The 115,343-nt window shown below is 44.2% G+C and carries 107 protein-coding genes and 2 tRNA genes (2 of these 109 running past the window's edge); 64 read left to right on the forward strand and 45 right to left on the reverse strand.

What is annotated here, in order from left to right; genetic code table 11:
• The 5 genes from QGN29_RS06710 to QGN29_RS06730 form a co-directional block, all read left to right on the forward strand.
• A protein-coding gene (locus tag QGN29_RS06710; protein WP_310799928.1) for a hypothetical protein crosses the window boundary here: on the forward strand, positions 1-17 show its final stretch. It extends 538 nt beyond the left edge of the window; 17 of the gene's 555 nt are visible here — the last part of the coding sequence; its start codon lies beyond the left edge, outside the window; its stop codon occupies positions 15-17.
• Between the two features lie 295 nt (positions 18-312).
• Positions 313-1,008: a YIP1 family protein gene (locus QGN29_RS06715; RefSeq protein WP_310799929.1), complete on the forward strand. Its 696-nt coding sequence runs from the start codon at positions 313-315 to the stop codon at positions 1,006-1,008.
• Between the two features lie 4 nt (positions 1,009-1,012).
• Positions 1,013-2,188, forward strand: coding sequence for an efflux RND transporter periplasmic adaptor subunit (locus QGN29_RS06720; protein ID WP_310799930.1), 1,176 nt, complete (start codon positions 1,013-1,015; stop codon positions 2,186-2,188).
• Complete coding sequence (locus QGN29_RS06725; protein WP_310799931.1) at positions 2,181-2,900, forward strand: ABC transporter ATP-binding protein; 720 nt, start codon at positions 2,181-2,183, stop codon at positions 2,898-2,900. Before QGN29_RS06720 ends, QGN29_RS06725 begins: the two co-directional genes overlap by 8 nt.
• The gene (locus tag QGN29_RS06730) at positions 2,900-4,123 is read left to right on the forward strand and encodes an ABC transporter permease (RefSeq protein WP_310799932.1); all 1,224 of its coding nucleotides are present in this window, start codon (positions 2,900-2,902) and stop codon (positions 4,121-4,123) included. Before QGN29_RS06725 ends, QGN29_RS06730 begins: the two co-directional genes overlap by 1 nt.
• A gap of 98 nt (positions 4,124-4,221) precedes the next feature.
• Here the strand turns inward: QGN29_RS06730 and QGN29_RS06735 are convergent, their stop codons facing one another.
• From QGN29_RS06735 to QGN29_RS06750, 4 genes are all read right to left on the reverse strand, one after another.
• Complete coding sequence (locus QGN29_RS06735) at positions 4,222-5,793, reverse strand: PAS domain-containing hybrid sensor histidine kinase/response regulator (RefSeq protein WP_310799933.1); 1,572 nt, start codon at positions 5,791-5,793, stop codon at positions 4,222-4,224.
• A gap of 94 nt (positions 5,794-5,887) precedes the next feature.
• Positions 5,888-5,964 (reverse strand) — tRNA-Arg (locus QGN29_RS06740).
• Between the two features lie 88 nt (positions 5,965-6,052).
• Positions 6,053-6,640 (reverse strand): hypothetical protein, encoded by a 588-nt coding sequence (locus QGN29_RS06745; protein ID WP_310799934.1) that lies wholly within the window; start codon positions 6,638-6,640, stop codon positions 6,053-6,055.
• Positions 6,641-6,645: 5 nt separating this feature from the next.
• Positions 6,646-7,308: a sulfotransferase family 2 domain-containing protein gene (locus tag QGN29_RS06750; RefSeq protein WP_310799935.1), complete on the reverse strand. Its 663-nt coding sequence runs from the start codon at positions 7,306-7,308 to the stop codon at positions 6,646-6,648.
• Between the two features lie 186 nt (positions 7,309-7,494).
• Between QGN29_RS06750 and pcaF the strand changes: the two genes are divergently transcribed.
• Positions 7,495-8,715, forward strand: coding sequence for a 3-oxoadipyl-CoA thiolase (gene pcaF / locus QGN29_RS06755; RefSeq protein WP_310799936.1), 1,221 nt, complete (start codon positions 7,495-7,497; stop codon positions 8,713-8,715).
• A gap of 65 nt (positions 8,716-8,780) precedes the next feature.
• Here pcaF and QGN29_RS06760 read toward each other — a convergent pair whose 3' ends face one another.
• Entirely contained in the window at positions 8,781-9,413 is a 633-nt protein-coding gene (locus tag QGN29_RS06760) for a bifunctional 4-hydroxy-2-oxoglutarate aldolase/2-dehydro-3-deoxy-phosphogluconate aldolase (protein ID WP_310799937.1), read from the reverse strand.
• 257 nt (positions 9,414-9,670) lie between these two features.
• On the opposite strand from QGN29_RS06760, the gene acs reads away from it, so the two are divergent.
• From acs to gluP, 4 genes are read left to right on the forward strand one after another with little or no spacing between them, the layout of a single operon-like run.
• A complete protein-coding gene (acs, locus tag QGN29_RS06765) occupies positions 9,671-11,614 on the forward strand; it encodes an acetate--CoA ligase (RefSeq protein ID WP_310799938.1) in 1,944 nt (647 codons plus the stop codon).
• A gap of 12 nt (positions 11,615-11,626) precedes the next feature.
• Positions 11,627-12,664: an SIS domain-containing protein gene (locus tag QGN29_RS06770; protein WP_310799939.1), complete on the forward strand. Its 1,038-nt coding sequence runs from the start codon at positions 11,627-11,629 to the stop codon at positions 12,662-12,664.
• Positions 12,664-13,794 (forward strand): N-acetylglucosamine-6-phosphate deacetylase, encoded by a 1,131-nt coding sequence (gene nagA, locus QGN29_RS06775; protein ID WP_310799940.1) that lies wholly within the window; start codon positions 12,664-12,666, stop codon positions 13,792-13,794. Before QGN29_RS06770 ends, nagA begins: the two co-directional genes overlap by 1 nt.
• Positions 13,795-13,810: 16 nt before the next feature.
• Positions 13,811-15,103, forward strand: a complete 1,293-nt coding sequence (gene gluP, locus QGN29_RS06780; RefSeq protein WP_310799941.1) for a glucose/galactose MFS transporter — start codon at positions 13,811-13,813, stop codon at positions 15,101-15,103.
• 84 nt (positions 15,104-15,187) lie between these two features.
• Here gluP and QGN29_RS06785 read toward each other — a convergent pair whose 3' ends face one another.
• The 6 genes from QGN29_RS06785 to glk all read right to left on the reverse strand — a co-directional run bounded on the left by QGN29_RS06785 (position 15,188) and on the right by glk (position 25,083).
• Positions 15,188-17,497 carry a beta-N-acetylhexosaminidase gene (locus tag QGN29_RS06785; RefSeq protein WP_310799942.1) on the reverse strand — a complete coding sequence of 770 codons (2,310 nt, stop codon included), beginning with the start codon at positions 17,495-17,497 and terminating at the stop codon, positions 15,188-15,190.
• Positions 17,498-17,513: 16 nt separating this feature from the next.
• Complete coding sequence (locus tag QGN29_RS06790; RefSeq protein WP_310799943.1) at positions 17,514-19,040, reverse strand: tryptophan halogenase family protein; 1,527 nt, start codon at positions 19,038-19,040, stop codon at positions 17,514-17,516.
• Between the two features lie 18 nt (positions 19,041-19,058).
• Positions 19,059-20,618, reverse strand: coding sequence for a tryptophan halogenase family protein (locus tag QGN29_RS06795; RefSeq protein ID WP_310799944.1), 1,560 nt, complete (start codon positions 20,616-20,618; stop codon positions 19,059-19,061).
• A gap of 8 nt (positions 20,619-20,626) precedes the next feature.
• Positions 20,627-21,319, reverse strand: a complete 693-nt coding sequence (locus QGN29_RS06800) for a SapC family protein (protein WP_310799945.1) — start codon at positions 21,317-21,319, stop codon at positions 20,627-20,629.
• A 105-nt stretch (positions 21,320-21,424) separates the two neighbouring features.
• Positions 21,425-23,974, reverse strand: coding sequence for a TonB-dependent receptor (locus QGN29_RS06805; RefSeq protein ID WP_310799946.1), 2,550 nt, complete (start codon positions 23,972-23,974; stop codon positions 21,425-21,427).
• A 104-nt stretch (positions 23,975-24,078) separates the two neighbouring features.
• Positions 24,079-25,083 (reverse strand): glucokinase, encoded by a 1,005-nt coding sequence (gene glk, locus QGN29_RS06810; protein ID WP_310799947.1) that lies wholly within the window; start codon positions 25,081-25,083, stop codon positions 24,079-24,081.
• Between the two features lie 330 nt (positions 25,084-25,413).
• Between glk and QGN29_RS06815 the strand changes: the two genes are divergently transcribed.
• The 3 genes from QGN29_RS06815 (at position 25,414) to QGN29_RS06825 (ending at position 28,467) form a co-directional block, all read left to right on the forward strand.
• Positions 25,414-26,445: a LacI family DNA-binding transcriptional regulator gene (locus QGN29_RS06815; protein ID WP_310799948.1), complete on the forward strand. Its 1,032-nt coding sequence runs from the start codon at positions 25,414-25,416 to the stop codon at positions 26,443-26,445.
• 10 nt (positions 26,446-26,455) lie between these two features.
• Positions 26,456-27,646, forward strand: coding sequence for an acyltransferase family protein (locus QGN29_RS06820; protein WP_310799949.1), 1,191 nt, complete (start codon positions 26,456-26,458; stop codon positions 27,644-27,646).
• Between the two features lie 149 nt (positions 27,647-27,795).
• On the forward strand, positions 27,796-28,467 hold the full coding sequence (locus QGN29_RS06825; RefSeq protein WP_310799950.1) for a hypothetical protein: 672 nt from the start codon (positions 27,796-27,798) through the stop codon (positions 28,465-28,467).
• A gap of 11 nt (positions 28,468-28,478) precedes the next feature.
• On the opposite strand, the gene QGN29_RS06830 is transcribed toward QGN29_RS06825, so the two are convergent.
• Genes QGN29_RS06830 through QGN29_RS06840 form a run of 3 tightly spaced genes read right to left on the reverse strand, consistent with a single transcriptional unit; the run spans position 28,479 to position 31,905 of the window.
• Positions 28,479-29,699 carry an ABC transporter permease gene (locus QGN29_RS06830; RefSeq protein ID WP_310799951.1) on the reverse strand — a complete coding sequence of 407 codons (1,221 nt, stop codon included), beginning with the start codon at positions 29,697-29,699 and terminating at the stop codon, positions 28,479-28,481.
• On the reverse strand, positions 29,696-30,400 hold the full coding sequence (locus tag QGN29_RS06835; protein WP_310799952.1) for an ABC transporter ATP-binding protein: 705 nt from the start codon (positions 30,398-30,400) through the stop codon (positions 29,696-29,698). Before QGN29_RS06835 ends, QGN29_RS06830 begins: the two co-directional genes overlap by 4 nt.
• 2 nt (positions 30,401-30,402) lie before the next feature.
• Positions 30,403-31,905 (reverse strand): efflux RND transporter periplasmic adaptor subunit, encoded by a 1,503-nt coding sequence (locus QGN29_RS06840; protein ID WP_310799953.1) that lies wholly within the window; start codon positions 31,903-31,905, stop codon positions 30,403-30,405.
• Positions 31,906-32,110: 205 nt separating this feature from the next.
• On the opposite strand from QGN29_RS06840, the gene QGN29_RS06845 reads away from it, so the two are divergent.
• Positions 32,111-32,872 carry a sterol desaturase family protein gene (locus tag QGN29_RS06845; protein WP_310799954.1) on the forward strand — a complete coding sequence of 254 codons (762 nt, stop codon included), beginning with the start codon at positions 32,111-32,113 and terminating at the stop codon, positions 32,870-32,872.
• A 26-nt stretch (positions 32,873-32,898) separates the two neighbouring features.
• Here the strand turns inward: QGN29_RS06845 and QGN29_RS06850 are convergent, their stop codons facing one another.
• A complete protein-coding gene (locus QGN29_RS06850) occupies positions 32,899-33,879 on the reverse strand; it encodes a glycosyltransferase family 61 protein (protein WP_310799955.1) in 981 nt (326 codons plus the stop codon).
• A 160-nt stretch (positions 33,880-34,039) separates the two neighbouring features.
• On the opposite strand from QGN29_RS06850, the gene QGN29_RS06855 reads away from it, so the two are divergent.
• Together QGN29_RS06855 and QGN29_RS06860 are read left to right on the forward strand one after the other, a co-directional pair.
• Positions 34,040-35,320: an NDP-hexose 2,3-dehydratase family protein gene (locus QGN29_RS06855; protein WP_310799956.1), complete on the forward strand. Its 1,281-nt coding sequence runs from the start codon at positions 34,040-34,042 to the stop codon at positions 35,318-35,320.
• Positions 35,321-35,423: 103 nt separating this feature from the next.
• On the forward strand, positions 35,424-36,446 hold the full coding sequence (locus QGN29_RS06860; protein ID WP_310799957.1) for a hypothetical protein: 1,023 nt from the start codon (positions 35,424-35,426) through the stop codon (positions 36,444-36,446).
• A gap of 49 nt (positions 36,447-36,495) precedes the next feature.
• On the opposite strand, the gene QGN29_RS06865 is transcribed toward QGN29_RS06860, so the two are convergent.
• Genes QGN29_RS06865 through QGN29_RS06875 form a run of 3 tightly spaced genes read right to left on the reverse strand, consistent with a single transcriptional unit; the run spans position 36,496 to position 40,575 of the window.
• Positions 36,496-38,343 (reverse strand): CocE/NonD family hydrolase, encoded by a 1,848-nt coding sequence (locus tag QGN29_RS06865; protein ID WP_310799958.1) that lies wholly within the window; start codon positions 38,341-38,343, stop codon positions 36,496-36,498.
• Entirely contained in the window at positions 38,340-39,500 is a 1,161-nt protein-coding gene (gene galK / locus QGN29_RS06870; protein WP_310799959.1) for a galactokinase, read from the reverse strand. Before galK ends, QGN29_RS06865 begins: the two co-directional genes overlap by 4 nt.
• A complete protein-coding gene (locus QGN29_RS06875; RefSeq protein ID WP_310799960.1) occupies positions 39,493-40,575 on the reverse strand; it encodes a UDP-glucose--hexose-1-phosphate uridylyltransferase in 1,083 nt (360 codons plus the stop codon). The genes galK and QGN29_RS06875 overlap by 8 nt, the downstream gene beginning before the upstream one ends.
• A gap of 142 nt (positions 40,576-40,717) precedes the next feature.
• Between QGN29_RS06875 and QGN29_RS06880 the strand changes: the two genes are divergently transcribed.
• Complete coding sequence (locus QGN29_RS06880) at positions 40,718-42,280, forward strand: sodium/sugar symporter (protein ID WP_310799961.1); 1,563 nt, start codon at positions 40,718-40,720, stop codon at positions 42,278-42,280.
• Positions 42,281-42,384: 104 nt separating this feature from the next.
• Here the strand turns inward: QGN29_RS06880 and QGN29_RS06885 are convergent, their stop codons facing one another.
• Complete coding sequence (locus tag QGN29_RS06885; protein WP_310799962.1) at positions 42,385-42,834, reverse strand: GNAT family N-acetyltransferase; 450 nt, start codon at positions 42,832-42,834, stop codon at positions 42,385-42,387.
• Between the two features lie 20 nt (positions 42,835-42,854).
• Entirely contained in the window at positions 42,855-44,429 is a 1,575-nt protein-coding gene (locus QGN29_RS06890) for a phytoene desaturase family protein (protein ID WP_310799963.1), read from the reverse strand.
• 164 nt (positions 44,430-44,593) lie between these two features.
• Here QGN29_RS06890 and QGN29_RS06895 point away from each other — a divergent pair, with 164 nt between their 5' ends.
• The gene (locus tag QGN29_RS06895) at positions 44,594-46,195 is read left to right on the forward strand and encodes an AbgT family transporter (RefSeq protein WP_310799964.1); all 1,602 of its coding nucleotides are present in this window, start codon (positions 44,594-44,596) and stop codon (positions 46,193-46,195) included.
• A 62-nt stretch (positions 46,196-46,257) separates the two neighbouring features.
• Here QGN29_RS06895 and QGN29_RS06900 read toward each other — a convergent pair whose 3' ends face one another.
• From QGN29_RS06900 to QGN29_RS06910, 3 genes are all read right to left on the reverse strand, one after another.
• Positions 46,258-46,998 carry a substrate-binding periplasmic protein gene (locus QGN29_RS06900; protein WP_310799965.1) on the reverse strand — a complete coding sequence of 247 codons (741 nt, stop codon included), beginning with the start codon at positions 46,996-46,998 and terminating at the stop codon, positions 46,258-46,260.
• 455 nt (positions 46,999-47,453) lie between these two features.
• Positions 47,454-48,287, reverse strand: a complete 834-nt coding sequence (locus tag QGN29_RS06905) for a hypothetical protein (protein WP_310799966.1) — start codon at positions 48,285-48,287, stop codon at positions 47,454-47,456.
• Positions 48,288-48,979: 692 nt separating this feature from the next.
• Positions 48,980-49,056, reverse strand: a tRNA-Arg gene (locus tag QGN29_RS06910).
• A 168-nt stretch (positions 49,057-49,224) separates the two neighbouring features.
• Between QGN29_RS06910 and QGN29_RS06915 the strand changes: the two genes are divergently transcribed.
• The gene (locus QGN29_RS06915) at positions 49,225-49,737 is read left to right on the forward strand and encodes a hypothetical protein (protein ID WP_310799967.1); all 513 of its coding nucleotides are present in this window, start codon (positions 49,225-49,227) and stop codon (positions 49,735-49,737) included.
• 4 nt (positions 49,738-49,741) lie between these two features.
• Here QGN29_RS06915 and QGN29_RS06920 read toward each other — a convergent pair whose 3' ends face one another.
• Positions 49,742-51,211 (reverse strand): sensor histidine kinase, encoded by a 1,470-nt coding sequence (locus QGN29_RS06920; protein WP_310799968.1) that lies wholly within the window; start codon positions 51,209-51,211, stop codon positions 49,742-49,744.
• 202 nt (positions 51,212-51,413) lie between these two features.
• On the opposite strand from QGN29_RS06920, the gene rpmH reads away from it, so the two are divergent.
• The 5 genes from rpmH (at position 51,414) to yihA (ending at position 54,854) form a co-directional block, all read left to right on the forward strand.
• Positions 51,414-51,548 (forward strand): 50S ribosomal protein L34, encoded by a 135-nt coding sequence (gene rpmH, locus QGN29_RS06925; protein ID WP_310799969.1) that lies wholly within the window; start codon positions 51,414-51,416, stop codon positions 51,546-51,548.
• A gap of 94 nt (positions 51,549-51,642) precedes the next feature.
• Positions 51,643-52,122, forward strand: a complete 480-nt coding sequence (rnpA, locus tag QGN29_RS06930) for a ribonuclease P protein component (RefSeq protein WP_310799970.1) — start codon at positions 51,643-51,645, stop codon at positions 52,120-52,122.
• A gap of 2 nt (positions 52,123-52,124) precedes the next feature.
• Positions 52,125-52,382, forward strand: a complete 258-nt coding sequence (gene yidD, locus QGN29_RS06935) for a membrane protein insertion efficiency factor YidD (RefSeq protein WP_310799971.1) — start codon at positions 52,125-52,127, stop codon at positions 52,380-52,382.
• A 48-nt stretch (positions 52,383-52,430) separates the two neighbouring features.
• Positions 52,431-54,170: a membrane protein insertase YidC gene (gene yidC / locus QGN29_RS06940; protein WP_310799972.1), complete on the forward strand. Its 1,740-nt coding sequence runs from the start codon at positions 52,431-52,433 to the stop codon at positions 54,168-54,170.
• Positions 54,171-54,206: 36 nt separating this feature from the next.
• Positions 54,207-54,854, forward strand: coding sequence for a ribosome biogenesis GTP-binding protein YihA/YsxC (yihA, locus tag QGN29_RS06945; RefSeq protein WP_310799973.1), 648 nt, complete (start codon positions 54,207-54,209; stop codon positions 54,852-54,854).
• Positions 54,855-54,863: 9 nt separating this feature from the next.
• Here the strand turns inward: yihA and QGN29_RS06950 are convergent, their stop codons facing one another.
• Genes QGN29_RS06950 through QGN29_RS06965 form a run of 4 tightly spaced genes read right to left on the reverse strand, consistent with a single transcriptional unit; the run spans position 54,864 to position 56,911 of the window.
• On the reverse strand, positions 54,864-55,520 hold the full coding sequence (locus QGN29_RS06950) for a DUF938 domain-containing protein (protein WP_310799974.1): 657 nt from the start codon (positions 55,518-55,520) through the stop codon (positions 54,864-54,866).
• Entirely contained in the window at positions 55,513-55,746 is a 234-nt protein-coding gene (locus QGN29_RS06955; RefSeq protein ID WP_310799975.1) for a hypothetical protein, read from the reverse strand. Before QGN29_RS06955 ends, QGN29_RS06950 begins: the two co-directional genes overlap by 8 nt.
• Positions 55,747-55,770: 24 nt before the next feature.
• On the reverse strand, positions 55,771-56,199 hold the full coding sequence (locus tag QGN29_RS06960; RefSeq protein ID WP_310799976.1) for a hypothetical protein: 429 nt from the start codon (positions 56,197-56,199) through the stop codon (positions 55,771-55,773).
• Positions 56,186-56,911 (reverse strand): EI24 domain-containing protein, encoded by a 726-nt coding sequence (locus tag QGN29_RS06965; protein WP_310799977.1) that lies wholly within the window; start codon positions 56,909-56,911, stop codon positions 56,186-56,188. Before QGN29_RS06965 ends, QGN29_RS06960 begins: the two co-directional genes overlap by 14 nt.
• A 118-nt stretch (positions 56,912-57,029) precedes the next feature.
• On the opposite strand from QGN29_RS06965, the gene QGN29_RS06970 reads away from it, so the two are divergent.
• Positions 57,030-58,013: an adenosine kinase gene (locus QGN29_RS06970; protein ID WP_310799978.1), complete on the forward strand. Its 984-nt coding sequence runs from the start codon at positions 57,030-57,032 to the stop codon at positions 58,011-58,013.
• Here the strand turns inward: QGN29_RS06970 and QGN29_RS06975 are convergent.
• The 5 genes from QGN29_RS06975 to QGN29_RS06995 all read right to left on the reverse strand — a co-directional run bounded on the left by QGN29_RS06975 (position 58,010) and on the right by QGN29_RS06995 (position 64,201).
• The gene (locus QGN29_RS06975) at positions 58,010-58,477 is read right to left on the reverse strand and encodes a GNAT family N-acetyltransferase (protein WP_310799979.1); all 468 of its coding nucleotides are present in this window, start codon (positions 58,475-58,477) and stop codon (positions 58,010-58,012) included. The genes QGN29_RS06970 and QGN29_RS06975 overlap by 4 nt on opposite strands.
• Before the next feature lie 59 nt (positions 58,478-58,536).
• Positions 58,537-60,120: a bifunctional phosphoribosylaminoimidazolecarboxamide formyltransferase/IMP cyclohydrolase gene (purH, locus tag QGN29_RS06980; RefSeq protein ID WP_310799980.1), complete on the reverse strand. Its 1,584-nt coding sequence runs from the start codon at positions 60,118-60,120 to the stop codon at positions 58,537-58,539.
• 154 nt (positions 60,121-60,274) lie between these two features.
• Positions 60,275-62,038: a heparinase II/III family protein gene (locus QGN29_RS06985; RefSeq protein WP_310799981.1), complete on the reverse strand. Its 1,764-nt coding sequence runs from the start codon at positions 62,036-62,038 to the stop codon at positions 60,275-60,277.
• 58 nt (positions 62,039-62,096) lie between these two features.
• Positions 62,097-62,762, reverse strand: coding sequence for a ribulose-phosphate 3-epimerase (gene rpe / locus QGN29_RS06990; RefSeq protein ID WP_310799982.1), 666 nt, complete (start codon positions 62,760-62,762; stop codon positions 62,097-62,099).
• 107 nt (positions 62,763-62,869) lie between these two features.
• Positions 62,870-64,201, reverse strand: a complete 1,332-nt coding sequence (locus QGN29_RS06995) for an RsmB/NOP family class I SAM-dependent RNA methyltransferase (protein ID WP_310799983.1) — start codon at positions 64,199-64,201, stop codon at positions 62,870-62,872.
• A 149-nt stretch (positions 64,202-64,350) separates the two neighbouring features.
• Between QGN29_RS06995 and QGN29_RS07000 the strand changes: the two genes are divergently transcribed.
• The 3 genes from QGN29_RS07000 (at position 64,351) to QGN29_RS07010 (ending at position 67,329) form a co-directional block, all read left to right on the forward strand.
• Positions 64,351-65,079, forward strand: coding sequence for a hotdog fold domain-containing protein (locus QGN29_RS07000; protein WP_310799984.1), 729 nt, complete (start codon positions 64,351-64,353; stop codon positions 65,077-65,079).
• Positions 65,080-65,114: 35 nt separating this feature from the next.
• Entirely contained in the window at positions 65,115-66,392 is a 1,278-nt protein-coding gene (locus QGN29_RS07005; protein ID WP_310799985.1) for an AmpG family muropeptide MFS transporter, read from the forward strand.
• A gap of 67 nt (positions 66,393-66,459) precedes the next feature.
• Positions 66,460-67,329: a GNAT family N-acetyltransferase gene (locus QGN29_RS07010; RefSeq protein ID WP_310799986.1), complete on the forward strand. Its 870-nt coding sequence runs from the start codon at positions 66,460-66,462 to the stop codon at positions 67,327-67,329.
• Positions 67,330-67,341: 12 nt separating this feature from the next.
• On the opposite strand, the gene QGN29_RS07015 is transcribed toward QGN29_RS07010, so the two are convergent.
• Positions 67,342-67,695 (reverse strand): Hpt domain-containing protein, encoded by a 354-nt coding sequence (locus QGN29_RS07015; protein WP_310799987.1) that lies wholly within the window; start codon positions 67,693-67,695, stop codon positions 67,342-67,344.
• 3 nt (positions 67,696-67,698) lie between these two features.
• The gene (locus tag QGN29_RS07020; RefSeq protein WP_310799988.1) at positions 67,699-67,998 is read right to left on the reverse strand and encodes a DUF3253 domain-containing protein; all 300 of its coding nucleotides are present in this window, start codon (positions 67,996-67,998) and stop codon (positions 67,699-67,701) included.
• A gap of 102 nt (positions 67,999-68,100) precedes the next feature.
• Between QGN29_RS07020 and bamJ the strand changes: the two genes are divergently transcribed.
• The 6 genes from bamJ (at position 68,101) to QGN29_RS07055 (ending at position 74,443) form a co-directional block, all read left to right on the forward strand.
• Positions 68,101-69,486, forward strand: coding sequence for a BamJ family beta-barrel-assembly machinery protein (gene bamJ / locus QGN29_RS07025; protein ID WP_375164660.1), 1,386 nt, complete (start codon positions 68,101-68,103; stop codon positions 69,484-69,486).
• Positions 69,487-69,802: 316 nt separating this feature from the next.
• Positions 69,803-70,771 carry a GNAT family N-acetyltransferase gene (locus tag QGN29_RS07035; protein WP_310799989.1) on the forward strand — a complete coding sequence of 323 codons (969 nt, stop codon included), beginning with the start codon at positions 69,803-69,805 and terminating at the stop codon, positions 70,769-70,771.
• A gap of 97 nt (positions 70,772-70,868) precedes the next feature.
• Positions 70,869-72,038 (forward strand): ZIP family metal transporter, encoded by a 1,170-nt coding sequence (locus QGN29_RS07040; RefSeq protein WP_310799990.1) that lies wholly within the window; start codon positions 70,869-70,871, stop codon positions 72,036-72,038.
• Positions 72,039-72,081: 43 nt separating this feature from the next.
• Complete coding sequence (locus QGN29_RS07045) at positions 72,082-72,846, forward strand: SDR family NAD(P)-dependent oxidoreductase (protein WP_310799991.1); 765 nt, start codon at positions 72,082-72,084, stop codon at positions 72,844-72,846.
• Between the two features lie 81 nt (positions 72,847-72,927).
• Positions 72,928-74,004, forward strand: coding sequence for an AI-2E family transporter (locus tag QGN29_RS07050; RefSeq protein ID WP_310799992.1), 1,077 nt, complete (start codon positions 72,928-72,930; stop codon positions 74,002-74,004).
• 109 nt (positions 74,005-74,113) lie between these two features.
• Positions 74,114-74,443, forward strand: a complete 330-nt coding sequence (locus tag QGN29_RS07055) for a hypothetical protein (protein ID WP_310799993.1) — start codon at positions 74,114-74,116, stop codon at positions 74,441-74,443.
• A gap of 54 nt (positions 74,444-74,497) precedes the next feature.
• Here QGN29_RS07055 and QGN29_RS07060 read toward each other — a convergent pair whose 3' ends face one another.
• Positions 74,498-75,244: a lysophospholipid acyltransferase family protein gene (locus tag QGN29_RS07060; RefSeq protein ID WP_310799994.1), complete on the reverse strand. Its 747-nt coding sequence runs from the start codon at positions 75,242-75,244 to the stop codon at positions 74,498-74,500.
• 150 nt (positions 75,245-75,394) lie between these two features.
• On the opposite strand from QGN29_RS07060, the gene QGN29_RS07065 reads away from it, so the two are divergent.
• Positions 75,395-75,733 (forward strand): PilZ domain-containing protein, encoded by a 339-nt coding sequence (locus QGN29_RS07065; RefSeq protein WP_310799995.1) that lies wholly within the window; start codon positions 75,395-75,397, stop codon positions 75,731-75,733.
• A gap of 16 nt (positions 75,734-75,749) precedes the next feature.
• On the opposite strand, the gene QGN29_RS07070 is transcribed toward QGN29_RS07065, so the two are convergent.
• Positions 75,750-76,964 carry a BaiN/RdsA family NAD(P)/FAD-dependent oxidoreductase gene (locus QGN29_RS07070; RefSeq protein ID WP_310799996.1) on the reverse strand — a complete coding sequence of 405 codons (1,215 nt, stop codon included), beginning with the start codon at positions 76,962-76,964 and terminating at the stop codon, positions 75,750-75,752.
• A 175-nt stretch (positions 76,965-77,139) separates the two neighbouring features.
• Between QGN29_RS07070 and QGN29_RS07075 the strand changes: the two genes are divergently transcribed.
• Both QGN29_RS07075 and QGN29_RS07080 read left to right on the forward strand, forming a co-directional pair.
• Positions 77,140-79,374 (forward strand): methyl-accepting chemotaxis protein, encoded by a 2,235-nt coding sequence (locus QGN29_RS07075; RefSeq protein WP_310799997.1) that lies wholly within the window; start codon positions 77,140-77,142, stop codon positions 79,372-79,374.
• Positions 79,375-79,521: 147 nt separating this feature from the next.
• The gene (locus QGN29_RS07080; RefSeq protein ID WP_310799998.1) at positions 79,522-81,642 is read left to right on the forward strand and encodes a transglycosylase domain-containing protein; all 2,121 of its coding nucleotides are present in this window, start codon (positions 79,522-79,524) and stop codon (positions 81,640-81,642) included.
• Here QGN29_RS07080 and QGN29_RS07085 read toward each other — a convergent pair.
• The 3 genes from QGN29_RS07085 to QGN29_RS07095 are packed head-to-tail and all read right to left on the reverse strand — an operon-like array spanning position 81,639 to position 83,418.
• Positions 81,639-82,406 (reverse strand): M48 family metallopeptidase, encoded by a 768-nt coding sequence (locus QGN29_RS07085; protein WP_310799999.1) that lies wholly within the window; start codon positions 82,404-82,406, stop codon positions 81,639-81,641. The two genes, QGN29_RS07080 and QGN29_RS07085, sit on opposite strands and share 4 nt — an antisense overlap.
• Entirely contained in the window at positions 82,351-82,809 is a 459-nt protein-coding gene (locus tag QGN29_RS07090) for a YcgN family cysteine cluster protein (RefSeq protein ID WP_310800000.1), read from the reverse strand. The genes QGN29_RS07085 and QGN29_RS07090 overlap by 56 nt, the downstream gene beginning before the upstream one ends.
• On the reverse strand, positions 82,810-83,418 hold the full coding sequence (locus QGN29_RS07095; RefSeq protein ID WP_310800001.1) for an SCO family protein: 609 nt from the start codon (positions 83,416-83,418) through the stop codon (positions 82,810-82,812).
• Between the two features lie 126 nt (positions 83,419-83,544).
• Here QGN29_RS07095 and QGN29_RS07100 point away from each other — a divergent pair, with 126 nt between their 5' ends.
• Positions 83,545-84,093, forward strand: a complete 549-nt coding sequence (locus QGN29_RS07100) for an ankyrin repeat domain-containing protein (RefSeq protein WP_310800002.1) — start codon at positions 83,545-83,547, stop codon at positions 84,091-84,093.
• 16 nt (positions 84,094-84,109) lie between these two features.
• Here QGN29_RS07100 and QGN29_RS07105 read toward each other — a convergent pair whose 3' ends face one another.
• Together QGN29_RS07105 and QGN29_RS07110 are read right to left on the reverse strand one after the other, a co-directional pair.
• Positions 84,110-85,369, reverse strand: a complete 1,260-nt coding sequence (locus QGN29_RS07105; RefSeq protein WP_310800003.1) for an EAL domain-containing protein — start codon at positions 85,367-85,369, stop codon at positions 84,110-84,112.
• Between the two features lie 33 nt (positions 85,370-85,402).
• Positions 85,403-86,260, reverse strand: a complete 858-nt coding sequence (locus QGN29_RS07110; RefSeq protein ID WP_310800004.1) for a transglutaminase-like cysteine peptidase — start codon at positions 86,258-86,260, stop codon at positions 85,403-85,405.
• Between the two features lie 132 nt (positions 86,261-86,392).
• Between QGN29_RS07110 and QGN29_RS07115 the strand changes: the two genes are divergently transcribed.
• Entirely contained in the window at positions 86,393-88,444 is a 2,052-nt protein-coding gene (locus QGN29_RS07115; RefSeq protein ID WP_310800005.1) for an HD-GYP domain-containing protein, read from the forward strand.
• A 25-nt stretch (positions 88,445-88,469) separates the two neighbouring features.
• Here the strand turns inward: QGN29_RS07115 and QGN29_RS07120 are convergent, their stop codons facing one another.
• Positions 88,470-88,847: a hypothetical protein gene (locus QGN29_RS07120; protein WP_310800006.1), complete on the reverse strand. Its 378-nt coding sequence runs from the start codon at positions 88,845-88,847 to the stop codon at positions 88,470-88,472.
• Positions 88,848-89,039: 192 nt separating this feature from the next.
• Here QGN29_RS07120 and QGN29_RS07125 point away from each other — a divergent pair, with 192 nt between their 5' ends.
• The 4 genes from QGN29_RS07125 (at position 89,040) to QGN29_RS07140 (ending at position 92,083) form a co-directional block, all read left to right on the forward strand.
• The gene (locus QGN29_RS07125; RefSeq protein WP_310800007.1) at positions 89,040-89,252 is read left to right on the forward strand and encodes a DUF3126 family protein; all 213 of its coding nucleotides are present in this window, start codon (positions 89,040-89,042) and stop codon (positions 89,250-89,252) included.
• A 17-nt stretch (positions 89,253-89,269) separates the two neighbouring features.
• Positions 89,270-90,613 carry an omega-aminotransferase AptA gene (gene aptA, locus QGN29_RS07130; protein ID WP_310800008.1) on the forward strand — a complete coding sequence of 448 codons (1,344 nt, stop codon included), beginning with the start codon at positions 89,270-89,272 and terminating at the stop codon, positions 90,611-90,613.
• Between the two features lie 244 nt (positions 90,614-90,857).
• Positions 90,858-91,418 carry a TetR/AcrR family transcriptional regulator gene (locus tag QGN29_RS07135; protein WP_310800009.1) on the forward strand — a complete coding sequence of 187 codons (561 nt, stop codon included), beginning with the start codon at positions 90,858-90,860 and terminating at the stop codon, positions 91,416-91,418.
• 110 nt (positions 91,419-91,528) lie between these two features.
• On the forward strand, positions 91,529-92,083 hold the full coding sequence (locus QGN29_RS07140) for a NifU family protein (protein WP_375164692.1): 555 nt from the start codon (positions 91,529-91,531) through the stop codon (positions 92,081-92,083).
• Positions 92,084-92,148: 65 nt separating this feature from the next.
• On the opposite strand, the gene QGN29_RS07145 is transcribed toward QGN29_RS07140, so the two are convergent.
• Positions 92,149-93,270: a polysaccharide deacetylase family protein gene (locus tag QGN29_RS07145; protein ID WP_310800011.1), complete on the reverse strand. Its 1,122-nt coding sequence runs from the start codon at positions 93,268-93,270 to the stop codon at positions 92,149-92,151.
• Between the two features lie 123 nt (positions 93,271-93,393).
• Here QGN29_RS07145 and QGN29_RS07150 point away from each other — a divergent pair, with 123 nt between their 5' ends.
• From QGN29_RS07150 to QGN29_RS07205, 12 genes are all read left to right on the forward strand, one after another.
• Positions 93,394-93,981, forward strand: coding sequence for a malonic semialdehyde reductase (locus QGN29_RS07150; RefSeq protein ID WP_310800012.1), 588 nt, complete (start codon positions 93,394-93,396; stop codon positions 93,979-93,981).
• Between the two features lie 20 nt (positions 93,982-94,001).
• On the forward strand, positions 94,002-94,742 hold the full coding sequence (gene tsaB / locus QGN29_RS07155; protein WP_310800013.1) for a tRNA (adenosine(37)-N6)-threonylcarbamoyltransferase complex dimerization subunit type 1 TsaB: 741 nt from the start codon (positions 94,002-94,004) through the stop codon (positions 94,740-94,742).
• Positions 94,729-95,217: a GNAT family N-acetyltransferase gene (locus tag QGN29_RS07160; RefSeq protein WP_310800014.1), complete on the forward strand. Its 489-nt coding sequence runs from the start codon at positions 94,729-94,731 to the stop codon at positions 95,215-95,217. The genes tsaB and QGN29_RS07160 overlap by 14 nt, the downstream gene beginning before the upstream one ends.
• Before the next feature lie 192 nt (positions 95,218-95,409).
• A complete protein-coding gene (locus QGN29_RS07165; RefSeq protein ID WP_310800015.1) occupies positions 95,410-95,817 on the forward strand; it encodes a Ros/MucR family transcriptional regulator in 408 nt (135 codons plus the stop codon).
• Between the two features lie 146 nt (positions 95,818-95,963).
• Positions 95,964-96,398: a Fur family transcriptional regulator gene (locus QGN29_RS07170; RefSeq protein WP_310800016.1), complete on the forward strand. Its 435-nt coding sequence runs from the start codon at positions 95,964-95,966 to the stop codon at positions 96,396-96,398.
• A gap of 36 nt (positions 96,399-96,434) precedes the next feature.
• Positions 96,435-97,253, forward strand: a complete 819-nt coding sequence (locus QGN29_RS07175; RefSeq protein ID WP_310800017.1) for a lysophospholipid acyltransferase family protein — start codon at positions 96,435-96,437, stop codon at positions 97,251-97,253.
• 179 nt (positions 97,254-97,432) lie between these two features.
• Positions 97,433-98,788, forward strand: coding sequence for a tRNA (N6-isopentenyl adenosine(37)-C2)-methylthiotransferase MiaB (gene miaB / locus QGN29_RS07180; protein ID WP_375164693.1), 1,356 nt, complete (start codon positions 97,433-97,435; stop codon positions 98,786-98,788).
• A gap of 38 nt (positions 98,789-98,826) precedes the next feature.
• Positions 98,827-99,924, forward strand: coding sequence for a PhoH family protein (locus tag QGN29_RS07185; protein WP_310800019.1), 1,098 nt, complete (start codon positions 98,827-98,829; stop codon positions 99,922-99,924).
• Positions 99,925-99,956: 32 nt separating this feature from the next.
• Positions 99,957-100,523 (forward strand): rRNA maturation RNase YbeY, encoded by a 567-nt coding sequence (ybeY, locus tag QGN29_RS07190; protein ID WP_310797173.1) that lies wholly within the window; start codon positions 99,957-99,959, stop codon positions 100,521-100,523.
• Positions 100,523-101,491, forward strand: a complete 969-nt coding sequence (locus QGN29_RS07195) for a hemolysin family protein (RefSeq protein WP_310797174.1) — start codon at positions 100,523-100,525, stop codon at positions 101,489-101,491. Before ybeY ends, QGN29_RS07195 begins: the two co-directional genes overlap by 1 nt.
• A gap of 81 nt (positions 101,492-101,572) precedes the next feature.
• Positions 101,573-103,192, forward strand: coding sequence for an apolipoprotein N-acyltransferase (gene lnt / locus QGN29_RS07200; protein WP_310797175.1), 1,620 nt, complete (start codon positions 101,573-101,575; stop codon positions 103,190-103,192).
• A 133-nt stretch (positions 103,193-103,325) separates the two neighbouring features.
• Positions 103,326-103,757, forward strand: coding sequence for a helix-turn-helix domain-containing protein (locus tag QGN29_RS07205; protein ID WP_310797176.1), 432 nt, complete (start codon positions 103,326-103,328; stop codon positions 103,755-103,757).
• Here the strand turns inward: QGN29_RS07205 and QGN29_RS07210 are convergent.
• Positions 103,754-106,225: a M1 family metallopeptidase gene (locus QGN29_RS07210; protein WP_310797177.1), complete on the reverse strand. Its 2,472-nt coding sequence runs from the start codon at positions 106,223-106,225 to the stop codon at positions 103,754-103,756. The two genes, QGN29_RS07205 and QGN29_RS07210, sit on opposite strands and share 4 nt — an antisense overlap.
• A gap of 110 nt (positions 106,226-106,335) precedes the next feature.
• Here QGN29_RS07210 and trmB point away from each other — a divergent pair, with 110 nt between their 5' ends.
• From trmB to pnp, 9 genes are all read left to right on the forward strand, one after another.
• Positions 106,336-107,058: a tRNA (guanine(46)-N(7))-methyltransferase TrmB gene (trmB, locus tag QGN29_RS07215; protein WP_310797178.1), complete on the forward strand. Its 723-nt coding sequence runs from the start codon at positions 106,336-106,338 to the stop codon at positions 107,056-107,058.
• 221 nt (positions 107,059-107,279) lie between these two features.
• The gene (gene rimP, locus QGN29_RS07220) at positions 107,280-107,798 is read left to right on the forward strand and encodes a ribosome maturation factor RimP (protein WP_310797179.1); all 519 of its coding nucleotides are present in this window, start codon (positions 107,280-107,282) and stop codon (positions 107,796-107,798) included.
• 62 nt (positions 107,799-107,860) lie between these two features.
• Positions 107,861-109,501, forward strand: a complete 1,641-nt coding sequence (nusA, locus tag QGN29_RS07225) for a transcription termination factor NusA (RefSeq protein WP_310797180.1) — start codon at positions 107,861-107,863, stop codon at positions 109,499-109,501.
• Between the two features lie 11 nt (positions 109,502-109,512).
• Positions 109,513-110,142 carry a DUF448 domain-containing protein gene (locus QGN29_RS07230; RefSeq protein WP_310797181.1) on the forward strand — a complete coding sequence of 210 codons (630 nt, stop codon included), beginning with the start codon at positions 109,513-109,515 and terminating at the stop codon, positions 110,140-110,142.
• Positions 110,143-110,175: 33 nt separating this feature from the next.
• Complete coding sequence (gene infB, locus QGN29_RS07235; RefSeq protein WP_310797182.1) at positions 110,176-112,788, forward strand: translation initiation factor IF-2; 2,613 nt, start codon at positions 110,176-110,178, stop codon at positions 112,786-112,788.
• A gap of 32 nt (positions 112,789-112,820) precedes the next feature.
• A complete protein-coding gene (gene rbfA / locus QGN29_RS07240; RefSeq protein WP_310797183.1) occupies positions 112,821-113,282 on the forward strand; it encodes a 30S ribosome-binding factor RbfA in 462 nt (153 codons plus the stop codon).
• 3 nt (positions 113,283-113,285) lie between these two features.
• A complete protein-coding gene (gene truB / locus QGN29_RS07245) occupies positions 113,286-114,200 on the forward strand; it encodes a tRNA pseudouridine(55) synthase TruB (protein ID WP_310797184.1) in 915 nt (304 codons plus the stop codon).
• A gap of 22 nt (positions 114,201-114,222) precedes the next feature.
• Positions 114,223-114,492 (forward strand): 30S ribosomal protein S15, encoded by a 270-nt coding sequence (rpsO, locus tag QGN29_RS07250; protein WP_310797185.1) that lies wholly within the window; start codon positions 114,223-114,225, stop codon positions 114,490-114,492.
• 232 nt (positions 114,493-114,724) lie between these two features.
• A protein-coding gene (gene pnp, locus QGN29_RS07255; protein ID WP_310797186.1) for a polyribonucleotide nucleotidyltransferase crosses the window boundary here: on the forward strand, positions 114,725-115,343 show its 5' end (the start). It continues 1,565 nt past the right edge of the window; only the first 619 of its 2,184 coding nucleotides appear in the window; its start codon is at positions 114,725-114,727; the stop codon falls past the right edge of the window.

Here is a 115,343-nt window from a genome sequence, read left to right on the forward strand (position 1 = left end):
AACAGACTCTGGGCTAGTAAATGCATTCTTATTATTCGCCTGAAAAATATTCTTTCAGAGCTGGGTAGACTTTATGTCACCTAAAGCCTGAACAAATATCTGTCTTCCTCCAGACCGCTTCATTCTGATTGAAAATAAGAGCCATTCAATTTCATAAAAAGCATGCTCGGCAGCAAAAATGATGAGAAGTATACTTGTCATATAATAGCGTTCATTACTGCGAAATTACTGAACATAAATAATATTAACTATGTTTTCTCTGAGGAATATATTACTCTGCTGGCTAGGGGAAAATATATTAGGGAGGTCGCTGTGTCACAGAATGCATCACCTGTATCAACATTACTTGACATCATTACATCACCGCATCAGGCGGTAAAAAATATCCAAGGCAATAACAAATGGATGTGGCTACCGCTTATACTACTTCTTGGCGTGAACTCAGCCGTGCTCGCATATTATTATCAGATAATAGATATAGATTGGATGTTTGATCAAATATCAGCTTCCTCCCCAGAACCTCTGCCTGAACAGGCAAGAGGCTTTATGACAAGGGGGGCTATGACCACGACTAGTGTGTTAGGCGTGATGATTATGATCCCTCTGTTTATGGCCTTGTATGCATTTTATTTAAATATGTTCGATAAGTTTACGGCTAAAGGCGATCATGGATTTGGCTCATGGTTCTCTGTTTCTGTGTGGTCTTCTTTCCCAAGCATCATTATGCCCCTTGCCTCATTGATTGTTTTGCTAACCACATCTAGCGATCAAATTACAATGGATGAAATGAATTTCATGACCGCTAATGCATTGATTACACACTATCCAATTGGTGATCCTGCTGCCGGATTTATGTCTGCTCTAAGCCCTTTCTTGTTTTGGTCCCTTTGGCTGCTCGCATTAAATGTATCGCACAAGACTAATCGTTCAATGAGCAAATCTCTAGTTATTGCGGCCATACCGTATGTCATTATTTATGGCATTTGGGGTGCGATGGTTTTGGGGTGATAAGATGAAAAAATTTATTATAGTTATAGCTATTATCACTGTCGTGGTCATCATGGCAGTCTTTTCAAAAAAATCATCTTCTGAAGGTCAAGAGATGATGATTGAAAAGGTAGAACGAGGGCGGGTGGCTGCCAGCGTTTTAGCTTCTGGCACATTAAATTTCCGCGAGATTATTAATCTGCGTACAGAGGTGACTGGAAAGATTAGTGAAATTCATGTTGAGGAAGGCGCTGTAGTAAAGAAAGGCAATACGCTTTTAGTGATCAGCGCGGAACAATTTGAAGCAGATCTAAAGCGACAAGAGGCAATGGTTAGCATGCGCAGGATTGCTATTGAACGTCAGGAAGTCTTTTCAGAGCAATTAAAACGTAGTCTGAGGCGTCAAAAAGATTTATTCGAAACGGGTCACATTGGTAGTGATGCTATGGAAAATTACGAGCGGGATTATAAACTTTCTCGCTTGGACTTGGATAGTCGTCGCAAAGACCTTGAACAAGCGGAAGCCTTGCTCGCGCAAGCTAATGATCGGCTTAATAAAACGGTTATTCGTGCGCCGATCGATGGGATCGTGACCACATCAAATGCAAAAATTGGTGAGACTGTTGTTGCGGGAACAACTAATATTATTGGCTCCGCTTTACTTGATGTCGCTGATCCATCAGCAGTTTTAGCCGAAGTGCAAGTTGCTGAGACAGATATTTTGTCAGTCAAAATAGGTCAAAAAGCGCTGGTTACAACAGTGGCAGCCCCTGAAAACCCTATGGCTGGTGAAGTGATTAGTATCGGTACAACCGCGCGGCGTGATAGCAATCAGCAAAATTCATTCCTAGTGAAAATTCTAATAAAATCGGACAGCGGTGATTTTTCAAGGCTCGCCATTAGTTGCCGTGCAGAGATATATACAGAGGTGGCTGAAAGCGCTGTATTTGCACCGGTTGAAGCCGTCTTAAATGCCAAAAAGGACGGCCAAACTACTCAGCATGTATTTGTTGCAGTAGAGGGCAAGGTCGTTAAACGCACAGTCGAGATTGGAATTCAGACGGATAGCAAGGTTGAGATTGTATCTGGGTTAAAAGAGAATGATGATTTGATTGTCGGTCCTTACAGGAAGCTACGCACCTTACGCGAAAATTCCCTAGTTAAGCCAAGGAATGTGAACAAAGAAGATGACAATGCCTAATCATGCTTCTGTGATCACCTTAAAGCAGATAGAGCGAACCTATGAAATGGGGGATGAAATTATTCGAGCTCTTGACGGTGTCGATGTATCTATCGGTGACAATGAATATATTGCGGTCATCGGCAAGTCAGGCTCAGGTAAGTCAACCATGATGAACATTCTTGGGTGTCTGGATAGCCCAACAAAAGGTGAGTATATTTTAAACGGCCACAGAGTGCATGAATTGTCAGATAATGACTTATCAGCGGTACGAAACCGCGATATTGGTTTTATCTTTCAGAACTTTAATCTGTTGCCAAGGTCGACAGCCCTTCAAAATGTTATGCAGCCTTTGATTTATAAGGAAGTCCCTCGAGCAGAGCGACGCAATCAGGCAATGGAGGCTCTAAACCGTGTCGGCCTCGGTGAACGGCATCATCACTTGCCTAACCAATTGTCTGGGGGTCAGCGACAACGTGTGGCAATTGCGCGTGCACTTGTGACTAATCCATCTATCATACTAGCAGATGAACCGACAGGGAACTTAGATAGCAATACGACCAGTGATATTATGGCATTGTTTGACATCTTAATCGAACAGGGTCAGACAATCATTATTGTAACTCATGAAGCTGACATTGCCGCCCATTGTAAGCGGGTAATCACCATATCTGATGGAAAGATAATGAGTGATGAAAGTAAAGTGCCTTCTATTCCAGAGGGGCAGTCTTGATGATGCGTTCAGTTGAAAATTTAATTTTAGCCCTGTTAGCACTTAAGGCTAATTTACTTCGGAGTATTCTGACGACTCTAGGCATTATTGTAGGTGTTGCCAGTGTGATAATTGTTATCGCTATCATGCAGGGGTTTTCAGATAGCATTACAAAGCAATTTGAAAGTATGGGCAGTAACACATTAATTGTGGAGCCTCACTTGCCTTTTAGCGAAGTCATGAAAGGCCGACGCGCCCGTATGAAACTTTCAGATTATGAAGCCATCGAGCGCAATATAGAAGGTATCGACTCCATGATACCGATGGTCTTTAATGGGGGCGGGGCTCTCTTTTACAACGGAAAACGTGCAAATATGCAATATTATATGGGCACGAACTCGGGCTATGAAGAGTTAAATAATTTCTTTCCCGTAAATGGCCGTTTTTTCGTTGATAGTGATAGCAGCCAAAACAGGCGGGTAATTATTTTAGGCGCTGATATCAGAAAAGAGCTTGATCTGCCGGTGGATCCAAGCGGTGAGTTTGTTCAGTTAAATAACCAATGGTTTAAAGTGATTGGGGAGATGGAAAAGCGAGACGCAACGCTTGGATTTTCGCAGGATAATATGGTGATGATGCCCTTTGGTACAGCTATGCAAATGCTGGGATCACGCGCTGAGTTTTCACTACAAATGATGATTAAAACCTCTGAAACCGAGAGCATTGAACGTATTATTGACCAAATTACACTCATGCTACGTAAAAGGCATAATATTAAGGAAAATGAAGTCGATGATTTCCGAGTTCAAGCTTCTGGTCAAATGCAAGAGCAATTTGAATCTATTATGGCCACCAGTATTATGGTCGTCTCGGCCATCGTAGGGATTTCTCTAATTGTCGGAGGAATTGGCATTATGAATATTATGTTGGTCAGTGTCTCTGAGCGCACAAGAGAAATAGGTGTATGCAAAGCACTAGGGGCAACACGCGGTGATATACTCACTCAGTTTTTAGCCGAGGCTATTATTCTTTGTTTAATTGGTGGCGCGATTGGGATCGGTTTGGGATATAGTATCGCTTGGATTGCTGTTTCATTAATACCAACCCTCCCTGGGGTCTCTATTCCTTTATGGGCTATTCTTCTCAGTCTAGGATTTGCGAGTTCAGTGGGAATTATTTTTGGTATTGTACCAGCGTCTAAAGCAGCTAACCTTGATCCAATACAAGCACTCCATCATGAATAGAGTGGCGCACCCAAGAGGATGAAAATGAGAACTGGATATTGTGCATAAAATCCCACTAGTCTAGAGCGTGAGAGACTTTTAAATCTACTGCATGAATTTTAAAGATAGATTGATATCGTTTTCAGAAGGAGTGATCGATTGATAGGTTTGGTGATATAATCCGACATACCAGACTTTAAATATTTTTCTTTATCACCTGCTAAAGCGTCTGCCGTAACAGCAATGATGGGTGTATTCGAATTTAATCCACTCCCTTTTTTGATTTCTTTGGTTGCTGTAACACCGTCCATCATGGGCATATGAATATCCATCAAGATCAGATCAAATTGACTGCGTTTACATAGATCAACCGCTGCTTTACCATTATTTACCGTTGTTATCGGGATTTCATCTACCTCGAGAAATTTTTTGAGAATCATCTGGTTGATGGGATTATCTTCTACGATTAGAATACCGTCATTAGAATAGCTGAATTTCACTTCCTTAAGGCATTGAATTTCATCATTCTGATTGGTTAATTTTGAGGTAGACTCGCTTAAAGGTATTTTGATCTCAAAAGTACTGCCCTTCTTTAATGCACTCTCTATGGTGATCTCACCTTGTAATAGGGATATTAGTTTTTTTGTGATCGCGAGCCCAAGGCCTGTGCCGCCATAATTTCGAGAAATTGAAGCATCGACTTGCTTAAAAGCTTCAAAAATATGTTCTTGTTTATCTTTTGGGATGCCAATACCTGTATCGCTGATGGTAATGTTTAATATCGTTTTTCCATTTTCATTTGAAATAGAAGCATGGATATCGATATGGCCGTCTTGAGTGAATTTTACAGCGTTACCGATAATATTGATCAAAATTTGACGAAGTTTTTGCTCATCACCATCCAGGTATTGAGGGCATGACTCATCAATAGCTAAATTCAATTCAATTTTCTTTTTCATAGCTGTCGCCGTAAATAATGAGACAGTATCATTAAGTAATGCAATTATATTGAATTTTGAAATATCTAACGACATAGCCCCTTGCTCTAAGCGCGATATATCAAGCGTGTCGTTTAAAATATGCAGTAAGTGTTGAGAGGATTTTAAGGCTGTTTCTAAAAAGTCTTTTTGTTCTTCATTGAGCGGCGTTTTTAGAGCTAATTCAAGCATACCCATAATACCATTCATCGGAGTACGAATTTCATGGCTCATAGTTGCTAAAAATTGCTCTTTTACAGCGCGGGCCTCAGCCTCTTTTTTTAAAGCCTCTTTCAGGGCTATTTCTTCACTCATTTCCTTTGAAATATCAATATGGATACCAAAAATTTTAAGCGCTTTTCCCTCTTGATCTCGCTCAGTAACCATACCCTTAGCATGGATCCATTTCCAGGAGCCATCCTTACATAGCATTCTGAAGCGACCTTCATATTTATTTATGTCACCTAAAAATGCTCTATCAGCTTTTTCCAGTATTGGCTCTTTATCATCATCATGTGTGAGCTTTTCCCATGTTGCAAAACCTGAGGGGTATTCATCTTCAGCGTAACCCAGCATTGTGAACCATTCAGAACTATAAATAACATTATTATCAGGAACTGACCATTCCCAGAGGCCTACCCCAGAAGCTGCAATAGCTTCTTTCATGAAGCGTTCATTTTGACTTACTTTATTATAATCTTTACTTTTAGTCATTCAAGTTCAGCCCTGTAATGTAAGCATTTCGACTTAAATTGCTGTGTAGTATAATACATGAATGATACGTTTTTACTATTGCAAAAAGAGAGTATGGCGCACCCAAGAGGATTCGAACCTCTGGCCTCTGCCTTCGGAGGGCAGCGCTCTATCCAGCTGAGCTATGGGTGCGCGGTATCAGCTATGAAAGTGAGCGGACAATAGCTTTCTTAAGTTGTTCACGCAATAGGAATATCAACTTTTTATTTGTGACATTTTTTTATTTTAATTTTTGTTCTAAACTTTGAGTCGGTAAACCATAACGGAAGTCATTGAGAGAGAGTAAGTCAATTTTATTTTCATTTGAAAGAACAATATGAATGTCACTTGTGATTGAACTGAAAAGATCCGCAAGATCAAGTAAGACTTTTCGCTGGTTGACATTTTGGAGTTTTTCTTTCGCCAATTCTTTATTATAGCGCGTATTGTTCGCATAAAATTGAGGCTCTAGAAACTCGCGATTATTCACTCTTTCATAGAGTTTCCCTTCTGGCACATAACAGAGATAAAGAGTTGTTTTATAGGGCTGATTAAGGAGGTTTTTAAGCAGTGGATCTGACCGCAATTCTTCCACACTCATTTCTGGCCTGTTCTTAAAAGCATGAAGAGAATTATAATGAACGATCGTTACTGGTCTCTTCGTTATATTAAACGTTTTTGCTAATCGATAGGCAAAGGTCATTGCGATATCATCTGCGGTAAAGGAGGTCGATTTGGCAGACAGAATTTTAGGAACGAGCACTTGATCAATGAAAGTTGATTTTCCAGAGCAACTTACGCCAGCTATGATATAAAGATGTGTATCCATTCGTTTTATGCCTTATTAAACTTTTCTATAGCAAGAGCATATAGCTCCATATCATGGGGATTACAGTCTTTGATAAGCTGAGCAAGCGCGTTTGAGATTTCATATTCTTTTGAAGTATGCTCTTCAGCCTCCGTGGGGAGTGTCGATGATAAAGAAAGGTCAAATTGAGTGTTCAATTTTTTTATGCTCTCCTCATATTTCTCTGTCAGGCCGATAAATTCATATTCTTTTAGAGTTGTAGACTGGAGATAGCGTGATTGAATATTTCGAGCATCTGGGTGTTGAATATATTCTTCTAGAGAGAAGCCTAACTTATTCACAATAAGGGCCTCAGTCTGATTTGAATTAGGTTGGTTTTTGAGGGTGTCATAATTGGCTATGACCCGAGAGACAGGATCCCGCATAAAACTGATATAACGACAGTGATTACCTAATATTTCATATTTTCTGCGATTGAAATGACCATGGATGGCCTTGAACTTATCTAAAAATAGGGCTTTGCTTTCTTGTGTATTTTTTTGTTGCCGCTCTCTTTTCGCAAGAGAAGAGGGCCAGGTAGATCCAGTCTCATCCCCTTTATCTTCAAAAAGCGCTGCTTGAAAATGGTCTTTAAGGCCTTGCCTCACCTGTGTCCCGCTGCAGTTTTTTATATGGATAGAGATGATCACTTATTCTTCCCCTAGGATGATATAATCTTTGGCACGCACAATGTCATAAGGAAGCCTCATTAATCAATAGAGAATAGTTGAAATGTTCATTTTTTACCATGATTTTCAAGGGAATGTAGCTTGTTTTACGATCAAGAATTGAGTACAAAAACGGGGTCCCAAATCAACGAGTGAAGAGAGAGTAGAATGACTGGTTCCTATACAAGAGATGTTTATATCTGTGATGCAATTCGCACGCCCATTGGGCGGTATGGGGGCGCCTTGTCCTCTGTCAGGGCAGATGACCTTGGCGCTTTACCTATTAAGCATCTTCTAAAAAACAATGAAGCCCTAGACCCTGCAGCCATTGAAGAAGTTTTTTATGGGTGCGCCAATCAGGCTGGAGAGGATAACAGAAATGTGGCCCGCATGTCCGGTTTGCTCGCAGGACTCCCTGTATCGGTTCCTGGGGTCACCCTCAATAGATTATGTGGGTCTGGCTTGGACGCTGTGGGCAGCGCTGCACGTGCAATCGCTTCGGGTGATATGAATCTTGCTATTGCAGGCGGCGTCGAGAGTATGTCCCGGGCCCCTTTTGTCATGCCTAAAGCAACAACGGCTTTTTCAAGGGCGAATGAAGTGTTCGATACCACCATCGGATGGCGATTTGTTAATCGCTTATTGGAAGAGCAATATGGTATCGATTCAATGCCAGAGACCGCTGAAAATGTTGCTGCGGAATATACAATATCTCGAGAGGATCAGGATAAAATGGCCCTGGCCTCTCAAGAGAAGGCCGCAAAGGCACAAGAAAATGGTCGCCTGGCTCAAGAGATTATGACGGTTGACATTCCCCAGCGAAGAGGCGATCCAATTCATGTGGACCGCGATGAGCATCCGCGCTTAACCTCCTTGGAAAAACTCGCGTCGCTAAAAACGCCCTTTAGGAAAGGCGGAAGTGTTACGGCAGGAAATGCTTCAGGTGTTAATGACGGCGCGGCAGCGATGCTTGTCGCCTCTGCCGAAGCAGCACGGGAAAATGGTCTTCAACCTGTCGCACGGGTGATCACAATGGCAACTGCTGGTGTGGATCCGCGTATTATGGGGGTGGGGCCTGTTGAAGCTGTGAAGAAAGCCCTATGCAAAGCGCATCTTACCATCGAGGAGATGGATGTCATCGAATTGAATGAAGCCTTCGCGGCGCAAGGGCTGGCTGTGCTGAGAGCCCTTGGTGTTGCGGATGATGACCCCCGAGTTAATCCAAATGGTGGGGCCATAGCGCTGGGGCACCCCCTTGGAATGTCGGGAACGCGGTTGGTGATGACTGCTGCCCGCGAATTACAGAATACAGGTAAAAAATACGCTCTCTGTACCATGTGTGTTGGCGTTGGACAGGGTATTGCCATGATTATTGAGCGGGCTGAGTAAAAGCCTGAAAGCTGAAATCAATAAGGGGCTCATAGATTTTATGGGCCCTTTTATGAGATCGCCATTCAGGCTAGGGAACGCTGTCCATAGAAAAGCGTCAACCGTCGGTCAAGTTCTTCAAGATTGGGCGTGTTGGAGAGCGCGGGTTTAATTGGCCAGCTTCCACCGCAGGCTACAACATTTTGACATTCCAGAAAGTCGCGTCTTAGATAGTCATCCACGCCGCCAGTGGCAATAAATTCTAATTCCGGGTATGGGCCGTAAAAGGCATCCAACAAGGTCATGGAGTCAGGCGCGTTGGCGGGGAAAAATTTCATGATTTTTAAATCATACTGTATGGCCTTTTCAACATCTGATGGCGTGTATACACCGGGAAAAATGGGAATATTTCGGTCAAGGGCGTAGGCCATAACTCGATCATTCACCCCAGCACTCATTAAGTAATCAGCGCCGCAATCTAACGCTTTTTCCGCATCAGATACAGTTGAGACTGATCCTGCGCCTATTTTGAAATGCGGCGCTGTTTTTTTGGCAAGTTGAAGCAGCTCTGGCGCTTCTTCACAGCGCAGTGGAATTTCCATGATCGGTGCATAGACGCCTTCGAGGTGACTTAAAACTGTGTGAAGTTCAGTTTCTGCTTTCCCTTGGAATATAGGAATATACTGCACGCTCTTTATAAGGTTAAGAACAGATGACATTGTTGCCTCCTTGTATTCGCGCGACTATTCTTGGGACCTGAGTCGCATTTAACTGTCATATTGACATCGTTGTCTATTGATATCACTCTCCATGTATTTCTATATTATCTCACAAGAAATGACATATTGAGGGAGAATTCTATGTATTATATCTCACACAATTGACAACGTTGTCAATATACTGTATCTCTTTCTCAAAATAAGCTCGGTGAAAGTTTTTAGGGAAAAGGCTGCGAGCGTGGGAAAAGAGGGATAAAATGGATCGCATTACTGTAAGCGCTACAATTCGTGACACAGCTCATGTAACAGCTGAAGATTACAGACGTCTTTATGAAGAGTCGTTGAATGATCCAGAAGAATTTTGGGCACATCAGAAGGAACGCATTCACTGGTTCACATCTCCTCAAAAAATTAAAAACACGTCTTTTTCGGGGGATGTTTCTATTAAATGGTTTGAAGATGGTATTCTCAACGCTTCATACAATTGCATTGATCGTCATTTACCAGAAAAGGAAAATCAAATAGCTCTCATTTGGGAAGGCGACGATCCTGCTGATGATGCCTCAGTCACATATGGTGACTTATTGCTGCACGTCTCGCGAATGGCTAATCTGTTAAAATCAATCGGCGTTAAAAAAGGGGATCGGGTCACTCTTTATATGCCGATGATTCTTGAGGCGTCATACGCCATGCTGGCTTGTGCACGGATTGGGGCCATCCACTCTGTAATTTTTGGGGGTTTTTCTCCAGAAGCGATTGCTGGGCGCCTTGATGATTGTCAGTCAGACTTTATCATTACTGCCAATGAAGGTGTGCGCGGAGGGAAGGTCGTTCCTCTTAAGGCTAACGTGGATCGTGCTTTAGACATACTTGAGGAAAGCTATGGCAAGTCTGTCAAAAAAGTTGTTGTGGTATATCATACTGAGACTGAGACTGCGTGCGATCCAGATAGAGATGTCAATTATAATGCCGTGATTGGAACTTTAGAGGATACGTGCCCAGCAGAGCCAATGAATGCCGAGGACCCGCTTTTTATTCTATATACCAGTGGATCGACAGGAAAGCCTAAAGGTGTTCTGCACACGACAGGCGGATATATGGTTTGGGCCAGTATGACTCATGAGTATGTTTTTGATTATAAACCTGGAGAGATTTACTGGTGTACGGCAGATGTAGGTTGGATTACTGGGCATAGCTACATTCTTTATGGCCCTCTTGCTAATGGTGCGACAAGTTTGATGTTTGAAGGGGTGCCTAATTATCCTAGTAGCAGCCGGTTCTGGCAAGTTGTTGATAAACATAAAGTGAATATTTTTTACACAGCGCCCACGGCTATCCGTGCCCTGATGCGTGAAGGGGACGGTCCTGTAAAAGCAACAGATCGTTCCTCTCTTAGGATATTGGGCAGTGTTGGAGAGCCGATTAATCCCGAAGCCTGGTCTTGGTATCACCGTGTTGTTGGTGAAGAAAGGTGCCCGATTGTCGATACATGGTGGCAAACAGAAACAGGTGGTATTCTTATTTCGCCGTTGCCTGGGGCAACCGACCTAAAGCCAGGGTCTGCGACCAAGCCTCTATTCGGCGTACAGCCAGCACTTGTTGATGCGGAGGGTCATTTCTTGGAAGGTGCAACTGAAGGTAATCTTGTAATGGTTGACAGTTGGCCGGGACAGATGAGAACCATTTACGGTGATCATGAACGGTTTAAGCAAACTTATTTCTCAACTTATGAAGGATTATATTTTACTGGGGATGGCTGTCGCCGTGATGAAGAGGGCTATTACTGGATTACGGGTCGTGTCGATGATGTCATTAATGTCTCAGGCCATCGTATGGGCACTGCAGAAGTTGAGAGTGCTCTCGTAGCGCATGAGCAAGTCAGTGAAGCTGCCGTTGTGGGCTATCCGCATGATATTAAAGGGCAGGGCATCTATGCTTATGTCACATGTGTCGAAGGATGCACGCCGGACGAGGCTCTTTTAAAGCAGCTAATCCAGTGGGTGCGATCAGAAATTGGCCCTATCGCCTCGCCTGACTTTATCCAATTCACTCCCGCCTTGCCAAAGACACGATCGGGCAAGATTATGCGTAGAATTCTCAGAAAGATTGCTGAAAACGAATATAAAAACCTTGGCGATACCTCAACTCTTGCAGACCCTGCAGTTGTGGATAGCCTTATTGACAATAGATTAAATCGATAAATGGAAGAAAAGATGTCTCTCTCTCCGAATAAAACCCTAATGTACAGTGAAGCTTTAGAAGCAAGCGCTGTCGTCGCCAAGCAATTTAAAAATAATCGGTCCAAAATTGACGCACTGGTTCAAGAGTTAAAATCAAAGAATATTACGGCCATTGCCACCTGCGCACGAGGCTCATCAGATCATGCAGCCACTTACGCAAAATATTTGTTTGAGACGCGACTTGGACTAATGACATGCTCATTGGCCCCTTCAATTAACTCCGTGTATCAGGTTTCGCTTAATCTAAAGAATATGCTCTTCATTGCGATCTCTCAATCTGGAGCAAGTCCTGACTTGCTTGCAACCGCTGAAGCAGCGAAGGAGGCTGGGGCTGTTGTTGTGGCTTTTGTAAATGTAGAGGATAGTCCGCTTGCGAAACTCGCTGATCATTTTATCCCTCTCTATGCAGGGCCAGAGAAAAGTGTCGCTGCCACAAAAAGTTACATCGCTTCTCTTTCGGCTCTCTATCAATTTGGAGCCTATTACTCCGGAGATGATGCTTTGATAAAGGCCTGTGATGATCTACCTGATCAATTGTCGGCCTCTGCGGCACTGGACTGGGCTGGGGCTGAAAAAGCTCTTCAAAAGGCTTCAAACTTCTTTGTGATTGGACGCGGAACGAGCCTAGGGATTGCTCAAGAAGCGGCACTTAAATTTAAAGAAACATCGGGTTTGCACGCAGAGGCTTATAGCGCGGCAGAGGTGAAGCATGGACCTATGGCTATTGTGAATGAAGGCTTCCCTATTCTGGCTTTTACTCAGGATGATGAAACACGCGAAAGCGTTGATAACGTGATCGAAGATTTCCTTTCTCGTGGGGCGACTGTAATGGTAGCTGGTAAGGAATATGAAGGCGCTATAAATCTTCCGATCGTGCAAGGGGCTCATAAAGCTGTGAGTCCACTCTTGAAAATTCAATCATTTTACTTGATGGTGAATAGTCTTGCTGTTAGCCGCGGCTATAATCCGGATGAACCACCCCACTTAAAGAAAGTGACTGAGACTGTTTAATGAGAACTTTGCTTCATAATGCAACACTATTGACCCCTCAGGGGAAAGTTGAAGGTCATGATCTACTCATTGAAGGAGAGTATATTAAGGCTCTTGAGTCTGACATCTCTTGTGAGGGTATCACACAGATAGACTGTAAAGGAGATCTTCTTATTCCTGGGTTTATTGATGTGCAAGTTAACGGCGGTGGCGGCGCACTTTTTAATGCTGACCCCAGCGTTGAGACAATTAAAACTATCGGAGCCGCCCATCGCATTTATGGGACAAGTGCTTTTTTGCCCACATTGATCAGTGATACTCTAGAGACAGTTAAGAAAGCAATTTCAGCAGTAGAGGCCGCAATAGAGCAGGGTGTTCCAGGCGTGATCGGAATACATCTAGAAGGGCCTTTTCTAAACCCGGTGAAGAAGGGGATTCATAATGCTGATAAGTTTCGCGTGCTAGATGACGAGGCTGTTGAGGTATTAACATCCCTTTCAAAAGGGGTTACCCATATAACCCTGGCCCCAGAGCAAACAACCCCTCAAATGGTCGAAAAGTTGGTTGCTCGCGGCGCAGTTCTTTCAGCGGGACATACTGCCGCAACTTATGAACAGATGATGCAGGCTGTGGATGCGGGTGTCACTGGATTTACACACCTCTATAATGCAATGACAGGATTAGATAGTCGTGCCCCTGGTGTTGTTGGGGCTGCCCTTACTACCCCTGCGACTTATGCCGGGATTATAAGTGATGGGTTTCACGTTCATCCTGCAAGCATAGAAGCGGCCATAAAGGCAAAAGGCATATCGAAGATGATGCTTGTCTCTGATGCCATGCCCTGCGTTGGCGCTGTGAATAAATCTTTCACATTAGAAGGGTTAGAAATTACAGTTGAAGAAGGAAAATGTACGGGCCCGGATGGGACGTTAGCTGGGAGTGATCTAGATATGATCTCTGCTGTTAGGAACACAGCGGCTTGGACTTCAGTAACATATGAGGAGTCTGTTTATATGGCGTCGAAAACACCAGCCGACTTTCTGGGAGTGTCAGATCAATATGGCTCACTTGAAGTCGGGAAAAAGGCAAATATTCTTCAGATTGATGCAGCAGGGAAGGTAGTGTCAAACTGGATTAACGGAAAACTATAACTTAGGGAGGGCCGTCATGGACACAGCTCAACAAGAGAATACCAACACGAGTATTCTACCAATGACAATCATTGGATTATTATTCTTTATCTTTGGATTTGTAACATGGCTGAATGGATCCTTGATGCCGTTCTTAAAGATAATTTGCGGGTTGAATGACTTTCAAACTTTCTTTGTAACATTTGCCTTCTACATCGCATATTTCGTGATGGCTTTCCCCATGGCTTTGGTTTTGAAAAAGACAGGGTATCGTAACGGGATGGCTTTAGGGCTTGCGATTATGGCCGTCGGTTCATTGTTATTCATTCCTGCAGCGTTTTCTGCTGAATATTGGGTCTTTTTGATTGCCTTATTTGTTCTTGCTACAGGATTAACGATCTTGCAGACAGCTTCGAACCCCTATGTGGTTTTTGTGGGGCCAAAAGAGTCGGCTGCGATGCGTATCTCTATCATGGGAATAATTAATAAAGCTGCTGGTGTCGTCGTACCAATTGTCTTTGCAGCGATTATTCTATCAGGCCTTGATAGTTCACCTGAAGCCCTTGCAAAGTTGACAGAGGCTGAAATTCAAGAATTGTCCGAGCGTTTAGTCATGCCTTATATTTATATGGCTGTTGCTCTCTTTTTCCTTATTGGCTTGGTTAAGTTTACTAATTTACCAGAGATCCAAACGGAGGAAGATGAAGGCGGGGAAGAAAAAGGCAACATTCTTCAATTCCCTCAAGTCATTCTAGGAACTGTTGCTCTCTTCTGTTATGTGGGAGTGGAAGTGATTGCAGGGGATTCTATCGGTGTCTTTGGATCCAATTTAAACGTGCCTCATTTTGCTTCACTGACGTCCTATACAATGGTGTTTATGGTGCTAGGGTATATCTTGGGCGTCGTCGGTATCCCTCGTTTCTTCAGTCAAACTCAAGCTTTGGTTGGTTCTGGTATTGCCGGTTGCGCTTGTATTGTTGGTATTCTACTTTCAGATCCAACATCAAGTGGCTTGTCTGAGATCCTATTTGGTTGGACAGGGATTGCTACAATTCCTAATCCAGTTTTATTTGTCGCTTTAATGGGGATGGCTCATGCGCTGGTTTGGCCTGCTGTATGGCCACTTGCCTTGGAAGGCCTTGGAAAATATACCGCTCAAGGATCTGCTCTTTTGATTATGGGGATTGTCGGCGGCGCTATCGTGCCGATGGCTTTTGGGAGTATAGCTGAAGGTGGTGGGGATATGCAGTCAGCTTATCTACTCTGCTTGCCTCTTTATCTCTATATTCTCTATTATGCTCTTAGAGGGCATAAGAAAAGGACTTGGTAGATATAAGACCGTTTCCTACGATAAGGCCCGCCAAGAGCGGGCCTTTTTTTATTTTAAATCTATCTCTTAAGAGAGGAGACTTCCTTATCTAAGCGTTACTTTATCAAGGCCCCAAAGATTATGGCCAATGCCAAAATTCGTGATGGCAGGCCTTGCAAATTTAAAGCAAAGGTCGGTTGCGCCGTCGAAGGTCTTTGGTAGGTCTGCTGAGAAATTTGTTAGACCATGATTGCCAAGAGCTGGCGTGAGGCTGAGGGACAGTAAAGGTTTGCCTTCGCAGACACCCTCATAGATGTTCAATTCACCGTCTTTAGAAGTAGGCGTATCGAATTTCACATGCTTCCAATCTGCACCAATTTGGAAATTAAATGGAATTTGACCAACCACCAACTCAAGAGTTTTTACATCTTTAAGGTCTGCTCCTTTGTAAATCCAACAGGGATGTAAGATATTCATATTAAAGGAAGCTCTGTCCTTGCTCTCTGGATAATCATCATCAAGTTTCAGATGGTAGCCTGCGTCACACACTTCAAGCGTATCATCAGTTCTCATTGAGAGACTTACCTTATCCAGTTTAAGTGAGGTCGGCGCACTGAGAATTTGGTCACCTTTAAAACGAGAAGTTATTAGTGTATCATTCTTGTTTAGGGTGAGAGGATCGGTATAAATCGGGTCTGACGCACTAACAGACTCTTTATTAATCGCATAGTGTATTGCCCCAACATCCAGTTGAGAGGAGAGAGAAACAATGCGCTGCTCATCATCAGGGGCAGTAATATTAGGCCTGACTTCAAAAGCGACATCAGCATAGGCGATGTTGAGTTTGTTATACCAATTAAACAGAGCGGGAAGTCTCTGCATGAAATTGTTAAAATCTCTTTCTTTTGACGACCATGCTGCCTCTGATATAGCGGCTGCACGAGGAAACGTCATATGCATGACTTGGTTATTTGTGCGCATATGCTCCGTCCAAATATTCCCTTGAGCGCCGAGAACGAAATGGGCGCCCTCTGTGCCTTGTAACTCTTTGGGGATAGGCTCATACATATAAACATTCTCTAGCGGCGTAAGAGAAGCGAGTGCAGGGCGTCCTGTGGGCTCTCTCTCGCTTGTAGATTGATGCATGTCTAGATAAAGGGTTGGCCAAGGACTCATAATAACGGTGTGGCCTTTATGAGCTGCCTCGATGCCGCCCTTTTCACCGCGCCATGACATAACGGTGGCAGTTTTATGAATATCTCCACCTTCTAGAATTTCGTCCCAACCAATCATTTTACGACCGTATTTAGAGAGGAATTGGTCAAAGTGCCGTGTAAAATAAGGCTGGATACCTTCAACTGTCTCAATGCCAAGCTCTGCCATGCGCTGCGCGGTTCTTGGATCTTCTTTCCACTGGTTCTTTTGGACTTCATCACCGCCAAGGTGAATATATTCACTCGGGAAAAGATCCATCACTTCAAGAAGAATATCTTCAAGATAATCGAATGTTTTCTCTTCTAAATTATAGGTATATTCAAAAATGCCCCAATCCGCAGAAACATCCATTTTACCTGAAAGATTTACACCGTGTTCAGGATAAGCTGCAAGCGCTGATTGAGCATGGCCAGGAAGACCAATTTCTGGCACGATGGTAATATGTTTTGCTGCCGCGTAAGCAACAATTTCTTTGACCTGTTCTTGAGTATAGAAACCACCAATTTTCTTTGGCTCGCCAGTCGCTGGGTCAAGGATCGCCCGAGCACCTTCCCCTGCAGGCACACGGTATGCACCTACATTTGTAAGCTCTGGATATTTTTTGATTTCAATACGCCAGCCTTGATCGTCCACCAAATGCCACTGCAGAATATTGAATTTATGGAGACTCATCCAGTCAATCATATCTTTAACAAAAGCGGCCCCTTGGAAGTGGCGGCCTTCATCCAACATTAAACCACGCCATTTGAAACGCGGTTTATCTTCAATTTTTACAAAGGGAAGGGGCTTGCCAGAATCAAAATGATGCGTGAATAATTGCCAGAATGTTGCCATGCCATAATAAAGACCTGCTTCGTCTTCGGCCTTAATCTCAATTCCATTTTCTGAGACATCCAGTGAATATCCTTCAGGACCTGTGAGGCTGTCGACCAAGTCGAAAGAAAGCTTTGCCCCTGCTGAGGTTGATTTGAATGAGTGACCATATGTTTTGGTCATCAGAGAATTAAGCAGTTCAATTGTTTTGTCATGCCCTGAAAGTTCAAAGTCAAAATTGATCGGTACAGTCTTATGAGCTGTGTGCTCGATGGACTGAGGTTTTGGGATGATTGGTAAGAAGAGCTCTTGTGGTTCCCCTTGAGAGACATAGTAAAAGCCGCCTAAAAGTAAGGCTGTAATTACAAGGATAGCTTTGAGTTTCATGGGTCAAATTTCCCTTTTACAAATTTATCTGATTGAGATAATCCAAATGCGGCACGCTGTTGGATAAAACACGATTTGATTGGTTTTTTACGCGGTCAAAAACGTCTTTGCTGATTCCCTGATCTACGGAAAGCTTCAAGGCAGGATGATGTCCCATACCATAGAGAACATAGCGATAATTCTCATCTGTAAAGACAGTAGAATAACTGCCCGCAAGATCTTGATATTCACAAATTTTATGGTGCCAAATTTGAAGCTGTTCTTTGAGCCAAGGTGTCTGGTTTACTGTTGCTGGCGCTTGCCTCCAGAAGTCGGTATCCTCTCTGTCCGTTAAGCAATAATGCAAAACAATGAATTGCTTCAGGTCTTGATAAAAACCATTCATCAACCGATTAAAACTGTCTCGAACTGACTGATCAGTGTCGCCGTGGTCTAAATGGGTGGCTAATAAGCCGGCCGATAGATTGATCAGATGAAGACCCGTGGATTCCAAAGGTTCGATAAACCCGCCCGAAAGACCTATGGCAATACAATTGCCAACCCAGAATTCTTTGAGGCACCCTACGCGCATATCAAGATGGACAGATTTGATGACATCCGACTCAGCCCCTAAGAAATCACGCAGCTCTTGCTCGGCCTGGTCAGCACTAAGACGGTCGCCGTCGTAGACATAGCCTGTGCCTTGTCGGTTTGTTAAATCTATCTGCCACGCCCAGCCGTTGCTTAAGGCAGTCGCAACTGTATAGGAACGCGGTGATTCACCGTCTGGCATTGATCGCTGTAGGGCGACAGCTTTTGTACAGGGGAGTGCTTCTTTGAACGATTGCCAGTTGTCTTGCTTTAATTTGCTGATCAATAATGCCCGAAACCCCGTACAATCTAAGAAAACGTCCGCTTCAAACCGATCTCCATTTTCAGTCAGAACTGCCTGAATATTTTGCCCTTGGATTTCGACGTCATTCACAGTGGCTTCAATATGAGTGACACCATTTTCTATGGCAATTTTTCGTAAATATCTAGCCAACAGAACCGCATCAATATGATATCCATAGGGAACAAGGCCCTCATATTGACGGGATTGTCTACTCTTGGGGCTATGGCCATTTTTTGCTAGGGCTGTGCTCAGACAAACGCCTTCGTCAAAGCGCTCAAATTCATGACGGCCAGAAAGCATCCAAAGTGAATTAATATCCAAAAAGCTACCAGAAAGTTGGCTTTCAAAAGGATGAAAATATTCATGCATTGTTCCGTCAGCATGAGGTTTCATCCAGTTGCGGAACATAATACCTGTTTTTAGGGTTGCGTTGGTTTCTTTTAAAAGATCAAATTCGTTCAACCCCATCGCTTGAAAGAAGTATCGAATACTATGGACAGTGGCTTCCCCAACACCGATAATACCAATGTCTGGACTTTCTATGACAGTGATCTCGAAATTTTTCTCAGTGCTATTATAGAGTTTATTGAGGTAAAGTGCTGTCATCCAGCCTGCGGAACCACCGCCCACTATGGTCAATTTCTTGATATTATCGGATGCATTTTTCATGGCAGTCTCCTCGGGGCCTCATAAGGTTTGCAGACCGTATTTTTGAATACGCCTAATGAGATCTCTGTGGGGGATTAATTGGGGCTCAAGCTGTTTATTATACTGCTGAATCGCTTCAAAATCATCTTGGGCTTTGGCCAGATCAGCATAACGTGATTTCAGAGGTTCAATGTCAGTTTTGAATTCCATACCATTCAAGACATATTGGTAATTCTCAAGATTGAAAATCTCTAGGCGGCTGGAAAAATCGTAAGCACTCGGTAAGCTATGCTGCCAGTAATGCAATTTATCTTGTAAGCTCTGAGGGATAGAATTGGCGTGACAGTTGTCCAACCAAAAGTCGCTGTCTGTCCTTTGTGAAGTGCAGTAGTGTAGCTTGATGAAATCAATGACCTTATCCCAGGTGAGTTTTAGGCGTTGGTTAAAACGGTCGGCAACCACAGGGATTGTTTCAGTTGTTGCAGGGAATTGTTCTGCTAGCATACGGGCTGTAGCGTCGAACATCAGAAGGCCAGTTGCTTCTAAGGGCTCGACAAACCCTTGGCTAAGGCCGACCGCGATGCAATTCTTTTCCCAGAGCTTTTCTCGATAGCCCACTTTCATTTTGATCTGCCGCGTTGAAATTTCATCTGCTTTGTCTCCAAGGGACACGCGAGCATAGTCACGGATAACTTTTTCTGCCGCCTCGTGTGATGTATGATGAGAGGAATATACATAGCCTGTGCCTCGTCGCTCCATCAGGCCAATATCCCAAATCCATCCGGCCTCTTTGGCTGTGGCTATGGTGTGACAAGGCAGGTGATCATCTGGACCATAAGGCAGTTGTGCAGCTAGGGCGTAATCTGCGAATAAGATATGGGACTTATCGATAAAAGGGATGTCAAGAGTTTCCCCAAGAAGAAGAGAACGGAACCCGGTACAGTCAATAAAAATATCTGCACAGAGTTCTCCGACTGTGTCAGTTGACAGGGAGAGGATCGTACCATCTTCGGCTTGCTTAACAGTGGTCATTTCCCCCTTCACGTGGGAAATGCCTAATTTTTCAACGCCAAATTTCGTGAGATAGGCTGCAAATTTAGCTGCATCAAGGTGGTAGGCATAGCTTGTCAGGCCCTCATATTCGTTGTGGGTCATGGTCTTGGGGCCATACCCTTTATCGCACATCATGCCCTGAACAGAGAGAGCATCTACATAAGATTGATTGCCGCAAGCGCCTAAGTGATAATAAGGGCTGAGATCAATGTCTTGTTTCATGGGATAATCAAAAATATGGTGATAGCTATGGCCACCTTCAGCGGGGCTACGGAGCCAATCAACAAATTTGATACTTTGTTTGAAAGTGGCATCACACTCTCGGATGAAATCTGTCTCACTGATGCCTAGATATTTTAGGCTATCTCGCATGGCAGGTACGGTACCTTCACCGACGCCTACAGTCGGGATATTAGGAGATTCAAGCAGGGTGACTTTTGGGCCACCCTGATTAGGTTTGAGATGTTTTGCCAGATGAACTGCCGTTAACCAACCGGCAGTTCCACCGCCTACAATAAGAATATGGTCTATGGCTTTTGCCGGCATTGGGTCTCCTACTTTCCAGATTTTCTACGTGCGAGAGTATGCACTTGGTGCATCGACGCAAGCTGTGCATACATCACAGCCATTAGTCCGCGCTTGTGGAAATCCAGAACCACATCGTCAGCCAGATCCATAAGTTTTTCTTCGTCAATGAAGTAGAGGCCATCAATATTGAATTTTTCGCCATTGATTTCGAGGTTCATTGATTGTGATTTTAGCAAATTGTGATTCACAAGAGTTTGGGCATAGCCATCTGTGGCTTGTAGGCGATCATAATAGTCAAGCATACGATCGCGAAACTTTGTCATGAATTCTGTCATCTCGCCGTCTTCTGTAAACAGTGCTTCGCCTTCTGTTTCTGAGAAGCAAGGGCTATCTTCAATAATACCCAGTGTGATTTTATCTTCCCCAGCAGGTAAGATTTTAAATGGATAAAGGGTGGCGACAAGAGGTACAAAAGCACCATCCCACTTGCCATTCACATTGAATAAATTTTCACCTTGGCTAATGCCACAAAGTAACACGGCCTGAAATTGGCCTGTTTCAGAGTTCTTAACAAAAACAATCGGGCCTTGAGACCCAACGGTTGGAAATTCGTGTGCAACAACAGGGATAATTTGGGCATCTTTTAAATGCTCAATATCTTGTTTCGCGAGTTTAAAATTTCGGTGGACATCATTTCCTAGTGGAACGAGTTTTGCCATTTCATTTCTCCCTATAGCAATTTTCACAGACCTTAGCAAAGTAATGAATGGGTTCGCAATTTGAAAAGGGGGCAAAACCCCCTTTTCTTTATCTTTTCATCTTTTTTAGTACTTGAAGCTTACGCCAAGAGTAACGCGGCGTGCGCCTTCATACTGATAGAGAGGGAAATCGTTGATAAACCCTGATCCTGGAGAAGCATTGCGGTTGTTACCATATTGCAGGCTATCTTCTTTCAGAAGGTTGTTGATATCCAGTTTCAGTGTGATGTTATCGTCATAGAAGTAAGACGCTGAAAGGTCTAAGCTTCCAAAATCATCATGCAAACGGTTACCATAAGCACCAACTTCACGTAGCATGTACTGTGAGCGCCAGTTGTAGGATAAACGTGCATTCATCACATCGTTTTCAAAGTATGTTGAAACGTTATAAGAATGCTTAGAGCTATCTGTTAGAACTTTATTAGCATCAGTAAACTGATCAGATCCAACATCACTGTCTGTATAGGTGTAGTTTGCAAGTAAACCAAAGCCGTTACCAAAGTCTTGCTGGTACTGAACCTCTAGACCTTTGATTGACGCAGAGCCGCCGTTTCCAAGTTCTTGAACTGTCCACCCTGCAGCAGCTTCATCAGCATCTGGAAGATTGAACGGAATATCAGCTGAAGACGCTTGATAGGAAGTGTTTGTTACAAAATTCTTCACTTTCTTGTAGAAAAGACCACCAGAAAGAATAGAGCCTTCATCGAAATACCATTCTACAGCAAAATCAATTTGATCTGATGTAAAAGGCTTCAGTCCTACATTACCAACAATCCAGAATTGGTTATCAGGAAGAGAATCGTTTGTACCGGTTACATTCGGATTGACATACATATCAACATATTGAGGACGTGTAATCACACGAGAAGCACTGGCACGAACGACAACATCTTCTGCAGCATCGAAAGCAATGTTAAAGCTAGGAAGTAACTTGTTATAAGAAGCTTCTGCTTGGCCTCTAACACCGTCCAAATAGTATGTAGATGTAGCATCAGTACTTACCCAGCGTACACCAACGTTACCACGGAAGCTATCGCCTTCAAAATTTGCCATCGCATAAAGGCTTAGGTTTTTCTCATCAATTTGTGAGTAAGCGCCTAAGTCTTCTGTTTCGCCGATAATTGCGTTTTTAGCAGCAGCGAATACAGAATCCATATCATAAAACGGCATTTGCATATTGCGGTAGCCCACATCGAGGAGGCCATCTTGAACGCCTGTGAAAGATGCAGAATAAGCTGGATCTACATCAAAAACAAAACGACGGCTTACTGTATTGTGGTCAGAATAACGAACACCAGCTTTAATGCTGTTAATAGCGCCGTATTCAACGTCATATGTTACATCTGATTGAATATATGTTTCTTGATCTGTTTTTGGTGTTTTATTGAAACTTTCACCAAGAGCATGGTTCAGAGCACCGGCATCGAAGTTTGCGATATCAAAGCCGCCAAGATCCCACTCAAGTGTATCACCAGTATAGTCATACGAATAAGCTGTTAGGTCAGCATTGTTTGAGCCGCCTAGAAGCAATTCTAGGTCTGTACCACCAGAAGCTTCTGTGTGGCCGGCCTGGAATTCAACTGTATAACCATCACCTTCGTGTGTTACATCGATGTCGTATACGCGAGACTTCATGGTCGCTTGACGAGGACGTAATTCTGTTACACCGACATTCAGTTGACCTTCAACATAAGTTCCAAGACGTGTTTCAGATGATGGGCCTGGGTTAGCACACCAGCTACAGTTGTTCATTGTGAGCCAGAAAGCACTGTTTACGTTATCCGCACCCATTTCCATGTCAACAAGGTTGACGACAACATCTGTGCTTTCGTTCGGTGTAAACTGAATCGCAGCTGTAAGAGCACGACGTTTACGATCCTGTTGGAAAGCTACTGGGCCTGCACCCCATTCCCAAAATGCTTCGCTACCTTGACGCTGAAGCTGACGACGCTGGTAAACCCCAGAAACGAGAACACCAAATGTTTCTTCGTCGTTTTTCCAAGAGAACATGCCAGAAACTTGTGGGTCTGTTGTTGAGCTATCATCTGTACGAGCAAGCTCTGCAGAGCCGTACATTGTCATGCTATCAAGGTCGAGTGGCTTACGTGTGTTAATGATAACAGTACCACCTACGCCGCCTTCAACAAGATCTGCCTGTGAAGATTTGTAAACTTCAATGTCGCCAACCAATTCAGATGGGAGAAGTGTATAGTTAAATGAACGACGTGCTGGCTCAAATACGAACCATCCTGTCGATGCAACATTCTGCCCATTCAATGATGTTTTTGTAAAACCAGCGCCTGCACCACGAATAGAGACATCTGACCCTTCACCAAAAGATCTTTGAATTGTAACACCAGGAATACGCTGTAGAGATTCAGCAACGTTTTTATCAGGAAATTTACCGATATCTTCCGCTGAAATAGCATCAACCTGTGCTGTAGCATTCCGCTTAACATTCAAGGCTTGTTTCAAGCCTCCACGGATGCCAGTTACGACGATTTCCTCAAGATCTTCACTGTCTTGAGCATTTGCTGGATTGACTGCCCCAACCGTAAGAGCCATTACTGCTGCCATGCTGACAGAAGAATATAGGCGTGACGTACGATTATTCATGTCTCCCTCCTTCACTTTCTTTTCACTTTATTATCGCTTCGTAAGCGATTTTGGTTTTTGCGATCACAATGATCAAACTCAGTACTCACTTTGCTAACTGCAAATTAGGTATTCGCCTCAGATGATCTGAGACACCATCTCGCCGCCCCAACAACGCCAAGATTGCCATGCTCAATGAGATTGACTGGCACCTTTTCGAGGTAGGTACGCATGGAAGCATTAGCTAAATACCGGTCCATGAATTTACTATTGACGAGATAATCTTTAAATTTCGGAAGTATCCCACCCGCTAAATAAGCGCCGCCTTGTGCGCCGTAGGTAAGGACTAAATTCGCTGTAACAGATCCCAAGACCTCACAGAAAACATCAAGCGACGCTTGAGCTAGGGGAGAGGAGCCGTCTAATGCAGCTCTTGAGATCATCGAGGGACGTTCAAGAAGCGCTTTTTGATCCATGATTTCTGCGAGGGCTTGGTATATGTTCACCAGACCAGGGCCTGATAGGAGATGTTCAATTGATACAAAGTCAAATTTCTTAGCTAGAAGGGTTTGAATCTCTCTTTCTACTTGCGTAACAGGCGCAAAGCCTGCGTTGCCGGCTTCGGTTGTCAAGGTGGTCAATGCTTGTCCGCGAGATATAAGAACGGACGCTCCCAGGCCGGTCCCGGGCCCAAGAATAAAACGGGCTTTGCCCGGCACTGACACACCTTGACTATTCAAAGATTGAATGTCTGTTTCCGCAAGACAGGTTGTGCTGTATGCGAGAGCCTCATAATCGTTAAGGCCGAATACATTTTTTGTATTAAGAGTGGCACGCACTTCATCTAGGCTGAATGTCCATGGCAGATTTGTCGCTTTTAATTTTTCATCAACAAAATAGCCGGCACATGCAATAGCCGCTTGATCGATGCGGTCAATATTTTGGGATTTTACAAATTCATTTAAGACATCTGAAATAGCGGCATAATCAGCACAGCGATATTTCGTGTATGCCTTTAGTTCGATCATACTATCGGTACGGGCATCACGGTTCGGAAAAGCATGTATATACCCGAGGCGTGCATGAGTGCCTCCGATATCTGCTGCTATAATTGTCTGTACGTCCGTCATACTGACCCCAAGTTTTTGTTTCCCATGAGTAACTTCTGAACATTATTTTCCCTGGTTCAGAAAGAGACTCGATCTCCAGTTGTCAAAAAATTGTCATAAAATGATAACGTTGTCAAATAAAATGATAACGTTGTCATTTTATTATATCAGTGATATGGTGATTTCAGAAGACAACGATATCATTATATAGCGATGCAACCATTTGTGATCCAAAGGGTTTTTTGCCTGAGGCAGATGTCAGGAAGGCAGATGAATGGATTGCACTTTTTTGCTATCCGTTTTAGGGTTGCGATACTTCTGGGGTAATTGAAACGAGGGAATAAGACTACGATGACAAAAGCAACAATTAAGGATGTGGCAAAACTTGCTGAAGTTTCTTTAAAAACTGTTTCGAGGGTTATCAACAAAGAACCGTCAGTGAGTCGGACTAAAGTCCTTATTGTGGAAGATGCTATCAAGAAATTAGGCTATAAGCCTAATCTCGCCGCCCGTAATTTGCGCAGCACTAAAAGTTATGCTGTGGCCCTGGTATACGATAATCCCAACCCTTATTATGTGATTGATATGCAAAATGGCGCGCTGAATGCCTGCCGAGATAAAGGGTATGGCCTTCAAATTCATCCGTGCTATTCCGATGATAGCTCTATTGCTCAAGACTTGGTTCAGCTTGTAAAGACGGCGGACCTGGCTGGATTGCTTCTTGCGCCGCCTATCTCTGAAAGGGCTGACATTATTTCAATCCTTCGAGACAATGATGTGCACTATGTGGGGATTGTTTCTGGCAGTAAAGAAAATGATGAATTATCCCCATGTATTTGTGTGGATGATAGGCAGGCCGCTTATGAAATTACGGACCATCTTATAAAGGAAGGGCATACTGACATCGCCTTCTTTTGGGGCGAAGAAATTCATAAATCCAGTCCTGAGCGATTTAGTGGATATCAAGATGCTTTAAAAGACCATCACATTGAGTTGAAGGAAGAGTTCATTTTCGAAGGGGAATATTCTTTTGAATCTGGGATGAAAAATGCTGAGAAGCTTATTGCTCTGAAACAGAAGCCTTCAGCGCTTTTTTGCAGCAATGATGAAATTGCGGCTGGGGCACTGACGGCCTTTAATGCCGCTGGCCTCACAGTTCCTCATGATATCGCTATTGCTGGTTTTGAAGATAGCCCCTTTTCTAGGCATTCATCTCCGCCAATTACAACTGCCAAACAAGCAACACAGTCGATTGCGGAAGCCGCGACTAATAGCCTTATTCATGAAATTCGCCCGGATGCGCGTTCTAAAGGTGAGGAAAAACCTAAAACTATTTACTCGCCAAGTTTAATTATTCGTCCTTCTACAACCGGTAAAGATTAGCTTTCAGCCAATGTTCAATAGTTTCAAAAAGCACGGACAGTCCATTCTTGGCTCTATGGATCCAGAACGATCACTGGCTGTTGATGTTTTTCGTGGTTTAACCATCACTTTGATGATTCTCGTGAATAATCCGGGCAGTTGGTCCTATGTCTATTGGCCTCTCGCTCATGCAGAGTGGCACGGCTGGACACCAACAGATTTGGTCTTTCCTTTCTTTATTTTTATTGTTGGGATGGCTCTTTCTTTCAAAAAAGTTACCAAAGAGGAAAGTCAACTTACCCTCGTTCTGGAAGCATTCAATCGAGGCGCAAAGTTATTCCTTATCGGTCTCGCTATTGCTTTATTTTATTATGATTTTTTGAATCCTGCTTATGATTGGTGGCAAGAGAAATTTTTCACGATAAGGGTTATGGGCGTGCTTCAGCGCATTGGATTGGTTTTCTTCTTTTCTGCGACTCTTATCTATTTTTCTCGTCCACGAGGTATTGTCTTATGGATGATAGGTCTGCTTATATTTTATAGTGGCCTGATGATTTTTATGCCCTATCAATTACCGGATGGTTCTGTGGCTATGGGGCTTTGGGAAAAAGGGAATAATTTTGCTGCCTCGATTGATCACTTTATTTTGGGAAGGGATCATGTCTACGCAGGCGGTAATCAGCCCTTTTCTTATGACCCTGAAGGACTGTTGACGACCCTGCCGTCTATATCATCTTGTCTAGCTGGGTATCTGACAGGCCTGTATTTAAAGGCAGACTCTGAGGCCGCAAAAAAAGTTAAAACTCTTTTTTATGCAGGGATCGTTTTGACGATGGCAGCCTATGGCTTATCCCTCTATATTCCTATTAACAAAGCCCTTTGGACACCAAGCTATGTGGTGTTGACAACAGGGTTAGCGCTGGCAACCCTCGCATCCTTAATTTATATCCTCGATATGAAAAAGGCACGGCTTTGGTCTGCTCCCTTTATTGTCTTCGGTGCTAATGCTTTACTATTTTATGTATTTTCTATGATTTTTGCTCGGATACTTGTTATCATTCCTTTTAAAGGGCGTGAGCTTCAGGAAGTTTATTATACCGACTATTTGGCCCCAATTTTTGGCAACTATGCCGCATCTTTAGTTTTTGCATTACTATTTTTATGTTTCTCCTATGGACTTTTCTATCTGTTGTATAAGCGACAAATTTTCTGGAAAGTTTAAAAATGTCAGAGGTGTCAGAACTGTTAGGCTATCTGGACCTTATAAAATTTGCGTTGATAACCTTTTGTTCATGAGTTTTCGATACACCTATTAGATAGAGGGGTACTCTTTATCGGAGTTTATTCTGAAAATAAGAACGAAATAAGCGAATGCTATCCATGTATGATCCGGATCGAATATTAAATTTCATCATTGTTTTTGTCGGTGTCCTTGCTGTTATTGCCATTATTATGCTCTACGCAGGCCGCCAATATCTGGGTAATCAAAACCCTCTGAAATTGTTAATTGCTACAGGCGTCTCTGCTCTTGCTGCCTCTATTATTCTCGTAGCGGCAAGAGAAATTGAACATAGCCTTCTGTATAATATTTCTAATGTTCTCTATATTTGTTGTTACATGAGTATGCTATACGGCGCTGCTAAAATTTTAGAGCTATCGCATTCGAAGCTTTTTAATGGGCTGGCCTTAATCACAGGGGGAAGCGCACATCTATATGCGGCCTTCTCTATGCCATATAGTGAATTACTTTTTGGCAATATTACAGCCTTTTTCTTGACTTGTATGGCAGGGCAATTCCTGCTGACAAACTATCATGCCATCAAAAGAAAGCGGAAAGCTAGTCTCACCATTGGGTTTGCAATCTTGGTAACATTCGTTGCCGGATTGATCAGATTTTTTCAAAGTTATATGATGGGCCCAACAGGACCAGAATTTGAGTTAGAAATCATCAATCTATACATTGTAATGATTGCATGCTCGATATTAGGCGCGATGGTCACAGTCGTACATTTCATCATAGAAAATCAACATACCGAAACATAGCCCCTTAGAATTTAATCAAATCGTAAGGCGTCAATTGGATTGAGTTTAGATGCTTTATAAGCAGGATATAAGCCAAAAACAATTCCTACAATTGTTGAGAACATAATGGAAATAATGACGATATTCATGTCCATTTGAACGTCCCAATTCCCTAGGTCTCCGACGAATTCAGTGCCCACTGCACCAAGGCCAATCCCAAAGATACCTCCCACAAAAGTTAAGGTAATTGCTTCAATAAGAAATTGTGACAAGATATCCCTTTCTCGGGCGCCGATGGCCATGCGAAGACCAATTTCTCTGGTGCGCTCCGTCACAGAAACAAGCATTATATTCATGATTCCAATTCCGCCAACTAAGAGAGCTATGGAGGCTGTACCAGCCAGTAGATAAGTGAATGTTGCTTGAGTTTCATTTCGCGCCCGCATAAATTCAGCCATGTTAAAGATTCTGAAGTTATCTTGTGCTCCGGGAGCTATATTGCGGCGCTCTCGGAAAAAGTCCATTATTTGATTTTCTATCTCTTTCATATCTTCATCTGGATAGGCTTTGACGTCAATTTCTCGAACATAATTTGTTACAATATCAGAACGGCCCATTAAGCGGCTACGAGCCGTTGCTATAGGAACAAAAACCACATCATCATTGCTTCGGCCCCAAGAGGTTTGACCTTTGGCTTCCATAACGCCGATGATAGTGAAAGGGATTTTTTTAACACGAACACGCTGACCAATTGGATTGGATTCACCAAAAAGTTGTTGGGCTGTTTCAGATCCTAAAATTGCGACTTTTCCCCGCAGATCCTGACCGCTGAAAGATGTTCCTTCTGCGATCGTCCAACCTCTCACTTCAAAATACTCATTGGTGACCCCGTATATACTGGCGGCCCAATTAGTGTTGCCTGCAATAATTTGCCCGCTGGTTCTAAGCTGTCCAGAGGCAGAGATTATTCCAGGGACTCGTTCTTTGAGGTCTGGCACATCTTTATCAGAAAAGCTAACTGCAGAGCCGCCCGCGCGCCCCCGCGTGTTACGATTGCCCGGACGGACCATGAGAACATTGCTGCCAAGTTGTTCGATCTGTGCTTCAACAGCTCTTTGTGCGCCATTTGAGATCGAGACCATAACTACAACAGACGCAACACCAATGATCACCCCAAGCATCGCTAAGAATGAGCGCATGGCGTTGGTTCTCAAACTATCAAGAGCGACCAGTAGACTAGAAAAAAAGGTCATGGGGCGTCTCCCGTTTCTGTCAGCCGGTCAAATTCTACACTCCCATCTCGGAAGCCTATTTGGCGTTTAGCGCAGACCGCAATTTCTGCTTCATGAGTCACGAGAATGATTGTTATGCCTTTCGCATTTAAATCATTGAGTAATTCCATTATTTCTTCGCTTGTTTTTGTGTCAAGTGCCCCTGTGGGCTCATCAGCTAAAAGGATACTAGGATGGTTGACAAGCGCTCTCGCGATGGCAACACGCTGTTGTTGCCCCCCTGAAAGCTGTGTTGGCAGATGATCCATACGATCTCCTAGGCCCACCATGGTTAAGCACTCTTTTGCGCGCTCTATTTCGTCTCCTTGAGGCGAATGATTATAGAGCAGGGGCATTTTTACATTGGCAAGAGCTGTTTGGCGGGACAAAAGGTTGAACTGTTGGAAGACGAAACCGATCTTTTTGTTTCTAAGTGTTGCCAAGTCGTCGCCGCTCATTTTTGCCAGTTCCTGGCCGTCGATCTGCAAGCTGCCTTGTGTGGGACTATCTAACGCGCCAATTAAATTCATAAAGGTCGATTTTCCAGACCCTGAAGGGCCTGTGATTGCCACATAATCCCCATCATGAATATCGATATCGACATTAGCAACCGCATGGATAATTTCTTCCCCCATACGGTATTCTTTTAAGAGGTTTTGTGCACTAATAATGACTTTACTCATCGTTAGGTCTCGCTTTTCACAACGCGGGCTGAAACAACAACATTCTCACCAGCTTTTAGTTGGCCCCGCAGGATTTCTGAATGAGATCCATCTGTAATACCGACCATGACGCGGCGTTCTTCCAGAGTGCCATCATCCTTTTTGATCCAGACAGATCCGGGACGCCCGTTAGAAGAACGAGCAGAGCGCCTTCCTCTATTTCTATTTTGTTGACTGGCGGCCTGATAGGCTGCCATTTGCTCAGGTGTGGCAATTTCTTCTAAAGTTTTGCTCAGGTCAGCTCTGAGCTTTTGGAAAGCAGCTCTGGCGCCGCTGCCATCAAAACCTCCTGAGCCTTGACGCATCGCTCTCGACGCCTCTTGCATTGGTTTTTCCATGGCTTTTTTAAATTTTACAGCTTGTTCTTTATTGAGGCCTGCTTGACGGATAACACCCTCTGTAAAGCGTGTCATCATAGCGTTGCCTTGTCCGCCAGATTGTGCTTGAGATGATTTTTGACCCCGTGGTTTAAACCTGAGGGCTGCATTAGGCACACGCAGAGCGTCAGAGCGGACACCGGTGACGATATCTACGTTGGCCGTCATGCCAGGCAAGAGAAATTTTTGATCATTCCGCGCTGTTACAACCACTGTATAAGTAACAACATTCTGTTCAATCTTGGGGGCAAGCCGGACCTGCTGAACAGTGCCAGTAAATGTTCGTCCTTGATGAGCGTCGACAGTAAAACTGACTTGATTACCTTCTTTTACGTTGCCGATATCTGCTTCATCTATGCTGGCTTCAATTTCAATTTCTTCAAGGTTTTTTGCTATCCGAAATAATTTCGGTGCAGAGAGACTTGCAGCAACGGTTTGACCAATCTCTATGGCTCTTTCAATGACGATGCCGTCGATGGGGGATTTGACATTCGTTCTATCAAGATCAATTTCTGCTTGTTCTAGGGATGCTTGGCGCATGGTGACTGTCGCGTAGGCATTTTTGAGTTGCGCTTTGGCCATTTCAACGCGGCGTGCGGCTGTTTCAACAGCGAGATTGGCATTGTCTAAAGCCGCTTCAGAGATGTTATTTTGCTCAAAAAGTTTACTTGTTCTCTTGAGATCACGGCGTAGTTTTTTGAGGGATGCTTCGTCATTAGAGAGTTGTGCTTTTTGGATTCCAATGCTGGCTTCAGCAACAGCAAGTTCTGCTCGGCGTTGAGTAACACGAGATTGGAAAATCTGCGGATTGATGACCGCTAAAACCTCGCCTTCTTTGACTTGGGTATTAAAGTCAGCATTGATTTCTCTAATCAGGCCTGAAACTTCTGTGGAAATTTCTACCATCGTGACAGCATCAACGGCGCCCGAGGCAGACACTTTACGTGTGATGGTTCCTTTTTCCGCCGGTTTCGCTTGGTAGGAAATTTGATTTTTTGATTGTGCGTCTGCTGGCATGAAAAACCAGGCAACCGCAACCCCTAAAAAAATAAGCGAAAAGATACCCACTTTGGATTTTAAAATACCCATGAAATGCTCCAAAAAATTAACTTTAAGAAGGCCCCCGTGCCTCATTTAACTCTTTATACGCTCTAAAACGGTTTTGGCCTTCATTTTTTGTTAAAAATATAGAACATATGTGTTCCGCCTGAACTGCCTAGGATTGATTTGCAATTCTAAAAGAACATGTTAGGGTAAAGATATTGTTTGGAGTATCATTCATAAGGAAGTAATGATGCCCACACCTCTAGAGGTCCTGATGGACCCATTGTCACTCATTTTAATTGCACTCTATTTCGCTTTAATGACTTTGGAAGCTTTATTTTCTGCACGCCCACAACCAATTACGCCCTATTGGCGAACGCGCAGTCTTATAGCTTATGTGATCTATTTTTTTGTAGCAGTCTATTTACCAATGCTCTGGGATCCGCTTTTAGTAGACTATCAGCTTTTTGACCTAAAACACCTTAGTTTTGAGTTAAGTTTGCTTATTAGTTTTCTTGTGTTTGAGTTTGGCCTCTATTTTTGGCATCGCTTGCTGCATGATAGCACTTTCCTTTGGCGAACTTGTCACCAGCTTCATCATAGTGCAGAGCGGGTAGATATTTTTGGTGCTTTTTATTTTAGCCCGCTCGATATGGTTGGGTTTACCTTTTTGGGAAGTTTTTGTATGGCATTCCTTATCGGTGTAGATCCGCAGGTAATGACCGTCTTTCTGATTGGAGGGGCTTTCTTGAATATGTTCACCCATACTGCCATTAAGACTCCACAGTGGTTGGGCTACTTTATTCAAAGGCCTGAGGGACATTCGGTCCATCACGGCAAAGGAATTCACTATAAAAATTTCTCAGAATTTTCCTTTGTTGATATGATATTCGGCACTTGGGAAAACCCCAAAAACTATCAAGAAGAGCAGGGGTTTTATCACGGTGCTTCGACACGTATTCCTGAAATGTTGGTTTTTAAGGATGTGAGTAAACCGAAGGAAACTGAGTAGTGCCTGAGTGACATAGCGAGGTACATTTAAAAGTTCAACATATAGGCCGTGAGCTTCTCAATGTTTTTAACTTTATAATTCATGTGCCGCTGTAACTTCCCTTCGTCTTTTGGAGAATAGACTTCTTCGTAAGGAATATATATTTCTTTCAATGTGAGGGCGTATGCCTGTTTGATCAAATCTAAATTACCATTCAGCCCCCCATACCGAGGAATACAGACGACTGTGCCTTGGAAATTATCTATAAGCATGAAGAGATAAAAGGCAGACCCTTCGAAGCCAGCGACAATTTCAGCATCCCTAATGTGAGTAATTTGATCAGCTATTGAATGGTCTTGAGGGTGATATAATTCCCACCCTGCAGCCTCAAGAATGGGTTCGATTTCTAGTGCATTTGTAATATTTTGCGATGTTAGTTTTGACCGAGACAGCCAAATTTTCTTTCCCTTTTTAGGGGGCTGGCCCTGACAAACCGCCAGCGCTTCTTTCTGCTCTTTTATGAGAGAGGTGGCAATCATAAATCCGGGTTCGATAATTTTCAATGACTCGACGGAAGTCGGCTCCGAGATGATTTTGACTCGCTCTTTTATATCGAGGAGAGAGCAGAGTTCAGTTTGCCACTTATTGAGAGATGTTTTGTCCGTCCCTTGCATGGTCCAAAGTAGTTTTCCTTTAAAAGAAGGTGTTCTTTTCAGATAATAAACGACGGCTAGGCTTTCCATGAGGAAGTGCCCAAAATGATTGAAGCATATGCGGCCCCAAAGATGCTCACCTTGGAGGTGCGAAAATACTGTGAGTTGATCTGATTGAATGGAAGAGGGGAGAAACATTTCTTTTTCAGAGCGGGCCCGAATTTGCCTTTGACCTTTATCATTAATACCTATTAAGGCGGGTCGCCTCTTCAATAAGGCCTTCTTGTTAACAGTGAACAAGTTCATTTGATTGGGGTCTAGGTTTTCTATGACGACGGCGGGTTTATTCTTTGATGGGAAAATAATTTTTTTCATTTTACGTTCAATATTTTCTCATACTAGCCCTTGGAGAGACCAAAAATGGGTCGTCAAGGATCTATATGTTTACACTGTGATCAGAGAAGGCGGTTGTATTCCTTCCAGACATAGATTATTCGAACAATAGATGTAAACAAAATTATTTTAAGGACATTCCTTGATTAAAACGACACAAGAGCTTTCACATTATTTAGCAATGACGACTGAGAAATCAGGTTATTCATTGGCTAGATCTCGCTTGAATGTTGTGGATGATTGGGCATATCGGGATAGGGTGCTCAAGCATAACACGGGTGGCTTTTTTAATGTTTGCGGGATGAAGACCAGTGAGGAGAAAGAATATTTAGTGCTGTTTCAGCCGCAAAGTGCTTTAACGGGGCTAGTTTTTTGTCGCGTCGAGGATGAAATTTTGATCCTTCTCCAAGCCCGCGTTGAGCCAGGTAATATTCATATCGGTCAATATGGTCCTACTATTCAATCGACTATGGCCAATTATATGCAGTTGCACGGCGGTAGACCGACTTCATATCTTGATTATTTCTTTGGGTTCACACCTTCCTGCACTGTACATTCGACTTCTCTGCAATTGGACTTGGGAAAAAGATATTTTCAAAAATCCAAACATCATATGCTTTTAGAAGTTGAGGATATGTTTCCTGTCAAATCGCCGATGGCATGGGTTTCTCTCTCAGCGCTCAGCGAAAGTATGGAGGCGGATTATTTTCTTAATACGGACTTACGGTCTTTGCTGGCGCTCTATGATTGGCAAAAATACCAGAGTGGAAAAACAGAGGTCATAGATAATTATGGATCTGAGGGGGCCCTGTCTGATTTGATCACGCATCATCTAATGCAGCAAAAAACTACACTATCCTCTCATAGGTTAGTGTCTCTTGATGGGCTTGAAGGCTGGAGCCGGTCTGAAGAGGGAGTGGTTTCAAATGACAAGAGAGCTCCTTATATCCACTTTTATCGTTCTCAATGTCAGTCACGAGAAAAGGATAGTTGGATACAACCTCTTATGGGCGTCGCAGGGGTGGGGCTTGTGCAACTTTATATGAGGACCGGCGCCCACCAACCAGAATATTTAATTGTAAGTGGGAAAGAATTTGGTGTTAGTGAAGAAGCAGTTCTTCACCCATCGCGCCTTTATTATGCGGAAGAAATGGTGGATTTCTTTGACCCAGATGAAGAATTTTTAGATAAAATGAAACCCTATGGAGGAGAGGGAAAACGGGTACTGCGTGCTTTTTATCAATCAGACGAAGGCGGCCGGTTTTATCAGATGCGCAGCCTTTATCAATTGATAGAAGTCGACGAGACCTACCAGAAAGCCAGCAATGAATTCTGGATTTCCCGTGCAGAGTTGAAAAAATTATTACTGACGAACAATATGAATAGCATTCAGCTTAGATGCATCGCCACGCTTCTTGACTAAGTCAATAAACATGGCGGAAATTTTCAACATAAGGAAAGAGAATTGAATACCCTAGATTGAATTGCTAGGGTGGTGCAATCAAGTGACCAAAAGGATAGAGCGAGTGGTTGATCCCAAAATTAATGATATTGAGTGGTGGCCTCACAGATATGATGAGAAATTAGATCGTGTGCATTATGTTCAGGCATCCCGGGATGATCACCGGTCCGCGACCTTTTTAACGGATGAATATCTACCTCATGCTGCCAAGCCGTCTCCTATCAAAATGGGAGAGGCTGTTAACGGTGTGAAGTCAGAAGGGGAAGCCCCGTTGCATTTCATTTTTCATTCTGCGTATTGTTGTTCCACGCTTCTTGCCCGTGCCTATGATGTTCCAGGTCAGTCGATGGGGCTGAAAGAACCGATGTTGTTGAATGACATAAAAGGGATTCAGTCTCGCGGAGCTCAGCCGCAACAAGTGCTTGCGCTTTTAGACGGCGTTTTAACGCTTTTATCGCGCCCCTTTGAAACTGGAGAAGCGGTGATTGTGAAGCCTTCAAACGTCGTGAATTTTTTTGCGGGGCATATGTTGAATATGCGCCCTAACGCTCATGCGCTCTTTCTTTATGCCCCTTTAGAAGAATTTCTCGTCTCCATTGCTCGAAAAGGTTTGTGGGGACGCCACTGGGTCAGAGACCTTATGCTTAAGCAATTAAAAGATGGTCTTGTGCAGCTGGGGATAAAAGGTGATGAGTTTCTAATGCTAACTGATATCCAAGTCGCTGCTGTTGGCTGGCTAACTCAGCATCTTCTATTTCAGAGACTTATTCAAAGTATAGGGTCTGCCAGAGTGAAAACATTGAACAGTAAAAAATTACTTTCGGATCCGAAACAGGTCATGAAAGTCTTGAATAAACATTTCAATGTGGCCATGACGGATGATCAACTAGAGGCCTTGGTAACAGGGCCTGTTTTTACTAAACATTCAAAAACAGCAAGCGACTATTCGGCCGAGAAAAGGGAGACTGAACGCAAGAGAGGCGCTGATCTTCATGCGGAAGAAGTGGAAAAAGTTGTGCACTGGGCACAGACGATAGCCCAGTCCGCAAACGTGTCTTTGGAGATGCCTGCACCACTAGTGAAATAATTGTAAGCCTTGAGGCGACATTCTCAAAATTTCTTGGGCATCACCCTTATCAATCCTTCTCAACAATAACGGGCAGTTCAATATATGAAGCGTTGTTTCCGCCGTGCCAAAGGGTGTTGACAGCCTTAATCCATGATGTGCTGCGAGCATTAGAAGCGCCTGTATTTAAATTGCGTTCTATCCGCGGGAAGTTTGAACTGCTTATCTCGATCCGGATTTTATGCCCCTTCTTAAATAGATTACTTGTTGCATTCAGGTCTACTTCTACGCTGTAGATTTTACCTGCTTCCATCAGTTGAGCCTCTCGAAGAGAATTTCTATATCGCATACGCAGAACGCCTTCCTGGACATTGTATGCGGTACCATCTGGATAGACATCTACCAACTTAACTGTAAAGTCAGTGTCCCGTGCGCTTGAGGCCACAAATAACTTTGCTTTAATAAGTCCCGTAACTTCTATATCGCGCGGGAGACTGTCTGAGGTATAGACAAGCACATCTTGCCTTTCTTCAATTTTGCGCTGGTCATAGCCCCCTGCTTCTGTATCAGTGCCTGTACAGCAGGTGTGACCGCCTAGGGATGGCACAGGGTTTTCAGGATCATAAACGAAGTCATCCCGAGCTTTTTTAGACGAAGGAGAGAGGCTGAGTTTCCCGTCTCCTCGTAATGAATTCGCTTGAGAATAAGGCCCTGGTGATTTTGTAAGATACCACTTTGTATAGTTGGTATTCTTTAGGGGCCATGTGTCTGATGTTTTCCACTCATCTGCGCCCAAGACATAATAGGTCAAAAAAGGACGGTTGACTGCCGTATTCTCTTCACCCTTTAACCAGTGATTATACCAGTCGATTTGGATTTGATTATAGGCTTGTGCTGCATTTTTCATAGGTCGATTCCCAGCACTCACATCTTTGTCTTTTTCAGGATAGTTACAATGGGTGCCCGGTCCAATGATGACATATTGATTATTTTTGGCTTTTTCTGTTTTGCCATTCTTCTTAAACTGGTTGGCCATCATGAGGGTCTCACGAGCCCCGTAATCATACCAAGTATCAAAGAATAAATTCGGAATAGAAACACTGTCTTGTGCTTGAACGAGGTCCATTGTTCGAAAATAGTCTCCATCTGGCGCACTGGACCGCCAATCTTCATAATCACTTTTGGGGACGTCATGCCGAGAGAGTAGGGATATAACTGGCAGAGATTTAATGCCAGCAAGATAGGCGGCAAAATTGGTTTCAGGAGCCAGTTTGGTCCCTGCATTTTTAGGGTCATTAAACCATTGAGATCGCGCTTCGCCTTTTAGATCGGGTCCATTGAATGTTTTTGTCCCGCTGCCAGCAAACCAGCCAGCTGTTTGTCCTAACTCGAAGGCTCCCCCGCTAAAGGATTGCCAGGCCCGTCCTGGTCTGTAATAGCCTGATGCTGGTGACTGAGGATTAGCAGTGATAAGAGCTTTATGGTGTGTGGCTGCTAAGACCACCTGAGCCTCCCCTAGATAAGAACAGCCGCTCAGGCCGACCTTCCCATTTGACCATGCCTGATTAGTGATCCAGTCCAGGGTGTCCATGCCATCTTCTCTTCGTCCTCTAGCAACTGTATAGGCTCCTTCAGATTCAAATCGACCGCGAATGTCTTGAATGGCGATGGCGTAGCCCTGGCTCACAAGTTCTTTCCAGACTTGATTCCACCCGAATGTATGGTTTTTATTATAGACGGTCCGAACTAATATGGTCGGACGGGGTATATCGGGGCTGCCCTCAAAATAGATGTCCGTTGAAAGATGAACACCGTCACGCATTGGGACCATCTGACTTTTCAATATATCCTGGCCTGTTGCATGACTAGAACAGAAGAGTGCCGAAGCGAGTGCGACTATCAAGAAGAAGTTTTTCATAGGATTTCCATGCCTGACCCAGCTTTACAGATGTAGATGCTCTCTGTTAACCCGGTCCTTTTGTTGTAGTTTTTCTCGACCTGACTCCTCAGGCCTTTTGTTAAAGAGGTGGGGACTAACGCAATAACACAGCCCCCAAACCCCCCTCCTGTCATACGAACACCGCCGCGATCATCTAGATAGGTGTCAATGATATTTACAAGGTCATCGATTTCAGGTGTCGTAATGTCAAAATCATCGCGCATTGAAACATGGCTCTGGCGCATAAGGTGAGCGATTTTCGCGTAATCACTTTGCTCCATGGCATGCTTCATTGATAGTGTGCGGTCATTCTCAGTAATGACGTGACGTGCACGTTTCTGGTGCAGGAGAGGTAAAATATTTTGCTCTTCTAAGAAGTGAGCATAGCTAATCTCTCGTAAGCTTTTAGCCTGAAGCAGAGATGCAGCCTCTTGGCATGTGGTTCTACGCTCATTATAGGCGCTTTCCACAAGCTTCCTTGGTAAGTTTGAATTCACGATAACCAAAGTACAATCGTGTGGAAGGCTTGCGGGTGTCAGAGACAAATTTTCGCAGTCGATTAACAAAGCCTTCCCTGCAATGCCACAAGCACTGCTCAATTGATCCATGATACCACATGCACAGCCTACATAGTCGTTTTCCACACGTTGGCAGAGAATGGCAATGCGCTTCGGTGATAGATTTAAGTCGAATAAACTGTTCACTAAATTTAAGACTGCCACTGTCATCGAGGCAGAAGAACTCAGGCCTGATCCCTTTGGAATGTTACCACTAACAGTCAGTCTACACCCTTGAACAGGATAGCCTTCAGTTTTTAATACTGCAAAGATTCCGCGGACATAAGTGGACCAATCGCCTTGTTCAACTATGGAGATTTCCAGACGATCAAGGCTGAATTCATCCTTGGCACCTTGAAAATCAAGGGCAGTGACCTTAACGGTTAAATCTTCTGACGCATGACCTGTCACACAAGTATAGAAATCAATTGCGACCGGTAGAACATGGCCATTGTTATAGTCTGTATGCTCGCCGATCAAATTCACCCGGCCGGGGGCAAGACTGGTTACAGCGGCGGCGTCCTTATAAGCGGAATAATGGTGCTGCTCTGTCATCATTATGAGGTCTGCTCTAGTCATGGGAAGAACACTGTGTGTAGTGGATATCGGAACAGCTGCGCAACATTTCGGCAGCTTGCTCGGGTGTCATGTCACGCTGAACTTCAGCCAATAATTCATAGCCAACCATGAATTTTTTTATGGTTGAAGATCGCAGTAGCGGCGGATAAAAATGACCATGAAGCAACCAAGCATCCTCATCAGAAGGCGCAGAGTTGCTGGTGCTTTTATTCGGAGCTTGGTGCCAGCCCATGCTGTATGGAAAGGACGTTTTGAAGAGGTTATCATATTTCACTGTAATGCGTTTCAAAAGTGCGGCAAGGGTCCGTTGCATCTTGGGCGATAAATGCTGCATTTTTGCTTGATGAGTCCGCGGTGCAATCAATATCTCAAACGGCCAACTTGCCCAATAGGGCACCAGAGCGATCCAGTCTTTGTTGACACAGACCAGGCGATCTTGTTTTGAGAGCTCTTGATGGACATAATCTAATAATAAAGGCGTTTCATTCTTAGAAAAATAGGCTCGTTGGTTCATATGTTCAACTTGAATGTCTGTTGGGATATGGTCACTGGCCCATACTTGACCGTGAGGATGCGGATTTGAGCACCCGTTGATAGCCCCTTTGTTCTCAAAAAGTTGAACCACTTGAAAACTGTCTTCATAACCACGGTGGAGCTTTATCCAAGTAGTAATGATTTGTTGAATTTGTTCTTCTTCCATCTCAGCCATTGTGAGGCTATGATCTTCGCTGTAACAGATAACCTGACAGTGGCCATTAGCGACTTCTCCCCTAAAAAGGTCTTTAGGGTCAGCAGGACCACTGGACTGGCTTATGCCGTTAGGGGCGGTCAAAGCGGCGTGATCATTTTCAAAGACATAGGGGCCTTTATAATCTGGGTTCACAGTGCCAGAGACCCTTGTATTCCCCGCGCAGAGATAGCAATTCGCATCATAGGAATGCTGAACCTCTTTAGGGATGTCTTCAACCTGTCCGGACCACGGTCTTTTTGCCCTATTCGGCGATACCAAAGTCCAAGCGCCCGAAAGGGGATTAAATCTTCTATGCGGTGCGCTGAATGTTTCTGCCGGTGACATGAAGCTTCCTTTTGTGTCTAGGATGAATTCTAATCACCCTTAAGAGTACTTGTCAAAATTATCAGGCCATGAAATAGTCAGTGCAGAGTTAGAAAAAATCATGCCTTATAGGCACTGTTCTGATTGGGGGAAAGGGAGCGAGATGTCCTTAGCAACGTTAGATATAGCCATTGTCGTTATTTATGTATTAATGATCATTACGATTGCACAATATGTCAGCCGAGAAAAGGCAGGGCATAGTAAAGATACCAAAGACTATTTCTTAGCAGGAAAAAGCTTGCCGTGGTGGGCTATCGGCGCCTCCCTGATTGCAGCTAATATCTCAGCAGAACAAATCATTGGGATGTCTGGTTCCGGCTATGCAATGGGACTGGCGATAGCATCATATGAATGGATGGCCGCGATAACCCTATTGATTGTGGGCAAATATTTTCTGCCAATTTTTCTTAAAAACCAAATTTATTCCATGCCACAGTTTCTAGAAAAACGTTACGATGGTCGTGTAAGGTTCGTGATGGCGATCTTTTGGATGGCACTTTATATATTTGTGAATCTGACCTCAATTCTATGGCTTGGCGCGCTCGCTATGAATTCAATTACAGGCATAGACATAACATATGCCCTTGTCCTGCTCGGCGCTGCGGCAATGGCTTACTCCCTATATGGGGGGCTAAAGGCTGTGGCTCTTACCGATATTATTCAAGTAGTTTTGCTGGTTGCAGGCGGCCTTTTTGTTGCTGCCATAACGCTAGGGAAAATCGGTGGCGAGGCGGGTGTCATGGGCGGATTGAATATTTTGTCCACCACGTTGCCCGAAAAGTTTGATATGATTTTATCCCCTGACAATCCTTACTACAAAGACCTTCCTGGGCTTTCGGTTATTTTGGGAGGGATGTGGATGATGAATTTATCCTATTGGGGATTTAATCAATATGTAATTCAAAGGGCGTTGGCGGCTCGAGATATTCACGAAGCGCGTAAAGGCATAGTGTTTGCCGCTTTTTTGAAAATTTTAATGCCAATCATAGTGGTGTTGCCTGGAATTGCTGCGGCTCTCTTGGTTACTGATCTTGCTAAGCCAGATCAAGCCTATCCTGAAATGATGAAGTTGCTGCCTGTCGGCATTAAAGGCCTGGTATTTGCAGCTTTAATTGCTGCCATCTTATCTTCTTTAGGGTCGATGATGAATTCGATTTCCACTATTTTTACGATGGACCTTTATAAAGTTAGGAATAAAGAGGCTAGCGAAGCGAAATTGGTGACGGTGGGTCGCTTAATGGCTTTTGCTTCGATGGCTATTGCCATGATGATTGCCCAACCGCTGCTCGGTAATTTTTCACAGGCCTTTCAATTTATTCAAGAGTTTACAGGCTTTTTTACCCCTGGAATTGTTGTGATTTTCTTATTGGGCCTTTTCTGGAAGAAAGCCACAGCAAACTCTGCCCTGGTTGCGGCTATTGGCTCTTTTGTTTTGTCCATAGTGTTGCGTCAATACTGGCCAGAAATACCCTTCATCGATCGTGTAGGACTGGTCTTCCTTTTATGCGGAGCTTTCGCAGTCCTTATATCGCTGGTTCAACCAGCCGAGGCAGGCTCAAATGTCATTGAAACTGAAGGTGCAGTCTATCATTCGCGCTGGCATTTCAATGCAGGCAGTTTGGCAGTCATTCTCATCGTGAGCGCATTATATGTTATTTGGTGGTAAGCTAGGAGAAGCTGTGTTCCTTTTTGTTTAATCGGACAACACCCTTGAGACTTTGCTTTTCGGTGGGTTTCCTTTGGTCAAGCACAAGGAGAAATAAAGAATGATCAGAGTTTAATGATCATATCGACACGGTGCATGCCATCGCCCCATCCATTGGGAATGTTTCGAATAGCTTGAGCCTGGAATTTTGCGAAAAAGGAGCAAGTTTTATGGCTAGTGGCAATTTGAATTGTTTTGAATTTTTGGGCATGAGCCTTCTCAAAAATTTGGCCCATCATTTCTTTTCCGATGCCGACCCCTTGGTGTTTGGGGGAAAGCATGATCCACGTAATGCTTGCTAAACTCTTTTCTTTTTCTGCAGCAAGGCCAAAGGCCCCAATAATGTCATCTCTCAAAGTGCAGACCTGATAGCCTTCAGGGTTGTTCTTGAGATAGTCCTCATATTCTGGGCGTTCATGAGGTAAAAAATGCTCAGGGCAACTGGCATCGAACAAGGCCAAACAAGCCCTGGAATGAAGAGGCGTGAAATCCACAAATTCTATACAATCCTTCATTTGAACTTGTGCCCTTCTTGCTATCCTGTAATCTTTTTCCAGACCTTGAAAAACCCAAAAGATCCCGCCATGACACCTGCTGTTGCGACACCACTAATCATGGCCCCGCCCACACCAAAGGCGAAAGCATCAGCCCCTGTAAGGTATAAATTTTTCACTGGCGTCTTTACGCCTAAACATTTTTGTTGATACCGTTCTGGGGTTGCTTTTACTCCGTAAATGGATCCTTTAGGTGAGCCGACGAAATGTTGTGTTGATAAAGGCGTTGAGAGATCATAATAGCTCACCATATCTTTGAACCCTGGAAAGCGTTCTTCAGCAAGATTTAAGAGGCTTTCCGCAATCTGCTCCTTCAGTTTTTCATAGTCTGTCCCGCGGTTCATCCATTCACTGCCCTGCCATTTTTCCACAGCGGCCCAATCCATAAAACCTATCAGTTCAGCGCGGTGGGTTTGACTGCGCGGGTCCTTTAGGGAGGGTACAGATAAATACCCACCTTTTGCCATGCCCTCAGTGAGGCCAGTTCCCTTTGCATAGTTGTTATGGTCATAGCTTGAGAAGATCCAGTGGTTCTCTCCGCGGAAGCCTAGTTTTGCAGGGTTATCGTTAAAGGCAATATACATGGTCGCAGTGGACATGTCAGCAATCAACGGCTCCAATGCTTTGGCATGCTCAGCTCCGTATTCCTTAGGGAGTAATTTATCATACGTGAGGTGAGCCCCCGCACAGCTGACAATTTGAGGGGCATTAAATCGCTTAAGCGTTCCCCCTTTTTTTCCCTTTTTTGCGAGAACTTCAACACCTACAGCTTTGCCGCTCTCTACGATAATTTCTTTGACTTCATGGTTAATGAGACAAGTGCCCCCTGCCGCTTCGATCAGGGGCATGATGGTATCCGCCATGCTGGCAGCGCCGCCTTCGGGATAATAGCCACCATGAAGATAATGGTTAGCAACAAGAGCATGGGTGCCAAAGGCTGCTTCTGAAGGGGCGAGGCCGTAATCTCCCCACTGAGAAAGAAGAACAGCTTTCAATTTCGGGTCTGAAATAAGGGGGTCTATAATGTCATCTACAGTTGCCAGAGCCACTTTATTGTGGCTGCGCATCATCAATCGAGCTAGGAATTTCATCGGACTTGGCAATACTTCTTTGAGCATACGGCCATAGTTCCATTTTCGCGCAGCCTTTAAAGCCGCAAAATAAGCGTGAATGCCTGTCTCTTCATGGGGGAACTGTTTGATCAAATCTGAAACGAATTGTTTTTTATCTCCCACTTGGCCAAAGGAAAAATCTGGGTAATCGAAAACATCAAAAGGATCTTCCATTCTCTGCCATTTAAGATGACCATCAGTAATGAAATCGCTGATTTGACGCATGGTTGCCCCGTCGTTCATATCCCCAATATAATGTACGCCGACGTCCCATTCATTGCCACCGGGTCGGCGAAATGTATGAGTGAATCCGCCTATTTCATAATGGCGCTCTAGGATTAAACAGCGTTTTTTGTAAAGTTTGGCGAGAATGGCTGCTGTGGTTAGTGAGCCAATGCCAGACCCAATAAAAATGGCATCATAGGGTTCTTGTATATTTGTCACGCTCTTCTCCTTATCCCAAGAAAACACTAGCCTTAAGGCTTAGGAAAGTGCAACTGCTAATCCCGCTTTGGAAGAGATTAAAACAAAACTGGAAAATGTTTGGAATACCCATTAAGCTTTTATCGTTTCCCATTGGTTCAATAAAAAAGGGTCTGACACTTACTATGACACAGCAAAATAAGGCACCCACCTCTAAGAGAGCAGAACCTGCTCAGTCTGGTTTGTTTTCAAGATTTTTATCGACTGTAGAATGGCTCGGGAATTTACTGCCTCATCCAGTTTCACTCTTTGCCATGTTGGCTATTTTTATTGTTCTCTTAAGTGGTGTTCTTGGCTATTTTGATGTGGCTGTTGCGGACCCAAGGCCTGAAGGGGCAAAAGGGCGTGAGGCCGATGGCATGATTGCTGTGGTGTCGCTGATGTCAGCAGAAGGATTGCAGCGTATTGTTATGGGTCTGGTGACGAATTTTACTGGATTTGCCCCCTTAGGCACAGTACTTGTTGCTATGCTCGGCGTTGCAGTAGCTGAACATAGCGGTTTGATTTCTACAGCGTTGAGAGCTTTGGTTTTAAATGCATCTCAGCGCGGGGTAACCTTCGCCATTGTTTTCGCAGGGATCATTTCAAATACAGCTTCTGAACTTGGCTATGTGGTTCTGATACCACTAGCCGCTGTAATCTTCCATTCACTTGGGCGTCATCCTCTTGCAGGGCTTGCAGCGGCATTTGCGGGCGTATCTGCGGGATATAGTGCGAATTTACTGATGGGGACAGTGGATCCTCTGCTATCGGGCATTACGGAAGCTGCCGCGCATATGATTGATCCTGACTACGTTGTTGGTCCAGAAGTGAATTGGTATTTTATGTTTATATCGACGTTTGTAGTGGCGTTGATGGGAACGCTCGTGACAGAAAAAATTGTAGAGCCTCGGTTAGGGAAGTTTGACCCCACCCAAGCCTCTGTAGAACTTGAGCCACAGTTGATGGAACCGCCGACAGCTCAAGAAAAACGCGGCCTTAAGATGGCGGGCCTTTCCTTTGTTTTGTTATGCGGCGTTCTGGCGTTAACGATTGTCCCTGAAGAGGGGATCCTGCGCCATCCCGAGACAGGTGAAGTCGCCGGCTCGCCTTTTTTAAAGGGAATTGTAGCCTTTATTTTCATCACCTTTGCCATCCCTGGTTTTGTCTATGGACGGGTTGCGGGGACCATGAAAAATGACAGAGATGCCATTGATGCAATGGCAAAGAGTATGAGCACCCTAGGCCTCTATATTACGCTTGTATTTTTTGCAGCACAATTTGTGGCCTTTTTCAAATGGACAAATTTAGGCACTGTTCTAGCTGTGAAAGGGGCGGCCATGTTGCAAGCAACGGGGCTAGATGGCCCTGAGGTCTTTATCCTGTTTATCATTATGTGCGGAATGGTGAATTTATCATTGGGTAGTGCGTCTGCTCAGTGGGCAGTCACAGCCCCCATCTTTGTCCCCATGTTGATGTTAATCGGCTATGCCCCTGAAGTCATTCAGGCGGCTTATAGAATTGGTGATTCTGTGACCAATGTGATTGCCCCCATGATGAGTTATTTTGGCTTGATTTTGGCGATGGCTGCGCGCTATCAAAAAAACCTCGGTATGGGAACTCTTATAGCTACGATGCTTCCTTATAGTTTGGTCTTCATGGTTGGTTGGACAATTCTCTTTTATGTCTGGGTGTTCTTGCTTGGTATGCCTGTCGGTCCAGGGGCAGAGACTTATTATCAGCCATAAGAAACTAGAGGGAATGGGGTAGATGATGACTACCCATTTGTCTCATAATGCTTTAAGCGGTCCTATTGGGAAATGACTATCCAATCGCTGACCACAGTCTCGCGGAAGTCGCCCATTGTCTTGAAGGCTTTGCTCATCCTGTCATATAACCTGTCGTCCAGTTTCAGGTTACATCCGATATTGAGGGACGCGCTGGATCGTTTCAGCGCGATTTCCGGTACTGGGAATCCGAGATGCCGTGCTGCGAGCGGTACATCGATAAGGCCACCAGCCCAGAAATCGGCGCGCCCCTTGTAGAACGCCATAGCCGCTTGGCGGTCTTTACGGGCGACAATTACTGTTGCACCATATTCCTCGGCTAGTCCTTTGAGCGAGAGGCTATCAGTTTTCCCGATTACAATACGGCCTTTCAATTCCTCTAGCGAGCCAAGCTTCTCGGGGCTTCCCGGTCTGGCGAAGATAGCTAGTCCTCCCTCCGCCAACGGCCCGATCCAGCGATAGCGAGCTTCCCGAGCGGGGGTTCGGTTCATGTTAAACAGACAGGCCCTAGGGTCCATTTCCGTTTTACGCAGTGCTCTCAACCATGGCAAAACCGTTAGCTCATAGTCGATCCCCGACCGCCTCATCAGCTCCGTGACGATCACATAGCCGATGCCCGTTGGTTCCTTACTATCCTCTTGATAATAAAAATACGGATGATTGACCTCTGTCACCAGATGGACACGAGGCACAATATCTTCAGCGGTGACGCAGGTGCTGATCAAAGATGCCAAAGCCACGAGTGTATATTGTATCGTTTTCATCAACCTTCCTCTTACATGCCTACAAAAAATAATATATTGTGAGAGTATCTTCAAAATGTACGCTCTGCAATAGACACTCTCTCGCGGGGCTCTTATTGCGATCTTTGTAGCTTTTCTCACGGAAATTCACAGAGTTTCTTATAACTCATCAAAGCACCTAAAAAAATCCCACAAGGAGGGCTATTTTATTAGATGGCGCCCAAAGCGGATAAAATGAGACCTGATACGTCACTAAGCTACACAGTAATGTCTTAAATCCTAGAATTGGTGATAAATAATAAAAGTATATCAGCCATGGGTAATTGTTGCGACTAAGGGCTACAGCCCACAATCATTCAGATAGCGCGTATTTGCTCAATGAAGACGATTAAAACATAGGAGAAAATAATAGCAAGACCAGAGGATCAAAGCTCATAGATATCTGTGATTCAAGCAATGTTTTAGACTGATCAAAATCATGGCGTTTCCTTTTTATGCATGACACTGTTTGTGCTACCAGTGATGGGATAGTGTTGATGTATCAATTCGATAATTTCTTGGCCATATTTTTTTAGTCTAGGTATTTCATGTGAGGTCCGTGAACTCAATGTTTGACTAATCTCTTTATAGACATTTGCCATAGCCCTAATAGACGGTAAATCCTGCGTTAGAAGTACAGTATTATTACTGAGCGCTTTTTTGTATAGTGGTCCATCTTGTATACGCGTATTTGCGTTTACAATATTGCGGTTGGCTTCTCTCACCAGTTCCCGGCTGTTAGGATAATTCATATCTATAATCTTGATCGCTAGGCTAAAAGCTTCGTGCATATATTGTTCGTCATTAGTATAATCAAGATCAAGATGCCGCGACAGCGCATCATAGTCTGATATTTTTTTGATCAGTTCAGGGCTGGTAATTTTGCGAATAGCACCAGAATTTTTAAGCTGATCTAGTGTAGCTCTGTTCCAGCTGTATGGTCTATATCCCGGTGACGTCGTAAATAAAAAGAGATCGAGGTTACTAAGCTGGTGAAGTGGAATGTCCTTAATATGTTTTGCCAGCATTCGGCCTTTAGTCCCCCTAAGATCGATTTGCTCAGCTACGGGAATTAACATTTCAGCGTCTTGTTGTAAGTCATTTTCAAGGGCTGAAAGATACTGTTCTATTTGCAATTGCTCGTTTCTTTCATCGTTCCAGTCAGTGACTTGCATACCAAGGAAAATACCCGTAACAACCACAAGCATGTCCAGCCCAACGGCAAACCAGTTTTGCTCAGTAACGTGTTTCACAAAGCGACGTAAGATCATAGCTTTCCTCCCCAGAAAATATTTGAATAATATCTATATGGGAATTGTAGAAGAATGTAAAATTGAGATGACGACACCGGCTGAGTTCGCCCTAACCACTCATGCTGTACATCACGAGGATATCCATTGCCATATCCCTCCTTACTTTTGCCTTACCTGACATTCTCAGAGTTGATCTATGATATCAGATGGGCATTGCTCCGCCTGCAAACGATCACGTAAGTCATGTCACAGCTATGGATGACACAACCCTTTGGCACATAAGCAGCTAGCGACTTGTATAAGGTGGCGCTCGCAGCATTAGTCTTGCAAGAAATTTGATCCGTATGCCGTGGAAACGTGAACACATCTTCAACAGCCCTACCTGCTTTGCGGACCTTAACCATGTCCCTACAAATGGTACTTTTCTTTCACTGCTGGATGTCTTTAGTTAACGTCACAGATAGGGATTTAGGTCGATGTATAGCACCACATTGTCTAAGTGTATATCGTCTATAGCTAGACGCAAAATCTATATTAACCTCATACCCGTGCCATTGATCAGATCAACATTCCATCTGATATCATCGTTCACGAGCCGACATTGTTCCTGTTCGGGACCTAATTCATTATCCGACGCTTGCCTCTTTAAACTTTGTAGGGCTGGTCCCCTCTTGGAGACTGTAACAGGATTTGATTGTCGTGAGAGTGAGTGGCGCACCGGGGAGGATTCGAACCCCCGGCCCCTAGATTCGTAGTCTAGTGCTCTATCCAGCTGAGCTACCGGTGCGCATATATTCAATTGTGTCACACAAGAAGACTGATACCCTCTTGGTGTGCGGCGGAACCTACTCAGATTGCTTTAGGATTGCAAGAAGAAATTTCTTTTTATTGTAACTTTTATAAAAGAAAGATAGATTGGCCTGAGTTCTAACCTTCAAAAACGACCTATACTTACATGCAAAATTTTGTAAAACCTATTGTTATTACTGGATTAATTCTGACTCTTTGTGGCTGCGTTGGCTATCAGCATGAATGGCCAAAATTGACAGATCCACTCCCCAAAAATGTGGAAATGTCAGCGTCTTCGATTGAAATAAAAGGACATCCATCTCCCATAAGAGAGAGTGTCGAGTCTCTGTCTGCTGTTTCTTTAACGACGGAGACGATTGAAAAACAAGTGCCTGCTCTCACGATGGCCCTGAAGGAAGCCCAGTCAACATTGATGGCGGCTTTGGCCTTCTATGAAAAAGAACAACCAGAGGAGGCTAAAGAAGTGGCTTGGGGAAGTTTGCAAATTGCCTATACACGTCTTTCACAGCAGTTCAGTAAGCTTGAAGACCTTATCCGTGCAGTCGAGCGTGGCAACAAGAGCGAGATGTCTTCATTGTTGAAGATGCTTCTCAAACAGCATGAAACAACTCTTGCCTCAATGAAATTAGTCAGCCCTTTTGTTCTGCGAAAGAATTAAGGCACTAGCTGTCGGGATTAATCGGCAGATAGATAAGGAAGTGACTGCCCTCTTGAGAAGTTTCTTCCAATTCAATGGTGCCTTTATGGGCTTCGACCATTTCTTTAGCGATGGCTAATCCTAGGCCCGTTCCGCCTTTTGTCTTACGTGTCGTACTCACAAAGGGTTTGAATAATTTTGCTTGTGCTTCTTCATTGAAACCGGGCCCTGTGTCGCAGAGCCTAATCTGATGATAATCATCTACAGGCTTGGCTGCGACGGTGATCGACCCTTCGACTTCCATCGCTTCTAAGCTGTTTTTCACTAGATTATAAATGACACGAAACAACTGATCTGGATCCGCTGGAATGAGATAATCTATGGGTACTGCGTTATGAAATTCCACCGGAGAATCGCCCATGTTCAGGCTATCAGCAATTTCACTAGCTAGGTCATGTAAATTGACCTCTCTAAAAACAGGATCTGGTTCTTTGGCAGATCCATATTTAAGGGTGCGGGTGCATAAATCAATGGCGCGAGTGAGGGCCCGCTCCAGACGCCCTGTAATTCGCGTTATTTTGGGGTCTTCAACGCGAGCGAGGGTGGAAGAAGCAAGCGAGGCAGTGGTGAGCATGCCGCGCAGATCGTGGTTGATCTTACTGATTGCTTCCCCTAATTCTGCTAAGCGTTGTTTTTGCTTTAGCGACTGTTGGACGTGTTGCTGACTGCTCCGCAATTCTCTGGATACAACGCCAATTTCATCGCGTCGCTTGCTATAAGGAAGAACCGCTTTGGGATCTTCTGAGTTTGATTGAAAGCGTACAATGTTTTTCTTCAGCCGCCGCATGGGCCTAACAACCACCCAGTGCAGGCATAGATAAACAAGCAGGCCTGTGGAAAAAGAAATAAGTGCGGATAGGATAATCAAGTTGTTTGAGTGAGCAATCATGGCCTCATAAAGCTCTTCTTCGTAGACGGTCATCTCAATCCACATCGTGTCTTTGAGAATTGGCTCACCAATCACACTGATATAACGATCCCCTTCTGCAGAGAAGGTTTCCATTGCATCCGCGATCAAACTACCGATGGCTGCCCCGCGGATGTCGTATACTGTTTCAACATCTGAAGGCATTTGATCAAAGCCGAGCATGCGACTTTGGTCATTCCTGCGCATGACAATCGAAACAACACCCGAGGCCGCAAGCAGGTTTCGTTCTAGCTCTGGCGTTACCCGATTCATAGGGCTAGCTTCTAAACTCATGGCCGCGATTTGGGCGGCCTTAAGGGTTTGACTCAAATAGGTTTCTCTAAAAGTTGCTATGGCAGGGAAATAGACAAAGGCTTCTACAAGCATCACAAAAAGTACTGTGACGATAAGAATCTTTGATCTAAGACTGGATCGAATAGGCCGGTATCGTTCTGGCATCGCCTTATATAAACCTTTTGAGGGCACTTTAAGTGCCGCATACTTACTAACAAAAAGTGATTCTTCCATATTTTTATGAATTAGGCGATTAATTTCATCAAAAAAATGTGAATAGCATGACTAAAGGGATATTTTTCATAGAATTTACGCCATAAACCAGAAAAATGACATCTTAGAGCATGACTCGGTTGACTTTAGTGTTCGGGGGCGTTATGTACCGCTCAAATTATCCGTTCAGCAGTCGGCTGGGCGACAAACTGGAGTAAATCACGTGAAACGTACATATCAACCAAGTGTTCTGGTTCGTAAGCGTCGTCATGGTTTCCGCGCTCGTAAAGCTACCGTTGGTGGCCGTTCTATTTTGAATGCACGTCGCGCGAAAGGCCGTAAGCGTCTTTCTGCTTAAGAGCAGACTGCTTCGACTTTTGAATAGATTGAAAGCTGGTTCGGCGAATGCGGACCAGCTTTTTTTCGTTTCCCTTCCGTGGTAAGAGACAGAAATGACATTGCATAGAATAAAAGAAAGACCTGATTATTTGGCTGTTGCTGCGACACGCCGTCGCTGGGTCACGCCGTCCTTTATTCTCCAGTATATGCCACCAGCAACTGCATTAGAGACACCTTCTAAAGAGGTTTCTGAAGCAGAAAATTTTAGATCAAAGGGGCAAGTCGCACCGATGGTTGGATTTACAGTGACAAAAAAGGTGGGCAATGCTGTCGTGCGAAACCGGATTAGGCGCCGTATGAAAGAAGTAGCAAGAGTGATAGTTCCCTCGCACGGTGAGCAGGGCGCCCGCTATGTGATGATTGGGCGTCATGGGGGACTCGAAAATTCTTTCGAAAAAATGCAAAAGGACTTGATTTGGGCACTTGAAAAATTGGCAAAGAACGCTGATTTAAAAGATCAGAGGCCGTCGCGGAAAAAGTCGGCAGGGCAAAAAAGAGATAAAAAGACCAAAAAAGTAGAGAAAGTGGAATAAAGATGGCATCTCCTCTTGCATGGTGCCTATCAAAACTGGTACGAGCCTATCAGCTTTTTATTTCCCCTTTGTTAGGGTCAAATTGTCGATATGAGCCTTCTTGCAGCAGTTACGCGATGGAAGCTCTTGAAAAACATGGTGGCTTAAAAGGGACTTGGTTGACGGCCAAGCGAATACTGAGATGCCATCCTTGGGGAGGGCATGGGTATGATCCGGTGCCGCCAGTTGCTGATGGTGATCATCAGCATAAAGAAGATTAATATTAATTATTTTGCAGGAAACTGCTGCATTACAGGGTGTTTAGTCACATGGGCGAAAGTAAAAATATTATTGTTGCAATAGCATTGTCGCTATTATTTATGTTTGGATATAACGAGTTCTATCTCGGACCCAAATTAGAAAAAGAGCGACTCGCATACGAAGAGCAACAGAAAGCTTTAGAGGGCAGCCAAATTCCAGGAAAAGCGCCCACTGATCCCGCCAAAGTGATCCCAGGACAAAAACCTGCCTCTTCAGTAGAAACTGGGGGACAAATCTCGCTAGCAGATGCGCTGTCAGAGACAACACGCCTTAAAATCTCGACACCAGAACTTATTGGCTCTTTATCTTTGCGTGGGGCCATCATTGATGATCTTCAGTTGGTCAATCACAAGGTAGAGAAAGATAGTGAGGATTTAATCCGCTTGCTTACCCCAATGGGGATCCGAGGGGAAAAAGCTTATTATACGAGATTTGGCTGGGTTGATTCCAATTTAAATTCGTTGGTTCCTGAAAATGCTTTATGGACATCAAATTCTACAGAACTAACCCCGACCAGCCCTGTAACACTCAGCTATGTAAATGCGGAGGGTATAGAGTTTATTCAAACAATTTCCGTTGATGATAAATTTATGTTCACCGTGGAACAAACCATTAATAACAATAGTACCGCAGATGTCGCAGCCTCCGCTTATGGCCTGGTAGAGCGTCAAGGTCCCATTGAGACAGATGGTATGTTTATCCTTCATGAAGGCCTTATTGCTGGGTTGAGTGACGAAGCGAATAAGACTTTGATCGAATTAGATTATGAAGATGCGGCGACAGACCCAATCAATCAAGAAACAACGGGGGGTTGGCTAGGCATCACTGATAAATATTGGATGACCGTCCTTGTTCCTGATCAAAAGACTGTTTTACCTCGTGCAGCAATGTCACAGATGGGGGCTGCCTATGGTGCGGAATATTTCAACTATGTTGAAACAGTCAAAGCTAATGAAAGTGCTACGGTTACGAACCGCTTTTACGCAGGGGCGAAAGATGTTCCTACAATTCGTCAATATCAAGAAGACCTCGGGGTTGAAATCTTTATCGACTCAGTGGATTGGGGTTGGTTTCATTTTATAACCTATCCATTTTATGTGGCTCTGCATTTCTTATTCGGTCTTGTCGGTAATTTTGGGGTTGCTATTATTCTGTTTACGATTGTCATAAAGCTGGCTCTTTTCCCTCTTGCCAATAAGCAATATGTGTCTATGGCTCATATGAAAAAAGTTCAGCCACAGATCAAGAAAATGCAAGAGCGGTATAAAGACGATCGTGCAAAATTGCAGCAAGAGATGATGGCGCTCTATAAAAAAGAGAAAATCAATCCTATGGCGGGTTGCTTGCCAATCTTCATTCAAATACCGATTTTCTTCTCTCTCTATAAAGTCCTTTATGTGACAATCGATATGCGTCATCAGCCATTCTTTGGATGGATTACTGATTTGAGCGCGCCAGATCCTTTGACGCCTCTTAATTTGTTTGGCCTCATTCCATGGGATCCTCCAAGCCTCATTGCAGTTGGTATTTGGCCAATTCTCATGGGTGTTTCTATGTGGGCTCAGCAAAAGATGAATCCAACGACAATGGCGCCTGAGCAGCAAAAAATTATGAATATGCTCCCAATTATCTTTACATTTATTCTTGCAAACTTTGCTGCAGGACTGGTGATCTACTGGACATGGAATGCTATTCTATCAGTGGCACAGCAGTATGTGATTACACGCCGCGAAGAAGCAAAAGGCTAACCGTCACTTTTTGTGGCAGTCTGTAAGGGACAGATCATGGAATTAAACTTTGATGAAGAACAATTAAAGAGCGGTGAGCGTCTATTTCGGGCGCCTATCGACTTTGTCAAAGGGGCTGTATCCCTTGATACACTGCCGCCGCCGGATCGTCCTGAAATTGCATTTGCTGGCCGCTCGAATGTGGGTAAGTCAAGTTTGATCAATGCCCTTACATGGCGCAAAAACCTTGCACGAACATCGGGAACTCCTGGCCGAACACAGGAGTTGAACTATTTTAATATGGGGGCAACCATTGATCTGCCCCTTTATGTGGTTGATTTGCCTGGGTATGGGTATGCAAAAATTGAACGCAAGAAGGTACAGGCTTGGACTCGCCTCGTGAAAACATATCTTCAAGGGCGTTCAAATTTAAGACGGGTGATGTTGTTGATTGATAGCCGTCATGGTTTAAAAGAAACAGATAAAGAGATTATGGCGATGCTCGACGAAGCTGCTGTTAACTATCAGTTGGTCTTGACGAAATTTGATAAATTGAAAGTCTCTGATCGAGAAGCTGCCCTTGATAAAGTCAGGGAACAGGCCAAAAAATTTATTGCGTGTCATCCTGTGATCATCGGGACGAGCAGTGATAAGAATGTTGGTTTAAAAGAATTGCGCGCTGAAATTCGGACCATTGCCGAATAACGCGCAGCCTTAAAGCTTTTCAAAAATTAAACTGAAATTATTCGCGGGCATTGGGAGTATTGTTGGATCGGCAAATCGGGTTCTATTCGCGGCCTCGATGACGTCTTCCATGGCCCTCACACCCCATTCAGGGTTGCTGCTTTTTAAATTGCGATCAAATTGTACATTTGACTGAGATGTATGCTCCCCACCGCGCTTATAGGGTCCGTATAGATAGAGTTGTCCTCCACTTTCCAGAAGGCTACTAGCAGCTTTAAAGAGATGTCTAGTCAGTGTCCAAGGCGCGATGTGAATAAGATTAAAGGCGCAGACAGCGTCTACCTTAGGCAAGAGGGGCCATTCCTTCATCAAGTTTAGATAGAGGGGGTCCGCAAGATTTGGCATACCGCAGTGATTCTTCCACGCTAGAATGCTGGCCAGCTTGTCGTCTTCAATGTCTGAAGGGATCCAGTGTATATTGGGTAACTGTGACGCAAAATAACTGGCATGTTGTCCCGTGCCGGAGGCAAATTCCAAAACAGTGGCTTTTTCTGGGAAATAATCTTTTAAGACATTGAGAATAACATCTTTGTTTCTATCGACGTGAGGAGCATGTAGACGCAGGTCATTATTCTTCAGGTCTACATTTTTTGGATCAAAAAATTTTGCCTTATTTTTATCAGCCACGTTTTTTCCGCCATTCACTGAAGAGATAGAGCGGCACTACAATCGCAGCTCCCAAAAGAATATATTCAAGACCTGCGCCTACAAGCCAATTCCAAAGCGATGCCAGCTTATTTATAATATAGCCATATATATCACCCGCTGATTTCCCAAATGTCTTGAGAAGGAATCCGACGGCCAGGCTTAGAATGACCAATTTTATGATAGTAGACCCATCAGGAAATTTCATAGTATGCCCTCAATCTTGTTTTTCTTATGGATAGAGTGACTCAAAGCATAGCTGTAGGTCAAGCTTTTCACCCATTTGGTTTCTGGCGCTGAGATGATTTGCGTGCTGATCAGTCTCTGTCTCTTGAGCGAAGACTATATCCAGAACACACTTTTGGGTCTTATATTGCATAATATACTGACTGCCCTCAGTGCGTATTAGACGGGGTTCACCGAAGAGAGTGAATATGTCAGATGGTGTTTTCCCAAGTAATGTTATGGCTTTGGGAATAGTGCGCACCACAGGCTTTGGCAGTAAAGGAACTGCCTCACGAGGGGCCTCTTCGACTTGTGAATTCACAGTTTCTGCAACAGGGGCCTCTGTCTGACCCATGCAGGCAGTAAGGAGGGTTAAGGCAGCAATTAGCCCACCCTTTTTACCATTATCCAAAATGGATCGTCTAGAAATTCCCATGTTTATCTTGTTCCATACATTTTTGAGTGATGTGGGTCATAATAGCTGTCCCGATAATGGGAGCGGCTAAATTGAGGACAGGTACTAAAAACATAGCAGCATTTGCTATGCCACCCAACATCATCTTGCTTTGATGACGTATCCTGAAAGCTTTCATTTCTTGAAAAGACATATGACGCAAGGCTGCAATTTCCATATATTCTCGACCGACCAAATAGCCGTTTATCAAAAGATAGAGGACAAGGGTGCCAATGCCTAAGGTCGTCAGTAAAATCAGATAGGGAATCAGAGCTAGAAGATTTACCACAAGAACCACAATCCCGAACTTTAAGGCGTGAACTAAGTTTTCAGTAAAACCAACCTCTCTCTTCTTTAAGTTATGAGGGTAATAATCTTCTTCAACAGCGTCCATAATCTGTTCATTCATAACACCCATCACCACTCTCGCTATGGGGGGGAAGAGAAAATAACCGACGATTCCAAAAAGAGGAATTGCAAGAATAGCAAAGGTAGTGTCTGCCCATCCCCACTCATGAAGTTTGCCGTCAAGCCAGTCCCATCCGGTAATCATTCCTTCTGGCCAATAGCTGAAGAAAGTGATGAGTAGAACGATCATTGTCAGTATAGAAAGTCCTGTGCCGATAAAGAATACTTTTCGAAAGGCGGGATGGAGCAGCTGCTGCCAAGTCTTATTAACGCTATCAATAACCATGATGTCCTCACTGAGTGTCTTTTTATTATGACTTATATCTATTTTTCTTTATAGGTAAGGATTGATGAAGCCTAATGCAATGGTTCGGTTAAAAATAAGATGCTTTTAAGGATAGAATATGACGACATCACCTAAATTAATCACGATTGGCAATGCGATTGTTGATGTACTGGCAAAGGTTGAAGACAGCTTTTTAGCAACGTTTTCTATGGATAAAGGTGCAATGCTTTTAGTGGACCAAGACCAGTCAACTAACATCTATGACGCTATGCCACCAGCCATAGAGCGTTCGGGGGGCTCAGCGGGCAACACGGCTGCAGGTGTGGCTATGCTTGGGGGGTCTGTCGGGTACATAGGTAAAGTTTTTGATGACCAGTTGGGGAAGATTTTTCGCCATGATATCGGCGCTGTTGGCGTTGATTTTCCAACCCCTGCTGCCACAGAAGGGGAATCTACAGCCAATTGTATGGTCCTGATTACTCCAGATGCTCAGCGCACTATGAATACCTATTTAGGAGCATGCGGTGGCTTGTCAGTCGATGACATTGACGAAGCTTATATTGCTGGCGCTGAAATCATTTATGTTGAAGGATATTTATGGGATAGGCCTGATGCAAAAGAGGCGGTGCTTAAGGCCTTTAAGATTGCAAAGGCTTCTAAGACCAAAGTAGCTCTTAGCCTATCAGATAGTTTCTGTGTGGATCGGTTCAGAGATGAATTTATGCAGTTAATTGAAGAATATGTGGATATCTTGTTCGCCAATGAAGACGAGATTAAGTCTCTTTATGAAATTGAAGACTTTTCTCGTGCTGCAAGCCTCGCCCGTGGCAGTGTAGAGATCGCAGCGCTAACCCGGGGTGATAAGGGCAGTACCATCATTGCGGAGGGGCAAACTTTTGCTATTCCGGCAGAACCTACATCTGTTGAAGACACAACAGGGGCAGGAGACCTCTATGCCGCCGGGTTTTTATATGGCCTGCAACAAGGCTACGGTGCTGCTACCTGTGCCAGGATTGGGGGCATTTGTGCTGCCGAGGTGATTTCCCACGTGGGCCCTCGTCCGGAAGTTGATCTTAAAGACTTGATCGTGGGCCTCACTTAGCTCAATTCTTTAATCAAATTAATTGTATCTTCTCCGTAGCCGAGGGCTTTGTAAAAGCCTCGGCCTTCGGTGTTTGAGGAAAAGACTTCTAAATGTAAAAGACGATAGTCCTTTTTTCTTGCCCAAGACTCGGCCTCTTGCATTAAGGCCTTCCCGACGCCAGAGTGTTGAGCTTCTTTTTTAACAGCAAGCAATGGAATGGTGCCACAAGCTTCGCCTGATACCTCGTCCTTAGACTTGCATGCATGTATAAAGCCCACAGGTTGAGTGTCTATTTCGGCTATTACTGTGTGACTTTCACTTTTCTCACACTCCAACATTTCAAGAATGTAAGCCTGTTGGAACATTTTTATAGCGGCATCGGAATGCCAAGCGAGTTTGATTGGTTCCGCAAGAATAGGCGAGAGAGAAAGGATAAATTCTCTGTCATTGGGAGTTGCGCTGCGCAGTGTTATTAAGGGCATGAATTGTCCACATCAAAAAGATATGATGCGGGAGGAGATCCCGCAATATCGTATGTTTCTTAGTGTCTAAAGTGACGCATTCCTGTAAAGACCATCGCAAGACCGGCTTCATTTGCTGCATCAATCACATCTTGGTCTCGCATAGATCCACCTGGTTGGATCACCGCAGTAGCGCCTGCTTCTGCCGCTGCGAGAAGTCCGTCAGCAAAGGGGAAGAAGGCATCCGATGCGACCACAGAGCCTTTGGCAAGAGTTTCTGAATCTCCTGCCATTTCTGCTGCTTCTCCAGCACGAATGGCTGCAATCCGCGAACTGTCGCGACGATTCATCTGGCCTGCCCCAATACCCACAGTCATACCATCACGTACATAAACAATCGCATTTGATTTCACATGTTTGCCAACTTGGAAAGCAAACAACATATCGGTGAGTTCTTGATCAGAAGGTTCACGGTCTGTTACTACTTTTAGATCCTCTCTGATGATGCGCCCTGTATCACGGTTTTGAACAAGAAAGCCGCCGGAAACGGTTTTCACCATTTTTGCATCTTGTTTTGGATCCGCTAAGCCGCCGGTTACTAATAGACGTAAATTCTTTTTCGCTGCAATAATTTCTTTAGCGTCATCACTCACAGAAGGAGCAATAATTACTTCTGTAAATACTTTTACAATTTCTGAAGCTGTTGTGGCATCAAGAGTGCCATTCAAAGCAACAATACCACCAAAGGCAGATACGGGGTCACATTTCAGCGCTTTTTTGTAGGCGTCTAGCAAGCTGTCAGCCTGGGCAACGCCGCAAGGGTTGGCATGTTTAATAATGGCAACCGTAGGTGTGGAAGGGTCAAATTCTGAAACCAATTCAAACGCGGCATCTGTATCGTTCAGATTATTATAGGAAAGCTCTTTTCCTTGGAGCTGAGTGGCGGTCGCTATGCCAGGGCGCTCTTCACTATTTTTATAGAAAGCGGCCACTTGATGTGGGTTTTCGCCGTAGCGGCATTCTTGGACTTTTGAGCCTGAAAAAGTGACCCTGTCCGCAAAGGTTTCACCGTTTTGTTGCGCGTACCACTGACTGATCGCTGTATCGTATGCGGCTGTTCGGGCATAAGCTTTTGCGGCACATTTCATACGGGTTGCGTGCGTTGTACCCCCTTGCTCTGAAATTTCAGTGATAATGGTCTCATAATCGCATGGGTCAGTAACAATCGTTACAAAAGCATGGTTCTTGGCCGCAGAACGCACCATTGCAGGGCCGCCTATATCGATGTTTTCTATACAAGTATCAAAGTCAGCACCGGACGCCACAGTAGCTTCAAAAGGATAAAGGTTAACCGCTACAAGGTCGATGCCCCCAATGTCATGATCTTTCATGGCTGTGATATGATCTTCATTGTCACGAAGTGCAAGAAAACCACCATGAATTTTAGGATGAAGTGTTTTGACACGACCATCCATCATTTCAGGAAATCCTGTATGGTCTGCAACTTCTTTTACGGGAATACCAGCGTCGCGGATGACTTTGGCAGAGCCGCCTGTTGAGAGTATTTCTGCCCCTTGGTCGGCGAGGGCTTTAGCGAGTTCTACAACGCCGCTTTTATCAGAAACAGAAATCAGAGCACGTTTTATTGTAACGATATTGGTCATTATCAGAGAGCCTTTTTACTTGGGTAGAGATCATGCCTGTACTCGTGGCCTTTAGGATAGATCTACACACTTGGAAAATTTACGCTGACGTAGCGGATTTTTCCCATTTCTGCAAGGGGTTTCATGGAAAAGCGCGTCATCAGAGTACTATAGTTTAAGAATTTATATCTTCTTTTGATAAGCGCCAGCGAATATAATCATTGATTAAGGTATCGGCTGAGGCTTGAATAACAATTTGCACAGATGGCTGTATGGACGCAGGTGTGTCCATATAAAGGCTTTCCTCTAAGTCACAGTCCGCACCGATGGACGAAAAGAGCCATGTACCAAAAGGACCTTGTATGCGGATGCGGCCATCATCTAATTTCTCGGCCGTGACCGAAGAGTGGAGATGAAATCGAAGTGAGGCTGATTGTTTTTCAGCTTTTTTAGGTTTTGATACGCGCCACTTTTCTTGACCTTTAACAGTTAAACCATCCTGTGAAAGCGTAATGCGTCTTTCGACTGAGACGCCAACACGCTTATCATAGCCATCGTGAGTTAGGCTAATTTCAAGAGCCCCGTTGTCATGGTTTTTACGGGTGAAATGAGTTGCAGTCACCCCGGCACCCATCTGGCCTGTCTCAGTAAATTTTGTACTATTTTTGTCACTTACAATGTGATTTGAGAAAGCGGCTGAGGTTCTGCTTAAGGGGGCGAGTTCGGGCATGGCTGTGCGGCTACCTGCAGGACCCATGCTCGTGATAATTCGGTATAAACTGTCCGAGAGTTCAAAAGCACCACAGCTTGCCCCTGCCTTTGCAGAAAAGGACGTCTGGGGTGCAGGACCCACATCCATTATAAGATTTGTTCTACCGTTGCTCAAACGCTGGTACCCTGTACGGGATGCACTTTCCATCGGACTGCCTTCAGCATCAGAGGCTTGAAGAATAGACTGTGTTCCAAATTGTCGTTCGGCGACGGATCCGCCTGAGGGCGATGTGCCCCCAAAAGCAGCCATGGATCCATCCTCAAACATTAGAGCTTTCACAAAAGGTCCAATCTTATCGAGCGTTGATTGAAGCCAAACAGGTTGCTCTGTCTCAGTTTCTTTATAGGCGCTTTTTAAAATGACCAATTGTTGCATGACTTTTATGGCATCAGCTGTACTACGCGATTGGGTGCCCCCGTCCGGATTAATAAAATATGCCAACGTTTTCGAGAGAAAGTCTTCACCGCGCTGTGTCCATTTTTCTCCGACAGGCAAGATGAGGCCTGACAAGATAAGGGCTGTGCCTCCGTATACTTCTCCCATGCCCTCAGAGCAATCTTTGGTTACTCGTTGAATATGACGGGCTTGGCAAGCCATGGTCAGCAATAATTTCGATTTATAAACCAGACAATTGCTTGATAATATAAGGGGCGCATGAACACACCAACTTATTTGACGGCGTGTAATGATATCGGGTTGCCAAACATCAATGTCAAAATCAGCATAATCCTCAAGCCAAAGACGCGTTAGATATTCAGCGGCTTCGCGAGCAAGGGGTTGATCGCCAACCTGGGCCAAATCCTCAAGAAAATTAAAACGATGAGCATGCGTGATAAGCGCATCCGTCTTCCCATATATCGCGGCCCAAAAGCTTTCGTTTATATCTATCATTTCGTTTTCGAAATGATACTCACCTCCCAAAAGTTTTCGACCGATTACACCGTTACCGGCCGCAGGATCATCGGGGGAGGCAAGAATTTGAACGGGATGACGACCTTTGAGACGCCATCTATAGAGGGCCTGCCCATAGCCCCATTCACGAAAGCGACGGCCTATCTTTTTCATGAATTTAGCGAGTAAAGACCTATTGGCAGGCCGCAACAATCGATAGGATTGTTCGTTACTACTTGCCATGATCTGAGCTCTTACTGATTCAGCCAGACTCATGCCTCACCCCTTATATAAATGCAGAAATTAAAGCTGCATTTGTTTACCCAAATTCTTTTTAGCTCTCGCCACGGAGCGCTTTCATATTCGTAGCATATTGATCAGGACCGCCCTTAAACGTAGCACTGCCAGCAACAAGTAAGTCTGCTCCTGCTGTGATGACCTGCGGGGCGGTTTCCATATTTACGCCGCCGTCAACTTGAAGATCAATCTCGCGACCAGATACATCAATGCGCCGGCGAGCCTCTTCAATTTTCTTCAATTGGGATGGTATGAAAGACTGCCCTCCAAAGCCAGGATTAACACTCATGACTAAAATTAGATCCAGCATATCGATCAGATAATCTAGACAGTCGAGCGGGGTGCCTGGATTAAATGAGAGGCCAGCTTTTTTACCAGTGGCCTTAATCATTTGCAGTGTGCGATGTACATGCGGCCCGGATTCAGCGTGAACGGTTATGATGTCAGAACCAGCATCAGCAAATGCTTGAATATAGCTGTCCACTGGGGCGACCATTAAATGGACATCGAAAATCTTCTGCGTATGGGGGCGAAGGCTTTTAACAACGTCTGGACCGATAGTAATATTCGGCACAAAATGACCGTCCATTACATCAATGTGAACATAGTCGCACCCTGCGGCATCGATCGCGCGCACTTCTTCACCTAATTTAGAAAAATCAGCAGACAGGATACTCGGGGCAATTCGAACTGGTTTTTGCATGGGACACTCTTTTAATGATGAATATGAATACGCCCCACTTGTACAGGAATCTAGTCCGAGTCGCAACAGGGAACGAATCGAGAAATGAAAAAATTTTTCTCAGCTAATTAGGCAGTTTTTGTAAGTCTTGCTGCGTAGAAACCATCCATACCGCCTTCATCAGAGAGATAATGAGGCAGGCAGAGTAAATCACCATCTTCTGTAATCAATTCCTTGAGGCCGCCTACTTCAGAGCTTGTGATGGGGCGCCGCTCGGCTGTCTTTGTTCGGCTAAGAAAATCTGTGATCGGATCAATAGATTCTGGGGCTTCAAGTGAGCAAACACAATAAATTAGTGTGCCGCCAACAGGTAGAAGATCAAAAGAGCGTTTCAGCATGCGCTTTTGAAGCCCTGCAAGTTTGATCACATCCTCGGGGTCTTTACACCACATCATGTCAGGATTTCGTCTCAGGGTGCCTGTTGCAGTACAGGGGGCGTCTAGTAAAATATGATCAATTTCATAGTCACTCAGATCAACTGTCAGAGCATCATCTGTGATAACTTTCGCTTTTAACCATGTACGTTTCATATTGGCATGAAGTCTTTTTAGACGCGGTTTAGAGCGATCTACTGCAATCACCTGAGCACCTGCTGCTGCAAGCTGCATGGTTTTGCCGCCAGGGGCAGCACAAAAATCGACGACTGTTTTACCTTTAATGTCCCCAAGTAGTGTGGCTGGAATGCTTGTGGCAAGGTCTTGCACCCACCAAGCACCTTGATCGTAACCAGAGAGCTTAGAGACGTCTGTTGGGTCGATTCTGAGGTTGCCTGTAGGCATGATTTTGGCTTCTAACTCAAGGGCTAAATCGTCCCGATCCGCATCATTTTTTACGGTCAGATCAATTTTAGGGGGGTGGCGCAGGCATTGTGCAATTTTTGCGACAATCTCAGCCCCATATGTTTGGGTCCAACTGCTGGCAATCCAATGTGGTAGATCTTCTTCTGGCGTTGACTCCATATGGGAAAGTATTTCATCTCTCTCCCGAATAGAGCGCCGCAAAATAGCATTGGCGATGCCCCTGTATCTTTCTCTTTTGCCGTATAGAAGATTTACGCTCTCATTCACTGCCGCATGATCATCCGTTCGCATGAAAAAAATCTGGGTCATTCCTAATAAGATAACGGCTCTTACATCAGTTGCATTTTCTTTGAAGGGCTTTTCCATCATGAAATCTAAAGTGCCAATCAAACTGCCGTATCGCCGCAAGGCCGTGCTGGTCAATTGCACAACAAAGGCTCGATCTCGACTATCTAATTTTTCCCTGTTTGCCGATTCCGTGATCGCATTCTCTAAAGTTTGTTGTTTTTCCAAGACGGCACGAAAGGCTTCGACTGCGACTTTTCTAGATATAGAAATTTTTGGAGACCGGCGGGGTTTTTGTGAGGAGTTTGACGTCATAATGATATCTTTATTCTAAGGTTCTATGGCAATGAAATGTAAAACAGTCCGTTAGGGCCTGATGAGAGGACAAGTGATGATCTTTACAGCTTGTCAATCTTTGATCCCTGCTATAGACCTTTTATGAGGCTGGGGAAAGGGAAATTGCAATGCAAGAGACTAGAGTTGTTATTGACAAACATTTTAATGGTCCAAATGTCAGTGCTAACGGTGGTTACGCCTGTGGCATGATGGCAGAAGTTTTACCGCAAGATCAGGCTGCTACAATGCGCCTGCTTGCCCCGCCACCCTTAGAGGTTGATCTGCGCCTTGTTGAGGATAATGGCCATGTTGAGCTCATTCACGGCAACACGGTGATTGGAACAGGTGAGAGCAGTCACCTTGATCCTGCGCGACCAGAATTACCCGATAATGTGAATATTTATCAGGCAGCAGAGAACCCGATCAGCAGTAGTTTTGATTTTCTTCGGCAGTGTTATGTCTGCGGTCCAGATAGACAAGAAGACGGCTTGCATATTCATCCGGGGTCATTGATAGGGCGTGATGGGGAAGTGGCTTGTTTCTGGCAAACCGCTTTGGATCAGGCAGACCAGGCAGGATTTGTTGATGGCCTCAGGCTTTGGTCGGCGCTTGATTGTCCGGGATATTTTGCGTCGGCGGCGGGGAAACCGGCTTTGCTTGGCTCCATGACGGCTCAAATACTTGGCGCCGTAAAAGCGGGTGAGATTGTTACCGTTCATGCTTGGACAAAATCAATCTCAGGCCGCAAGCACCGGGCTGGCGTGGCCTTGTATGGTCCGAATAGAGACTGTATTGCTCTCGCAGATCAAACATGGGTTGTGGTTAAAGATGAAATGTTTGATAGCCTGAGGGGGTAGGCAGAGTCTTAAGAGAAAAATAGAGAGGATAGAATGTGTCGCGCAGTCTAAAGCAAAGTGTTATTAACTTTACCAGAAAGCCAGTCTTAGCCACGTTTCTTTTTGGGATGTCTAGTGGTTTCCCATTGACTCTTGTTTTTACATTGATGACTTATTGGCTCAGGGATTATGGTGTTAGTCGTACTGGTATTGGCCTTTTTGCCTTAATTGGTCTTGCCTATAACATCAAATTTATCTGGTCTCCGATTTTAGATGGAGTGCAACTTGGCGTTTTTGCACGGCGTTTTGGTCACAGGCGAAGTTGGCTCTTTCTGATTTTGAGTCTTATGGCTGGACTTATGCTTCTTTTGGCTCAATTTGATCCAGTTGCAGATATCCAGATCGTGGCCCTGATCGCAGCCTTGATTGGGTTTCTTTCGGCTAGCCAAGATATTATCGTTGATGCTTACCGTATTGAAATACAACAAGATGAAGAACTTGGCCAAGGCGCAGCTATGTATGTATATGGATACCGCGTCGCGAACATGCTGGCAGCCTTATCAGGTCTTTATCTCGCTGACTTATTCGGTTGGTCAGTCGCTCTCTCGATAATGCCTCTCTTTGCTTTTACGGGAATGATTGCTGCCATATGGGTTGGGGAGCCTTCCCAAACAGAAGAGCAAAAAGAACAGCGGAGAAATCAGACATACAAGAGTTTTATGATCAATAATGTTTATGAGCCCTTTAAAGATTTTTTAACACGAGATAATGCCATTCTTATTCTAGTGATGATCATTTTCCTAAAGGTCGGTGATGCTATGGCAGATATGATGATCGGAGTCTTTCATATTGATCTGGGTTTTACAAAGATTGAAATAGCAGACTATAGTAAATTGGTTGGACAGATTGCGCTGTTTATAGGTATGGCGGCTGGGGCTGTACTCTACGGCGCGATGGGAAAATATCGAGCACTCTTTATTGCCACCGTTGCGATGATGGTGACAAATTTAATCTTTATTTGGGCCTTCTATCAAGGCAATGATGTGATAGCGCTGGCCATCAGTATGGCAACGGAGAAGTTCGCGACTGGCATGGGCGCAACAGTCATGGTGGCTTATATGTCTTCCCTTTGTAATCGTAATTTTACGGCTACGCAATATGCCTTGCTTTCTTCCGCAGCTGGTGTTGGTCGGACAGTCATGGGATCAAGTGGGGGATTTATCGTTGATGCCGTAGGATGGGTCAATTTCTTTTGGGTCACAACAGTTATTGCTATGCCAGGTGTGATCCTTTTGTATATTCTGTACAGAAGGAGCCCTGAGACAGAAGACTGATTTAAGCCTCTAATCCAGGTTGAAAGCTGTCATTAAAATGCAGTATTTCTATGAGAGAGTGCGAGCCATGATGATGAAAGAATATGAAAAAATTTCGGGACTATCGCAGGAGGAAATCCTTAAGTCGACCCCAATATATGCTCAATCAGGCTCGCTGCAAGTGCGTTTAGCACGGTCCTTCAATGAGATTATGCAAGCGCAAAAACTTCGATATAAAATTTTCTATAAAGAAATGCAGGCGAAGCCAAGCTTTCTACAAAAAATCACCTTACGAGATATCGATGATTACGACCGAATCTGTGATCATCTTCTGGTCCTTGATAGGGGTCGCCCTATTAATAAACAAGTGGTGGGGACTTATCGCTTATTGCCGCAAAAAACCGCTGAGGCTCATTCTGGATTTTACTCAGCAGGTGAATATAATCTAGCTGGCCTAGTTGCTCACACGCAGTCAACGTTAAAAGGAAAACAATTGCTCGAATTGGGCCGTTCCTGTGTCCACAAAGACTATCGAGCAAGTTCGACAATCAGTCTTTTATGGCAAGGAATATCCTCTTTTATGAGAGATCAAAATATTGCATATCTTTTTGGGTGCGCGAGTTTTGAAGGAACTGACCCAGGTGTACATGCAGAGGCGTTGTCATATCTGCATTATAATCACAGTGTTGAGCAAGAGATTGGAGTGGAAGTGCATCAAGGAATGGGGGTTTCTATGGACTTGATGACTGAAGAGGCCATTGATGTTAGACGTGCTAAGCGTGCCATGCCACCGCTTGTTAGGGGATATATTCGGTTAGGAGCAAAGATTGGTCGCGGTGCTTATATTGATGATCAATTTGGGACAACAGATGTTTTTATCCTTATGGATGTGAACTCTATCAGTCGTCGCTACAGTAAACATTATAACATCGGTTCAGCTCAAAATGACACGCAGTGATAGAATGTGGTCTTAGTCTTTAAATTCTTCGTTATAATAGGCTGCCGTTTTTTGTGCTTCTGTGATCATATTTTTGGTCAAAACATCCACATGATCAAGCATGCCAGCTTTGGTTGCCATTTCAACGGCTTTACATTTATTGCCAAGCGACGTGGCGCCAAAAGAATAGGCCGCGCTTTTGAGCGCATGAGATTTAATTTCCAACATATTCATGTCGCGGCTTTCAAGGATATCCTGAAAAAGTGTGATGTGATCCTCTATGTCCTCAATAAAGTTATCGATGAGCATGGAAAAACTATCTTCGCCCACTGTGTCGCGCATGACGTCTAGTTCTCTTGTACTTACTTCAGGTAGTGTATCAGACATAAATCAGCTTTCGGGATTGTTTAATTCTGCAAGACTCTCTTTTGTGGCTCGCATCAATCTAAAAACACCTCGAACCCCCTCTGGAGATACTATTTTTCCTTTTCTCCAGAAATGAATTTCGTTGGCAAGAGCCGCTTCCTTGGCAACTTTTTTTATATTGGGAAGAATCTTACGCCAATCATCCTTCTCAGGATCCCCATATTTTTGCACTAGGGTGAGGGCAATATCTCTGGGAGCAACTGTCTTATGTGCTTCAGTTAATTGAATAATTTCATCTAGAATTTTTTCAGGGTCAGTGTTCACAGTTTTTCCTTTGCACTTTGAGGCAACAAAATGTAGTGTCCCGCAGCAAATAGGCGCTATATCGGTGTCTAAGTCAATAGGTAAACAACAGGTCTCACACCCATGAAAAAAGATAATAACATTTGGATGGCAGCAACACTAGCTGCGGCACTGCTTTTAACAGCATGTAGCGACAGTTCTGAAAACGAAAAGAAAGAGGCGGAAGATAAAGAAGCCTCAACTTCAATATCTGATATGAAAGATGACTATACAATGGCTCAAGAACAATATTTAGAAGAATACGCTCAAAAAGAAGGCGTTACTAAAACTGAAAGCGGACTGCTCTATACAGTCCTCTCAAGCGGCGATGCAACAGGTGCTTCTCCTACAGGGTCGGATGTGGTCACTGCGCATTATGACGGCATGCTGATTGATGGCACTAAATTTGACAGCAGTTATGACCGGAATGAGCCACTTGAATTTCCTCTAGATCGTGTCATTCCTGGCTGGACTGAGGCGCTTAAATTAATGAAACCAGGGGATGTGTGGGAAGTTGTTATTCCTTCAGAACTTGGGTATGGCGATCAGGGCGCTGGAGCTTCTATACCGGGCGGCGCAACGCTAGTGTTTAAAGTAGAGTTGATCTCTTTTAAATCTGAAGAAGACATGAAACGTCAGGCGGAAGCTGCAGAAAAAGCATTTATGAAAGAGCAAGCAGATTTTCTTGAGAGCAATGCGAAGACAGACGGCGTAAAAGTGACGGAGTCAGGCCTGCAGTATAAAGTAGTAACCTCAGCCGAAGAAGGTAAAACAGTCTCCGAAGGTGAAATTGTTGTCGGTCATTTTACAATGAAAATGTTAAACGGCACAGTTCTGTCGGATAGTCGACAGGGAGGCAAGCCCATTGAATATCCAGTAGATGAAATTTTTCCTGGTTGGGCTGAAGCCGTTAAGTTGATGAAAGCTGGCGAAGCTTTCGAAGTAGCTATTCCTTCTGATCTTGCTTTTGGACCAGATGGTTTTCCACGCGGTGGTATTCCAGGGCATGCAGTAATTTTGATGGAGCTTGAGGTCGTTGGCGTTAAAACAGCTGAAGAAATTCAGGCTGAATTCCAAGCAATGATTGCCTCAGAAAAACAATTTATCACTGACTATAAAGCCAAGCATGATGATGCTGTGACAACAGAAAGCGGACTTGTGTATCGCGTTCTAGAAGCCGGAGAAGGCCCAAAGCCTGCGGCAACAAATAGTGTGCGTGTTCACTATGCAGGCAGTCTCATCGATGGATCTGAATTTGACAGCAGTTACAAGCGCGGTGAACCTGCAGAGTTTGGCGTTACTCAAGTTATTCAAGGATGGATAGAAGGTCTCCAATTGATGTCTGTGGGTGCTAAGTTTGAATTTGTTATCCCATCAGAGATTGGATACGGGGAGCGTGGCTCGGGCAGTGGCAGTATTCCGCCACATGCAACGTTGGTGTTCCAAGTAGAGTTGATTGAAATTAAATAAGCAATCCAATTTTCGAGATATTATAAAGGGGGGTCTTAGGGCCGCCCTTTTCTATTAGGTATGCTTATTCAAAAAAACAGAGAAGAGCGTAACAGCTCTCTAGCCCGTGTGTGAACAGAACGTAGAAAATCAAATCCAGACCAAGCATCAGCAACATAAAAGGGACTATAATAGTAAATAACCCGACTTTAACCGCTCCTAACGTAAAGCGGGCGGGCGGAATTTTGTATCCCATAACTGAGTGAAGTTTATTGCCTTTTTTAAACATGCAGCTAAGGTAAGCGAGATATGAGCCAATGAAAAGGGTATTTATTTGATGACCTCTCCTTTTACCATAGAGTTGATGCAAATCGGAGAACCCGGTTGGTTAGATTTATGGAAAGATTGGCCTCAGGATAAGCCTATTGCACTTCAGCAGCACCCACATTACCTGGCCGCGCTAACATCTCTTGGGGCTCATCTTGATATTGCCATCGTGAAAAAGAGAGATCAGGCTGTCGCCTTTGCGCCCCTCGCTCATAATAAATTTTATAAACTCTTTCGTGTAACAAGTTGCTTTCGAGGGCCTGTATTTCTAGGGCCTTTGACACAAGATGATAAAATTCAAGTCTACAAGGTTTTGAAAAACCTTGGAAATAAGTTGAAATGGCATTTTATGAATATTCAACCTGATGAAGAGGCCAGTAAAGAGAATATTTTCGAGCTCAAAAAGGCGGGCCTGACTCAAGTGATGACGGGGTTCTCAACAGCTTGGCTGGACATTAGGCCAGAAGACCGTCTGCTGAGAGAGGGATTGAATGGCAAGTGGCGCAACCAGCTTAAGAATGCCGAGCAAGCCGACTTTGAGATTAGCCATAGTTTTGATAAGCAAAAAAATTATCAATGGCTTCTCTCAGCCGAAGCTATGCATGCCAAATTGAAAGGATATCCAAATACACCTCGTGCTTTGATTGAACAATATGAGCTAATTGCAAAGAATTTTAGTCAGGATCAAAAACCAGCGGTTCTAAATGTTAATGCTTTTAAGCGGCGTGAGAAGCTAGCAGGAGGTCTCTTTCTCTTGCATGGACATAGTGCAACTTATCAGATTGGTTGGATCAGCGAAGAGGGGCGGAAAGTTAACGCCCTAAACCGTATCCTATGGGAAGCCATACTTCTATTAAAACTTCAGGGTATTTCCTTTTTTGACTTGGGAGGGCTGGAGACATCAAAATACGCCAACTTAGCTCGATTTAAACTAGGGACAGGGGCAATTCCAATTTCATATGCCGGATCTTTTACCTAAACTCATGTTAAGAGATTGCCAAAATAGCAATGCTCGTGTAATAGTATAACACACACAACGAATCGCTGCCTTCACTGTGAAGGGGCGATCTTTTTATATGGAGCAAGACAGCGTGACGGGTGCCTTAATTGCCATCATTATCGTAACTTTAACAGCGCCGCTCCTTGCGAAGTTGACTAAGAAGTTCGGGTATCTGAGAGCAGGGCTTGATGGCTTCGTGCTCATGTCTGTGATTGGGTTGGTTATCCTCGTTCTTGTTCCTGATGCCCTTTTCCATAAAGGGAAGTGGGCACTTGTAGTCCTCTTGGTTGGATTTTTCCTCCCAGCTGTAGCAGAGTATTTTGGACATAAATATGCTCGGTATTTTAAGGGTGACTGTCATGCAGCTCAGCGTAAAACACATAAAATTGTGCTCCTTATTTCAGCCTTTGCAATAATATTCCATGCTCTGACAGACGGTGCGATCTTGGCTTTGGCCAAATCTGATCATGCCACACCTTTCCTCAGTTTGGGAGTTGTGGCACACCGAGTTGGAGTTGCGATTACACTCTGGTGGTTGCTAGAGCCTTATATCTCAAGCCGTTCAAGTTATTTAATGCTCATCCTTTTTGCGCTTGTCACCTATCTAGGCTTTTCAATGGCGGGCTCCGTAAGTGCGGTTGTCGAGGCAGGGCTCGGGGGATATTGGCAGGCCTTTGCTGCAGGCTCTCTGTTGCATGTGGTCATGCACCCTCTACGTGAAAGAAATATTCCGCTTAAAACCATTCAAAATGCGCATCGTTTAGGGACTTGTATTGCTTTCTTTTTCTTGATTGCAAGCATTTTCTCAGCCCTGGAATTAACAACAAATCATATGCTCAGTCATCAAGTGCTGGATCCGTCTAATACGGCAGTGACACATGCAGGTATGGAGGAAAGTCTCTACATCTTAAAACAGGCGGGCTTGATTGTCGCGCCTTGGTTACTTGCCTTTATCGTTGGCCTTGCTCTTTTCCGTGTGCGATCAAAATGGTCTCTAAAGAATTTTGTCTCAGCGAGCGCAAGGGTAGCGCCCATGACCTTTTTAATATGGTTAATAAGTGCGGCATTCTACGCATTGATGGGCACTCAGATGGTTGAAGATCATCCTTTGGGCATTGGCATAAAACATGTTGAGATTTTTTATCTGTGGTTGCTTCTTGTCTTTAGTGCTTTGCTCTATCAAGGAGCGCCAAAGTTTTTCACGTCAGTCATGCCAGATTTTCTCTCCCATGATCATTCTCATTAATTAGCGCTTTTCTTCTCTTGTTAATAAGAGTAAAGCCTATTTTATGACGGATTGGACAGAACATAAAATTATTGTAACCGGTGGGTCTTCGGGCTTAGGGGCTGAGACAGTGAGTCTGGCTGCTGCAAAGGGCGCGGCTGTTCATTTTTGCGGTTTGGAGGCGGACTGTCCCATAGATTTAAAGCATAATTCATCTGTTTATCATCAATGTGATGTGAGAGATGAAAGGGCTGTGGCTGTTTTCATTGAAAGTGCAGTGGACGAAATGGGCGGCCTGACTGGAGCTGTAAATGCTGCCGCGATTAGTCATCATGCTCATAAACTTGCCGATATTAGACCAGCAATGGTGGAAGATGTTTGGCGGACCAATGTGATGGGTGTTTGGTTTGCCATGCGTCATCAAATTAAGGCCATGCTTCCTTTAGGCGGTGGAGCCATTGTCAATGTAGCTTCCATTTTATCAAACGAGCCAGCGCAGTGGATGGCAGCCTATGGGATGAGCAAATATGCTGTTGCAGGGATGAGTGAGACAGCGGCTCTGGATTATCGGGATAATGGCATCAGAATTAACGCCGTCTCACCGGGGCCTGTTCGCACACCAATGTTGGAGAGGGCCCTAGAAGATGTTGGTGGTGACCTTAGTAAATTTGCCGGTGGTTTTCCAGAAGGGGGACCTGCAGAACCTCACGTGATCGCAGACATATTTTTGCGCCTTATAGGAGACGAAAAATTTTCTGTGACAGGCGAAAACATTCTTTTAAATGGGGATGGCTCGCTGCGCAGAGAAGACATTAAAACAATAGGCTAGGACTTGGCAAAGGGCCATAGAACTGCCATAGTTTATGAGATACTTAACGGATGATCCCTTTTTGATCAGGAGCACAGCTTTATGAATATGATTAATGTCTGGTTTAGACGTATCTTTGCTGATCCGCAGATGGTTCTACTTCTGTTGGTTGTTGGGCTTATGATCATCAGTGCTTTTTTATTCGCTGAAATGCTTGCGCCTGCTATTGCAGCCCTTGTGATCGCCTTTCTTTTAGATGGAGCTGTGGAATGGTTAAAAAAACGTGGGTCGACCCATATGATGGCGGTTTCATTGGTTTTTATCTCCTTTATGCTCGGCGCGCTTGTGGTGACATTAACCATTCTGCCGCTTTTGCTTGATCAGATTGGTCAGTTCTTTAATGAAATCCCTAAGATGTTCAATTTCTTACAGCGAGAACTTTTGGCATTCTCTCAGAGTTTCCCTGACGTGGTTTCGGAAGACCAGATTAGAGGCTGGTTCGCTAAACTGGGGGATGAAGTAGCGAATTTAGGCCCGAAATTTATTGAAGTTTCTCTCTCTGGTGTCAGCAGTGCAATGACAACTGCTGTTTATGCAGTCATTATACCCGTGATGATCTTTTTCTTCCTTAAGGATAAGCAAGATATTCTTGTCTGGGGTAGTGGGTTCCTACCTCGCAACCGAGCCGTGTTAGAACAAGTTTGGTCAGAAGCTATTCAACGTGCAGGGGATTACGCTCGAGGTAAAGTATATGAGATTATCATTGTCGGAACCGTGAGTTTTGTGGTCTATCAGGCCATCGGCATTAATTATGCGACCTTGCTGGCCGTTGCGACAGGATTAAGTGTGATTATTCCTTACATTGGGGCTGCGGCAATTACGTTGCCTGTGGCTTTGGTTGCTTTTGTTCAATGGGGTACAGGCTCTGACCTTGCGATCGCAGTGGGGGCTTACTTGATTATTCAAGCTCTCGACGGGAATTTACTTGCCCCACTTCTTTTCTCTGAGGTGATGAATATTCACCCGAATGCAATCATTATTGCTATCCTTGTTTTTGGCGGAATATGGGGGCTTTGGGGGGTCTTTTTTGCGATCCCACTGGCAACTGTCGCCAATTCAATCCTTAGAGTTTGGCGAGAAAGAATGGCCACATTGCAGAGTGAAGAAGCGGCAGAATAAGTTCGTGTCTTTTGGGTCACTGCATGAGCTAAATTAACTAAAATCGGTTGTATTTTCTCACCAGTTGTATAAGTTAATGGAATAAAGATAATAAATTAATGAGATTAAAATGATACTTGAATCAAGAAGCATTATTTTTTCCGAAGAAGAGCTGGTTATCGCCCTTAAGCCTCTTCTTTCTTCGAGAGAGCTTAGTGAAGACTATGAGCCTCAAGAAATCCTGACAGGCCTTGATACAGACGGTGATGTCGTTGTGACGTATAAAGGTGAAGATGCAGGTGAAGTGATTTTTGAAAGCCAAGAGTTGGGCGCCGCAATTTTAAATCACTGTATTGAGAGCGAAATTCCTCTGCCAAGAGGATCCTATAAGGAATTAGCTCTAAGGGGGGATCATGTTGCCTTGATTGTCCGCATTGAGACAAGAGGGTCAGCACATTAGTTTGTATTTCCAATAAAAAAAAGAATAGGCTCTCACACGTTTTGAGAGCGTTTTTTATGAATTTTTAAAGGTTTCAGGACTAACGCCGCCTTCGATCATTAAGGCTTCACTTTCCTTAATAATTTTTTCATTAGCTAATTTCATGAAAGCCTCTTTTGTCAAACCAGTTGGAAAGGGATCGCCAACTTGATAAATGGCTGTGCCTGACTTATGCCAAAACCCCTTGCCCCAAAAAACTCCCGCATTTGTTGATATTGGATAAACGGGAATATCCAAATCCTTTTGAAGGTAATAGGCCCCAGATTTTAATTTTCGTTTTTCACCAACAGGCACTCTTGTTGCCTCTGGATAAACCACGAGAGCCAGATTGCTTTCCGCGACCTTTTTGCCAGCTTCGGGCATCGCTTCGTGGGCTTTTCGGGATTGTCGATCTACTTTAATGACACTCATCTTTCTGAAGATTGTGCGCATGAAGGGGAAAAAGAGCTCTTTTTTTGCCAGTGCCGTTAGGTCTCGTCGGCCTTTAAAAGCGAGAATAGGATCAAAGTTACTCTGATGTTTGCTGAGCATGATAATGGCGCCTTCGCTTGGGAGCTTATCAAGGCCTCGATATTCATAGCGAATGCCCATAAAAATACGAGCAATGATTTTCGATCCGTTGCAGAAGCCAGCGACTCCTTTTCGAGCCCATTTTTCATTGGCAACAAAACAAAATATGCCCAAGCCAGGGATCCAAATTAAAGCAAAACAATAAAAAACGATATTGAAAATAATAGAACGAATGACGTTGAGAATAGACATGCTATAATTCCTAGAGTTGAGTTCCTTCTGTCTTACTAAGGGAGTTCTTTTCCTGCAACTGCTAAATTAAGCTTTGGTCAGCTTAAGATAAGAACCTTGACATCTTTGCAGACACGCGCAACTCTACTTAAAGAATAAATGAGGTCTAGTATGAGTGAAAATCCAGAAAATCAAAATGTACGTCGTGACGACAGACAACCTGTTGTGTGGACAGCCACCCTAATCAAAGAAGATGATAGTGAGCATGCTTGTTCCATCCTTGATGTGGCTTTTGCAGGCACATTAATTGAAACGGATGCATCCCTTGATGTGAATGAAGAAATTCTTCTACGCATTGACGGTCTTGGAGAATTCGCTGGTAAGGTTAAGTGGTCAAAAGAAAACAATAAGGGGTTATTGTTGATGGCAGGTCCAGATTTACTGCTTAAAGAATTTTCAACAGCAAGTGGGTCTGAAATCTCAACCTCCCCTAAGAAATTGACGGAGTGATCAGAGGCTGATCCCTCTAAGAGAGGTTTTCTGTGATGGATTCTGCTGCGGCGGCTGCGCTGGCCCAGGCCCACTGGAAATTATAGCCACCTAGCCAGCCCGTGACGTCCACACACTCTCCGATAAAGTATAATCCAGGCTGAGTAAGGGCTGCCATTGTCTTTGAGCTTAAGGCATTGGGATCGACGCCTCCTTTCGTGACTTCAGCTGTTCGGTATCCCTCGCTACCATTGGGAGTGAGTGTCCAGTGGTGGATTATCTCTAAAAAGCCTTCTAATTTTTTATTGCTGATTTGAGTGAGAGGAATATTTTCAAGATATTTTTCTGTGAAGGCTTTAGCGAAACGCGCTGGGAAAAAATCACTCAAGAAAGTGGCTAATTGTTGCTTGGGGCGCGTTTGCCGGGCATTTATCAAAGCCTCTTTAAGCGAGCCAGAGGGGTGTAGATCGATATGAATAGGTCTTCCAAGAGACCAGAAACTTGAAATTTGTAGGATTGCAGGGCCACTGATACCCCGGTGTGTAAATAGAATATTTTCCCTGAAAGACGTCGTGCCGACTGTAACCAGGCTATCAATTGAAACGCCTGTTAATTCTTTCATGAAGGTCAAATCATCAGATGTGAACGTGAGAGGCACCAATGCAGGCTCGGTCTTGGTTACTGGTATATTGAATTGCCGTGCAACGTCGTATGCAAACCCTGTTGCACCCATTTTAGGGATAGAGAGGCCGCCAGTGGCAATGACAAGTTGGTTTGATTGAAAGCTGCGGCCTTCTTTTGTGACTAACGTATATCCTTCTTGATGCTCTATAGAATGAATTGAACAGTCTACAGCGATTTCTACGGCGGCCTCTTCGCATTCTTTGATGAGGGCTTCAACAACCGCTTTCGACCCTTGATCACAGAAAAGCTGGCCCAGTTTCTTTTCGTTATAGGTGAGACCATGTGCCGAGAGGAGGTCAATAAAATCCCATGGTGTGTACCGTTTCATCGCAGATTTCATGTAATGTGGGTTCGAAGAGATATAATTGCTGGGCCCTGCATCCATATTTGTGAAATTACATCGCCCCCCCCCGGAAATAAGGATTTTAGCACCAATTTTTTTTGTATGTTCAATTAACAAAACTTTGACGCCTTTTTTACCTAGAAGTGAAGCGCAGAGCAATCCAGCAGCCCCAGCTCCAATTATAAGACAATCATAGGGTGAATTATTTGTTGAATGATTGGTCATGCAATTGATCTCATGTTTCTGTTAATCCTTGATAAATAGCAAAAAAATGACTGTTAGTAAGTATTTTTTAACCTATTTTTCGGTATAACGCTTGTAACTTATATAAAAGCGATTAGTATAAGTCCATGTATGTGGGGAAAGCATATTTACGCAAGTAATAATTAATGAGGGTACCATGACGAATTATCTAACGTCATTAGTCAATAATAAATTTTTCACTGTTCGAAATGCGCTCTTGGTTGTGACCATTGCATTGGTGATTTTTGTATTTATGATGGCAGGCAATAGAATTGTTGACGCTAATGCGCGCAGTTCTGAAGCAGAGCAGGCAAATGAAATCAATTTAATTATTGATAAAATTTCTCAGATGAAGTTGGCAATTGGTGGATTAAGAACAAATGTTCTTTCTGCCATTGGTTACAAGGACGGCACAGGGGCTGACCTAGTAGACATTATTGAGGCAAACGGGGAATTTATCAGCGATAGTTTTCAAGATATTCTTGATGGCGTTAATTCACTTGAATTGGGGGGTAAAAGCGAATTCGTTGAGACCTACAGAAATTCTTTTAATGCTTATAAGGCTGGAATTTCTTTATCTGTCTCTTACCTAAATGATCCTGAAAGTGCCGAAGTGAGTAGAGGTAAGCTTACCCGGCAAGTTATCCGGGAAGCTGGGACAATCATTGAGAGCTTACTGGATATTCGCAGTGCGATCGAGAATGAGTATCGCCCGAGTAACCCTAAACTTGCTGCAGTTGCAGACTTGAAGCATCAGCTCTGGTATTTGATTGATTATTCTTCGCTTGAGGCTGCGCAAATCGCAAATAAAATTTCTGGTCATGAACCAATTGATTTTGACACGCTGAATACGTTAACTCGCTATGTTGGGCATATGCAGGCGTCTTGGAAATTAGCAACAGGCATTACAGCCAGTGCAGACCTTGGACCTTCTGTTACAGAGCTTGTCAGTAAAATTGAGCAAGAATTTTTCGAAGACTATACTTATGAAAAAGATGATGTGTACGGCGAAGGGGAAGAAGACCCTGAAGCTGAAGAGCAGGCAATCGAATATTCTGTCACACCGGATGACTGGAAGCAGTCTTATTCGACTGCTACACAATCAATGAATGCGATGAATAGTGCTGCGACCACTCTGGCCGAAGAATTAAATATGGCAGCCTTGTCTGATGCTAATGGCGATGTGGTGAATGCAACTGTTCTGATGGTGGTTGCTCTTCTTTTAGCTGCCTTTGCGATTTGGGTCGTCTTCAGTCGGGTGGTTAATCCAATTAATGCACTCTCTGATACTATGATTGTTCTGGCAGATGGTAATCTAGAAGTTGAGATCCCAAATGCCGATCGTGTAGATGAAGTCGGTAGTATGGCTCGCTCCGTTGAAACTTTTAAAGAAAATGCTTTAGAGCGCCGTCGCATGGAAACAGAACAACGCGAACGTGAAGAAGCAGAACGGGTTGCTGAAGCAGAACGTAAAGAAGATCAACGTCGCAGAGATGAAGAACAACGTGTTGCAGATGAACGTCGTGAACAAGAAGAACGGGAAAATCGCCGTGATGAAATGCTCAAGCTAGCGGATCAGTTTGAAGCATCTGTCATGGGCGTAGTGTCAGCTGTTGGTGAAAGCGCCAGTGGCATGGAAAGTGCTGCCCGGGGTCTCACTGGGATTGCAGATAACACTTCTCAGCAATCTGGCAACGTGGCTGATGCTGCACAACAAGCATCAAATAACGCAAATATGGTGGCAAGTGCTGCTGAAGAGTTGTCAGCCTCTGTTCGTGAAATCACAGGCCAAACGACGCAGTCTAGTGTGAAAGCCCGCGATGCTGTGACTCGGACAGAAAATGCAGGCCATGATATTGCACAATTGGTTGATGCAGCTCAGAAGATTGGAGATGTTGTCAAACTGATTAATGATATTGCTGAGCAGACCAACTTGTTGGCGCTTAATGCAACAATCGAGGCAGCACGTGCTGGGGATGCTGGTAAAGGCTTTGCCGTTGTTGCCAGTGAGGTGAAATCACTTGCGAATCAAACTGCCAGTGCCACACAAGAAATTAGCGAGCAAGTTGCAGGCATGCAAGAAGCAACAAATCTTGCTGTGAAAGCCATGGACGAGATCAAGACAATTATTAGTGATATCGACAGTACGGCAGTTTCTATTGCCACTGCTGTTGAAGAGCAAGATGCTTCTACTCAGGAAATCGCTCGTAATGTCGCAGAAGTATCTGCTGGGACAGAAGAAGTGACCTCTAATATTACGAATGTTAGTATGGGAGCGAATATGACGGGAACTGAAGCAACTACAGTTCTTGAATCTGCTCAAGCGCTTTCTTCACAGGCTGCTGATCTTAGAACGGAAGTTGAAAGTTTCCTTACAACGATCCGATCATAAGAGACATAATAAGCTGGATAAAGGGCTGCTCTTTTGGGCAGCCCTTTTTTTTTGGGATACGTATTTTCGCCTTAATGTTCCTTGAAATATACAGTAGTGTAAATTTTAATAGGCCCTTCTTAAGCAGACTTTATACAAGGACGATCCGTGGCGAATAAAAAAAATACGAAAGGATCTAGCGCATCTGGTTCTAAGAAAACACCAGCTGAGAAAAGAACCCCGAAAAAGGCTTCTCCTAAAAAAAAGGCTGCTCCTAAAAAAAAGGCAGCTCCTAAAAAAGCAGGCGTAATCTATAAAAAAGCGCCTGCGAAGAAAAAGGTGAAGAGAAACAAGAAGGCATCCTCTAAATCTAGCCTGAGTCACTCACCTCAATCGAGTATAACTCAAGACGGTAAGTCTAAAAAATCAATCTTGAAGAAGCTCTTTTATTACGCAGCTGTTGCGGGTGTTTGGGGGGTTATTGCGGTAATTTTTTTAATCGCTTTTCTCGCACGTGAAATTCCAGATCTTGATAATCCGCCAGCGCCTGGTGCTGAGACGCCGACTGTCATTGTAAAGGCGCGAAATGGCTATACTCTTGTCCGCTCAGGCCCTATTTACGGAGACTGGCTTGCTTTTGACCAAATCCCCGAAATCATGGTGAAAAGTTTAATGGCCACAGAAGATAAGAATTTTTTCAAACATTCTGGCATCGATGGTATGGGGCTTATGAGGGCCATTTATGTGAATTTGTCAGCAGGCGGCGTCAGAGCCGGCGGCAGTACAATTACCCAGCAGTTGGCTAAAAATCTTTTTTTGACGGAGCGTCGAACCTTAACTCGTAAAGCCCAGGAGCTATTGCTGACTTTCTGGTTAGAGCAGAAATTCACTAAGAAGCAAATCATGACTCTTTACCTTAACAGGGTGTATTTTGGTGGTGGGACATATGGACTTGATGCTGCTTCGCGTAAATATTTCGGACATGAGGGCGCGAGTTTATCTGTTACTGAAGCGGCAATGCTTACAGGATTGTTGAAAGCCCCAAGTCGCTATGCGCCTCATATCAATCCTGAGGGCGCTTGGAAAAGAGCACAGGTTGTTCTCCTTCGTATGGCAAAGGAAGGCGTGATTACCAATGAGGCTCGCCGTAGTCTCGCTGAAACACCGCCTATAACACTGAAAAATCAACAAGGGTTGGAAGCTCGATATTTCTCAGACTGGGTAACGAAAGAAGCCAGAAAGGTTGTGAATGTTGCTGGCAAGTCTATTATTATTCACACGACGTTGGACCCAGGCAGTCAACGTGCTGCTGCGGAAAGTCTTAAGAAGGGGCTGAAGCGAGAGGGCGAAAAATATGCTGTAAGTGAAGGAGCGTTACTTTCTCTTGATCATGATGGTGCTGTGAGGGCGATGATCGGAGGCTCGGGATATGGACGGACTCAGTATAATAGAGCTGTACAAGCCAAAAGACAGCCAGGCTCTGCCTTTAAAGTATTCCCCTATATTGCTGCTCTAGAACAAGGGGTGAAACCCACAGACACCTATATTGACGAACCGATTGATATTGATGGTTATAAACCGATGAATTATAGTAAAAAATATTTCGGGGCACTCACTGTCAAACAAGCATTTATCGGGTCCACCAATACTGTTGCTGTAAAGTTGGCAGAAAAAGTCGGCCGTGAAAATGTTGTAGAAGTTGCCAAACGACTAGGGATTAAAACGACTGTTCTGCCGCATGCGAGCCTACCCCTTGGAACAGAAGAAGTAAGACTGCTAGATCTGGCAGCTGCTTATGCGTCCTTAGCAAATGGCGGTTATAGTGTTCATCCATATGCCATTCTTGAAGTCAATACGTTGGAAGGTGAAATAATTTACCGACATGAGGTCCAACCTCAATTGCCCGTGTTGACACACCCCATTGTTCGTCAAATGACGACTATGTTGTCTGCTGTTCTGACGGAAGGCACAGGAAAGAATGCGCGTATTGATCGTCCTGCAGCAGGGAAGACGGGGACAAGTCAAGACAGTCGAGACGCTGTCTTTGCAGGATTTACAAGTGACATGACAACCGTTGTTTGGGTTGGTAATGATAATGGGAGCCCGATGAAACTCGTGACAGGAGGGGGATTGCCTGCTCGCGTCTGGAAAGACTATAATATTATGGCCCATGCAGGCAGTCCCGTTAGGCCTCTTCTCGCAGATGCAGGCTATTTGGATGATCAAAATAAAGGTCGGGACCAGAGGAAAAAAAAGAAGAAGTCTTTCTTTAAGCGGCTCTTTAATTAAAATTGAAAAGCTTGGAGGACAGCAGCTTGGTCTTTTAGTGCGCGTCTTAATGTTTTATAGTCGGGGCAAAAGTCTTCGACGAGGGCCCAAAAAGATGTACTGTGATCCATATGCACTCTGTGGGCTAACTCATGTACAACCACATAATCAAGTAAGGTTTGGTCTGCCATGATCAGCCTGAAATTAAACCGAAGATCCCCCTTCACGGAGCAACTTCCCCATCTGGTTTTCGTATCGCTTATGCTCACAGATCGGTATGATAAATTCATAACAGAAGCGTAATAAAGCAGGCTTTCCTCAATATTCTTGCGTGCTTCTTGGATGAGCCAACGTTTTACTCGACTCCCAATAAGAGTCCTATCCTCTGACGGGACATAGAGAATCTGACCCTCCCGACTGCAGCCTCTGCGACGTGACGGGTCTTCTTTAATGATAATTTCTTCGCCCTGAAAGGGAAAGGATTTATTCGATGTGATTTCTGCAAGGGGAACACTGTTGTGAAATTCTTCAATGATCCAATTTTTATGCTCATGTATAAAAGCTTGTGCTTTTCTAAGGGGGAGTTTAGGCGGGATGGTTACTTTCACCTCGCCTCCAGCTTTGCTGATACGAAGTTTGATTTTACGAGCCCTTGCGTGGCGGATGACCTTTATGGGGATCAAGAGGTCTTTGTGGATGATATCTAATGTTTCTGCCATGGATTGATCGCTATGTTTTTTGATGGTCTTGAAGAGGCCATTCAACAAGATGGTCTTCAAAATCACCAGCCACTCTTTCATCGACCACGCGTCCAATGACACTCATGCCGGCTTCTTTGACGCTATGGTGAGACCCTGAAATCAGAGGATGCCACTCATAAAGTGATTTCCCTTCAGCTAGTAATCGATAGGCACAGGTGTTGGGCAACCACTTAAAACTATCAATTTTATCTCGAGTGAGGACGGCACAGTTGGCTACAAATCTTTTCCGGTTCGCATAATTGCTGCACAAAGCCGTTTCTAAGTTTAAAAGACGACAAGCGACATTTGTCACATGGACAGTCCCTGTTTCTTCATCTTCCATTTTATGAAGACAGCATTTACCGCATCCATCACAAAGAGATTCCCATTCATCATTGGTCATCTCTTCTAGGGTTTTCTCCTCCCAATATGACGGCGTGCTTGTCATTTATTGTTGAACCAGTTGGGTCAAGGTCGTTGCGATTTGCTGCGGCGTATCAATTGCAGTGAATAATTTTAGAAAGGAACCCTCTTTATTCATCAGGATGATATAATTACTATGGTTCACAAGATAATCATTATTGCCAGTACCGCCTGTTTTTGTGAAGTAGATTTTATATTGGGGTGCAACTTTTTGAATGGTCTCCAAATCGCTCGTCAATCCAATAAAGTTGGGGTGAAAACCGGGCATGAAGTTGGCGAGTTCAGCAACCGTATCTCGCTCAGGATCTACTGTTATGAAGAGAGGTTGGATAGCAGATGTGTCAACATTCTTTTCTTCCATCATCTTTAGTGCGGCGGTCATTTTTTGCAATTCTATAGGACAAACATCTGGGCAAAAGCTATACCCAAAATAAATGAACTGAAATTTTCCCTTGAAGTCCGTATTTTTGACGGTCACTCCTGTATGGGCAGTCAGGGTGTATGAGCCACCAATCGAATCGCCACTGGAAAGGATTTGCCGCCCACTGTCTTTCTTTTGAGAGAAGACCTGGCCGAGAAGGATTGCTGTGACAAGAATAACGATTGACCAAAGAATATACCGGAGGACTTTCATATTTTTTACTGACCTTTCATTTAACCTTTGCCTATCTAGACAGGGTGCTTATATACTGTAGGCTAGTGTCATGTCATTAGTTTTATGACCCATCAACCGATTGTTATATAGAGCAAGAGTAAATCCATGAAACAGTTTTTAACACCATTCCTATTATTGATTTTTATCACGTCTCCCTCTGTGGCAATGCAAAGTAAACAATATGATTTACTCAAGGCGATTGAAGATAAGAACGTAACCGAAGTAAAGAAGCTTTTGAAGGAAGGGGTGTCTCCTAATACACGGACATATAGTGAAGGCATTCCGGCACTTATTGTTGCCGCCCGTTCTGGTCACGCAGAAATATTGGAATTACTCTTGAAAAATGGCGCGCGCCCTGACATTGCGACACGAGATAGACGAGAAACGGCTTTAATGATTAGATCGTTCTCGCGTAATTCGAGGCTTGTTAAAATACTGTTGGATAATAAAGCCGATCCGGACCGTGTTGATCGATCCAATGAAACGGCCCTAATTAAGGCAGCACGGGCTCGGCAATTTAAAAATGTTCAGCTTCTTATCGAGGCAGGTGCTGATCCTACAATTCAAGACTTAACTGGCAAATCTGCTCTTGATTATGCTGTGATCAATAGGTCAAGAAGGATTGTAAGCCTACTAGAAAAAGCTGGCGCATAAGCCTTCTTTAAATGGGTTAAGGAAGAGCCGTTCCTTGCATTAAGGTAAGCCCACAGGTCCTCCCAAAGGAGATTGCTTTCTGAGAATCACAGCCTGCTAAAATGACTTTTACTTTATCAATTGAATTTAAGGCCCAAGTCAGCCGAGCGATCAGTGCCTCATCGTCGAGGGTGACTTCGTCCGCTTCAGTCAGTTGAATCTTATAAAATTCTACGTCAAACTGACTTAAATTTAGCCAGTCTATGGCCTGAGGGGTTATCCCAGCGAGGCATGTTCGATACCCGTCCGTATGAAGCGTTTTCATCGCTTGCCTAAACATGTCAGGGTTTTGGATGGCATCTGAAAGATCAAATTCCAAAACAAGCTTGCTCTTTTGCAAACTTCGTACATGCTGACTAAACTCTTTAAACATATCGCTTTGCAGGACATCTAGCGAGAGGGTCAAGCTGGATATGATCCCTTTTTCATTAGAGAGATTTGGCTTGTTTTTTAACAGCTGACTTTCTAGCTTTGCCATTAGATATCGGCTTAAAAAACGATCAGGCGTTGCTTCTAATGAAGGCATCAAGCGCTGAATAGCTTGTGTAAAATTCACTGTATGATTTATCATGACAGTCACAGCTTTTTTCCCAGGTAGCGAGGCATAGACTTTTTGTTTCTGCATTAAGCCTTCTAGATCCGTCACTTGAATCGTTTGAACCAATTGATGAAGGCGTTCAGGGTCTAGAGGCGTGTCTTTTGCCCGGGCACTTGGGGCTTGCACGGGCACCATTTTTAAGCCGGAAGACATGCTTTTCGTCTCTGGCTGTGCTGTTGGTTTGAGAGGCTTTCGCTTGGTTTGCTCTGCTAGAGTTTCTATAGCTGAGGGCAAGAGCAACTTTCCTGCAATCAACCCCTTCATTTCTGACAGAAAAAGAGCATAGTCATCGGCCAAATCATACCAAACTGTAAATAGATCGCTCTGTCCCTGAATAGGGTCCAATCCTTGAATGACCTGAGAGTCTTTCATGAGCATCCGTAAGGAATGAATAGAGGTATCGATACTTTCACTCGGAGCATCTTTCAGAATGAGCAGGCCGTCTTTGTTGGGCAGTAAAAAATACCGGCCTTCATAAGTTTGCGTTAAGCCTTTGCACGCTTTCGCCATTTGTTGGCGGTAATGACTTTCATGAAACTGTTTTTCAAGTGCCGAGAGGCGCAACAAAATAGCCTGGCGACCTTCGGTATGGCGCTTTAGTTGATTGAGATAATCTAATGTTTCTTGTATCATTGGCATTGTTGTTATCCATACTCCCACATGTCAATGAGATCAATTAAACCGCCGCTGTCTTAAAAAACGCCACCATGCTTCTTCATTAATGGCATAGACTGGCGTGAAATGGCGGATCTTTGTATGAGGTAACACTTCATTGACTTGGTTATCAAGGATATAATCTAGACCCTCTATTTTTACAGCTAAGACAGCATGTTCTACACGTGAATTGTTATCTTGCCCGACGAGAAGGCGCATATTGCCAGCTTCTAACCCTATTCTTTTAAGGGTGACATATTTACTAATTGCATAGTCTTCACAGTCTCCGTCTTTAAAGAAAAACTCTGTGGGGGTCGCCCAATAATCTGGCACGCCCCAATTTCTTGGGTCGACGATATAGGGTGTGTTATTCATGAAGAGATTAACCGCATCAAGGACCTCTTTTTTTGATCCCCCAGCTTTTATTGCTGTAATCTGGTTCGCGATCAGAGTGTTCCACTCATTTTTTCTACAAGCCACTCGATTAAAGCGTGAACAGTCAGTTTGTCCTTTTTTCTCTGCAAGAGTGCGACCATTAAAACTGTTAGGGAGGCGAATTGTATTGCGCCCCTTTACTGTCGACTTCGTTTTAGCGACGCGAATTTGCTCTTGTGCTGGGACATTTTGACGCTCAAGAACATTAAGCCATTTTTTAAAGCCCCCCATTTTTGTATAGCGAAGTTCTCTATAACCAAATAGTCCTGTTGCCTTAGGTTGATCTGATGAAGGCCGAAAGAAGGATGTTCCTTTTGCTTGCTCAGTTTTGCTCTTGTCTTGGCTATGGGCTAAAAAAGGTGCGCACAGCGTATAAAGGATAACTGCAAAGAGGATGCCTGCTTTAGGAAGAGACGTATGGGACAATTTTAGCATAGTCATCTAGATGGAAACCTCTTTACGGATCTTAAAACAAAACTCAAGTCAGTCCTTCATTGATTAGCACGATAATATGTACCATAAAAGAAAGATGATACAATTGTATGCAAAATGTGATCCATAAGGGGACATCAAATGTCTGAACAATCAAAAGCAATATCAAATCCCATAGGTGGACTGAGGGGTGTGTTTATATCTTTATGCCTAGCTTTAGTTGTTGGATTTTATTTTATCTTCTCTTTTGCTAACAGTCAGCGAGATCAAGATATTGATGCATGGTATGATCGTTTAGATTTGGTTGCTGAATCTAGAAGTGTTGTTCTCTCAGCTTGGCTTAATCGCCATTTAAAAGAGGTTGAGGAAATCTCGCGAAATGCGACATTGGGTCTTTATGCGGGTGAAATTGCCATGGCAGGGGAGAGCGAGCAACGGGGATATACTTTTAATTTTCTTAATGCGGCCGCCGCGAGGTCTGGGTTTCACGAGAAAACACCACTCGACCAAATTGCGGCGAATATAAATAGACCGAGACGAGCAGGACTCGGGATCTTCAAGGCCGATGCTTCAGCTTTATTGCAGACATCTGGCATGCCCATGATTGAAGCTGAGGATTGGAACGCTGCTGCGATACAGTCCTTTATATCGGTTCGTGTGATTAATAAATCTCCTGTTCTGATTATAGGGGCTCCTATAAAAGTGATTGATGGAATGGATAGTGGCGGCTCTCCTTTGTGGTTAATCGGCGCGCGGCACTTAGGAGAAGACTTCTTTTCTTTATTAGAGCAGCCAGGTGACTTTAGCCAGACCGCAGAAAGTTACCTGGTGGTTGCAGGCAATACAGATCGACAAATTCGTCCTCTAACCCCTTTAAAGGATGGTGGCCGTATTGGCGATAATTATGATGATAGGGCGGCGGCTTTTGCCTTGAAAAGACCCGGCGCTAGAGGGCAGTTTCCGAATTACGCCGAGAAAGATGTTCTAGTGACAGGACGCGAGCTTTCAGCACCTGTAGATTGGATTTTAGTCAGGTCCATTACGGCTGAGGAAGCATTGGCTGACATTAATAGTAGGCGCAATGGACTCATCATAACTCTATCGCTCGCCGTATTTGCTCTCTTAGTAGTGCTTGTAATGGTGTGGCGCCACGGCGTTTCTTCACGCTTGGAACAGGCATATGGAGCTCAGCGCTTATTAACAGCGGAAAATGAAAAGCTCAGCCATTTCTTGCAACGGGTGAGCGACAGCCAGCCTGCAGCGGTCGCAGCCATCGATGAAGATAAAAAGATAACTTTTGCCAATGAAAAGTTGGGAGATCTTGTTGACTTGCCTGCTTCAGACCTTGTCGGCAGGCGCTTTGAAACAGCTTTTAAAGCTGAGGAGGCCGCATTCTTTGAAACTTCATTAATGCAGGCAATGCGAGGGAAGGCTCAGTCTCAAGTTGTGGATCTTTCAACTGCAGAAAGCATCATGAATATGCAAGTGGATACATTGCCTCTCTCAAGGGATGAAAGTGATGATCAACAAGCTTTGTTGGTTTTACAAGACATTACTGATCTGGTTACGGCGCAGAAGACTGCTGAGCAAAATTTGCAACAATTGGTAAAAACCCTCACACAAATTATTGATGCTCGTGACCCGTGGAGCCAATATCATTCAGCACGAGTGGCAGAGGTGGCTCCCGTGATTATGGCAGAGATGGGTTTTGATGAGCGCGCCGCAGAAACTGTAAGGACAGCAGGACAGTTGATGAATCTTGGTAAGATTTTTGTTCCTCCGGAAATTCTCACTAAAACCACACCTCTGGACGATTCAGAATTGGCATTGGTTCGTGAAAGTATGGATAAAGGGGCTGATCTACTGAGAGGATTAGAGTTTGGTGGCCCTGTCGAAGCTACTCTGCGCCAAGTCAGAGAGCATTGGGATGGCTCGGGTGCCCCTGAAGGGCTATCTGAGGATGGGATTTTGACAGAAGCTCGGGTCTTGGCTGTTGCCAATGCTTTTGTGGGCATGGTTTCATCGCGTGCACATCGAGACGGATTTAGTTTCGATAAAGCCTTGGATTTCTTATTGGAAGATTCTGGGAAGAAATATCAGCGCCGGGTTGTAGCGGCGCTTCAAAATGTCATTGAAAATAAAGGCGGACGGCAAGAGTGGCACCATTATGGGGATCGTGTAAAAGATTTATAGGATCTGCAGAATTGGATTTGACTCGTTAGGATGCTGCAGCTGTTTTTTCGCGCATGCGCGCGACTATGGCCTGTCCTTTTTCTCCGCCATCCCCAGAAATACGGTGCTCAATAATGAGATTGAAAACCTTGCAATAGTCAGCCAGTAAATTCGCATCGGCATCCGATTTTGTCTTTAATTCTTTGATGTATTTACAGCAATCCGCACCGATCTCTGTTAAGAGATTGTATCCAAAGGTCATGCCCATGCCCTTTAGATTATGGGCGACACCATAAAAGCCTTCGACTTGATCCTCTGGCACGGATTCAGCCTTCATAATCGCTTCAGTATGAGATTTTAAATCTGCTGCAGATCCATCTAAATAATCTAGAAACTGCTGCAGCATTTCATCGTCGAATTCCATAAATACCCTTTAAGCGTTTAATATGTTGACTATTTTAGCTCTGGTTTTACGAGTTGCAAGTCTTCTATTTGAAAATCGTATCTTTGTCTCTGCTTTGACTTGCAAAAAGAAAGATTTTCGCTCATAACCATGATTAATATTCAGGGGGAGTTCCCTTTGAAAAGGTTGATATATAGGGAATAGGAGCTATTCGTGAAAGCATCTGAAATTACTAACCTTCAAGGCTATTTAAGATCTAGCCTTAGCAATAATCTCATTAAAGTAATGAAACGCCCCAATGCAAGCGATTCTGTAGAAGTGATGATCGGCGACGAATTTGTCGGTGTTATCTATAGAGATGATGATGAGGACGAAGTATCATATCAATTCCACATGACAATCCTAGAAGAAGATTTACCCGGTTAGTAGTTAAAGAGGTTTAAATGAGTGCTCAAAATCAAGCCGAGAATATTATAAAGAATGATGATCTTTCCGCCTATTGGATGCCCTTTACTCCCAATAAAGCTTTTAAAGATAATCCCCGTCTCATTGATCGCGCTGAAGGCCTTTATTACTATACGACAGATGGTCGAAAAATATTAGATGGCTTTGCAGGACTGTGGTGTTCCAACCTTGGCCATGGTCACCCTAAAATTACAGAAGCAATTCAAGATCAAGCAGCTAAACTTGATTATGTAACAGGGTTCAATTTTGCACATCCACAAGCCTTTGAACTAGCCCACATTATCCAAGAGCAATTTCCGGGGCAGCTCAATCATGTATTTTTTACCAATTCCGGATCAGAAGCCGTTGATACAGCGTTGAAAGTCGCGCTTGCATATCACCGTACCAATGGCGAGGCAAGCCGTACTCGGTTGATCGGGCGCGTGGGGGGATATCATGGTGTTGGGTTCGGCGGAATTTCTGTGGGTGGGATGGTAAACAATAGAAAAATGTTTGGATCGCTTCTCTCTGGTGTTGATCACATGCCATTTCCTTATGATGCGTCAAAGGATGCGTTTTCAAAAGGGGAAGCAACTTCTGACCCACTCGTCTATTTAAAGCCTTTTGAAGAGATGATAGCCTTACATGATGAAAGCACAATTGCTGCCGTGATCGTAGAGCCTATGATTGGTTCAAACGGTGTCTTCTTACCGCCAAAAGGGTATTTGCAAGCGCTGCGTGCGATCACTAAAAAACATGGTATTTTGTTGATATTTGATGAAGTCATCACTGCTTTTGGACGCCTTGGTCAGGCGAATGGCGCCTCCTATTTTGGTGTTGAGCCGGACATGTGTACTTTTGCTAAAGGTGTGAATAACGGCGCAGTCCCAATGGGAGGAGTTGTTGTTTCATCAGATATTTATTCTTGTTTTATGGAAAAAAGCGCCCCAGGCATTGAACTTTTTCATGGTTATACCTACTCTTCCCATCCCCTTGCAACAGCTGCGGGTCTTGCAGCACAAGCGGTCTATAAAGAGGAGGCTGTTTATGATCAAGTCAGTGCCCGAAGCCCTTTCTTTGAAGAGGCAATTCACAGTCTCAAGGGGGAACCTTATGTTGAGGATATTCGCAATATGGGTTTTGCTGCTGGGATTACGATTGAAAGGCGTGGAGACGCTGTAGGAGCTCGTGCTTTTGATGTTTTCATGAAATGCTACGAGCTGGGGGTTATGGTTCGCTCAAACGGCGACAATTTAGCTTTATCCCCCATATTAACCAGTGATGAAACGGTGCTTGAAACGCTAGTTGAAACTGTTCGTAAAGCATTGCGGACTGTCGCCTAGATATAGGCAGTGAGGTGCTTAAGCTCTCATTGGCTGAGGTTCTCTTTTATTACCGACCGATCGGTTGGTTTAGAAATTTCGCAGCAATGCATTCATAGTGATCTTAATAGATATCAAGAAGGTGTTCTGATTCAGTTGATATTTTACCGAATGTTTGGTAGGGTATTTTCCAGGCGATAGAGTCAGCTGATTTGTAGGGGAATAGTGAGAATTTTTTCAGCTATTCGTAATAGGTATTCGAAGAATGAAGAAACAAAGATTGTCTAAAACTGGACTGGCGAGAGTGCTTTTTCCTTTCTTTCAACAATATGGCTATGAAGCGGCATCTCTCTCAATGCTTTCTAAAGCCTGCGGATTATCCAAAGCGAGTTTATATTATCATTTCCCAAAAGGAAAAATTGATATGGCTCATTATGTAATGGCGTATGCCGGGCGCCAGATGCAGCAAATGATTTTAGCGCCGCTTAATAATCAGAGTTTAAGTGGTGAAGATGCTATTTCTCAGTCCCTGGAAGGTGTCATGGCCTATTATGATGGGGACACACCTACTTGTTTGATGAATAGTTTGATGGTTGGGAAAGGGGCTAGCCTTTTTGGAGAGCAAGTGAAACAAGCCATAGACAACTGGACAGAAGCTTTGGCAAACGCGCTTGTACGCAAAGGGATAGCACCTGAAAAGAGCGTGACTCAAAGCAGACAAATCATTGAGACAATCCAAGGTGCTCTTATTGTTAATCGGTTGCACCAGGGCCGGGGTTATTTTGACACCAGTCTCAAGTCTTTAGAAAAAACCATGCTCAAATGAGAGAAGTTTTGCCGGGTGTGATTGAAATTAGAAATTTAGATGCTATATGACAGACATGACAGATGGAAAACTTCAGGAAAAGTTTTCGATGCAAAATGATTGGACCCATGATGTTTATTGAAACAGAGTTAACGCCGAACCCAGAAACACAAAAATTTTTACCAGGTCAAGCTGTCCTGCCAACAGGCTCTATGACTTTTGAAACAGACGAAGAAGCGGCTGTGTCTCCTCTCGCGACTGCCTTGCTCGCAGTTGAAGGTGTTAAATCTATTTTTCTTGGAGCAGATTTTATTGCGGTCACTAAGGAAGAGGCTGAAGATTGGATTGATTTAAAACCTCTTGTCCTCTCTTCTATTATGCAGTTTTTTACGACAGGACAGCCCGTAATCGAGGGCTCAATCGAAGTCGCAGGTGGGATGGAAGATAATCCTGAAGATGCTGAAATCATTTTGCAAATTAAAGATTTATTGGATCAAAAAATTCGACCAGCAGTTGCGCAGGACGGTGGGGATATTCTCTATCATGGGTTTCAGGAAGGGGTCGTTTATCTCAAAATGCAGGGCGCCTGCTCTGGATGTCCCAGTGCAACGATTACATTAAAGCAGGGCGTTGAAAATCTTTTGAAGTATTACATCCCGGAAATTGTGGATGTTCAAGCCATATAAAGCTGAGATATCGAGGAAAAGATTAAGCGGCATATGCCGCTTTTTTTGAGACAACTTCTATAATGCTAGTCTAATTTTCCTCCTGGGACGAGAAAATATCGGCTATACCAATACCACCGTTTATTGCCAGCCAATAAAGTACAGTTTAACCGACTGCGTCCTTTGGGAAGTGGCTTTTCGAATCTTATCTCATAGCGCGAATTTGTTGGTTTAAGAATGGTTGCTGTTTCACCGCCTAAATGGCTAGGAAAGCAGGTCATGGCTGCCGCATCAATGTCTTTCTCTAGAGTGAAGCCGATCATCGGCGGGTTTTGCGCTGGGTTCTCGATGTATGGATCTTCAGGTGTCACGGCAGAAACTGGGAGGGCGATTGACCGAGAGATCAGTTGAAAGCGGCCAATTTTTCCATACCGCTCGTTAACAGCAAAGCGGGGTAAACTCATCAAATCTGAATTCAAGCCAGCAGCCCCTGAATATTGGGCAAAGGCAAGGTCAAATCCTTTTGTTGCAACCATATTGCGGATATCTTTGCTGTATTCACCGTAGGGATATGCAAATGCTTTGGGAACAAAGCCCAATTCTTCCATAAATCTTTTACTGGCTTTATCTAGATCTTTTTCGGCTGCTTCAATGCCGCGATGCACCATATGCATGTGAGCTGCCCCGTGGTGCGCTATGGCTACACCCTCCTGCATGAGAAAACGAATATCATCCCATGACATATAGCCGGGAATTTTTTGATCGATAATGTCAGTTGAAACAAAGAGAGCGAGTGGGATGCCTGCAGCCTTTAGCCTTGGCCACGCTTCTGTTAGGACGGATTTATAAGCGTCGTCAACTGTAAAAAGCACGCTTTTATGCGGGAAGGGCTTGTCTGCGGTCATATGATGAATGAACTGCTCTAAGCTTAAAAAATTGAAGGGTTCAGATTGAAGGAAGGCAATTTGCGCCTCTATTTGCTCAAGGCGTGTATTTGTTGATGGATATTTATCTTCCCCAAAACGGTGATAAACATAAACAACTGCCGAGCGATCTTCCAGTCCCGTGACTTGGGCAGTGACTTGGGCAGTGTCTTGGGCAGTGTCTTGGGCACTGACCTGGGCAATGACTCTGAGGGATAGGGCAAAATGACAGAGGCACAAAAGGCCTATCATGACGAAAGTAACGGGTGAGAAGGATGTCTTCACTGCTTTTTCTTTCCGGTTTCTCTGATATCTTATAAAAATTGACTGAAAGTGAATAGAATGTAAAGAAGCATTTGAATTTCAATAAAATAGATTTATTCTGCTCTAAACAGGGAAGAGAGAGCCATGACTGAATTATCCCAAGCATCTTTAGACCAACTTTTCATGTCTGCACGAAGTATGAATGGCTGGCATGATACCCCTATCGCTCTAGAAAAAATTCATAAGCTTTATGATTTAGTCAAGCTAGCCCCCACAAGTGCTAACTGTTCTCCTGCGCGTTTTGTTTTTGTACAGTCGTTAGAAAAGAAGAAACTTTTGGCTGACTGTGCTATGGAGGGTAACAAAGCAAAAATATTAGCTGCGCCTGTAACTGTAATTATTGGGCATGATATGAATTTTGCAACCAACCTGCCTAAGCTTTTTCCCCATGATTCTACAGCACCCTCATGGTTCGAGGATAGAAATGTTAAGGAGCTGACAGCCTTTAGGAATGGAACCTTGCAAGGGGGATATCTGATGTTGGCGGCTCGCGCGCTAGGGCTTGATTGTGGTCCCATGTCTGGTTTTGATAATACAATGGTCGATTCTCTGTTTTTTGAAGGGACTGAGATACGATCAAATTTCATTTGTGGTTTAGGATATGGGGATCCTGCATCTCTTTTTCCAAGATCTCCTCGACTAGACTTTGCTGAAGCAGCATCCCTTGTGTAAACCACCTGAAAGGCCAGATCATGACTTTATGCCTAGCCATTGATACCAGCGGTGAGTGGTGCTCTGTTGGAGTGTCTGACAAAGCAGGAGAGACATCTGCTCATCTTTCTCAGCACCTCAAACGCGGCCATGCAGAACATCTGTTGCCAGCGATTGAACAACTCTTTGCTGATCTTGGCTTTGACTCAACGGAAGAGGGTTATCGATCTCTAGAGCGCGTGGCTGTGACAATTGGCCCCGGTTCTTTTACAGGACTGCGTGTGGGATTATCCGCAGCAAGAGGTATCGCCCTTGCGCGCTCAATTCCCTGTATTGGGATAAGCAGTTTGATGGCTGCTGCGCTTTCAGAGGTTAAGGATGACGGCGCAGCAAAGGCAATATTTCATGTGGCGCTTCTCGGCCGAGGGGGACAAGTTTTTTATCAACCATTCATATCTGGCCCTCATTTAAAGAGTCTCAAAAATGCAGAGAATCTCTTTCCAGAAGAGATAGATTTTACCTTCTGTGAAGACTTTAGCGAAGCCCATTATCTTGTTGGTTCGGGTGCTGGGCTTTTGAAAGAAGTCTTTCCTCAGCTATCCTGTTCTTCTATTCAACTAGGGAAAGATCATGCTGACCTTCAGCGGATTGCTCATGCTGCTTTTGACTTGGATCCTGAACAATTTTTGCCAGTCCCGCACTATATGAGAGAGGCAGATGCGATTAAGGCAAAAAGCCTCTTTCCATTGTCGCCTGAGATGATGAAACATGACGCGCCTTAAAGCCCGTATTTCTCTTTTTCCTGTTCTCAAGGATAATCTGCAGGCCCTCACGCTATTGGCGCAGTTGCATAAAAAAATCTTCGGCCCACACCGTGAAAGAATTTGGTCTGTGAATGATTTTTCAGCTTTGGCGATTTTGCCAACATCGGCTTTAAATATTGTTTATGTGGGGGAAGAGCCGATCGGTTTAGTAACTTTTAGTTGTGTTGCTGGGGAGGCGGAATTGCTTTCTCTAGGCCTAGAAGTAGCCTATGAAGGGCAGGGGCTTGCTGGGGAAGTCATGCATCTTTTAAGGCGGTATTTGAAGGATAATGGGATTCAAGATTTATATCTTGAAGTGAGAGAAAATAATGAGCGAGCCATAAATTTCTATGAAGGACATGGATTTTATCAGACTGGCTTACGGAGAAATTATTATACCCTAACAGATGGAACGAAAGTCCATGCGGTCACCATGGCTTTAAAAATAGTATAACTTGTATTTTCACTTAAGGTTTACAACAGCTTGACTTCGCTTCGTTGTTTTTTTATTTTACTCCTTAAGAGTAAAAGGGAATTTAGTCTTATTACATAAAAGTCATTCATGATTCACGGAAACTATCTGACGGGTTAAGGGAAATAACACGGACCCAGGTAGGTCTTTCTGAATTATTTTGAGGAGACGCTGATGAGTAGCGTGGACACGAATAAGGATGAATTATTAGAATATACGGTGGATATTGTATCCTCTTATGTTTCAAATAATTCACTGCCTAAAAGTGACCTTTCTGAGATGATTACCTCTGTGTACACAGTGTTATCGGAGCTAGAAGGTGCAAAAAAAACCAGCGATCTGGCATTGATGCCTGCTGTTTCGGTTGAAGAATCGATTACGGACGATTATTTGGTCTGTTTAGAAGATGGCAAGAAGCTCAAACTCTTGAAACGTCATCTTAAAGCCCGTTACAATATGTCGCCAGATGACTATCGCTCTAAATGGGGGCTGCCGTCATCCTATCCAATGGTTGCGCCAAATTATGCCTTAAGACGGCGGTCGCTTGCAAAGGAAATTGGTCTTGGTAAAAAGGCCTCTTGATAAAATATGAGTAAATCACTCTTTTTCCACCAGTAATATTTGACCCTGCACAGCAATAGGGTTACATAAAGACGGAAGCGAGAGATGTGGGGGCTTATACTTTCATGTCCAATTTTTATAAAAAAGATCAATGTAAGGGTAGGGCCATGACGGGTATTTCAGATCAGCCAAGTACAATTGAGAAACTTTGCTTGGAAAAAGGCATGCGTATGACTGATCAACGCAGAGTCATTGCCCGTATTCTTAGTGATGCGGATGATCATCCTGATGTTGAAGAAGTGCATCGCCGTGCCAACGAAGTTGATAGTGGGATCTCAATTGCCACAGTCTATAGAACTGTCCGACTTTTTGAAGAAGCGAGTATTCTAGAGCGCCATGATTTCAGAGATGGACGCAGTCGGTATGAGCCTGTCTCTGATGAACATCATGATCACTTGATTAATCTTGAGAGCGGAGAAGTTTTAGAATTTCATAATGACGAAATTGAAAAGCTTCAGGAAGAAATCGCCCGCAAGCTTGGGTTTAAATTGATTGATCATCGAATGGAGCTCTACGGTGTTCCTCTTAAGAGTGGCGAATAAACTCGATAAGCCTGCTGCATTTTGAAGGATTTCCTTGTGACAGAGAAAGCGAATAGTTCTGATCCTGCTTTGTCACTGCGTGGATATTTTCGTCTGTTTCTTCTCTTATTTGTTGTTGTGATCACTGTGCCACTTGCTTTTGTTTTTCGGTTTTTGTTGCCGTGGTTCTGGTGGATCATTCCCAATTGGTTTCATCGCTCTATTTGTAGTGTTCTTGGGTTAACTATTGACGTGAGTGGGCAGCCTCTTCGGGGGCGAGGTGCCATCTATGTGAGTAATCATATCAGCTGGAAAGATATATTCATTTTAGGGGCTGTCGTAAAGCATGCTAGTTTTGTCTCTAAAGCAGAAGTAGGCTCTAACCCTGTGATGAAATCTGTGGTGGATCTGCAGAAAACGATTTATGTACGGCGGGACAAACGCTCAGACTCTAAGCGTCAGAGCGAAGAGATGGCCCAAAGGATTTCAAATGGCGATCGGCTTATTTTCTTTCCGGAAGGCACGACAACAAGAGGTGTGCATGTTCAACGGTTCAAATCGACGCTCTTTGCTGTGGTTGAAATGATCCTCTCTAGACAGGACGGGGACCTGCCTGTCCAACCCATAACACTCAGCTTCACACATGCCAATAACTTAGCTGTTCTGCGTGCAAAACGGACCCATATAGGCTGGATCGGTGAAGTGGGGTTTTGGTCACATTTTAAATTAGCCCTTAATCGTGTTTCTACTCGGGTGCGCGTTGATTTCCATGAGCCAATCTTCTGTGAAAAAGGTGTGTGTCGCAAAGAATTAGCTCAGCAATGTGAGGCCGTCATTGCCGAAGGGTTATCTCAGACTCACAGAGATCGTGCTTAATTTTGAGTAAAAAGTCTGCTTTGCCGCGACTTTACTTGACTCTTCTATGTAAAATGATAGGTTCCGCGCAAATTTCCAACGATAGGCAAAGCATGGCCTAGTGCTATTATCTAGCCTGAATAAAGAGACGAGAATAGACCGTGAGCAAGAAGCTTTATATTAAGACCTATGGCTGTCAAATGAATGTCTATGACAGTGAGCGGATGGAAGACGTATTACGGCCTGAGGGTTATCAAATTACTGAGCAGCCTGACGATGCTGATTTGGTGATCTTGAATACGTGTCACATTCGTGAAAAAGCGGCGGAGAAGGTTTATTCTGACATTGGTCGTCTGCGCCCCCATAAAGATGGGAAAACCAAAAACGGGGAAGAAATGGTTATTGCGGTCGCTGGTTGCGTTGGGCAGGCTGAAGGTGCAGAAATGATGCGCCGTGCGCCAGTCGTAGACATGGTAATAGGCCCCCAAACATATCACCGACTGCCTGAACTTCTTAAAGATGTAAAAGAGCAGAGAAAAGATAAATCCTCTGCCCGCGTTCTTGATACAGACTTTCCGGTTGAAGCAAAATTTGATCATTTGCCTAAAGTTGAAAAAGCCAAGGGTCCTGCGGCCTTTCTTACTGTTCAAGAAGGCTGTGATAAATTTTGTGCATTTTGCGTCGTCCCTTATACCCGCGGTGCAGAATATTCACGGCCATCGGCAGATATTATTCGCGATGCAAAACGTATGGCCAGTGAGGGTGTTGTCGAAATTACATTGCTCGGTCAAAATGTTTCCGCATATCACGGCGATGATGGAAACGGCGGAGAGACAACTTTAGGGACACTCATTCGGGAATTAGATAAAATCGATGGCATTGAACGGTTGCGTTACACAACCTCTCATCCGACTGAAATTGACGATGAATTGTTGACGGCTCATAGAGATGTTGAGAGTTGTATGCCGTACCTTCATTTGCCTATTCAAAGTGGGTCGGATAAAATTTTGAAAGCAATGAATCGTCGACATACTGGCGATGAGTATCGGTCGACGATTGGGCGCTTGCGAGAAATGCGCCCTGATATTGCCCTCTCCGGTGATTTCATCGTGGGCTTTCCGGGTGAAACAGATCAGGATTTTGAAGATACATTACAACTGGTGAGGGATGTCAAATACTCTCAGGCCTATAGTTTTAAATATAGTCAAAGACCTGGGACCCCTGCTGCTACTGACGAAGATCAAGTACCAGAAGAAGTGAAAGCAGAACGTTTGGCTCGCTTGCAAGCCTTGCTAACAGAGCAACAAATTGAATTTAATTCAACGTCTGTCGGTAAAAAGATGAAGATTTTACTGGAACGACCGGGCAAACAAGAGGGCCAACTTATTGGCCGTTCCCCTTATTTGCAGGCCGTGCATGTGGATCTTTCTAAAGAGAATATTGCACTGGACGAGACAGGGAATAAAGCATACAATAGTTTCATGGGACGAATGGTTGAGGTGGAAATTCTTGAAGCTGGACCCCATAGTCTCAAAGCCGTTCTAGTCGCTGACTAATGGGGTTGGCGAGGAACGCCAGGAGATGATGAATAGGTATGCAAAGCAAACCTTATCCCGCTAATGGGAATAGCAAGTCAAACCGCGCTGGCGGTCAAAAAGATCAAGGGTCGCTTCAATCAAGCATGAATGAGACGACTCCCATTTCCAAAAAAATTGCTTTTGAAGATAATAGGCTCTTGTCGACTGTTTTTGGTCAACATGATTGTCATTTGGCGCATTTAGAAGAAAAGCTTGGCATTGTTCTTATTAATAGAGGCAATCAAGTCACTTTAAATGGCAGTCAAGCGGGGTGCACTCTTGCAGAAAAAGCGCTGAGGGATCTCTATCAAATGGCTAAACAAGGCCACGCCCTTGATATTGCAGATGTGGACGGTGTTGTCAGGATGATTAGCGGCGACCGCAATAGTCCAGAACAGAAGGTTATTCAGGGCCGTGGCAGTAAACGGATCAAAGAAGATGATCAGGGTAGCCTGAAAATTAATACTCGAAATCGTGTCATTCAGCCGAGAACACCTGCACAGGCTTATTATATTCGTTCGATGCTTAAAGAAGACATGGTTTTTGGTGTTGGCCCTGCAGGAACAGGGAAAACGTATCTTGCAGTTGCACTGGCAGTTTCAAATATGATTGCGGGCAATGTTGATCGTATCATTTTGTCACGCCCTGCTGTTGAAGCGGGTGAGAGCTTGGGCTTTTTGCCAGGCGATCTAAAGGATAAAATTGATCCATATTTGCGGCCCCTTTATGATGCTCTTTATGATATGTTACCTGCGGAACAAGTGGCCAAAAAAATGGCCTCTGGCGAAATCGAGATTGCGCCTCTTGCTTATATGAGGGGACGAACTCTTTCCAATAGCTTTGTCATTTTGGATGAAGCCCAAAATACGACTTCAATGCAGATGAAAATGATCCTGACTCGATTTGGTGAAAACAGTCGTATGGTAATCTGCGGTGACCCTTCGCAGGTAGATTTACCTGGAGGGTGTCGGTCAGGCTTAGGGCAGGCGCTCGATTTATTAAAAGAAACAAAGGGCATTGCTGTGACACGCTTTACAAGTAAAGACGTGGTGAGACATCCTTTAGTCGCTCGTATTGTTGATGCTTATGATAATGATCCACGTAGAGATGACTAAGTCTGTTGAAAGTATCTTGATCGGATCGACCGGTGGGTGATATTTCTCAAGTGGAAGAGGGGTTTTATTCTTCTGACCCTGATAGTACTTCATTTGTAGCCGCTGAGATCATCATGGACGAGTCTCCTTGGCGAACTTTGACTGAGTCTATTCCCAAATTTTATCAATTAATTGAAACAGCCTATTGTAAGGCTGCGCCAGATGCCTCAGTCGCTGCTGAAGTGAGTATAATGTTTCAACTGGACGAGGCCGTCCACCACTTAAATAGAGACTATCGCCATAAAGATAAAGCAACCAATGTGCTTTCCTTCAATAGCTACGAAAGAGAAGATCTGGATGCTGTTTATACACAGGCTAAAACAGGGGGGCCTCCGGTTCTCTTGGGCGATATTTTTATTGCTTATGAGACTTGTAAAAGGGAAGCGGAAGAACAATCTAAGAGTCTGTTGGATCATACAATGCATCTGGTTGTTCACGGAATGCTCCATCTGCTTGGCCATGATCACATTGAAGATAAAGAAGCAGAAATCATGGAAGCGCTAGAGCGAGATATTTTAACATGCTATGGGATCGATGACCCTTATAAAGGAGAGAGATAATGTCTGAGCCACAGAAAAGTGGGCTTAACGGCAAAGAAAATAGCTTGCCTCCCGCACAAGGGGGGTTTTGGGGAGGTCTCAAGTCTCTCTTTAGAAAAGGGAGTGAACCTACGCTTAGGGAAAGTGTAGAGGAAGCCCTTGAAGAACATGAGGAAGACACCAATGGCAAGTCCTTAGGGGCTGATGAAAAGGAAATGCTTTTTAATGTTCTTAATTACGGAGAACTACGGGTTGATGATGTCATGGTTCCTCGCGCTGATATTATCTCTGTTGATATGGAAATTGGGTTAAAAGATTTATTGAAGACTTTCTCTAAAGCAGGACATTCAAGGTTCCCTGTATACCGGGGTAATCTGGATGATGTTATGGGGATGGTTCATGTGAAAGATGCGCTGAAACTTTTGACGGAAAATGATTACTCTAAAGCTGGTTTTGATGGGTTCTCTTTGATGACCATACAACGGTCAGTTCTTTTTGTGCCGGCCTCAATGCGTGTCATGGATTTGCTAGCAAAGATGCGCCAAAATAGAACTCATATGGCCATCGTCGTTGATGAGTATGGCGGGACAGATGGGATTGTGACAATTGAGGATCTTGTAGAAGAAATCGTTGGGGAAATTGAAGATGAACATGATGACGATGTGACTCAACAAGTGCGTAAAATGGGTAAAGATACATGGCTTGTAGATGCCCGGCTTGAAATGGAAGACCTTGAAGATGCCTTGTCGCAGTCCTTCATGGATATTGATGATGATGAGGACATCGATACAGTCGGTGGCTTAGTCTTTGCGCTCGCAGGCAGTGTTCCTGAGATTGGCGAACGTGTTAAACACGAAAACGGCTACCAGTTTGAAGTCGTTGATGCTGATCCGCGACGCATTCATAAAGTGCGTATCATGAGCCCCAAAGCAACTCTTACAAAAAACGCAACCAAGAAACTCTCTAAGAGAAAAGAAAAACAGATTTAATTTTGCTTTTTACTGAGAGATCAGGCACTCTTAAAAAAAACAACTATATTACGACAACGAGCTGAGGCCTGTGAAAGCGCTATGACCTCCTTTATAAAGACTGTAGAGCAAAAAATTTCTGGCTCAGGCATCTGGGTTGTACGCCTGGTACTGTTCTTCACAGGCATGCTATATGCTTTGGCCTTTGCGCCTTATGATTTCGCACCGGTCATTTTCATCACATTTCCACTCTTGTACATCTTTGTCTCTCATGCAGACACACCGCGGCTTGCTTTTGATCGAGGGTGGTGGTTCGGGTTTGGCTTTTTGCTTATCGGGCTACATTGGATAGGGGATAGTTTTGCTAAGCAAGATCAATTTCCTGCGATACTGGCACCATTTGCTGTTATGTTGCTTGTTTCCATCCTTGCCTTTTATTATGGATTTATGGCGGCAGCCTTTCATAAATTATGCAAAAGACCATCGCACTCTCTCCACTCTTATTTAATGTTTGTTTGTATATGGATGATCTTTGAAGTTTTGAGAAGCAGTCTCTTTACAGGGTTTCCTTGGCATATAACGGCTTCCCTATGGGGGAATTGGTTGCCTATTGCTCAGTCTGTTTATTATATCTCGGTAATAGGATTAGGAGCCATAACTGTATTGGTTGCCCTGTTGCCGCTTATGATAGTTCAGTTGAATAAAGGCGATACGAAACAGAAGCGCCTAATCTCACTATTGATCATGGTGATTACACTTTTATTTGGTAGCTTGGCCCAGCTGGGGCTTCATCGCTTAAAAACATCAGAGACCTCCTTTCATGTGGGGGTCAGCTTGCGCCTAGTACAAGCAAATATTCCGCAGCAGCTAAAATGGCGCAAACATCTTATAGACAATCATTTTTATAAACATACACAGTTATCAAGGCAGAAAAGTGAGAGCGGCAAGGCTGAAGGCATAACACTCTTGATTTGGCCGGAAACCGCAGTGCAGACAGAAAATTTCGATCGCATCAATTCATTGGAGCGTTACAGTGTCTCGCGACTGCTTGAACGTGGTTCTTTCGCTGTTACAGGGGTGCCGCGTGTCGATGTGAAAGATGGCATTGTCCACTATTATAATAGCATGATGGTTATCGACAAAGAGGGGAAACTTTATGCACGATATGATAAAAGTCATCTTGTCCCTTTTGGAGAATATATTCCCTTTCCAGACTTTCTCAGTGCAATTGGTTTAGGCAGCATGACAGGGGGGTATTTCACCCCGGGGGACGGGCCGAAAATCATTTCTTTACCAAACATTCCGCCTTTCTCGCCCTTGATTTGTTATGAGATCATTTTCCCGGGAGCAACCACAAAAGTACCTAGTGAGGGGCGCCCTCGCGCTGAATGGTTGTTGAATATTACCAATGATGCATGGTTCAGTGCGGGTGAGGCTCATCAGCACTTAACATTGTCTCGAATGCGTGCCATCGAAGAAGGTTTGCCAGTGGTCCGTTCCGCTAACACAGGCATTAGTGCCGTGATAGATCCTTACGGTCGGAGTATTCGTGAAATTCCTTTGAATATCGCCGCTGTTATGGATGTGCCCCTGCCTAAAGCAATTCCTCAATCCGGCTATACTAGTCAGATGAAATTGATTCTTGCCTTATGCCTGTTACTCATTCTCCCTTTGTTTGCGATTATAACGTTAGTTACCTCGAGACTAAATGCTAATAAGTAGGTATTCTACGTCATCTGGTTGAATTATGGGTGTGTTTCGTGTGAATATGTCACTTATTACTTGCATTTTTTTCAGAGACGTTCTTCAATATGCATAGTCATGGGGTATGTCAGTTTATTTTTTGGGAAGTGTTATGCCAGATCCTATCGATGTTCATGTAGGCGGAAGAGTTCGAATGCAGCGAACATTAAAAGGTTATACTCAGCAAGGATTGGGTGAGGTTGTTGGGCTAACCTTCCAGCAAATCCAAAAATATGAACGGGGAACTAATCGCATTGGATCCAGCCGTTTGTTTAGGATTGCACGCGCTCTTGAAACACCGATTGGATTCTTTTTCGATGATATGCCGCAAGAGATTTGTGGTTATGGCAAAAAGGGTATGGCTGAGCACGCAGCGGATTTTGAAATTGATCGCACTGTTCTTAGAAGAGCGACACTTGAATTCGTCAGGGCCTATTATCAAATTAGCGATGATAATGTGCGTGATCATTTTAGAATGCTTATTCTTGCAATCTCTAAGAGTGAGATTGAATTTGGTGGCCACGACGAGGATGACGCACCTTAATTCTCTTTAGATTTCGTCTTTTTTTCCGCCAAAATAGATTTCTTGATTTTAACCTTCCTGCGCACAAGGTCTGTAGGTTGAAGAATTTTCAACCTCAATTGGGCATTATATTGTCGCCGTTCTTGTAAAAACCTTCTGATGGTTTTCTCAACTTTTGAACTGCTATGATACTTTAGTGTATTTTGGATGAAACGCGTGGGAAAGAAAATGCTCCCCGTAAGCTGAATGTCGCGCATGAGCAGTAAACTTGACAAAATTAATTTTTCGGCTTCTTCGCGTCTTAGTGGATGGTGTAGATAGGAAATGCCAGATAATACCCAACGTTCAGTGTAGCGATTTTCAAGATACTGCAAGTTATAAAACCATTGCAAGCGCTCCCGCTTGCTTGAAGATAATGTGGGGCGTAAATAATCAAACCGACTTAGGCGATCTTTATTTTTGATTCGACTTCTCTGAGTATCAAGATAGGCAGATGCACGCGCAGGCTGTTTGATGGCAAGGATAGCTGTAAGGGCAATTAAGTCATCTTCAGAGAGACGTAATCCAGGAACAGTCAGATCCTTCTCCCATAATCGTGTTAGTCGCTTAAGCCCTCTCTCTGTCATGGCAATGGATTGATAGGCGCGGAAGAAAATACCTTTGAGAGAGCGATCCGGTGTATGGACCATATGCGTCCATAGAGTTTCCTCTAGAAAGGCGCCTTTAGCATGTCTTTGCCGCTCTCCTAGAAAGCCCCAAAATAGTGTCTCAATCTGTTTGACAGCCTCGGTGATCAGAAGGGTGTTTTTTTCCTGTTCGAGAATGTAAACTGAAGCATTTAATAGATCTAGGGGTCTGACAAGGGGGTTATTCTCCAACATTTGTTCATAAAGGTTAATGAAAAGAGTGCCTTTTTCTATATCAGAATAGTGTCCCCAATTATCATATAGCGACTCTATGTTTGCTGGAAAAAGACCATAACCTAGATTGTCATCAATCTTCTGTGGCCATATTCGTCCTTGGCTTTTGCTGTCATATTGCTGCAGAGTTTGAGCGTTGTTTTTATATGACGGACGTCCCGCACTATTCACCCAGACATCGGACCAGCTTTTAACGTCAATATCAGTATAACGATCAAAAATCTCAATAAGCTGTGGCCATGTGGCATTTTTATTTGCAAAAGTCTTCAAGTAATCTTGAATCCCTTTTTGAAAATTATCTTTACCAAGTAAAAGTTCTAATTGGCGCATCATGATGGGTGCTTTTTTGTAGATAATCGCCCCATACAAAGAGCCTGCTTCATTTAAATTCTCTAGATTTTGATAAATAGAATTTGCGCCGATCGTGCGATCAACCGCATAGGCATCTGGGTAATGATCAAGGAAGAAGTTTAAATTGTGGTCTACGTCAGGAAAGCTGGGATTGATGATTTTCGCTGCCATGAAATTAGCATAAACTTCCTTGGTCCAGACATCATCAAACCAGTTCATAGTGACAAGATTTCCAAACCACATATGGGCTACTTCGTGACTTATGAGAGAGGCCCTAGATAAAAGGGCGGCTTGAGATGGATTTTCAGGTAAAAATAATGATGCGTCCCGGTATTGGATTGCCCCAGTATGTTCCATACCGCCAAAAGGAAAGCCAGGAAGGACAGCAAATCCAAATTTCATAAAGGGGTACTTAATTCCAGTATATTCTTCTAACCAATCTATAGCCTGTGCGTGCAAAGTAAAAAGGGCATCAATATTCCTATCTACTTTCGCAGTGTCGCTTTCTCTGTGGAGCAGAGTCATCAGGCGACCCTTAATTGTTTTCTCAATAGTATGAAATTTTCCAGCAACAAAAGAAAATAAGTAGCTGCTCATCAAATCCGACTCTTCAAATTGAATTATCTTACTCTTATCTGTTGACTCGATCTTTAGAATTGGCGCGGCTGACAAGGCAGTCCACTCTTTGGGCATGCTGAGGGTGAGTGTATATCTTGCCTTTAGATTTGGTTGGTCAAAAATAGGGAAAGCAGTTCGCGCGCGATCGGGGACAAAGAGGGTATATAAAAATTCAGAATTTCTATTCAGAGCAGACTCGCCAACAAGGTGACGAATTTCAATAACATTTTCACCTAGGGTGAGGGCTTCTTTCTGGATTATGAGGTGTTCTTTCTCATGTTGAACGGGATGACGTGTTCCGTTCACGCTCAGGAAAAGCAGCTGAGAAGATCGCTCTTGAAAATCAATTTGCAAATCCTGCGATACGGCAGTTAAGTTGACATTTATCACTGTGGTTGCGGAAATATCTTGCTCATATGAAGCAGGGATCGAGACAGAAATTGTATAACGAAGATCAGTAATGACCGATTTTCTGTGGGCCATTAAATCTGCTGAGACGCCCTCTTTGACTTTAATGAAAGCGCGACCTTCACCATCGATTTTAGGCATTGATGTGCATGCCGACAAACAGAGCACAAAGATAATAAGGATGAACCGCATATAATTTCTCCCATACACATAGAGCTATAGTTATGTGATGCTCTTTCAATGGGGTCAACTGAAGAAATTAATCACTGGATTTGACTCACAGAATTCGATAAAGAGAGCCCATGACTGATGACCGTAAACAAAAAAGTGACTTTCAACGACCTGAGCAACGATTTTTTGGGCGTCGAAAAGGTAATAAACTATCTTCCCGTAAACAAGAGTTGATGGAAACTCTTTTGCCGCGCCTAATGGTACCCCTTGATGAAGATGCGGAAGGCAATCTTGACGCCTTCAGTCTTTTTCCAGAAGGCATTAAAAAAATATGGTTTGAAATTGGCTTTGGTAAGGGTGAGCATATGTCTTGGCAGGCCCGTCATAATCCGGATGTGGGGTTGATTGGCTGTGAACCTTTTTTAAATGGGGTTGCTGGCTTGCTGACCGATATTGAAGAGCAAGACTTAAAAAATATTCGGATTTATAGCGATGATGCTCGTCATGTTATGAAAGCGTTGCCAGATGAAAGTGTGGACCGCCTCTTTCTCTTGCAGCCAGATCCTTGGCCGAAAGCCAGGCATGCTCGTAGACGATTCGTCAATTCTTATAATTTAGACGAGATCTCACGCATTTTAGTTTGTGGGGCTGAATTTAGGATTAGCACGGATCATCCCATCTACAGAGAGTGGGTGAATATTCAAATGAGCGAGCGACCAGATTTCGAATGGACAGCTGAAGGCCCCCAAGATTGGCAAAACCGCCCGGCGGACTGGCCTGAAACACGTTATGTTCGTAAAGCCCTTGAAGGACAAGCGACCTATTTCATCTTTAAACGGCGCCCTAGAAAGTGATGAAGAGGGGGATCCGTTATACTGGAACAGATCCTCTGCAGGCTTTCTCAGACCAAAGAGGGTAGAATCTTCTTGTCAAAGCGGTTCCAATCTTATATAGAAGCTCCAGTTCTCCTGAAAAACTAAGCTTCATGGAGTGGGCCTGACGGTCCACCTTTTGGTGCTGGACTAAAAACTTAGTCATTCATTTTCAGGTGTTGAGAAAAAAGAAAGGCAATGGCGTGAGCGATCCAGCCATAACAGTAACCGAGATTATCGAAACTGCCGTTAAAGAATTAGGCTTTGAATTGGTGCGTGTCACATATGGTGGCGGCAGAAAGCCTACTCTACAGATTATGGCAGAACGCGAAGACGGCACAATGTCAGTTGATGATTGTGCCAAGCTATCACGGGAAGTTTCAGCCATTCTTGATGTGGAAGACCCTCTGGATGGAGAGTATCTTCTTGAGGTGAGTTCGCCTGGTATCGATCGACCTTTAACGCGCCCGAAAGATTTTTCGCGCTGGGTAGGGTTCGATGCAAAAGTAGAGTTGTTAGAGGCTGTGGATGGTCGACGTCGGTTTAGAGGGAAAATCCTCTCAGCTGATGATGTGATTACAACGCTTGAAGTAGCCGATCTAAAAGAGATAGTAGAAATTTCCTATGGCGAGATTTCTAAAGCAAAACTAATTCTTACCGACGAACTGATTGATGCAGTTCAAAACGGTCTGGTTGGTCCTGGGGGGCGAAGCGACATATAGTCACTTCTTCATACGGACTTATAAGTGCAGGGTGAAAAGCTGTACGCAACAATGGAGTAAATATGATGGCTACTGCTGTCAGTGCAAACCGCTTAGAATTACTACAGATCGCAGATGCTGTAGCACGTGAGAAATCAATTGATCGGGATATCGTTCTTGAGGCGATGGAAGAGGCTATTCAAAAAGCTGCACGTTCGCGCTATGGCGTTGAAAATGAAATTCGTGCTCAGATTGATAAGAAGACTGGTGATATTCGCTTGTTCCGTGTCATCCAAGTTGTGGAAGAAGTTGAAGAGCCTGCAACGCAGATTTCACTCGAAGAGGCTCGCTTAGACAAGGAAGATGCTGAGATTGGCGACTTCTTGGCGTCACCATTGCCGCCAATGGATTTTGGACGAATTGCAGCGCAAACAGCGAAGCAAGTGATTGTACAAAAAGTCCGTGATGCAGAGCGAGAGCGTCAGTACAATGAATTCAAAGACAAGGTCGGTGAGGTTATTACGGGCGTTGTGAAGCGGGTTGAGTACGGTAATGTGATTGTTGATCTAGGCCGTGCAGAAGCTGTAATGCGTCGTGATCAAGTGATCCCGCGTGAGCATATTAGAAATAACGAACGCATCCGCGGCATCATCTATGATGTGCGCCGCGAAAATCGCGGCCCACAAATTTTCATGAGCCGCACAAAGCCTGACTATATGGCAGCCCTTTTTGCTCAAGAAGTACCTGAGATTTATGACAATGTGATTGAAATTCTTTCTGTTGCTCGTGATCCAGGCTCGCGTGCAAAAATAGCTGTGAATGCAAATGATGCATCTATTGATCCTGTGGGAGCCTGTGTGGGGATGCGTGGATCTCGTGTTCAGGCCGTTGTTAACGAGCTTCAAGGTGAGAAGATTGATATCATTCAGTGGAATCCAGATGTTGCGTCCTTTATTGTGAACGCACTAGCGCCTGCTATCGTGACCAAAGTGGTAATGGATGAAGAGCGGAACCGTGTAGAAGTGGTTGTGCCTGACGACAATCTATCTCTTGCGATTGGTCGTCGCGGTCAGAATGTGCGTCTTGCATCGCAGCTTACGGGCTGGACAATCGATATCATGACAGAGGCTCAAGAATCTGAGCGTCGTCAAGAAGAGTTTATGGCTATGTCTAATCGCTTCATTGAAGCTTTGGATGTTGATGATACATTGGCGCATCTACTTGTTGCTGAAGGCTTCACCGAAGTTGAGGAAGTTGCTTACGTTGCAGCGGAAGAGCTCTTGGGTGTTGAAGGCTTTGAAGAAGAGCTAGTCTCTGAGCTTCAGCGCCGGGCTACGGATTACCTTGAGCGCGCAAACCGTGAAGCTGACGATAAGCGTCGCGAGCTTGGTGTCTCTGACGAGTTATTGGATGTAGAAGGATTAAATCCTCGCATGCTGGTGGCCTTGGGTGAAGAAGAGGTGAAAACTCTTGAGGATTTTGCTTACTGTGCCGCTGATGAGCTCACAAGTAAGGAAGATGGAATTCTCCGCAGCTTTAGTCTCAGTGAAGAAGATGCGAGTCAGATGATTATGTCTGCTCGTATGGCTTTGGGCTGGTTGGATGAAGCTGACCTTGCTGAAGGTGATGCCACTAAAGAAGGTGGTGATGCTGAAGGCGAAGAGGCTGTCGAGGCTGAAACTGCGACGGAAGAGGCTGCTGAAGAGGCTGTCTCGAAAGAGTAGGAAGTTAGTTAGTGAAAGAGAAACGGGATAAATCCCCAGAGAGAAAGTGTATCTTATCTGGGGACGTGATGGACAAGGATTTAATGATCCGATTTGTTCTGTCTCCTGAAAATCTTTTAACGCCTGACCTTGCGGCAAAACTCCCAGGAAGAGGGGTTTGGATAAAGACAGATCGCTCCCTCATCGAGGAAGCGATTGACAAAAAAACAATACTAAAGGCGGTTGCACGGTCCCTAAAGACCCAAGTAACCCCCCAGATGCTTCCAGAGGCACTGCTCGTTCTTTTGGAAAATCTTCTTAAAAAGAGGGTGCTGGATCGTCTTGGTATAGAACAAAGGGCGGGTCATGTTGTGACAGGCTTTGATAAAATCAAAGCAGCGCTCGGTAAGAAAAGTAAGCCAGTTTATCTGTTTCAGGCAAATGATGCAGGAGAAGATGGGCGGAAAAAGATTAAGTTCAGTGTGCAAGGGTACACTGATACGCCAGTAGCAGAGTGTGATATATTTACACGTGACGATTTGTCCTCTGCGCTGGGAAGAGATAATGCAGTGCATGTTCTTTTGCTAAAAGGGGCAGCACTTGGTAAACTAGAAGCGGATTTGAGCCGTTTGAATGGAATCGCAGGATTGGTGGAAGAGTAACGACCCCGCTTGCTGAAGGAAAAAGAGTATACTATGAGTGACGATAAGAAGCTGACATTAACACCAAAATTAGGTGTCGGAAAAGGCGTTGAAACTGGCCAAGTCCGTCAGAGCTTTAGTCATGGTCGCAGTAAGGCGGTTGTGGTAGAACGGAAAAAGAAACGCGTTCTTAAAAATGCGCCGGGTACAACGGCTCCAGCGGGAGAGAGTAAATCCTCTGGTCAGTCTAAGCCTGCAGGGTTTCAGCCTAAAAAGCGATCAAATCCAGGAGGGCTTTCCGATACAGAGATGGAAAAGCGTGCACTGGTTTTAGAGCAAGCTAAAAAGGATGCCGAGCGCAAGGCTGAAGAGGCGAAGAAGCAGGCTGCTCTTGATGCAGAGCGTAAAAAGCTTGAAGAGGCCGAAGCCGCAAAGCGCAGCGTAGAAGAACAAGCTGAGCGGAAAGCCGCTGAAGCTGCTCAGAAGAAAGCTGAAGAAGAAGCGCGTGTTAAAGCTGAGAAAGAATCGGCAAAGCGCACTGAGGCTGAAGCTGCTGCACGCGAAAAAGAAGAAGATGAAGCGAAGAAAAAGTCAGAGCTTGAAGCGCGCGCTGTGCAACTTAGAAAAGCCTCTGAAGCGCGTAAGGCTGATATGAGTGCCGCTGCCACTGCTACAGAAGGCGATGAAAAACGCCGTGGTAAGCAAAAGAGAACCAAAGACAAACGTAAAACTGAAGAAAACCGTCGTGGAGCTGGTCGTGGAAATAATGACCGTCGCGGAGGAAAACTTACAATTGCGAAAGCAACTTCTGGTGATGAGGGCGGTCGTCAACGCTCAATTGCGGCGATGAAACGGGCGCAAGCAAAAGCAAAACGCCAGCAAGGGGATCAACAAGAAGCTAAGAAACAGAGCCGTGAAATTACAATTCCTGAAGTGATTACAGTTCAAGAATTGGCAAACCGAATGGCTGAAAAAGGCGTTGCCTTAGTTAAAGTCCTTATGGGTATGGGTGTTATGGCCACTATTAATGAGGTTCTTGATCAAGATACTGCCCAATTGGTGGTTGAAGAATTTGGCCATAAGCCAAAACGTGTTCTTGATTCTGATGTTGAGATTGGTATCTCTGGGGCTGAAGATGATGAAACAGATCTAGCATCTCGTGCACCAGTTGTCACAGTGATGGGTCACGTTGATCATGGTAAAACATCCCTCTTGGATGCTCTTCGTAAGGCGAATGTTGTGTCAGGTGAAGCTGGTGGTATTACTCAGCATATTGGTGCCTATCAAGTCGAAGTTTCGGGTCAGAAAATTACTTTCTTAGATACACCAGGTCACGCAGCCTTTACGGAAATGCGTGCACGCGGTGCATCTGTTACAGATATTTGTATTGTCGTTGTTGCAGCAGATGACGGCGTTATGCCTCAAACAAAAGAAGCAATTGCACATGCAAAAGCTGCGGGTGTTCCTTTGATTATCGCCATCAATAAAATGGATCGCGAGGGCGCTAACCCTGATCGTGTGAGACAAGAGCTTCTTCAGGAAGAAGTTGTCGTAGAAAGCTTCTCTGGGGATGTTCAGGAAGTTGAAATTTCAGCCCTAACAGGTTTGGGCCTAGATAATTTGAAAGAACAAATTCTTTTACAAGCTGAACTTCTGGAGTTGAAAGCAAACCCAAGTCGTGCTGCAAACGGTGTGGTTGTTGAAGCCAAGTTGGATAAAGGTCGTGGTTCTGTAACAACCACTCTTATTCAAAAAGGGACAGTGAAAATTGGTGATATCTTTGTTGCTGGTGCTGAATGGGGCCGCGTGAGAGCGTTGGTCAACGATAAAGGACAGCAAGTGAAAGAAGCTGGACCGTCTGTGCCTGTTGAGGTTCTCGGTGCTGGTGGCGTTCCTTCTGCAGGAGATGACTTTGCTGTTGTTTCTAACGAGGCAAGAGCCCGTGAGATTGTTGATTATCGTCAAGAGCAGATCAAAAAGAAAAGAGCCTTGGCAGCTGCCGGTCCAAAAACAATGGAAGCAATGTTTACTCAGCTTAAAGAATCTGGAGAAACACAATCTTTCCAAGTGGTCTTGAAGGCAGATGTTCAAGGGTCAGTTGAAGCAATTACAGCGGCTCTTGAAAAAGCAGGGAATGACGACATTGCTTGTCGTGTCCTACACGGGGCTGTCGGTGGTATTACTGAATCTGACATTACTTTGGCGAATGCTTCAGATGCTATGGTTATAGGCTTTAATGTGCGTCCGAATAAGCAAGCCCGTGAAAGTGCGGAAAGTTTAGGAACTGCTATGAAGTTCTATAGCGTCATTTATGATTTGATCGATGATGTGAAGGCGGCAATGGCTGGCCAACTTGGTCCAGAATTTAAAGAGAATGTAATTGGCTCTGCTGAAATTCTAGATGTCTTTACGGCCGGCAAAAAAGGCAAGGCTGCAGGGTGTCGTGTTCTTGAAGGTAATATTAGGAACGACCTTAAGGCGCGCATTCTTCGGGACGGCGTCATTGTCTATGAAGGTCAAATTGAAAACCTTCGTCGTTTCAAAGACGATGTTAAGAAGGTTGAAAGTGGCCAAGAGTGTGGTCTTACTTTTGAGGACTTCCATGAGATGCGTGCTGGCGATGAACTGCAAGTTTATGAGCTGGAAGAAGTTGAAAGAAAGCTATAATTTAGCTTTCTGATTGTTCTAAGGACAAAATCATGAGAAATGAGCGTGAAAGAAAAGGGGGAGGCGGGCTCCGCCTTTTAAGAGTGGGGGAAAATATCCGTCACAGCCTTTCTTCTTTTCTAAGCCGGGGTGATGTATCCGTTGAGAGTTTATCCTCTGCTTCTATCACTGTCTCTGAAGTGCGTGTTAGCCCTGATCTTAGAAATGCGACGATTTTCTACATGCCACTAGGGGGGCGTGACTTAGAAGCTGTTGCTACAGGATTGAAAGAGGCGGCGCCAGAGATGCGTAAACATCTCTCAAAAACGGTTCATATGAAATATATCCCAAATTTGAAATTCAAATTGGATGAAAGCTTTGATGAGGCTTCCCACATTGATGGATTGCTGCGCAATCCAAAAGTTCAAAGGGACCTAAAGTCATCAGATCTTTCTGAAAACGGAGGGTCTCCTGAAAGTACAGATTCTCCTGAGATTTCAGGTTCTGGCGAGTAGTTCATGGGAAGAAAGCGCAAGGGTGAAAAGCTCGACGGTTGGATTATTATCGATAAAGCGCTGAACCTATCCAGTAGCCAGGTCGTTGGAAAAGTTCGCTGGTTAACCAAAGCTCAAAAAGCCGGACATGCAGGGACGTTAGACCCGCTTGCAACAGGTGTGCTGCCCATCGGACTTGGGGAAGCAACAAAAACGATGCCCTTCATCGTTGATGCCTCAAAAACATATGAGTTTAAAATGAAGTGGGGATCTTCCACCACGACCGATGATCTTGAGGGCGAGGTTGTTGATGTCAGCGATGTCTTTCCTTCAAAAGCCGAGCTAGAAGCTCAGTTGCCTATTTTTACAGGTCTTATAAGTCAGACACCTCCCATCTATAGTGCAATTAAAGTAGATGGCAAAAGAGCCTATGATCTAGCACGGGCAGGGGAAGAGGTCGTCCTCAAAAGCCGTCTGGTTCAAATCGATTCGATACAAATCCTTTGTCATGATAGTGATTCGCTTGAAACACACCTGCGTGTTGAATGCGGAAAAGGAACATATATAAGGTCACTTGCGCGGGATATTGCTGAGAAATGCAGCTCTAGAGCGCATGTTTCTTATTTGCGGCGAACACGTGTGGGCCCTTTTCAGGAAAAAGATGCGATTTCGCTGGAAAAACTAGAAGAATTAAGCCATAGTGCGCCGGCTCAGAGCCTTCTGCTCTCGCTTATGACTGCACTGGACGACATCCCGGTGGTAGCCGTAAGTGGAAGTGAAGCGGAAGATTTATCTTTTGGTCGTCAGATCAAAGGAGAATTGCTTCAAGGTGCTGAGAGCGTGCAGGGCACAGTGATTTTGGTTTTTGATAACCGTCCAGTAGCAATTGCTGAGACAATCGAAACCGGGTTTCAGCCTCTGCGTGTCTTCAATATGTAACGTTTTTAAAAAGGAGAAGACGATGTCGATTACTGCTGAGCGTAAAGCTGAAGTTATTAAAGAGTATGCTGTAAAAGAAGGTGACACAGGATCACCAGAAGTACAGGTTGCTATTCTGACAGATCGTATTGTTACACTGACAGATCACTTCAAGTCTCACAAAAAAGATAACCACTCTCGTCGTGGTCTTCTGAAAATGGTTAACTCGCGCCGTAGCTTGCTTGATTATTTGAAGAAAAAAGACGAAGCACGTTACCAGAGCCTTATTAAGCGTCTGGGTCTACGTAAGTAATCTAAGATAGGGTTGGTCTCATACCAGCCCTATTTTTTTAAGGGGAGTGGTCATGTCTCAGACACTCTATTGCCCCTAATTTTGTAAATCACGGCAAGGGCCGTGTTTTATTGATTCAGCAGGATGACGATCCGGTCGCCTGTGTAGTTTTGAAATGGTGTATTGTCATGGGGACAATGCAAGAAGTCGAAGAGTAGAGAAACTTTTATTTCGCGACTTCGGAAGGTTAAATATGTTTAATATTACAAGAGAAGAAATTCAATGGGGTGATAGCACCCTTGTTTTAGAAACTGGCCACGTTGCGCGCCAGGCAACCGGTGCTGTAATGGCATCTATGGGTGAGACCACAGTCCTTTGTACTGTTGTTGGTGCTCGCTCTCCAAAACCAGGTCAGGACTTTTTCCCTCTGACCGTTAACTATCAAGAAAAATTCTATGCTGCGGGTAAAATTCCTGGCGGCTATTTCAAGCGTGAAGGACGTCCGACTGAAGCAGAGACACTGATCTGCCGTTTGATTGACCGTCCTATCCGCCCTCTTTTTCCAGAAGGTTTCAAAAACGAAGTTCAGGTGATCTGTACGGTCGTTTCTTATGACGGTGAAAACCAACCTGATGTTGTTGCTATGGTCGGCGCTTCTGCAGCCCTAACAATTTCGGGAATTCCATTCATGGGCCCAATCGGTTGTGCGCGGGTTGGATATAAAGATGGTGAATATATTCTTAACCCAAGTAAGGAAGCACTAGAAGATAGTGAGCTTGATCTTGTTGTTTCTGGAACACATGACGCCGTTCTTATGGTTGAATCAGAAGCGAATGAGCTTTCTGAAGATGTGATGCTAGGTGCAGTGGTTT

The organism is Temperatibacter marinus (genome assembly GCF_031598375.1).
GTDB lineage: Bacteria > Pseudomonadota > Alphaproteobacteria > Sphingomonadales > Kordiimonadaceae > Temperatibacter > Temperatibacter marinus.

Coding starts and splice junctions, on each gene's coding strand:
- QGN29_RS06720 (WP_310799930.1), top strand. CDS start 1,013: ATGAAAAAATTTATTATAGTTATAGCTATTATCACTGTCGTGGTCATC.
- QGN29_RS06725 (WP_310799931.1), top strand. CDS start 2,181: ATGCCTAATCATGCTTCTGTGATCACCTTAAAGCAGATAGAGCGAACC.
- QGN29_RS06730 (WP_310799932.1), top strand. CDS start 2,900: ATGATGCGTTCAGTTGAAAATTTAATTTTAGCCCTGTTAGCACTTAAG.
- QGN29_RS06735 (WP_310799933.1), bottom strand. CDS start 5,793: ATGACTAAAAGTAAAGATTATAATAAAGTAAGTCAAAATGAACGCTTC.
- QGN29_RS06745 (WP_310799934.1), bottom strand. CDS start 6,640: ATGGATACACATCTTTATATCATAGCTGGCGTAAGTTGCTCTGGAAAA.
- pcaF (WP_310799936.1), top strand. CDS start 7,495: ATGACTGGTTCCTATACAAGAGATGTTTATATCTGTGATGCAATTCGC.
- QGN29_RS06760 (WP_310799937.1), bottom strand. CDS start 9,413: ATGTCATCTGTTCTTAACCTTATAAAGAGCGTGCAGTATATTCCTATA.
- acs (WP_310799938.1), top strand. CDS start 9,671: ATGGATCGCATTACTGTAAGCGCTACAATTCGTGACACAGCTCATGTA.
- QGN29_RS06770 (WP_310799939.1), top strand. CDS start 11,627: ATGTCTCTCTCTCCGAATAAAACCCTAATGTACAGTGAAGCTTTAGAA.
- nagA (WP_310799940.1), top strand. CDS start 12,664: ATGAGAACTTTGCTTCATAATGCAACACTATTGACCCCTCAGGGGAAA.
- gluP (WP_310799941.1), top strand. CDS start 13,811: ATGGACACAGCTCAACAAGAGAATACCAACACGAGTATTCTACCAATG.
- QGN29_RS06785 (WP_310799942.1), bottom strand. CDS start 17,497: ATGAAACTCAAAGCTATCCTTGTAATTACAGCCTTACTTTTAGGCGGC.
- QGN29_RS06790 (WP_310799943.1), bottom strand. CDS start 19,040: ATGAAAAATGCATCCGATAATATCAAGAAATTGACCATAGTGGGCGGT.
- QGN29_RS06795 (WP_310799944.1), bottom strand. CDS start 20,618: ATGCCGGCAAAAGCCATAGACCATATTCTTATTGTAGGCGGTGGAACT.
- QGN29_RS06800 (WP_310799945.1), bottom strand. CDS start 21,319: ATGGCAAAACTCGTTCCACTAGGAAATGATGTCCACCGAAATTTTAAA.
- QGN29_RS06805 (WP_310799946.1), bottom strand. CDS start 23,974: ATGAATAATCGTACGTCACGCCTATATTCTTCTGTCAGCATGGCAGCA.
- glk (WP_310799947.1), bottom strand. CDS start 25,083: ATGACGGACGTACAGACAATTATAGCAGCAGATATCGGAGGCACTCAT.
- QGN29_RS06815 (WP_310799948.1), top strand. CDS start 25,414: ATGACAAAAGCAACAATTAAGGATGTGGCAAAACTTGCTGAAGTTTCT.
- QGN29_RS06820 (WP_310799949.1), top strand. CDS start 26,456: ATGTTCAATAGTTTCAAAAAGCACGGACAGTCCATTCTTGGCTCTATG.
- QGN29_RS06825 (WP_310799950.1), top strand. CDS start 27,796: ATGCTATCCATGTATGATCCGGATCGAATATTAAATTTCATCATTGTT.
- QGN29_RS06830 (WP_310799951.1), bottom strand. CDS start 29,699: ATGACCTTTTTTTCTAGTCTACTGGTCGCTCTTGATAGTTTGAGAACC.
- QGN29_RS06835 (WP_310799952.1), bottom strand. CDS start 30,400: ATGAGTAAAGTCATTATTAGTGCACAAAACCTCTTAAAAGAATACCGT.
- QGN29_RS06840 (WP_310799953.1), bottom strand. CDS start 31,905: ATGGGTATTTTAAAATCCAAAGTGGGTATCTTTTCGCTTATTTTTTTA.
- QGN29_RS06845 (WP_310799954.1), top strand. CDS start 32,111: ATGCCCACACCTCTAGAGGTCCTGATGGACCCATTGTCACTCATTTTA.
- QGN29_RS06850 (WP_310799955.1), bottom strand. CDS start 33,879: ATGAAAAAAATTATTTTCCCATCAAAGAATAAACCCGCCGTCGTCATA.
- QGN29_RS06865 (WP_310799958.1), bottom strand. CDS start 38,343: ATGAAAAACTTCTTCTTGATAGTCGCACTCGCTTCGGCACTCTTCTGT.
- galK (WP_310799959.1), bottom strand. CDS start 39,500: ATGACTAGAGCAGACCTCATAATGATGACAGAGCAGCACCATTATTCC.
- QGN29_RS06875 (WP_310799960.1), bottom strand. CDS start 40,575: ATGTCACCGGCAGAAACATTCAGCGCACCGCATAGAAGATTTAATCCC.
- QGN29_RS06880 (WP_310799961.1), top strand. CDS start 40,718: ATGTCCTTAGCAACGTTAGATATAGCCATTGTCGTTATTTATGTATTA.
- QGN29_RS06885 (WP_310799962.1), bottom strand. CDS start 42,834: ATGAAGGATTGTATAGAATTTGTGGATTTCACGCCTCTTCATTCCAGG.
- QGN29_RS06895 (WP_310799964.1), top strand. CDS start 44,594: ATGACACAGCAAAATAAGGCACCCACCTCTAAGAGAGCAGAACCTGCT.
- QGN29_RS06900 (WP_310799965.1), bottom strand. CDS start 46,998: ATGAAAACGATACAATATACACTCGTGGCTTTGGCATCTTTGATCAGC.
- QGN29_RS06905 (WP_310799966.1), bottom strand. CDS start 48,287: ATGATCTTACGTCGCTTTGTGAAACACGTTACTGAGCAAAACTGGTTT.
- QGN29_RS06915 (WP_310799967.1), top strand. CDS start 49,225: ATGCAAAATTTTGTAAAACCTATTGTTATTACTGGATTAATTCTGACT.
- QGN29_RS06920 (WP_310799968.1), bottom strand. CDS start 51,211: ATGGAAGAATCACTTTTTGTTAGTAAGTATGCGGCACTTAAAGTGCCC.
- rnpA (WP_310799970.1), top strand. CDS start 51,643: ATGACATTGCATAGAATAAAAGAAAGACCTGATTATTTGGCTGTTGCT.
- yidD (WP_310799971.1), top strand. CDS start 52,125: ATGGCATCTCCTCTTGCATGGTGCCTATCAAAACTGGTACGAGCCTAT.
- yidC (WP_310799972.1), top strand. CDS start 52,431: ATGGGCGAAAGTAAAAATATTATTGTTGCAATAGCATTGTCGCTATTA.
- yihA (WP_310799973.1), top strand. CDS start 54,207: ATGGAATTAAACTTTGATGAAGAACAATTAAAGAGCGGTGAGCGTCTA.
- QGN29_RS06955 (WP_310799975.1), bottom strand. CDS start 55,746: ATGAAATTTCCTGATGGGTCTACTATCATAAAATTGGTCATTCTAAGC.
- QGN29_RS06960 (WP_310799976.1), bottom strand. CDS start 56,199: ATGGGAATTTCTAGACGATCCATTTTGGATAATGGTAAAAAGGGTGGG.
- QGN29_RS06965 (WP_310799977.1), bottom strand. CDS start 56,911: ATGGTTATTGATAGCGTTAATAAGACTTGGCAGCAGCTGCTCCATCCC.
- QGN29_RS06970 (WP_310799978.1), top strand. CDS start 57,030: ATGACGACATCACCTAAATTAATCACGATTGGCAATGCGATTGTTGAT.
- QGN29_RS06975 (WP_310799979.1), bottom strand. CDS start 58,477: ATGCCCTTAATAACACTGCGCAGCGCAACTCCCAATGACAGAGAATTT.
- purH (WP_310799980.1), bottom strand. CDS start 60,120: ATGACCAATATCGTTACAATAAAACGTGCTCTGATTTCTGTTTCTGAT.
- QGN29_RS06985 (WP_310799981.1), bottom strand. CDS start 62,038: ATGAGTCTGGCTGAATCAGTAAGAGCTCAGATCATGGCAAGTAGTAAC.
- rpe (WP_310799982.1), bottom strand. CDS start 62,762: ATGCAAAAACCAGTTCGAATTGCCCCGAGTATCCTGTCTGCTGATTTT.
- QGN29_RS06995 (WP_310799983.1), bottom strand. CDS start 64,201: ATGACGTCAAACTCCTCACAAAAACCCCGCCGGTCTCCAAAAATTTCT.
- QGN29_RS07000 (WP_310799984.1), top strand. CDS start 64,351: ATGCAAGAGACTAGAGTTGTTATTGACAAACATTTTAATGGTCCAAAT.
- QGN29_RS07010 (WP_310799986.1), top strand. CDS start 66,460: ATGATGATGAAAGAATATGAAAAAATTTCGGGACTATCGCAGGAGGAA.
- QGN29_RS07015 (WP_310799987.1), bottom strand. CDS start 67,695: ATGTCTGATACACTACCTGAAGTAAGTACAAGAGAACTAGACGTCATG.
- bamJ (WP_375164660.1), top strand. CDS start 68,101: ATGAAAAAAGATAATAACATTTGGATGGCAGCAACACTAGCTGCGGCA.
- QGN29_RS07035 (WP_310799989.1), top strand. CDS start 69,803: ATGACCTCTCCTTTTACCATAGAGTTGATGCAAATCGGAGAACCCGGT.
- QGN29_RS07040 (WP_310799990.1), top strand. CDS start 70,869: ATGGAGCAAGACAGCGTGACGGGTGCCTTAATTGCCATCATTATCGTA.
- QGN29_RS07045 (WP_310799991.1), top strand. CDS start 72,082: ATGACGGATTGGACAGAACATAAAATTATTGTAACCGGTGGGTCTTCG.
- QGN29_RS07050 (WP_310799992.1), top strand. CDS start 72,928: ATGAATATGATTAATGTCTGGTTTAGACGTATCTTTGCTGATCCGCAG.
- QGN29_RS07055 (WP_310799993.1), top strand. CDS start 74,114: ATGATACTTGAATCAAGAAGCATTATTTTTTCCGAAGAAGAGCTGGTT.
- QGN29_RS07060 (WP_310799994.1), bottom strand. CDS start 75,244: ATGTCTATTCTCAACGTCATTCGTTCTATTATTTTCAATATCGTTTTT.
- QGN29_RS07065 (WP_310799995.1), top strand. CDS start 75,395: ATGAGTGAAAATCCAGAAAATCAAAATGTACGTCGTGACGACAGACAA.
- QGN29_RS07070 (WP_310799996.1), bottom strand. CDS start 76,964: ATGACCAATCATTCAACAAATAATTCACCCTATGATTGTCTTATAATT.
- QGN29_RS07075 (WP_310799997.1), top strand. CDS start 77,140: ATGACGAATTATCTAACGTCATTAGTCAATAATAAATTTTTCACTGTT.
- QGN29_RS07090 (WP_310800000.1), bottom strand. CDS start 82,809: ATGACAAGCACGCCGTCATATTGGGAGGAGAAAACCCTAGAAGAGATG.
- QGN29_RS07095 (WP_310800001.1), bottom strand. CDS start 83,418: ATGAAAGTCCTCCGGTATATTCTTTGGTCAATCGTTATTCTTGTCACA.
- QGN29_RS07100 (WP_310800002.1), top strand. CDS start 83,545: ATGAAACAGTTTTTAACACCATTCCTATTATTGATTTTTATCACGTCT.
- QGN29_RS07105 (WP_310800003.1), bottom strand. CDS start 85,369: ATGCCAATGATACAAGAAACATTAGATTATCTCAATCAACTAAAGCGC.
- QGN29_RS07110 (WP_310800004.1), bottom strand. CDS start 86,260: ATGACTATGCTAAAATTGTCCCATACGTCTCTTCCTAAAGCAGGCATC.
- QGN29_RS07115 (WP_310800005.1), top strand. CDS start 86,393: ATGTCTGAACAATCAAAAGCAATATCAAATCCCATAGGTGGACTGAGG.
- QGN29_RS07120 (WP_310800006.1), bottom strand. CDS start 88,847: ATGGAATTCGACGATGAAATGCTGCAGCAGTTTCTAGATTATTTAGAT.
- aptA (WP_310800008.1), top strand. CDS start 89,270: ATGAGTGCTCAAAATCAAGCCGAGAATATTATAAAGAATGATGATCTT.
- QGN29_RS07135 (WP_310800009.1), top strand. CDS start 90,858: ATGAAGAAACAAAGATTGTCTAAAACTGGACTGGCGAGAGTGCTTTTT.
- QGN29_RS07140 (WP_375164692.1), top strand. CDS start 91,529: ATGTTTATTGAAACAGAGTTAACGCCGAACCCAGAAACACAAAAATTT.
- QGN29_RS07150 (WP_310800012.1), top strand. CDS start 93,394: ATGACTGAATTATCCCAAGCATCTTTAGACCAACTTTTCATGTCTGCA.
- tsaB (WP_310800013.1), top strand. CDS start 94,002: ATGACTTTATGCCTAGCCATTGATACCAGCGGTGAGTGGTGCTCTGTT.
- QGN29_RS07160 (WP_310800014.1), top strand. CDS start 94,729: ATGACGCGCCTTAAAGCCCGTATTTCTCTTTTTCCTGTTCTCAAGGAT.
- QGN29_RS07165 (WP_310800015.1), top strand. CDS start 95,410: ATGAGTAGCGTGGACACGAATAAGGATGAATTATTAGAATATACGGTG.
- QGN29_RS07170 (WP_310800016.1), top strand. CDS start 95,964: ATGACGGGTATTTCAGATCAGCCAAGTACAATTGAGAAACTTTGCTTG.
- miaB (WP_375164693.1), top strand. CDS start 97,433: ATGAATGTCTATGACAGTGAGCGGATGGAAGACGTATTACGGCCTGAG.
- QGN29_RS07185 (WP_310800019.1), top strand. CDS start 98,827: ATGCAAAGCAAACCTTATCCCGCTAATGGGAATAGCAAGTCAAACCGC.
- QGN29_RS07195 (WP_310797174.1), top strand. CDS start 100,523: ATGTCTGAGCCACAGAAAAGTGGGCTTAACGGCAAAGAAAATAGCTTG.
- lnt (WP_310797175.1), top strand. CDS start 101,573: ATGACCTCCTTTATAAAGACTGTAGAGCAAAAAATTTCTGGCTCAGGC.
- QGN29_RS07205 (WP_310797176.1), top strand. CDS start 103,326: ATGCCAGATCCTATCGATGTTCATGTAGGCGGAAGAGTTCGAATGCAG.
- QGN29_RS07210 (WP_310797177.1), bottom strand. CDS start 106,225: ATGCGGTTCATCCTTATTATCTTTGTGCTCTGTTTGTCGGCATGCACA.
- trmB (WP_310797178.1), top strand. CDS start 106,336: ATGACTGATGACCGTAAACAAAAAAGTGACTTTCAACGACCTGAGCAA.
- nusA (WP_310797180.1), top strand. CDS start 107,861: ATGATGGCTACTGCTGTCAGTGCAAACCGCTTAGAATTACTACAGATC.
- infB (WP_310797182.1), top strand. CDS start 110,176: ATGAGTGACGATAAGAAGCTGACATTAACACCAAAATTAGGTGTCGGA.
- rbfA (WP_310797183.1), top strand. CDS start 112,821: ATGAGAAATGAGCGTGAAAGAAAAGGGGGAGGCGGGCTCCGCCTTTTA.
- truB (WP_310797184.1), top strand. CDS start 113,286: ATGGGAAGAAAGCGCAAGGGTGAAAAGCTCGACGGTTGGATTATTATC.
- rpsO (WP_310797185.1), top strand. CDS start 114,223: ATGTCGATTACTGCTGAGCGTAAAGCTGAAGTTATTAAAGAGTATGCT.